Source organism: Chryseomicrobium imtechense (assembly GCF_041475995.1).
Classification (GTDB): Bacteria; Bacillota; Bacilli; order Bacillales_A; family Planococcaceae; genus Chryseomicrobium; species Chryseomicrobium aureum.
The window spans coordinates 57,672-173,014 of sequence record NZ_JBGOBM010000002.1 but is presented as its reverse complement, the minus strand read 5'-3'; the positions used below and the strand labels follow the sequence as shown (position 1 = coordinate 173,014).

Sequence of the window (115,343 nt, the reverse complement as noted above, 5' to 3'; positions counted from 1 at the left end):
ACCGACAAATAAGCTTTCACACGAACTCCAGAAGCAGGGAAATCTTGTGGATTTAATTCGTAGAGCTCCCCAAATTGATCTTCTCGCTCTTTCCCTAGTTCAAGAGAATCTTCAATGACGACTCCACTTGCACCTGCTTCATGCAAAATATTACTGATAGGTTCGACTGCTTCATTCGTCGTGAGTACCGACAATTCCATCCATTTCACTTGCGATTCACTCCTTATTCACCTTTGATTTTCGTACGGATTTTATCAAATAACGAGCTTCCCTGTTCTTCCGGAATGTCGCCACTTATTTCTGCAAATTCACGCAGTAACTGCTTTTGTTTTTCAGTCAATTTCTTTGGTGTAATAACTTTTACGATGACGTGTTGATCGCCGACTCCGTAACCGTGTACATTCTTTACGCCTTTTCCTTTTAAACGGAACTTCGTAGAAGATTGCGTACCAGCAGGAATTTTAAGCTTCACTTTCCCTTGAACAGTTGGAATTTCCACTTCGTCTCCAAGTGCTGCTTGCGCAAATGTTAAGGGTAGTGAGTAATAGATGTCATCTCCGTCACGTTCAAAACGAGCATCTGGTTTTACACGGAATACGACATACAAGTCGCCCGCTGGTCCGCCATTGACTCCTGGCTCACCCTGACCGGAAACGCGTAATTGTTGACCATCATCGACGCCTGCAGGAATCGTGATTTTGATTTTCTTACGCTTCGTAACGCGTCCACGTCCAGAACATGTCGTACATTTGTCTTTGATTTCTTTTCCAGTTCCTTCACACACAGGGCAAGTACGTTTCGTCTGCACACGGCCAAACGGTGTATCTTGTGTGATATTGACTTGTCCGTGTCCTTGACACTGCGTACATTTTGTAGGAGAAGTCCCTGGTTTTGCACCACTACCGTCACACGTGTCACAAATTTCGTCTTTTGACACTTCAATTTCTTTTTCTTTTCCGAAAACAGCCTCTTCAAACTCAATTGTCATCGAGTATTGTAAGTCATTCCCTTTACGCGGGGCATTCGGATCACGTCTGCGACCACCGCCACCTCCGCCAAAAAACGAACTAAAGATATCTTCAAATCCGAAACCGTCTCCACCAGAGAATCCGCCATTAAATCCACCGAATCCTTGGGGACCAGCGTGACCAAACTGATCGTATTGTGCGCGTTTTTCCTGATCACTCAATACTTCATAAGCCTCAGAAATTTCTTTAAACTTTGCATCTGCACCATCTTCTTTATTGATATCTGGATGGTATTGTTTTGATAATTTTCGGTATGCTTTTTTTATTTCGTCTTGAGAGGCAGTCTTTGAAACGCCGAGCACCTCATAATAATCTCGTTTATCCATGTTTCACTCTCCTAACAGCTACCCTATTGTATCATGTTTTTACTGACATGGAAAAAGCCAAAGACAATGGTGCCTTTGACTTTTCCTGACAACTCTTACTTGTCTTTTTTATCGTCTACTTCTTCGAAATCTGCATCAACAACACCATCATCTGTTGGGTTGCCTTCTGCTGCTTGTTGCTCTGCAGCTGCTTGCTCATATAGCTTCATAGTAAGCTTTTGAACGATTTCTTGCAACGCGTCACGTTTTGCTTTGATGTCTTCTGAATCATTTGCTTCAAGAGCTGCTTTTAAAGCATCTTTTGCTGTTTCAGCTTCTTGCTTCTCTTCTTCTGACACTTTATCTTCAAGATCTTTCAATGTCTTTTCAGTCATGAACACTAACTGATCGGCTTCATTTTTAAGATCTGCTTCTTCTTTACGCTTCGCATCTGCTTCTGCATTTGCTTCAGCTTCTTTTACCATACGCTCGATTTCTTCGTCAGATAGTGAAGTGTTTGATTGAATCGTAATCGTTTGTTCTTTTTGTGTGCCAAGGTCTTTTGCTTTTACGCTTACGATACCGTTTTTATCGATATCGAATGTTACTTCGATTTGTGGCACACCACGTGGAGCTGGTGGAATGTCCGCAAGTTGGAAACGACCCAGTGTCTTGTTATCCGCAGCCATTGGACGCTCACCTTGAAGTACGTGAATATCTACTGCTGGTTGGTTGTCAGCTGCTGTAGAGAATGTTTGAGATTTCGACGTTGGAATTGTTGTGTTGCGCTCAATCAACTTCGTGAACACGCCACCCATAGTTTCAATACCAAGTGACAATGGCGTTACGTCAAGAAGAACGACATCTTTAACATCACCAGTCAGTACTCCACCTTGAACTGCAGCACCCATTGCTACAACTTCATCTGGGTTAACGCCACGGTGTGGATCTTGGCCTGTCTCTTTTTTGATTGCTTCTTGTACAGCAGGGATACGTGTAGAACCACCCACTAAGATGACTTTGTCGATTTCGCTTGCAGAAAGACCTGCATCACGCATTGCTTGACGAGTAGGCTCCATTGTACGTTCTACAAGTGACGCGCTCATATCTTCAAATTTCGCACGAGAAAGAGTGACTTCAAGGTGAAGTGGTCCAGCTTCGCCTGCTGTAATGAATGGTAATGAGATTTGTGTAGACGTCACACCTGAAAGATCTTTTTTCGCTTTTTCAGCTGCGTCTTTTAGGCGTTGCATTGCCATTTTGTCTTTTGATAAGTCGATGCCGTTTTCTTTTTTGAATTCAGCAACTAAGAAGTCGATGATGATTTGGTCGAAATCATCTCCACCTAGACGGTTGTCACCTGCAGTTGCAAGTACTTCAAATACGCCGTCTCCAAGCTCAAGGATCGATACGTCAAATGTACCGCCACCTAAATCGTATACTAAGATTTTTTCATCTTTGTCCATTTTATCTAAACCGTATGCAAGTGCTGCCGCAGTTGGTTCGTTGATGATACGCTCTACTTCTAAGCCAGCAATTTTACCAGCGTCTTTTGTTGCTTGACGCTCTGCGTCGTTGAAGTATGCAGGTACTGTGATAACCGCTTTTTCTACTTTTTCACCAAGATACTCTTCAGCATACGATTTTAAGTACTGAAGAATCATTGCAGAAACTTCTTGTGGTGTATAGTTTTTGTCTTCAACTGAAACTGTTTCAGATGTTCCCATTAAACGTTTTACAGAAGCAATTGTGTTCGGGTTTGTGATAGCTTGGCGTTTTGCCACTTCTCCGACTTGACGCTCACCGTTTTTGAACGCTACAACAGATGGTGTTGTGCGGTTTCCTTCTGGATTTGGAATTACTTTTGGTTCGCCGCCTTCTAATACAGCGACACATGAGTTTGTTGTTCCTAAGTCAATACCGATAATTTTAGACATAGTTCAAGTTCCTCCTAGACTACTTTTCAATTTTTATTCGCTTACTTTTACCATTGCAGGTCGAATGACACGGTCTTTCAATTGATACCCTTTTTGAAGTGTTTGAATCACAATACCGGATTCATGTTCTTCAGATGGCTCTTGCATAACAGCTTGGTGGAAGTTTGGATCAAACGCTTGTCCATCCGGTGCGATTTCTTGAACACCTTCTGCTTCAAGAGCAGTTTTTAAACTTCTATAAACCATTTCTACACCTTTAACGAACGACTGGGCTTCTTCTGTCTGTGGAGCCGTATCAATCGCACGTTCAAAGTTGTCAAGCACAGGTAAGATGTCCGTGACAAGAGACTGGGCACGGAATTTTGCAGCCGCTTCTGTGTCTTTTTGAACTCTGCGGCGATAATTATCAAAATCAGCGCGCAATCGAAGATAACTATTCTCTTGCTCATCAAGTTTTGCTTGTAAAAGCTCAAGTTCAGTTGGCTCTTCTAGTTGCTCTGAAACTTCTTCTTCCACTACATCTTGTTGCTCTGGCAATTGTTCTTCAGGTTGCTGTTTGTTTTCTTCAGTCATCATCACAAAGCCCTTCTATTTTGTATTGAAAATCTTAGCCAGTTCTTTCGCCATGTCGCCCGTTACATAGTCGAGAAGTGAAATCACTCGTCTGTAATCCATACGGGTAGGTCCAATAATAGCGATTTGGCCTTTTTGCTGCTCACCAAACGAGTAGGTCGCCGTTACTATACTGCAAGATTCCATTGCATCCATTTCATTTTCTGAGCCTATTCGAATGGACAAGCCACTCGAATTCGGGACGATTAAGCGTGGATGGTCTTCTAGCTGCTGCATAAACTCTAATAAGTTTCGCGCTTTTTGCCAGTCACTAAATTCAGGCTGGTTAAAAAGCTGCATCTTTCCGCCATATACGACTTTCTCTTCAGCCCCTTTGCCCACTTCTGCTGTCAGTGTTTCAAACACTTCAAGGAGACGTGAGTTGGATTGATGGATCAATTGATGCATGACCCGCTGCAAAATAGCCGGTAGTTCAAAGAGATACGAACCAATAACGCGCGCATTAATCTCTTCCACGACTCGCTCCAAGTCTTCCATCTTCACATCCGAAGGAATGCTAACAAGCTTGTTTTGAACATGCCCATTATCCGTGACAATAATCGCCACTGCATTTTCAGAGGATAGTGGAACCATTGAAAACTTGCGAACGCGGTGGCGTTGAATATCCTCTCCAAGGAGTATCGTCGTGTAGTTCGTCAGTTCCGCTAAAAGTTCAGCAGAACGGCGAATCACATGCTCTGTCTCTACTCTTCGTTCCGCAAAAACAGATTGCAACTTGGCGATCTCAGAAGTACTAAGTTGATTTGGGGAGAGCATGTTGTCTACATAATAGCGGTACCCTTTTTGAGAAGGAACACGACCAGAAGAGGTATGTGTTTTTTCTAAATACCCCATCTCTTCTAGATCAGCCATCTCATTGCGTATGGTTGCCGGACTATACGGCATCTCTTGTTTTTTCGAGAGTTGCCTTGACCCTACAGGTTGAGCAGTTTGGATAAAGTCATCGACAGTAACTTGCAAGATTAATAATTGTCTTTCCGTTAACATGTTGATCACTCCTGTTAGCACTCGTCTTGTGAGAGTGCTAATACTCACCTATAAAGTTATCAAACGTTGAAAATCCTGTCAATAAATTTAGTCGAGTAAAAAATCTTGAAAAATCTCATTTCCGATAAATCGACCTTTTCTTGTCAGTCGCAGTGTTTCATCTGTCAGTTCTAAAAAGCCATTAGCAGCGTGAGGACGAATCTTTTCTGCATAGACCGTGCGAAGATCTTTGCCATACTTCTCTTCAAATTTCGTGTACTGAACACCTTGATTCATACGAAGTCCTAAAAACATTTGTTCTTCCATCGATTCTTTAACGGTCACAAGATTTTGATGCAATACAGGTAATTCATTCAGCTCGAGTGGTGTCATATATTTTTTGAGGGGGCCGTGATTGGAATAACGGACTCCGTCTACATACCCGTGTGCGCCCGCGCCAAGACCTAAGTATTCTTCATTGCGCCAATAAATAGAGTTGTGTTCAGAATACAGCTTATTTTTTGCAAAATTACTGATTTCGTATTGTTCAAACCCGGCTTTCTCCGTTTGCTTCAACAATACATCGTACATGTCTGCTTCGAGCTCTTGTGTCGGAAGCTTCAGTTTTCCTTTAGCTAGTAAATTATAAAAAATTGTTTTCGGCTCAACAAGTAGAGAATAAGCAGAGATATGTGTGATGGGCATAGAAAATGCTTTCGTCAGAGCTTCTTCCCACTGTTCCATCGTTTGGTTTGGCAAACCGTACATCAAATCCATACTGATGGACGGGAAGTTTAACTGTTCGGCATGAGTGATCACTCGTTCGACGTGTTCCGTCGAATGAGTGCGCCCCAACACTTTCAGTAACTGCTGGTCAAAGGTTTGAACGCCAATACTAAAACGATTTACTCCTCGCGCGGCCATGAGTTCCATTTTGTCGTACGTCAACTCATCCGGATTCGCTTCTGATGTAAATTCCGATACTTGATCAACTGGAAAGTGCTTGGAAATGGAATCGAACAGACGACTCAACTGGCGTAAGCTCAGCGATGTTGGGGTGCCTCCACCAAGAAAAATCGTGTGTACTTCTGACAAATCTGTTTTTCGCGCCCACAGTTCCATCTCTTGATCGAGTCGTGTCAAATACTCATCTACTGGTTGATTATGAAAATAAAACTTATTGAAATCACAGTAACTACAAATCTGGTGGCAGAATGGGATATGAATATAAATGCCTTGAATCATAGTTCACCAACTTCCTTATCAATCAAAAAGGAGGACAGCTAAAGTCGCTTCCTCCTCATTTGTTATTTTTTCTGGTCTTCGTCCATCTTTAGTACAGCCATGAATGCTTCTTGTGGTACTTCAACAGAACCGACCTGTTTCATACGTTTTTTACCTTCTTTTTGTTTCTCTAGTAGTTTACGTTTACGTGAAATATCTCCACCATAACATTTTGCAAGTACGTTTTTACCCATTGATTTAATGGTAGAACGCGCTACAATCTTTTGTCCGACAGCAGCTTGTACAGGCACTTCGAATTGTTGACGAGGAATCAAGCTCTTTAATTTCTCAACAATTAATTTTCCACGCTCATAGGCAAAGTCTTTATGGACGATGAAGCTCAGTGCATCGACTTTTTCACCGTTCAATAAAATATCCATCTTCTGAAGTTTCGATTCTTTATACCCAATCAATTCATAGTCGAAAGATGCATAACCTTTTGTACTCGATTTTAACGAGTCAAAGAAATCATAGACAATCTCAGACAGTGGGATTTCATATAAAATGTTCACTCGTGCAGAAGACAAGTAATCCATCGTCAAGAAGTTCCCGCGTTTACGTTGGCACAGTTCCATTACAGCCCCGACATAATCTTCCGGAACCATAATAGATGCTTTCACGTAAGGCTCCTCCATCTTGTCGACTTTTTGCGGATCTGGCATCATAGATGGATTGTCAACGCGTAACAAGTCTCCGTTTGTCATCACGACATTGTAAATAACACTAGGAGCTGTTGTGATTAAATCAATTTTAAATTCTCGCTCGATACGTTCTTGGATGATTTCCATATGCAGAAGCCCAAGGAATCCACAACGGTAACCAAACCCTAGTGCTTGAGAGCTTTCTGGTTCAAACTCAAGCGCTGCATCGTTTAGTTGAAGTTTCTCAAGTGCTTCACGCAGATCATTGTAGCGTGAGTTATCAATCGGATACAGACCACAGAACACCATTGGATTCATTTTGCGGTAACCCGGTAAAGCCTCTGTCGCTGGGTTAGCTGCAAGCGTGATTGTATCCCCGACGCTTGAGTCTCCAACATCTTTCATCGAAGCTGTTAAGAAACCTACGTCTCCTACTGTCAGTTCATCACGTTGCATAGCTTTCGGTGTGAAGACGCCTGTCTCCACTACGTCAAACTCTTTACCCGTAGACATCATGCGTATCTTGTCTCCCGGTTTTACTGTTCCTTCTACGATTCGAATGTAACAGATAACACCGCGGTACGGGTCAAATAGTGAATCAAAGATCAGCGCTTTCAGGGGCGCTTCTGGATTACCTGTTGGTGCAGGAACTTTTTCGACGATCTGTTCTAAAATCTCTTCGATTCCAATCCCTGCTTTTGCCGAAGCAAGTACGGCTTCTGACGCATCCAGACCAATGACTTCTTCGACTTCACCACGTACACGCTCTGGGTCTGCTGCTGGCAGGTCAATTTTATTAATGACAGGTAAGATTTCTAAGTCGTTATCTAATGCAAGGTACACATTCGCAAGCGTCTGTGCTTCGATACCTTGTGCTGCATCGACAACTAGTATAGCGCCTTCACAAGCTGCTAGGCTGCGCGACACTTCATACGTAAAATCGACATGTCCTGGTGTATCAATCAAATGGAATGTGTAGAATTCTCCATCTTTTGCTTTATATTGCAGTTGCACGGCATTTAACTTGATAGTAATTCCGCGCTCACGTTCAAGATCCATGGAGTCAAGTAGCTGACTTTTCATCTCACGGCTACTAACTGTTTGTGTTTTTTCTAAAATTCTGTCTGCAAGTGTCGACTTTCCATGATCGATGTGCGCAATGATGGAAAAGTTTCGAATCTTGCTTTGTCTATTTAATCGTTCCTGATTATTCATATTTGTCCACTCCTAATTAAGCTACAACAAATTATAGCAGAATCAGGCGCGAAGTGATACGCAAATCTATAGCGCACCAAGTGCTTTCGCTAATTGTTCAATAGTTGCCCGCACTTCTTCCGGTGTATTTTCGATTTTAACAAGTTCAATTAGTAAAGCGTGAGGGTGCAAATCTTGAATGAAGTCTTATCATCTAGTTTTGTAACTTTACACACTGATTAAAAAACTCTAGTACTGATAAGTATTTTTAGTTTGAGCAGGTGTCAAGTAAATATTCTTTGCATTTAAATATTGCAAAATCAGTTCAGGTTTGTTAAAATAATTCTTGTTGTAATTGAACTGAAATCAATTAACAAGTATCATCTCATCCTTACTAGGAGGTGAAAGGAATGCCAAACATTAAATCAGCTATTAAACGTGTGAAGACGAATGCTACTGCAAACGCTCAAAACTCACAAACAAAATCAGCTATGCGTACTGCTGTTAAGCGTGCCGAAACTGCTGTAACTAATAATGATGAAAACAAAAACGATTCAATCAAAGCTGCTATCAAATCTGTAGAAAAAGCTGCTTCAAAAGGCTTGATCCACAAAAACGCGGCTGCGCGCAAAAAATCTCAATTGATGAAAAAAGCGTAAGTTTTTTGTGTCAATTGGTCACCTACAGAAATAGAGCTGTCCCCATATTCGGGGACAGCTCTTTCTGTTTAATTTGCTAATAAGTAGAGTTCTAAAATTCGTTCTTTTTTCATGTGTGATGATTTTAGTTGCATGTCTACTTCTGCTAACAGTTTCAATTTCTCTACAAGAAGTTCTTCTTGTTCAACTAAAGGATGTTCCATCATCAGTTTGACGCGGTAAGGGTGCGCTTTGACTTGACCGGCTATTTGCGTATTCGGATAGCCCATCTTTTTAAAGTACCCCACCTGAATCAATAATCGCAATTGTCCCGCTAAAAGTGCCACAAGCTTAAGTGGTTCTTCTTTTTGTTTTAACAACTCATTGTAAAGTGTTACCGCCTTCTCACGATTAGATTGCAAAAATGCTTCTGTTAATGCAAACACATTGTCTTCAAGGACTGGCGATGCAACTTGTTGATAATCGTCAAATGTCACTTCTTCAGAGTCTGAAACGTAGAGCGCTGCTTTTGCAATTTCATTACGTTTGAACGACAGTGATAACGGAACAGCAGCTACCCAATCGATCAATTCATCTGTCGGCGCTTTGCCATGTGCTCTAAATTGCGAGAGCACCCAACTTTTTTGGTCACTTTCCGATAACGGATTTGCTTCAATGACAACTGCTGATTTACGAAGCTCTTTGACCACCTTTTTTCGATCATCTAGTTTTTCATATGGCGCAACGAACACGACGACTGCAGTTTCTGAAGGATGATCTAACCAATTGAGAAATTGTTTTTGTGGAAATATGTCTTTCTTTTCTTTTTCTTTGTCTTTCACCGCAGCTCTCAAGAACTGAGGGTTATGCACGATAATTGCCTTTTTTTCTGCAAAAAATGGAATAGTATCGGTTTCGAGCATCACATCTTCAATCGACTGTTGCTCTAAATCTAGTACAAACCATTCTTCCGGATCGACTCGAGCCTGAATGCGTTTGACTGTTTCATCCCGTAAATAGCCTTCCTGACCGACAATCACATAAAAAGGCGCAAGTGGCTCTTTGTTTAGAGCTTGCCACTGTTTTGTAATCATGAGAGACACCTCTCCTTCTTCTTTATTATACAAAAATTGTTCACATCATTGTATGTAGATTTTTTGTACTAGATTGTTTATACTTAAAAAGACAGAGGAGGGGTTTAAATGAACGAATTTGAACACAACGTACAGTCCAAACGCAACGACGCGATTGACTCAGGAATAGGTTTTGTGGCCTCTTTTGTATTTTTCGCAACCATGTTCTTAATCGCAGTAGTCGTACAATTCGTCGCTCAATAAGACGACACAAGACGCCATTACTTGGCGTCTTTTTTGTTTGTCTTCCATTCCACACCCTTCCGAGAGATTATTACTTCTATCGTCCCGCCTTCATACGTTCCTCGTATCGGAATTTGTCGGGCTACTAATTCTTTAAGAACCTCTTCATGTGGATGTCCATATCGATTGTCTTTCCCTGCGCTTGCCACTGTATATTTCGGGTTTATAACATCTAGCCAAGCGGGCGTTGTAGAGGTTTTACTTCCATGATGTCCAAGCTTTAACAAGTCGGCATTCATGAGCAACTCTCCGTACCGACTTACCATCCACTGTTCACCATCCTTTTCCAAATCGCCAGGCAATACAATTTTTTGATGAAGCACCTCTACTACAGTGACGAGTGAACTGTCATTCCCTTTGTAAGGTCCCTCTACCGGCAACACATAAATCCTAGAATCCCCTATCTGTATACTGACAGCTTCTTCAATTTCATAAATCGGTACTTTTTTAGCTTCTGCACTTTGTCTTAGCTGCTCGAGTTCTGGTAACTCTAGTACTCCAACAGGCACTAAGATTTGTCGGACATGAAAATCTTCGACGAGTTCCTCTGCACCTTCTGTATGATCCGCATCCGCGTGTGTCAAAATAAACAAGTCAATGGTGGATACGCCAAATGACCGAATATAGGGAGAAACGATAGATCGTCCTATTTCGTAGCTATCTCGCTCTTGCCAAGGCTCCTTCTCGAAGGCTACCCTACCCCCCGCATCGATCAATAGGGTAAAGTCTCGGTTTGGTAATTGTATAAATGTACTATCCCCCTGCCCAACATAGACAAAAGATAGTTTTGCCTGGTCATTGAAATACGGGAGTACATGCCAACCAATTGATACTACAAGAATAAACGGTAGAGCTAACACACCTCGTCTCTCCCACAGTAAAAATGTCATTATGCAGACGCCTAGAGTTATAAGAAAATAACTTTCAAGTGCTGGAGGCGTCCATGTGACGAATGGGAGTTCAGAAAACCATTGAAATACAAGCTGAATAGTCGATCGGATGCGCGTATAGGAATCAACGAATGGAAGGAAGTTAATTGGAAGAATAGCACACAGTACATAAAAAAAACTGACGGGCAAAATGAGAAATGTAAAGAGTGGAATCGCTAGTATGTTAATTACGAACGAAATCAAGGAGAGTTGTTGAAAATGGTAAAGTACGATAGGAAGCACTGCTAATTGACAGATGACAGTTGTAAAGAATGTGGAAAGTAAATAAGACGAAGACGCCATAAGTTTCGTTGAATAAATCAAGCTAAATACAGCGATAAATGATAATTGGTACCCCGGCTGAAGCGCGAAAAATGGAAAATAGGCTAGTGTGATCAGCAATACCCAGGAAATAAGATCCGGACTAGTCACTTTGATTTTTTTCATCAGTAAGACTGTTCCTATAAATACCATGAAACATGCACGAATTACAGAGGGAGCCCCTCCAGCTAACACCATATAAAACGGTAGAAAACTTAAAATCAGAATATAAATCATGCGCAACCTCACTCCTGCTGCAAGCAAAACACCATAAAGGGCACCTGTCAATAACGCAATATGTAACCCAGAGATTGCAAAAAGATGAGAAAGACCTAAGCGTTGATACAGACGAATGGTATCTTGATCTCCGAGAGAGCGGTCTCCTATGGTTAAAGCTAGCACTTCGTCTTGAAGTTCTACCGGTACTTTGGTAACGACCGATTGCTGGATGAAAAGTCGTATGGAGGAAACCTTTCGCTTCATTTGCCAAGTGAGGGTGGTGGTTGGGGAATACGGTTGAAGTGTAAGTGCTTTGTAAGCACCTTGCGCTCCTTTAGAGAGTAAATAGTCATCAAATTGAAATTCGAACGGGTGACTCTGTAACCTTTCAGGTTGCCGTTCAAGTTCAAGTGCCACTACTATTCCTGTCCAGTTTGTCTCTTTGAAAACTCGTGCCGTCTCTTCATCTGGAAGAGTGTACGAAACGTAAATAAGTGGACCCTCTTGCACTTTAATAAATGCTGCGAAACGATCTCCTTGTTGTTTATATAGAGATGTGACAGTTCCAAGCTGCTGACTTTCAATCGTTTCGACTGGCAGTCTTTCTGAGACCATCCACATGAAGAGGAACAGCGTACCACTGACAACAATTGCCGCTCTCTTACTTATGCGAAAGAAGCAAAAAATAGCTAAACCTACTCCTAGTAGCACGAACCAAATGCTTGAAAAGATGGCGAAGCAGCCAATGACGGCTGCAAACGCACAATAAATCCAGTTATTTTGCAAATAAAGCATCCACTTTCTTCGTGTATGCATCAATCTTTTCTTGATCAGTATGTAGAGCTAACTCTTCGAGAAGTGAACGGGTCAAGTTCTCTTTTTCCATCGCCAAGAAATCAATCTTCCGCGCATCAAACGGCACATGTATTACTTCTACACCTGCTTGTTCAAGTAGTTCAATCGCGTAGCTGTTGTTTTTATAATCCGCCGCATAGTACAAGCGGTGAATACCGGACTGAATAATGGATTTTGTACACGGTAGACACGGAAAATGCGTCACATATAAATCAGCCCCACTGACTGAGACCCCATACTTCGCACACTGTAACAAAGCATTCATTTCCGCATGAATCGTGCGTACACAATGGTTATCAATCACATAACACCCTTGATCGATACAGTGATCGCCACCAGAAATAGACCCGTTATAGCCCCCAGCAATGATGCGACGATCTCTTACTATAACCGCACCAACAGCTAGTCTTGTACATGTACTTCTCAATGCTAACAAATGACACTGTGCTAGAAAAAATTGATCCCACGTTATTCGCTCCATTACGATTCCCCCTTTTGTTATCAGTGTACCTATAGTTTTTGAAGTGCGTCAACTCATTTTACGTAAACGAGGGGGCGAAGTCGTTCCAGCGTCTTGTCACCAATCCCGTCCACTAAACTTAACTCTTCAATTGATGTAAATGGAGTTTGCTCTCGAAAAACTAGAATCGCCTGTGCCTTAGCGGGTCCAATCCCAGGTAATGTTTGAAGTTCAGCAAGCTCAGCCGTGTTTAATTCTACCAGTTTCTCCTCTTCTTCATTCACTGCCAGCGTCTCTCCAATGACAGGTACGTAGATTGATTCAGCATCCGACAATAAGGCTGCTTGATTGATTTGCTTGTTGTCACTCTCAGCGAGTAGACCCCCCGCCTTTACTATCAAATCAACAAGTCTACTGCCATTTGGTAATTCATAGACGCCGGGTTGTTTAATAGCACCTTTGATTTCGACGATTAAATAAAGTGATTCTTGCGGTTCATCTTGTTGCTCAGGTTCTGTTGGGTGTGTTTGAAGAGGCATGAGTTGTGACTGTTGTGAGGGTTTCGTGAAGAATACAACTAGAAGAATACTTAGAAGAATGGTTATAGCGATCACTACGTAAGCAGTCGATCGATGCAGACGTTTTGTTTGAATAGAAAAAACCTCCCATACATCGGGGAATCGTAGGAGTAGTTCCATCATACTCCAAACCCCGATCGACGGAAAGTTTTATTTCGTCGCATGGAAAAAATAGCGAAGACCTTTGTGATCTCCTCCAAAAATAGAATCGTCCACTAGACAGTTTGAAAATCCTAATTCATGAATCCACTGCTTGTACATCTCTATTTCAAAGGTGCGTTGATAATGATGCTCTTCAAACCGTTCATAGCGCCCATCTTCTGCTCGCACAAAAAAAGTGATGTCATGGTATACAGAATGGTCTTCTTCACCTGGTTCCGTACTCCATAAATACGCGACATCTTCATCTTCATAAATAAATGGGCCGTCCAAGTAAGCCTCGATTTTTTTAGTCGAATGCACATCAAAAAACAAATGGCCCCCTGGTTGCAGCGCATGAAAAGCGGCTCGAAGCGTTTTGACTACTTCCTCTTCATCTACAAGATAGTTGAGTGAGTCCACAGCAATGACAACTACGTCAGCTGGACGTGCTGCTGTGAAGTCTGCCATCGAAGCTTGTAAAAAATGAACGGCTGCTTGTTCTTCTTGGGCCTTTGCTTTCGCTTGTTCAATCATCATTTGAGAAAGGTCGATTCCATGTACGTCTGCTCCCATATGAGCAAGCGGAATGGAAAGCGTTCCAGTCCCACACCCTAGGTCAACAATTGTTTTCTCCTGTAGAGGTCCTGCTTCATGCAAGATCCAAGTTAAATAGTTTTCGTATGGAATGTCTGCCATCAATTCATCGTAGACGCTCGCAAACTTTTCGTACATCACTCAGCAGCTAATTGGACGAATTCGATTGGTGCATCGCCCCATAAACGTTCTAAATTGTAATAGTCACGCTCATCACGATGGAATACGTGTGCGACAACATCGCCTAAGTCAATAAGAACCCAGCGGCCTTCATCATAGCCTTCCATGCGTTTCACGTGAATCTGTTGCTCTTCAGCTTTATCTTTGATTTCTTTTGCGATCGCCTGTACTTGACGGTCTGAGTTTGCATGGCAAATGACAAAGTAATCTGCGATTGGCGATACGCCTTGCATATTTAATACTACGATATCTTGTGCTTTTTTATCATCAGCAGCTTGTGCTGTTAATTTCATTAGATTCTCAGAATTCATTTCATCTTCCCTTTCTTATGTCCAACAAGCATTATAACAAAATAGTGAATCAGGATATACCGTTTGCTTTTGTTTTATCAAATGTTGGAGTGTGTGACGCACTCCGTAACGCATCGCGAGTTCTAGATCTTTGTGTCCGAGTTCTCGGAGTTTTTCAACTTTTGGGTAGTTCCGGTTCGGTTCAATCATATCTGCTACGTAAATAATCTTTTCAAGCTTCGACATGCCCGCACGACCTGATGTATGGTAGTGAATCGCATTTCGTATATCTTCGTCTTCTACTCCGAACTCATCTCGTGCCACTACACTCCCCACAGGTCCATGCCACAGCTCATGATGGAAGTCGAGTAAAGTCGCGTCCAAATGATGTGCTTTAATTTGATCTGCCATCCAAGCTTTATCGGCATATTTACAAATATCATGAAGAAGTCCAGCGATTTCTGCTTTTTGAACGTCCTCCGCATATATCTTGGCAAGTTCCATAGCAGTTTCTGCTACACCTAACGTATGCAAATACCGTTTTTCTGTCATGCGACTCTGGATTATTGGAAACCATTCATCTTTCGTCCACATACAAATCGTTCCTTTCACAATAACGTGCAATGTCTTCTGGTAATAGAAAGCGAGTAGTTTCACCTTGAGCGAGTCTTTTTCTTAACTCTGTTGAAGATACTTCCAATTGCGGAATCGACAATGTCGTTACTTTATACGGTGTTGACACAGTATATCCTGGTCTCGGAACAACGACAACATTTACTAAATGAACCAATTCATCAATGCAATACCAATCAGCTAACTTTTCAGCTTGATCAGCACCTATAATAAACGAATACTCGGTTGTCGGGTTCATTTCAGTCAATTGCTTTAACGTATCAAACGTGTAGGACAGTCCACCACGCTCCAGCTCTATCGTTTCCACATTGGAATCTGGGAGATAGGCAGATAGCAGACGGACCATCTCAAGACGATGATTGTCTGTCACCTGTTGATTCTTATTTTTAAAGGGCGACTGGGCGGCCGGCATAAAATGCACTTCATCAAGATGTAAGGCATGTTTTGCTTCGTTTGCAATCAATAGGTGGCCCATATGCGGCGGATTGAATGTGCCCCCAAGTATACCGATTTTTTTCATAATTAAGCGCGTGGCAAAATGAGTTTTTTATTTTTATGAGACTCTTTATAAAGTACGACAGTAAGTCCAATTAACTGAACAAGTTGCGCACCTGTTTCATTTGCTAATGTCTCCGCCACTTCATATTTGTCATCTTCACAATTTTGCAGAATAGAAATCTTCACCAATTCACGAACTTCCAGAGCTTCCTGAACGCTGTGAATCAATTGTTCATTAACGCCACCTTTTCCTACTTGGAAAATGGGTGATAAATGATGTGCTTCGCTACGTAAAAAACGTTTTTGTTTACCTGTTAACATATAAATCTCCTTTAGGACGAAAAAATCGTCTGTACTATTTCTTTTTGATCTGGCTTTATACCTGTCCATAATTCAAAAGCAAGCGCCCCTTGTCCAATGAGCATGGCTAATCCATTCATTGTAAAGGCGCCTTGACTATTCGCTTGTTTCAAAAATTCTGTTTGTGGTGGTGAGTAAATAATATCAACAGCCACCATCTCCGACGTCCAAATCGGATTCGAAAGTGGGGACTCTTCGCTGTCCATACCTACAGTAGTTGTTTGAATCACACAATCGAACTCTGGTAATTTTGCTGGAACTTCTGACATATCCAACACTTTAGCGTTGTATTTGTTAGCAAGTTGCGTTGCTTTTTCCAAAGTACGGTTGCAAATCGTCACATCACGAATGTGTAAATCGGATAGAGCTGCTGCGATTCCCTTGGCAGCTCCCCCCGCTCCAATAAGTAAGATTCGTGTTGACTGCGATAGATTAGGAATAGATGCTAAAAGGCCACGACCGTCTGTGTTGTACCCTTTCCAGCCGGTTTGTGTACGTACCACAGTATTCACAGCACCCGCTGAGCGTGCCGATTGGTCCAACTCCTCTAGAAACGGCATGATTGCTTCTTTAAACGGTACTGTGACATTGAACCCACTGCATCCGAGTAAAAAGAGGGATTCCACAGATTGTTCGAGTCTATCATGCTCAACTAAAATTGGCACATAAGATGCATCAATGTTGTGTGTACGAAACCAGATCTCATGCATCCTTGGTGAAATCGAATGATGGATAGGGTTGCCGATAACTGCGTACCACTTTTTCATAAATTAAATGAGTGATGGACGAACCATCACCGCAACTCCTTTAGGTACATGAGCAGCTACTACAACATTCCCCGTCTGACACGTGATCCAACCTAGTCCTGAGAATACAATGTCCATTTTGGGACTCTTAATAGAAAATTCATGACGCACAAGTTCTGGGTACTTCTCTGCATGGTCTTTTCCAGGAGGAGATAGTAATTCTCCTTTATGATCGGCATATAACGCATCTGCGTTCGAAAGTTTTGTTCGGTGAATCGTTAGCTGATTCGATAAATGCGCAGTGAATGCCGAACGGTCTCCTTGAATAAAATCAAAGCGAGCAAGCCCACCAATAAACAATGTCTGTTCTGCATTTAACTGGTACACCTTTGGTTTGATTTCATTTTTCGGTAAAATCAGCTTCAACTCTGATGGATCGACATAATGCGCTAGCTGATGGTGATTGATGATACCCGGTGTATCACAAATCGATTTCCCATCGTCCATTGGAATTTGAATCATGTCAAGCGTTGTACCTGGGAATTGAGAAGTCGTGATGACTTGTTCTTCTCCCGTCGCTTGTTTAATAATCCGATTAATAAACGTTGACTTACCGACATTGGTTGACCCGACTACGTAGACATTCTCACCTTTACGTAATTGCTCGATCGCATCCATTGCCTCTACCATACCTTGGCCCTTTGCAGCACTTACAAGAAGAATGTCAGCTGCTTGAAGACCGAGGGATTTAGCTTCTCGTTTTAGCCAGTTAATCACTTTGTTTTTCTTTACGGACTTTGGCAGTAAATCTGCCTTGTTCGCAATTAAGAGCACCGGGTTATTGCCAACGAAACGGTGCAAACCAGGCAACCAACTACCGTTAAAATCAAAAATATCAACGATTTTAACAATCAATCCTTTTTGATCACCTAGGCCGTTTAGGATTTTTAAAAAGTCATCGTCTGTCAATTCGACGGGTTGAATCTCGTTGTAATTTTTCAATCGAAAGCAACGCTGACAAATTACTTCTTCTTTCTCAAGACTAGATGCCGGGGCATAGCCTAGTTTGGTTGGATCTTCGGTTTGGATGAGAACGCCACACCCGATACATTGTACTGTTTCCATCAGGCTTCATCTCCCCACATAATATGACCTTTGCTTTTTAAATAACTAAAGATGCGTCGCTCGACTAGTCGGTTGAAACGAGTGACGAATCCATCAGATTTTGCTACTGGAATAACTAAAATTGTATGCAACTTCAAACGGTTTCCACCAAGTACATCCGTTAATAGTTGATCTCCGATAACTACCACGTCTTCGCGCTTCAATCCCATTAATCGTAAAGCTGTTAAAAAAGCTTTTCGGAACGGCTTACGCGCTTTATAAATGAAAGGGATTTGCATAGGATCTGCAAACGACTTCACACGCAGTTCATTGTTATTGGATACAATCGTCACTTGAATCCCCGCTTGTTGCATACTTGCAAACCACTCCACGAGTTGCGGTGTTGCATCTGGACGATCCCATTCAACAAGCGTATTATCAAGATCCGTAATGATTCCTTTAATACCTTGCTCTTTTAACTGTTCTGGTGTGATTTGAAAAACGCTCTTCACAAACTCAGAAGGAATAAAATTAGTTAACACGTACTACACTCCACTCTATTACGTACTCTTTCGCCATTATAGCATATCCGCCAAGGGCTCTCCTACCTGTACTTTTGCGCCGTTCACCACAGAATCTCGCCAGTTCACGCAATTTGGTTCTGTCAGTAATACGACCGTCGAGCCAAATGCGAAATAAGCAACTTCTTCACCTTTGTTCCACAGTGAATCAGTTTTCACTAACTCGATCGAATTTACAAACATCGCACCGACTTTAATGACTGCAAAAGCGCTTCCGGCATTCTCTAAAATGGAGATGATACGGTAGTTGTCACTCAAGGGTTTCTTACCATATTGAAGACCTAGCTTGTTCACTGGGTACGAAAATCCACCTGATATGAATTGATCCGTGATTTCCCCAGATAACGGGGCGTGTATACGGTGATAATCCGCAGGGCTTAAATACAGCACAGCATACTGCCCACCGATAAAGCGCTCTGTAAGGGATGGTTTTGCCAGCAATCTGTCAATGGAATACTCCTGTCCTTTAACTGAAAATGTGCCTGTTGGCGTAATCGTACCAAAGGATTCGATTTTAGCATCTACTGGACTCACGATTGTTTTTTTATTTGTGTCAATCGGGCGAACTTCTTCCTTTAATTGGCGTGTAAAAAAATCATGCAAAGATGAAAACTCATGCATCGGTTTCACTGCAAGATTGGCATCAATTTTGAATGTCTTTTTATATGAAGGGATCATGAATTTGCTGACACTTGACTGTGTAAATCGCTTTAGAATAAGCGACGTGCTTGGTCTGTTTGTCAGTTCAATTAGTTTTTGATAGATTATAGTTTTCACGGATTTCGAACCTTTCTCTCTATTAATTTCCAACTATTTAGCGTATACTTATAGGATAAACTATATGTGAGGGGAAACCATAGTGTTCTTATTTGAATCGACAATTGAACGTTTGTCTCGGCTGAAAAGCCAAGCTGCAAACCTTTTGACCATATTGAACATGGCATTTGGTGGAGCAGCCATTTTGGTGACGATGAATGACCATTTTGCACTTGCCGTCCTATTTATTTTTATCGCCGGACTTTTAGATCGTTTTGACGGGATGACAGCACGCAAACTTGGCATTGAATCGGAACTTGGAAAACAGCTTGACTCTATGAGTGATGTTATCTCGTTCGGTATCGCACCTGCACTACTTATTTATGCATACGCGACAAATGAGTTGGGCACTCTGGCCATGGTCGTTACTGTCATCTACATTGCTTCTGGTGCATTTCGCTTGGCGCGCTTTAACATTTCAGAATCCAACGGCTTTTTTACAGGTCTACCAATTACAGCAGCAGGGGTTGTATTAACTCTTAGTTACTTCGCTGTACCTTATGTATCACCTGTTGTCTATCTATTCTTCATGATTATCTTATCTTTCATGATGATTTCAACACTTTCACTACGAAAAATCTAACCCGCTCTTGTAGCGGGTTTTGTTATGCCCATTTCGTCTTTTGCATAGACTCTTTCAAGGAGGCAATTCTATGCACTGATTATCCATCGTCCTCAGTTCCCTCGCCCATCTCCCTCTCGCGCTTGGCTATATCCGAAGTCAAGCATTCGAACAACCACTTCCTCCAGAGAAAGAACAACAACTCTTTGACTTGATGCACAAAAGCGATGACGCAGCACGCTGTATCGAAAATGAGATTTTGATGCATCTTCGTAAAATTAAAAAGCATGAACAAGAGACTTCTCTCAATGATCAGATGGGGCAAGATGTAGAGGGAGGAACACTCACGCTTGCGGATATTTTACCTAGTAATGACCTACCAGTAGATGACCAATTAGCTTTTAAAGAGTTGACGCATCATCTCTATAAGTGGATGCATCTGCTAGATGAGCGAGAAGCTGAAATCATACAACATCGCTACGGCTTATTTCATTATTCCCCTTTGACACAAGTAGCATTAGCTGAATAGTTAGGAATATCGCGAAGTTATGTTTCTCGAATTGAAAAACGTGCATTGATTAAATTGTTTCAAGTATTGAAGTCAAAAAAATAATCAACAGGCTAAAACAAAATGAAATCAGTATCTTCTCACGAGTACGTTCGAGAGAAGATACTGATTTTTTCAACAAGTGGAGTTCCATTACGGTGTTGCTTTCCGTAGGCGCGGCGTGAGCCTCCTCGTCACAGGCTCCTGCGGGGTCTCACGTTCCGACTTTGACCCTACTGGAGTCAACACCTTCATTACACTCCACTAACAATCGATCATACAACTAAAAAAGAAATTCTATGATCATAATGTTTTCCGAAGAGCCCGGAAGCCAGGACGTCATTTCCCGTGCAATCGAAGTTTTGCCGAGACCCCGCAACTAGACGAAGTCGATGTGAGGAGGCTCGGTGAAACTTCCACAGGACAATGACGAGCTGGGTGTAGGGCTACATAAATTAAAGTGAACTCACTACCCGCAGCACAACTTCCGTAGAATTTTTTGCTGCTGTCGGTAAAAATTCGTCAAAACTCATTGGCGATTCTTTGCCTGCGATATCAGACAATGCGCGAATTACTACAAATGGAGTTCCGAATTGGTGACAAACCTGCGCAACAGCGGCTGCTTCCATCTCACAGGCTGCCATTGTCGGGAAGTGTTCGCGTGTTTCTTTGACACGTTCTGGGAGATGCATGAATGAATCTCCTGTTGCAATTAGACCTGTTGCTGAATGAATGCCCACAGCTTCAATCGCCTCTTGTGCTTTTTCGATCAAGCTTGCGTCTGCTGTAAATGCTGCTGGCATACCAGGGACTTGACCCATTTCATAACCAAAGGCACGGACGTCAACGTCGTGATGACGGACCTCTGTAGATACTACAATGTCCCCCACTTGTAAAGATGGGTCATAGCCACCTGCAGAGCCCGTGTTAATGACCACATCCGGCGAGTATTTTTCTAGTAAAATTGAAGTCGTCATCGCTGCATTCACTTTACCAATGCCACTTTTCACTAAAATCAATTCATGTGCTCCGTATGTGCCTGCAGTGAATTCACTGTTTGCAATTGTTTCCGTTGATGCATTCGAAAGCACTGCACGCAAGTGTTCAACTTCTTGCTCCATCGCACCGATAACTGCTACTTTCATTGTCATTCCTCCGTTATGGTAACTGATTCAACTTTTCGAGTTTTGTCGGTTTCCAACCTTGGCCATCGACCCACTCTAAATAAATACGATACATCTCTGATTTGTCTTTTGATGTAACTGTGCCAATTGACTTTTGCGGGGATCCCCCATTGCCTAAGAAAATCGTGTACATGTTATCAGCCGAAAGACCAGATGCATACTGAAGGGCTTTGATTTTTTCATCCCAATCGACTGTCCCTTTCGTGTAACTCGAGACATGTTCACCAGTTTGCGTTGTTCCTACCGGTTGCCAAGCTGTATTCACGATGACTTCATCCACAATAGGGTCCGTTGACGGTTCAGTCGTTACTTCCGCTTGTTCTTCAGTAGTATCTGTTTGATCTTCTTCTGTTGCTTCTGTTTCTTCAGTAGATTCTGCTTCATCTGTCGCTTCAGATTCCTCTGTCGTTTCAGCACCCGCGGTATCTTCTGACTCAACGTCTTGTTGGCCCTCATCCGTCACTTGCTGTTGCTCATCTCCAGGATCAGCTTCCACAGCGGTGTCGTCGTTTGAAGAAAGTAAATTTGCTAATGTAATAATAATCAGTAAGCCAACTACAGCTAGTAATGAATTTATAAGTAAATTCGCGCGTTTTTTCTTTTTCATTTGCGCACGTCTAGAAAATTCTTGCGTCATTTAGTTCACTCCTCATTGCTACAATCTTTTTTCATCTTACTAATAATCGGGATGAGAATCAACTGAGGCCCTGACAAAGCGAAAACTGCCTGACAGCGTCAAAGCTGCCAAGCAGTCTAGAATTACGAAATTGATACGATCTTAACGTCCATTTCTCCACCAGGAGTCATGATTTTTACATTTTCTCCGATTGTTCGGCCAAGTAAGCCTCGTGCAATTGGAGAATCATTTGAAATTAATCCTTCTAATGGATCTGCTTCAGCTGAACCAACGATTGTATACGTTTCTTCGTCTCCGTCTGGGATTTCGATAAATGTAACCGTTTTCCCAAGTGAAACTGTGTCATCGTTTGCATCTTCTTCAATAATGACTGCATTGCGAATCATAGATTCCAATTGTGAAATACGACCTTCGACAAATGCTTGATCTTCTTTCGCTGCATCATACTCTGAGTTCTCGGATAAATCTCCGAAGTCACGTGCTACTTTAATACGCTCAACAACTTCTTTACGTTTTACATTTTTTAAACTATCTAATTCTTCCTCTAACTTTTGCTTACCTGCAAGCGTCATCGGATATTGTTTGTCATTTGACATTCCTATACACTCCTTCTGTCTTATGTAACTTGTATCATCCTATTATACAATTCCATTACTTTCAAGAATAGCCTTAATTTTCGTAACCATTAAATCAATAGCTACTTCATTTTGGCCACCTTCTGGAATGATGACATCTGCATAGCGTTTTGTTGGTTCAATAAATTGGTTATGCATCGGTCGAACGACATTCAAATATTGTTCAACCACGGATTCTACTGTGCGCCCACGCTCATGAATATCACGTAATATACGACGAATGATACGTAAATCTGCATCTGTATCTACGTATAGTTTAATATTCATCAAGTCGCGAAGACGCTCATCTTCTAAAACTAGAATCCCTTCTAAAATAATGACATCTTTTGGATCGATCACGATTGTTTCATCCGAACGCGTATGACGTGCATAGTCATACACTGGTTTTTCAATCCCTTTACGTTCAAGTAAATGATTCACATGGTCAATCAATAAATCATTATCAAATGCTAATGGGTGATCATAATTAGTTTTCAAACGCTCTTCAAACTCCAGATGCGACTGGTCTTTGTAGTAAAAATCTTGTTGAATCACAACTACTGAGTGATCTTTGAACGCTTCATAAATGGCATTTGTTACACTTGTTTTTCCAGAACCGGAACCGCCAGCAATTCCGATAACTAATGGTCTTTTCACTTTACTAACCTCTTCCGCATCATATTGTTCGGGTGTACTTTGACAGGGCAATGGAACGTAACTTTTTGCAGTGGGTGACGTGCAGCATCTAGTTCATTGCCTTTCTCATCGTAGATTGGTGGTACAATCAATTTTATATTGTCGATTTGTGGCCCAAAAAACTCAATCTCATCACCAGGCTTGAAATAATTTCGCTGCTCTAAGGTAACGGTCTGAGACGTCTCGTTATAGTCTACCACAAGACCTACAAAGTCGTGTGTAACTTTGCGGCTGTGCACACCAAATAATTGTTGTTCATGTCCAGGTTCTCCTTCAAAAAACGCAGAAGCCGACTCACGATTGGCACATTTATCGAGTTCATAGACCCATTCTGGATCAAACGTAAAATTATCTGGATCTGCGCAATATGCATCAATTACTTTGCGGTAGACTTGTACGACTGTTGCTACATAATGAATCGACTTCATGCGTCCTTCTACTTTTAACGAATCGATTCCTAGCTCTATCATATGCGGAATAGATTCAATTAATTTCAAATCTTTCGGGCTCATCGCAAAAGGTGTAGTGAAGTCGTCTACTTTTTCCGCTTCCGTATTCTGTAGTACATAGTCCCAGCGACAGGACTGACAGCAACCACCCCGGTTTGAATCACGAGCAGTCATGTGATTGGACAGTGTGCAACGTCCACTATAAGCGATACACATGGCTCCGTGAATGAACGCTTCAATTTCGATATCGACTTTTTCTTTCATGAGTGCAATTTCATCTGCAGTAGTCTCACGAGCGAGAACTACTCGGTGCAATCCTTCGTCTTTCCAGTACTGCACAGCTTTCCAGTTGGATAAGGATTGTTGTGTACTTAAATGCAATTCAAGTTTCGGAGCATAGTTTCGGCACGTTTCAATAATCAATGGATCAGCGACGATAATCCCCGTTACACCCGTACTTTCAACAGCTTGCAAGTACTCTATCAATCCATCCATATTTTCATTGTGCGCAAAGATATTCGTCGTGACATAAATCTTCGCACCAAATTTCTTTGCGTACTCTACGCCTTCTTTCATCTCGGCAATCGTAAAATTTCCTGCATTCGATCGAAGTCCGTATTCTTGCCCACCTATAAACACTGCATCTGCTCCGTATTCAACCGCAATCTTCAACTTTTCAAGATTGCCAGCAGGAGCAAGTAATTCGGGCTTTTTTGTAATGACTCGTTTGCCATTTCGTAGTTCACTTTCCATGACTGCCATTTGATCTCCTCCTTAATACACTGACTCTTTGAAGAAAAATCCTGTGTCGAGTGGACGATGCGACGGCTGCATTTCTTCAAGTTGTTTAAAAAGTTCATTCTTCTGCTGTCGGTATAGTTTCGGTGATTCCTTGTAGAGATCGAGAGCCTTCCTGTACAATTTAGTCACTTTAACTGTATAGGCCTCGCTATGTAGAATTCCTTCAATGCGAATGGCATCAATTTCCGCTTCTAGAATTTCTTCTAGCTCATCAATCATGCACATGTCGTTCGGTGAAAAAATATGCGTGCCGTTCAGATCTTCATAGATTGGATAGCGATTTTCACGCTCTTTATCATAAAGCAACATCGCATCTTTTTGTTCCCGATTCTCAATAGGAAGTGCTTTTCCTTCATGCAAGTAATAGTGACCAAGAAGTGGACGCTTGGACTGGAACATACAACTCATTCCATGTACTTGAATCTCAATAGATACCTCTGCATTTTCTTTTACTTCAATCAGTTCGTCTAAACTCAGCTCACGTGCAAGATATGTGCGCGTTGCCCCTCGTTCACCCCAGTAGTTCGCTGTAAAGTAGTTCGTTGCTGTCTGCTCGGGGTTCCAAATGAGCGGTACTTCACTGTCGATTTCTCGATGTGTCATGATGATAGCCGGGTCTCCAAAATAAATGCCATCCACTTTTATGTCATTTAATTTGCGCATGTAGGGTGCAAGCGCATCCACTCGGTCGTTATGAAACAGTGCATTCATTGATACATAGACCTTTTTAGACAATGTATGCGCATAAAGTGTAATCTCTTCAATGTCCCTCAGGGAGAATTCTCCTGCAAGACGGAGGCCAAAATGCTCTTCACCTACAACAACTGCATCTGCTCCTGCATCAAGAAGTTTAAATGCATGTTGTACAGATTTTGGCGTTACAACTAGTTCAGTTAACATCGTACTCACCTCTTAATACTTACTAATAGTCCATCGCCTATCGGATAGAACTGACTGTCATAATCGGGGTTTGTTCGCAAATGTTCAGCAAATAAATGCAATTTGCGAACCATCGTGCGTTTTCGTCTCGGCACTTGCTCTATAGGCACTTGAGTCAACCCATTTAAAAAGATATTGTCGCTATAAATGACGCCTCCACTCTTGACTAACGGCGCGTACCGATCAAAGAACAATTGGTATTGTCCTTTTGCTGCATCAATAAAAAGAGCATCAAATGACTGTTCAGGGAACTCACTCAGATCCATTTCTAAAGCGTCTGCGTGAAAAAGAGAAATTTGCTGTGCATGCTCGCTTTTTGCAATGAATTGGTTCGCCGTCTCATACCGGTCTGCATCTCGTTCGATGGTTGTAATTGTCCGCTTTGGATTCGCTGCTGCCATGCGCAGTGCTGAGTAGCCAATCGCTGCCCCCACTTCAAAAACAGTTTGTGCATTTTGAAGCTGCAACAGATGAAGCAATGTGTCCATTCCTTCTGGTCGCATGATGGGTACGTGATGTAAGTCTGCGTACTGTTCCATCTCATGAAAAAACGCTGTTCGAGGTAAGCTGAACAGCTGTTGAAAGTCGTCTGTTTTCATTCATGTCTCCCTCTTTCTACTGGGAAGTCGTGCAAAAAAAATTCAATTTTTATCATACCATGACAGAGAAAAACTATCCACTAGCTAAAGTGGATAGTCTATCGTTAACGTAAATATTCTTGAATGTTTGCCAAATGTTCGTCATATGTCACTGCAAAATGATTCGTCCCGGAAGGATCTGCTAAGAAGTATAAATACTCAGAGCTTGATGGATCCATTGCTGCTTCAAGAGATGCTCGTCCAGCTCCCGCAATTGGACCAGGTGGCAATCCACGGTTGACATAGGTGTTATAAGGATCTTGAACTTCAAGATCCGCATAGAGCACGCGGTCTTTGTGTTCACCTAGTGCGTAAAGAACTGTTGGATCTGTTTGAAGAGGCATATCGATTTCTAAGCGATTATTGAATACGGAGGCAATTGTCTTACGGTCCGTTTGTGCAGTCGCTTCCTCTTCTAACAGCGAGGCAAACGTCAACAACCAATGGATGGACTGGCCACGTTCAGCCAAAATCTCACGATAGGGTTGGATATTGTCTTGTGTACCTTGTAACATGGCGAAAGCAATGGTCTCCATACTTGGGTTTTCTTCATAGAATGGATACGTAGCGGGATACAAATATCCTTCAAGTGAGTAGCGAACGTTTTCTGCAACTATTTCATCTGTCAGCAAGTCTGGGAATTGTTGACGTGCAAGCTCGACAAATTCTTCACTAGTGACGAGTGCAAAGAAATCTTCTGCTGAATGATTGGTACGTGCTTCAATAACGTCTGCAATCTGTTCAAGAGTTAATCCTTCTGGTATGTTCATCGTGAACACAGGTTCTCTATAAATACGACCAGATTTTAAACTTTCAATCAATTCATCGGGAGTCATCGATTGTGTCAATGTATAGTCACCGGCTTGAAAGTCGGATTCATTTTTAAATTTGACATAGTACTTGAAGATTCGCGCATCTCGAATGACATTATTGTCTTCAAGCGTTTGTGAAATTGTGTCAATACCAGAGCCGATTGGAATCGAGACAGCAATCGGGTCTTCATTTGTCTCGTCATACGGAGATAGACCATCTATAACGTAGTTATATGCAGAATATCCACCGATTCCACCGACAATGAGTAAAATGAGTACGACAGCAAAGACAATTCGACGTACAATCTTCACTTCTTTCTTCTTTTCTTTCATTTTTTCAAACATAATTTCTCTTTTACTTCCGTTTGGCACTTGGGCTTCCCCCTTTATCTTCAAATAGTATACTAGAAAAATCACAGAGGCGTCCACACATGAAAAAAACCGCCTCTATATATAGAGACGGCATCACTCCTATTATTGTTCTTGAATTCCGTATTCGTCGTCTTCTTGCTCGTCCATAAATGCACCAAGCGTCTCTTCGATCATATCCCATTCTTCATCCGTTTCGATTGGAAGAAGTTCGCCGTCCGTCCCGTCTTCTGAAGGAACGAATGAAGAAGCGTGGATCTCGATTTCTTCATTTTCATCTTCTGCATCTGCACCTACTGGGTAGTAAAGTACATAGGATTTTCCAAATTCATCTGATTCAAATGTTAGCAATACGTTACAAAGTTGCTCGTTGCCGTTTTCGTCAACGATTGTGATATGTTCTTGACCATGTTCCATTTTCTTCACCTCATCGATTTTTACTGTCTAAATATCCTTGAAGGATCATGACAGCCGCCATTTTGTCAATGACTTGCTTACGCTTTTTTCGGCTCACATCAGCGTCGATCAGCATGCGATCTGCAGCCATTGTCGTCAGTCGCTCATCCCATAATACTACAGGAAGATTGAATGTTTCTTTAATTAGCTCTGCAAAACGCTCACTAGCTTCAGCCCGTGGTCCGATGGTGTTATTCATATTTTTCGGATACCCAATCACGACTTCCGTCACAGTATACTCACGAATGAGTTCCGCTAATCGCTCAATACCGAACTCCTCGTTTTCTTCATGAATCTTAATCGTCTCGATTCCTTGCGCGGTCCACCCGAGGGCGTCACTGATTGCAACACCCACCGTACGTGTACCGACGTCTAAACCCATTTTACGCATCTTTGCCCTCATTTGTATGTCGGATATAGAACCGAACTAGTTCTTCTAAAATTTCGTCACGCTCTAATTTGCGGATGACATTTCGGGCGTCTTGATGACGTGGAATATAAGCAGGATCTCCAGAAAGCAAATACCCAACGATTTGATTGACCGCGTTGTACCCTTTCTCTTCAAGCGCATCATGCACATGTAGCATGACGTGTTTGACATCCTCTTCCATTGATTCGTCTTGAACATTAAATTTCATTGTTTTGTCAAAGGAATCCATAGTATTCAACACCCTTCCTGTCCAACTCATGGAACTGTACTTTTAGTATACCCCATGACCGATGAAGAAGGAACTTATTTCACTAGTTCGTCAATGGATTTGAGTGCGTCCTGGAGCTTCGAACCATCTTTCGCACCAGCCATAGCAAAGTCTGGACGTCCTCCACCTTTTCCGCCACACAGTTCCGCCACATGCTTCGCGATGTTCCCAGCGTGCGCGCGTTCACCTGCGATATCTTTTGTCACACCCGCAGCAATCATGACTTTTTCACCTGCAACAGCACCTAGTACGACGACACCTGAAGCAAGTTTTTGTTTCAAATCATCGACGAGTTGACGCAATTGATTATTGTCCTTTGCTTCCACTTTTGCAGTCAATACAGAAACACCATTGACGTCACGAACAGACGATAACAATTCTCCTGCTTGGTTGCTTGAAAGTTTAGCAGATAGTGAGCCATTTTCTTTTTGAAGGTTCTTCACTTCAGCAAGTAGTGCCTCTACTTTTGCTACAATTTCACGTGGTTGCGCTTTAATCAGAGCAGCAGCTTGTTGCAATCGTGCCTCTTCGTCTTTCATTACTTCGTAAGCAGCTTGTCCAGTGACCGCTTCAATGCGTCGTGTACCTGCTCCAATACCGCCTTCAGAGAGAATTTTGAATATACCAATTTCAGCAGTTGAGGATACGTGACATCCTCCACACAGTTCTAATGAGTAATCACCCATCTCTACAACGCGTACGATGTCTCCATATTTTTCGCCGAATAGTGCCATAGCACCGCGTTGTTTTGCCTCATCGATTGAATGGAAACCTGTTATAACAGGTGTGGATTCCCAAATCTTCTCGTTCACAATGCGCTCCACCTGCTCAAGCTCTTCTTTCGTCGCTTGACCAAAGTGTGAGAAGTCAAAACGCAAACGGTCTGGTCCAACATAGGAACCCGCTTGGTTGACGTGTGTTCCTAAAACATCTTTCAATGCTTGGTGTAACAAGTGTGTTGCCGAGTGATTTTTAATAGTTTTTTGACGAAGTTCTGGATCTACTTCAGCCGTTACGTCCATACCCACTCGAAGTTCACCTGATTCGATGATCACCGAATGCAAGTTTTGTCCGTTTGGCGCTTTTTGCACATCTTTTACGCGTCCTAAGAAGTGATCGTTTGAAATTTTCCCGATATCTGCGATTTGCCCACCACTTTCAGCGTAAAACGGAGTACGGTCTAGAACGAGCTTCACTTCATCGCCTTCAGTAGCTGATTCTACTTTATCCGCTCCTAGAACAATTGTCGTGACTTTTCCAAGTGTCTTCAGTTGATCGTAGCCAATGAATTCACTGTCGTCGTGAATTGACGCAAAGACTTCGGACTGCACTTGCATAGAATCTACATTTTGACGCGCTGCACGTGCACGACTGCGCTGGCCTTCCATTTCACTTTCAAAGCCTGGGCGATCAATTGTCATACCTGCTTCCTCAGCATACTCCTCTGTAAGTTCTACAGGGAAGCCATACGTATCATACAGTGCGAATACTGTCGCCCCTGGTACAACTGTTGAGCCTTGCGTTTGCTGTTCTGTGACAGCACGAGACAAGATGGACAAGCCGTCTGCCAATGTTTCATGGAAACGTTCTTCTTCTGTCTTGATTACGCGCATGATAAATGCCTCTTTTTGTTTCACTTCTGGGTAGAATACTACCATCAACTCGCCAACTACTGGTACAAGTTCAAACAAGAATGGCTTCTCAATGCCTAGTTGTTTTGCAAATCGAACTGCACGACGTAGTAAACGGCGAAGAACATACCCGCGTCCCTCATTTGATGGAAGCGCACCATCTCCAATGGCGAATGCTACTGTGCGAATATGGTCAGCGATGACTTTGAACGCCACGTCTTTGTCTTTCGATTCTCCGTACTTCTGACCGCTGATCTGTTCCGTTTGCTGAATGATCGGCATGAACAAGTCTGTATCAAAGTTAGTTGGTACGTCTTGCACAACCGATGCCATACGCTCAAGCCCCATACCTGTATCGATGTTTTGTTTTGGAAGTGGCGTATATGTGTGGTCAGGATTATGATTGAACTGAGAAAATACCAAGTTCCAAATTTCTAAATAACGTTCGTTCTCTCCACCCGGATACAATTCTGGATCTTCAAGATCATTTCCATACTGCTCTCCGCGGTCGTAGAAAATTTCAGAGTTTGGTCCACTCGGGCCTTCTCCAATATCCCAGAAGTTCCCTTCTAATCGAATAATGCGCGCTTCTGGAACGCCAACTTCATCTTTCCAAATCGCATACGCTTCTTCATCCTCGGGGTGAACGGTAACAGATAGCAGTTCCGGATCAAAGCCCATCCATTTTTTGTCCGTCAAAAACTCCCAAGCATAATGAATTGCTTCTTTTTTAAAGTAGTCACCAATCGAAAAGTTCCCAAGCATCTCAAAGAAAGTGTGGTGGCGCGCAGTCTTTCCGACATTCTCAATATCATTTGTACGAATTGATTTCTGTGCATTTGTGATACGTGGATTTTCCGGAACGACTCGGCCATCAAAATATTTCTTCAGTGTCGCGACACCTGAGTTAATCCATAAAAGTGACGGATCATTGATTGGAACAAGCGGTGCACTCGGCTCTACTTGGTGCCCCTTTTCAATAAAAAATTCAAGATACAGTCTGCGGATATCATTTCCTGAAAGTTGTTTCATACGTGTTCCTCCTTAAATTTTCCAGACGAAAAAAGAAAAAGCCTTCATCCCCAAAGGGACGAAAGCTTAGCATTCGCGGTACCACCCTAAGTTGCAAAGGAGTCCTTTGCATCTCAAAATGCCGTAACGTGGCGGACGGCAGGGTTTGCCTGCACTCGGAAGTAGCTTTCCTGACCCGTCGTTCGGAAGCTCTTGCAGCCGAGGAACTTCTTTCTATACCGGAAGAATCAGTACTCTTTTCGTCATCGTGTTTCGTATTCTGCCTTCATCATACAAAAGGTGTACATCAACTGTCAACGTCTTGGGTCATAAATTGATGTGGTGTAATTCCCTCCATACCAATCATCGGATTGATGGAAAGGAGTGTATCTTCCGTCAACTCATACGTTTGTCCTTCGACAGGTTCCATTGGCTCGGCTTCAGGAGACAGTCGCTCAATCAATGTTGTGAACCGTAAGTTGTCATCATTGCGTTCGATTCCGATTTGGAATGCTTGTGGATCTCCGCATAAAATCAAGTAGTTTTTCGCGCGTGTAATAGCTGTATAGAGAAGATTGCGTCGTAGCATTTTCATATATCCACGTGTAATCGGCAAGATGACCATCGAGAACTCACTGCCCTGAGATTTATGAACGGAACAACAGTACGCAAGCGTTAATTGGCCAAGATCGGATTTTTCATACGTCACTTCAATTCCATCAAAGGAAACGATCATAAGCTCTTTTTTCTCTACATTTTCGTTCGCTTTGAAAATACTGATGACTTCCCCCATATCCCCGTTAAATACATTCGATTCCGGTTGATTGACGAGTTGAAGCACTTTATCTCCGATACGGTATACAGCATCTCCAAATACCATTTCTTTTCGCGTACCATCTGGGTTGGCGTTGACCATTTCTTGAATCATTTTATTGAGCGCATCAATGCCAGCAGGTCCTCTATACATCGGCGCTAATACTTGAAGGTCCCGAATGGTGAATCCTTTCGCGAGTGCACTGGAGACGACCTGTTCGACGACTTTCGGAATTTGGTCCGCGGACGCTGGTATGAACGAACGGTCTTTCGTTTTAGAGAGCAAATCTTGCGTCGTCTTCCCAGATTTCATCGCATGGGCTAACTCAATGATCGACGACCCGTCTGCTTGGCGATAAATGTCTTGAAGTTCAACAACAGGCAGGCGTCCACTAGCAAGTAGATCTTTTAAAACTTGTCCCGGCCCTACAGGTGGAAGCTGGTCTTGGTCCCCAACTAGGACGACCTGTGAAGTTTCTGGAATAGCACGAAGGAGTTGATGCGCAAGCCAGCAATCAAGCATTGACGTCTCATCAATAATAATAAGACTTGCTTCGACCGGTCGCCCTTCTGTGTCTTCCGTGTCCTGTCCGGTAAAGCCAAGCAACCGATGAATCGTCATCGCGGGAAGTCCCGTGGATTCACTCAGCCGCTTGGCAGCCCGTCCGGTCGGCGCCGCCAATGCAATCGGGAACGGCTTGCCTTCTTTCGCCCATTCTTTAGGGTCCAGTGATAAACCGTTGAGGTCTGCATACAGTTCGACGATGGCGCGAACGACCGTCGTTTTCCCCGTTCCAGGTCCACCTGTCAGAATCGAAATTTGATTGTTAAGCGCCATTTCAATCGCTTTTCGTTGAGTAGGTGCATAGGTTACACCAAAGTCCGCTTCAATCGAAGACAACGATTCGTTAATCAACTTCTTTTTAAAGCCTTTGAATTTCGCTTGTACAAGACGTTCTGTTTTCGTTGCGATTCCAACTTCTGAAAAGTAGAGCGACGGCATATACACACGGTTCTGCTCAACGACGACTTTACTCTCTTCCCCAAGCTCTATCACAGCTTTTGCAAGTGCGTCATACTCCATCTCAACTGCTTGCGATTTTTCGAGAAGTTGTTTCACATCCTCTAGCAATTGGTCAGTTGGGACAAAAATGTGCCCTTCTGATAAAGATGCCTGATTTAAAAGATACAAAATTCCCGCCTTCATGCGGTCCATATGACTGCCTTCGATTCCGAGTTGTGACCCGAGTTCATCTGCCCGACCAAAGCCGACCCCTTCTACATCTTCAATGAGACGGTAGGGATTGTCGTTTAATTTTTCAAGCGTTTCTTCTCGGTAGTTTTGGTAAATTTTCATAGACAACTGTGGACCGAAGCCCCATTCATTGAGTTGTACCATGATGCGTTCCATCCCGTGATTCTGTTGCAAGCCGTTTATAATGGTATCCCGTTTTTCTTTTGTCAGTCGAGGAATCGTCTTTAAAACATCTGGAGAATCCAATATTTTTTGGAGCGCATTTTCGCCGAGCTTTTTGACAATTGTCTGCGCGGTTTTAGGACCAATACCCGGAAAGAGATCGGATGACAAATAATGCACGACGCCTTTTACGGAATCTGGTTTGTCCCGGACAAATGTATCCACAGCAAATTGTTGTCCGTACCTCGGATGATTTTTTAATTGCCCATAAAATGTATAACTTTCGTCTGTCGATAGTTTTGGAAAATAGCCGACTATAATTCCTTCTTTATCGGTATATGTAGTGTTTGTCGATTTGATTTTCACTTTCAAAATCGAGTACAGATTATCTTCATTATGAAAAATGGAGACAATCGGCCGACCCGAAACAAACAATTTGTCCTCATTTCGTTCCGTCATCCGATCGCCTCCAGTATTAGTTTCGTAATCGAATCATGTCCGCCATGTAGCGAGCTTGATCGTAATTTGGTTCGATTTCAAGAGCCTTATCTAAATGATGTAGTGCTGGCTCTGGGTCTTCTTGAGTAAGTGCAAAAAGAACACCCAAATTGTAATGGGCATCTGCATGCTCCGGGTTTTCTTCAAGCAACTGTTCAAGTAGAGGCTTCGCTTCAGCAAATAATTCATTGGATGCAAGTAAGATGGCGTAATGTAGCGTGATTTCCGCATCTTCTAGTGCGAGTTCATGAGCACGCTGCGCATATGGCAGTGCAAGCTTTCGCTCATCTGTCATTTGAAGAGATTTTGAAAGCATGTAATGCCCGTCAGCACCCTCTAAGTTTGCACGGATTGCCCGCTCGTATAGTTTTGCCGCTTCTTCAAATCGTTCTTGATTGTAATAGAGATTTGCTAGACCGTAATAAGCCGTTGCTGCTTGTTCATTCAAAGTCAGTGCTTTTTGAAAAAATCGCTCAGCTCGCTCTGCATCATTCATGATGGCTAAAAGATTCCCGAAATTGATATACCCTACTTCATTTTCAGGCTCTTGTTCAATCGCTTGTGTAAAAGCTTTCGCTGCTTCTTCATAATCTCCTGTATGCATCGCGTGGATGCCTGTCTCATTCCAGTTCATCGTTTCCCTACCCTACATACTCAAGTTTTTTATTGTCACGGAATACGTGATCAATCGTTCCGCCACCCAAACACTCGTCACCGTCATAAAAAACTACAGCCTGACCAGGTGTAATCGAGCGAACGGGCTCATCAAAGATGACCTCTGCACGATCGTCTCCGAGCAGACGAACAGTTACTCCTGTATCTTGTTGACGGTAACGGAATTTTGCAGTGCATTTAAATTCCGAAGGTTTTTCATCATTTGTTGTAAATGAAAGTGTATCTGCAATTAAGCTGGTTGAATACAACGCTTCGTTTTGTGCATTTTGCCCAACATACAAGACGTTACGTTTCAAGTCTTTGCCGACTACAAACCAAGGGTCTCCTGCTCCGCCGATTCCAAGACCGTGGCGTTGACCAATTGTGTAGTACATTAAACCATCATGTTTCCCGACCGCTTGCCCTTCCATCGTTTCCATGACGCCTGGTTGTGCTGGTAAATAGCCACTTAAGAACGTTTTGAAGTCGCGTTCGCCAATGAAACAGATTCCCGTTGAATCTTTTTTCGTAGCGGTTGCGAGACCTTGTTCTAAAGCGATTTCACGCACACGTTTTTTCTCCAGTTCTCCGATTGGGAACAATACATGTTTGAGCTGGTCTTGATTCAATTGATTCAAGAAATACGTTTGGTCTTTGTTGTTGTCAACACCACGAAGCATGCGGAACTGACCATCACGTTCTTCAACACGTGCATAGTGCCCAGTTGCTAAGTAGTCTGCGCCAAGCGCCAATGCGTGCTCAAGAAATGCTTTGAATTTTATTTCTTTGTTGCACATAACATCTGGATTTGGTGTACGGCCTGCTTTGTATTCATCTAAGAAATACGTGAAGACTTTCTCCCAATACTGCTTTTCAAAGTTGACAGCGTAATACGGAATACCAATCTGATTACACACTTTAATAACGTCATCATAATCTTCTGTCGCTGTGCAGACACCATTTTCGTCTGTGTCGTCCCAGTTTTTCATGAAGATACCGATGACATCGTATCCTTGCTCTTTTAATAAATAGGCCGCGACCGAGGAATCTACGCCACCGGACATTCCGATGACTACGCGTTTGCCTTTTGTTTCTGTCATAGTGTTCACTTCCAAATCGATGCCGGCTTGTTTAATACACCAGCTATTTTTTCAGCAGCTTCTGTTAGCTGCTCTTTTGTTGTTCCGAGACCCAAACTAAATCGTACAGATGATCTGAGCTGGGGTGCCTCTTCTCCAAACATCGCTACTAGTACATGCGAAGGATCTACAGCCCCTGCTGTACATGCAGAGCCGCTTGATGCATCGATGCCCGCTAGGTCTAATTGGATGAGGAATGTCTCAATGTCCGTGTCTGGGAAAAATAGATTGCAAATGTGGGGAAGCTGATCAGCATCCTTCACATTAAGGGAATAGTTTACATCAAGACGCGTCAATTCATCAAGAAAATGCTTCTTTAAAGAAAGAAGAGCCAGATGCGACTTAGAAAGCGTTGCTTCTTTTAAAAGGGCGGCTGTTGCAAAACCGACGGCTAATGGAATCGCTTCTGTCCCTGCACGACGTTTTCGTTCTTGTTGACCACCATGTGAAAGTGGACGTAATTTCGTTCCAGTTCGCTGATAAAGAAATCCTATTCCTTTAGGTCCGTTGATTTTGTGTGCACTTGTACTGAGCAAGTCTACCTGAAGGTCTGTGACATCGATTTCAACGGTTCCATATGCTTGTACAGCGTCTGTATGAAAGACCGCTTGATGGTCTTGAACGAGTTTAGTAAGTTCATCAAGAGGTTGAAGTGTTCCTACTTCATTATTCCCGTACATGATTGTGACTAAAATCGTGTCGTCACGGAGTGCTGCTTGGAGAGAGGTTGGATGCACTCGCCCCTGATTGTCGACAGGCAAATACGTCACTTCAAAACCTTCTTTTTCAAGTTGCTGACAAGCATGAAGAACAGCATGATGCTCCACAGAAGTTGTGATGATATGCTGTCCGAGATGTTTGTTGGCATACGCTGTTCCAAAAATAGCAAGATTGTCCGCTTCCGTACCACCACTTGTTAAGATGATCTCGTTCGGGTGCGCTTGAATAGTTGTAGCTAATTGGTCACGGGCCATATCGAGCTGTTTTCGCGCACGTCTTCCCGTCTCATGGATACTGGATGCATTGCCGAAACACTCTGTATAACTACTCGTCAGTGCTGCAATGACCTCTGGATGCACGGGGGATGTTGCAGCATGATCTAAATAAATACGTGTCATTATAAATCTCTCCTAAATATAAAACATATATGCGTCCGAAGTGAAAGGATCATCTGAGTGGTCAGCCAAGTCGCGAATTGTCGTGGTATCTAATACATTCTTAACTGCATCACGAATACGAATCCATAGTTCACGTTGTGCAGGTGCTTCGTCTTCAATTCCTTCAACAGGTTGAATCGGTCCTTCAAGCACGCGAATCACGTCTCCGGCTGTAATTTCTTCGGAAGGTTTTGCTAATTTATAGCCTCCGTAGGCTCCTCGCACACTCTTTACAAGTCCTGAATTGCGAAGTGGTGAAACGATTTGCTCTAAGTAGGCTTCTGATAAATCATTGTCTGCTGCAATCTGACGCAGAGAAAGTGGTTTTTCGCCTTCATTTTTGGCTAATTCAATCATGATTGTGAGACCATAGCGGCCTTTAGTCGAGATTTTCATCTCTTTACACCGTCCGTTCATAAGTTAACTTTTCCGCTACAAGTATAGCATAATCTGCAATGGTTTTTCGATGAAATGAGCTGTACGTTCTGGTACACTAAAAAGTACAGATGTTCGATAAAGGAGGGACGATTATGCCATCAGGTGAACCACTTGCCTTTCGAATGCGTCCGAAAAAAATTGAAGAGATTGTCGGACAACAAGAAATCATTGGCCCGTCTACCGGCCTCTATCAAATGATTCGCAATGGGCATGTGCCGTCCATGCTTCTTTATGGTGAACCCGGAATCGGGAAGACGTCTCTTGCCTATGCAATCGCAGGTTCGTCCGATTTACCATTCATTGCACTAAATGCTACGACTTCCGGTAAAAAAGATATTGAAGATGTCGTGAAAGAATCCCGACTTACCGGAAAAGTCTTACTATTTCTAGACGAAATCCACCGGTTCAATAAACTGCAACAAGATACCCTGCTTCCCCACGTGGAAAACGGGTCGATTGTTTTGATTGGTGCCACAACAGAAAATCCGTATCATGATGTCAATCCAGCAATCCGATCACGTTGTGGTGAAATCAAGCAATTGAAACGAATCGAAAGCAGCGATATGGAATTACTTTTAAACCGAGCGCTTGAAGATTCGGAGCGAGGGTTAGGTAAATTATCAATAACCATTACACCCGAACAAGTGACCCAAATTGCAGAAGGTTCAAACGGGGATGCTCGCAAAGCTTTGACATTACTTGAATCAATTGTTGAAGCATCGGATGAAGAAGATGGAAAAATCGTGGTGGAAGACGCCCTTGTCTCTCAACTTGTGTCGCGCATTGGCGTGTTTGGAGATAAAAAAGGCAGTCATTTTTATAATTTATTGTCCGCTCTTCAAAAATCCATTCGCGGAAGTGACACAGACGCTGCGCTCTATTACACGGCCCACTTACTTGAAAGCGGTGACCTGGTGGCGTTCTCTCGACGACTACTCGTCATTGCTTATGAAGATATCGGCCTTGCCAATCCTGCTGTGGGTCCACAAGTTTTAGCAGCGATTCAGTCAGCTGAGCGATTGGGATTACCAGAAGCGCGTATACCACTCGCGAACGCGGTTGTTTTATTATGTTTATCGGAGAAGTCAAATTCCGCTTACAAGGCGCTTGATGCCGCGATAGCTGCTATTCACGCAGGAAAAACCGGCGACATTCCGATGCATTTGCGAGATGCGCATTACGGGGGTGCTGCGACTCTTGGCCATGTCGGGTATCAGTATCCACACGATACGAAAGTCGGCTCGTTTGGTGGTTGGGTAGATCAAACGTATTTGCCAGAGAAATTGGTCGGCACACAGTATTACGAGCCAATCGATGCCGGCGAAGAGAAACGTCTGGCATCGATTTACCGGAAGTTGGAGAGTTTTAAGAAGAAATAGATTAGAAATTAGCAGCATACACGATTTAGTGTGTGCTGTTTTTTTGATTTTCTTGGGTCGAGCGACTGTTCATCGCCTGAAAGTGGAATTTGTTCTACCGAAACCGGAATTTGTTCTACCGGATTTAAATTTGTTCTACCGAAGTCGTATTATGGAAACTAAATCACTGGAATCTTAAAAGGTGACAGGCACCAAATGGAAGTAGCTCCCAAATAGTGACAGGTACCAAATGGTAAATGAATCAAAAAAGCCTGTCCACAAATTTGCGGACAGACTCTATGCGTTAGTTTTTCTTCGACTTAACATCCATCACTGTATTGATTTCCACAGGCTCTAATATATCTCGAATGACCCAGCTCGCTGCAATCAGACCTGCTGCAGACGGAACAAAGGCATTCGAACTTGGTGGCATCTTCGCCTTGCGGATTTCTGCTTCCGGCTTCCCAACGGTCTTTACAACATCTTCCCGAACTACAATCGGACTTTCATCTGAGAAGATTACCGGAATTCCTTTGCGAATTCCTTCTTTTCGAAGTTTCAAACGAATCACTTTCGCAATCGGATCTGTGTGTGTCTTCGAGATATCTGCAATACGGAATCGCGTTGGGTCCATTTTGTTCGCAGCACCCATACTTGAAATAATTTTAATGTCTCGCTTCAAACACTCTTTCATTAGATGCACTTTGTAGATAATCGTATCTGACGCATCTATAACATAGTCGATACCTAAGTCGAAAAATTGCTCATACGTCTCTTCTGTATAGAACATATGCATATCAATCACTTCACAATCCGGATTGATATCCGCAATACGGTCTTTCATAATTGCTGACTTGCTCTTTCCGACTGTCGATAAATAAGCGACTAGTTGGCGATTGATATTTGTAATATCGACGTTGTCTTTGTCGACAAGAACGATTCGGCCAACTCCACTTCGTGCGCAGGCTTCTGCTGCAAATGAGCCAACTCCACCGATCCCTAAAATGGCAACGGTTGTATTTTTTAAGAGGTCTAATCCTTCTGTGCCGATCGCTAATTCATTTCTAGAAAATTGATGTAACATTATGATTTCACTCCAAAGTTTAGTTGTTTAGTCGGAATTAATCCGATAAAAAACCCCTCAGTCGAAACTGAAGGGAGAATAGACATAGTAAGACGAATCCCAAGCGTGCCGTCTCTGTAAAGCTATCGTTTTGAACCCGCACTCAGCAGGTGGGTGTCCTCTTCAATACGCCGAGGCGTCCACCGGAATGGCATGCTCTTAATACTGAAAGTCGGACTCCCGACGATAAAATGTTCGGTCAAAATCGATTAACAAGTCACGTACACATCAGGATTCGTATTACAGTTATAGTAGCACATGTTTTTTTGATGTGCAACTATCAGAAAGTCCTATTTACTGATTATTCTGTGAAAGGACCGAGATATGCAGATCATTTAATTGCGCCGTATCTACCGGGCTCGGTGCATCTGTAAGTACACAGCTCGCACTCGCTGTTTTCGGGAAAGCAATTGTATCACGAAGATTCGTACGTCCTGCAAGTAACATGACAAGGCGATCTAGTCCAAAAGCAACTCCTCCATGAGGTGGTGTTCCATATTCGAACGCCTCTAACAAGAAACCAAATTGTTCTTTCGCTTCCTCATCACTGAATCCTAGTGTACGGAACATCTTCTCTTGCATTTCACGCTCATAGATTCGTAATGAACCTCCACCAAGCTCAAATCCATTCAAAACAAGATCATACGCCTGTGCACGAACCGAAGCTGGGTCAGTTTCTAATTTGTCAGCATCCTCATCAAAAGGACGCGTGAATGGATGGTGGGCTGCAAAATAACGACCAAGCTCTGCATCGTATTCAAATAGCGGCCAGTTCACGACCCATAAGAATGCAAATTGGGATTCATCAATCAACTTACGCTCTTTTCCAAATTTCATTCGAAGTGCTCCAAGTGCGTCCGCTACAACTGACTTTTGGTCTGCAACAAACAGTAGTAAGTCCCCTGCTTCTGCTTCCATTGCAGCAATCAACTCTTCCCCTTTTTGTTCTGGGAAGAACTTAGCAATTGGACCTTTCACGCCGTCTGCTTCTACTTTTAACCATGCAAGACCTTTTGCCCCGTAACGACCCGCAAATTCTCCAAGTGCATCGATGTCTTTACGAGAATAATCAGCTGCCGCACCTTTGACCGCGAGTCCACGAACTTGACCTCCATTTGCAATGGCATTTTTGAATACACCAAAGTCAGAGTCTTTTGCAAGTGCTTCAAGATCTTTAATTTCAAGAGCAAAACGAACGTCCGGTTTATCTGAACCAAAACGGTCCATCGCCTCTTGATAATCCATACGTGGAAATGGCGTTTGCACGTCAATTCCCTTCACATCTTTCATCACTCGTTTCATTAAGCGCTCATTCAACTCGATAATTTCGTCCATTGACATAAAGCTCATTTCCATATCAATCTGTGTAAATTCCGGCTGACGATCCGCACGTAAGTCTTCATCGCGGAAGCAATGCGCAATTTGGAAGTACCGCTCAAAACCAGACACCATCAACATTTGTTTGAATAGTTGTGGAGATTGTGGAAGAGCATAAAACTCCCCATCGTGTACGCGACTAGGTACTAAGTAGTCACGTGCTCCTTCAGGTGTTGATTTTGTCAGAATTGGTGTTTCCACTTCTAAGAAATCCTCGTCTGCCAAAAAGTTACGCACTGTTTTTGTGATGTCTGAACGCATTTTGAATGTGTCATACATGACAGGGCGGCGAAGATCTAAGTAGCGGTGTTTCAAGCGCAAGTCTTCGTTTACGTCTGTTTGGTTTTCGATTGCAAAAGGAGGTGTCTTCGCTTCGTTAATCACTTCAAGCTCTGATACTTGAACTTCGATTTCTCCCGTTTTCATTGCTTTGTTGATTTGTTTTTCATCACGAGCGACAACTGTCCCTTTCACAGAGATTAGAAATTCACTGCGTAGTTTTTCAGCTTTTGTGATCGCTTCTTGTGAGAAGTCTGGGTTAAATACCACTTGTACGATTCCTGTACGGTCACGAAGGTCTACGAAAATGAGTCCACCTAAATCACGACGTTTTTGTACCCATCCAATCAATTCCACCTGTTGACCGATGGCTTGTTTTTCTACTTTTCCACATTCATGTGTGCGTTTCATCGTGATTCCTCCTTGTGTTTCTGTAAGTACGTAACGGCTTCAGTTAGAGCGACGAGTTGTTGTTCCCCTGTTGCCATGTGTTTGATTTGAACAGTTTGAGATGCGAGCTCATCTTCACCTAAAATGAAGACATACGCTGCTTTTTTACGATCTGCTGATTTCATCTGAGCTTTTAGTTTGCGATCCGCGTAATCCATTTCTGCGCTTACGCCTGCATCTCGCAGTTGTTTAACTAATCGCATCGCTTCCATTTTCGGAGCATCGCCAAGCGCAATAATGTACGCATCACTTGCTGACGTGTCTTCAAGCTCTACTTTTTCGGCTTCTAGTGCCAGTAACAAGCGTTCGATACTCATCGCAAACCCGATTCCTGGAGAGGAAGGCCCGCCTAACTCTTCAACTAGTCCGTTGTAGCGGCCACCACCAGCTAGAGTTGTGATTGCGCCAAACCCACTTGCTGTCGACATGATTTCGAATGCTGTGTGGTTGTAGTAATCTAAGCCACGAACAAGATTTGGATCGAGTTCATACGGAATTTCCAGTGCGTCTAAGTAGGCTTTTACACGGTCGAAATATGCTGCAGATTCCTCGTTCAAGTAATCGGTCAGCTTTGGAGCTGTCGCCATCAACTCGTGATCCCGGTCCCTTTTACAATCTAAAATGCGAAGTGGATTTTTTTCTAGACGTTGTTGACAGTCTCCGCAGAATTCATCGATGCGAGGGGCAAAGTGCGCAACAAGCGCCTGTTTATGTGCATTGCGACTTGCCGTATCACCAAGTGAATTCAATACTAGTTTCAAGTCTTTAAGTCCCGCTTTTTTATAGACATCCATCGCAAGTGCAATGACTTCTGCATCGACAGCTGGGTCTGCACTGCCGATTGCTTCGATGCCAAACTGGACGAATTGACGATAGCGCCCTGCTTGTTGACGTTCGTATCGGAACATCGGTCCCATGTAGTAAAGCTTGACCGGTTGATCAGGCTGCCCGAACAATTTGTGTTCGACATACGCACGTACTGTTGACGCTGTTCCTTCAGGACGAAGTGTCAGAGACCGATTCCCACGGTCTTCAAACGTGTACATTTCTTTTTGCACGATATCTGTAGTATCACCTACACCTCGTGTGAATAATTCCGTGTGTTCAAAAATGGGTGTACGAATTTCTTTGTATTGGTAGACGTTGCATGTGTCGCGAATGATGGTCTCAACAGTTTGCCATTTGTAGGACTGCTCCGGCAAAATATCTTGTGTGCCTCTAGGTACTTTGATCATATTCAAATCCTCCTTAGTAGTTGATATGCAGAACGCTATTATAGAAAAATTCCTCAGTTATAAATTCTTACCTAGGAAGTTTTTTGAAGTTGGACTAGTTTACGCCCTCGAGTTGCTGATTTGTGCCCTCAACTTGCTGGTTTGTGCCCTGAAAATCTCATTTTGTGCCCTGAGTCCTATTATGGAAACTATTTCAGGCAAAATCGACTGCAAACAAAACAGAAAGTGGTACGAAAAACAAAAAAGCCCCCGCCCCCCACGCATCATGCGCAAGGGACGAGAGCTATAAGCTTCCGCGGTTCCACCCTGATTGATCTACGAATAGATCCTCTTCATCACCTGGGTAACGGCCAGTTCCGTCTTCACCTACACCTTTTCAGGTTCGACAAAGCGCCTCACGAGTGTTGTTCACATGCACCGTCTGTAGAAAAGATTTCAGCCATGTCTTTTCCTCTCTTGTCAGCTCGTTGTACCTGCTACTTTCTCGATCATAAGCAATGTGTTCTTAATACTATACTTTATCTTAATGACGTATTTCCAGAAAGTCAATCTTTAATTTGAAATTGAACTAGATATTTGTTCTAGAACTAGGTACTATATAGAGAAGGAGGTCGATTTATGCAGAATTTTCGTACATATAGCATATATGCACTACTTTTTATCTTACTTATTGCTCCTCTTTCTGCTGCAGCACAAACAGTTGTCGTCAATACCGACTCACTAAAAGTCCGCTCAGGTCCTGGACTCACGTATGATGTGATAGGCGCTGTAAAATCAGCTGATGAGTTGCAAGTTATCGCTACTGAAAATGATTGGTATCAAATTGATTACAATGGGCAACAAGGATGGGTGGCTAGCTGGTTGACAACTGGTTCAACCGAAGCCGCAGTGAATCAATCAGCTGTCGTTCAAGTGAAAACATTAAACGTGCGAGCAGACGCTTCGACAAGCTCCGTGAAACTTGGACAGCTTGCTGAAGGGACGTCCATTGCGATTAACTCTGTGAAAGGCGACTGGCTTGAAATTACATACAATGGTTCTGCCGGCTGGATTCACAAAGACTATGTGCAACTAGTCGAATCTAAAACAACTGCTGCAGCTCCTCAGAACAATGGATTTGTTGTGCAAGTTGACGCGCTGAATGTGCGTACGAAACCTTCACTTGATTCAAAGAAAAAAGCAACCGTGTATCGCAATGAATCTTTCTCTGTTCTTTCTGTTGAAGGAACGTGGGTCGAAATCGAACTCGCAAATGGGGAAAGCGGATTTGTTTATAGTTTTTACGGAAGTTTTCAACAACAAGCACCACAACGATCAAATGTAACGGAAGAACCATCCGCTTCAACTGTAACTATTTTATACAATGGAACGAATCTTCGTTCAGGGCCTTCCACTGCGAATGATGTAACAGCTCGACTCGATGCAGGACAAAAACTTCAAGTGGTCAAATCTGTCAACGACTGGTATGAGGTACAAGTTGAAGGTCAGACCATGTTTGTTGCGAACTGGGTTGTCACAACCGGCGAAGTCGAAGCTGTTGAAGAAATAGAAGAAAAAGAAGTGGTTGACCGTAAACCTGGTACATTGAATGGATTGACGATTGTTTTGGATCCCGGCCATGGTGGAAATGATCGTGGGACAACAGGTTATTATGGAACGGACGAAAAAGGATTGACGTTGCCGACTGCTGAACTGTTAGCAGCAAAACTTGAAGCCGCGGGTGCGGAAGTCGTGTTCACTCGAGAGTCAGATGTATATGTCGGGTTACGCAAACGAGTTTCGGTTAGTCATCAACACGGCGCAGACGCCTTTGTCAGTATTCATTACGATTCAGTGACAGATTCATCTGTTCATGGCTTCACGACCTATTATCAACATGGCTTCCAAAAACCGCTTGCGGATCACATTCACGGTGCTTTGCAAAAGCGCTTGTCGTTGCGTGATCGTGGTGTACGAGAAGGCAATTATTTGGTGCTTCGTGAAAACCAGCAGCATGCAGTTTTACTTGAACTTGGCTATTTGAGCAATGCGACGGAAGAACGTCAAATTACAACGGCCCAGTTCAGAGAAACGGCAGCGCACGCTATTTATGAGGGGCTCATCTCGTTTTTTGATAGTGAGTTATAAAATTTAAAAAACGTCAAGCTCCACTCAACTTCAGTATTTCATAAAGAACGCCACTCGTAATCTTGCGAGAGGCGTTTTCATATGGAGATTCGGCAATTGTGTCGGGAGATTCGAGGTCTATTTTCGGTTGTTCGGCAATTGTGTCGGGAGATTCGAGGTCTATTTTCACTGCTTCACCACTTCCTGTTATTATGGAAACTATTTCGCTTGCGGAATGCCTCCCCTATACACTTTAAAACACACAAAAGGGAGTTTCTCCATTACGAGAGAACTCCCTTTTCATAATTATTTCTCTAGAATCAAGGTAACTGGCCCATCATTGATGAGCGACACATCCATCATCGCGCCAAAGATCCCAGTCTGAACTTCAAATCCATGTGAACGCAATTGATCATTGAAATAGAGCCATAGTGGTTCAGCGACTTCTGGTCGTGCTGCTTCAATAAATGACGGACGTCTACCCTTTCGAGAATCACCGTACAATGTGAATTGAGACACGGATAAAATTTGACCTGCCACTTCATCAAGCGATCGGTTCATCTTCCCCTCTTCATCTTCGAAAAGACGCAAGCCCGCAATTTTCGCTGCGAGCCAGTCTGCTTGTTGTTTTGTATCTTCGTGCGTGATGCCCACTAAAAGAGTATAGCCGTGCGTGATTTCCCCTACGACTTCTCCATCAACGGTCACCGACGCAGCTTTAGAGCGTTGCAATACAATGCGCATAAGACACCTCTTAGTTGATAATTCGTTGCACCGAGTAGACGTTCGCCAATTGCTTAATACGGTCTACAACACGGTGAAGATGTGTGATATTTGTTATTTTGATGGTTAAGTTAATTGTTGCAATGTCTTTTTCAGACTTGCCCGTAACCGCAGCGATCGTCGTTTTCGAATCCGTAACCGCCATTAACACTTCGTTCAAGAGGCCTGTCCGGTCGAATGCAGCGACTTCAATATCAACCGCATATTCTTTCTTGATATGTGTGTCTTGCTCCCATTCCACATCAATTAAGCGCTGTGAGCTATCGGAACCTTGTACGTTCGGACAGTCGGCACGGTGAACAGAGACTCCACGACCTTTTGTGATAAAGCCAACAATATCGTCTCCTGGGACAGGACTACAGCAACGCGACAAACGAATCAATAAGTTGTCGATGCCTTTGACAACGACACCCGATTCTGTCGATTTTTTGACAGGAGGTGACGCCATCGTTTTGTTAATCTTTTCAAGCGTCTCTTCGTTTTCGCGCTCTTTCCGCATTTTTTCTGCTAAGCGGTTGACGACTTGTTGTGCCGTGATTCCGCCAAAACCTACAGCTGAATAAAGGTCTTCTTCGTTTGAGAATGCATATTTTTCACAGACACGTTTTAAATTTTCAGCAGTGAGCACATCTTTTTGTTCAAAGTCTTGCGCGCGAATCTCTTTTTCAATCGCTTCTCGGCCTTTTTCGATGTTTTCATCACGTTGTTGTTTTTTGAAGAATTGCTTGATTTTATTTTTCGCCTGCGAAGACTGTGCAATTTTTAACCAGTCACGGCTCGGTCCAAAGGATTGTTTGGAGGTCAACACTTCGATAATGTCACCCGTTTTTAATTTCGTATCGAGTGGTACCATCTTTCCGTTCAGCTTCGCACCAATGGTCTTGTTTCCGACCTCGGAGTGTACGCGATAGGCAAAGTCGATTGGTACTGAGCCTGCAGGGAGTTCGATCACGTCCCCTTTTGGCGTAAATACGTAGACCATATCCGAGAACAAGTCGAATTTAAGGGACTCCATGAATTCCTCGGCATTCGACGATTCATTCTGGAATTCTAAAATTTCGCGGAACCATGACAATTTTTGATCGACAGATTCACGAGATGTTTCGACTTTTCGGCCCTCTTTGTACGCCCAGTGTGCCGCTACCCCGTATTCCGCAATATTGTGCATGTCTTTTGTGCGTATTTGCACTTCAAGTGGGTCTCCATTTGGACCGATAACTGTTGTATGGATCGATTGATACAAATTTTGCTTTGGCATAGCGATATAATCTTTGAAACGGCCTGGCATCGGCTTCCACAGCGTATGAATGATTCCGAGTACTGCATAACAATCTTTAATACTGTCGACTATGATGCGCATAGCAAGCAAATCATAAATCTCGTTGAATTGCTTCTGCTGAATGACCATCTTGCGGTAGATACTGTATATATGTTTTGGACGACCTGAAATATCCGCGTGGATGCCGACTTCGTCAAGTTGATCATTAATGTCATTCATCACATTGTTTAAATACGCTTCTCGCTCCGTACGCTTCTTCTTCATGAAGTTCACGATTCGATAGTATTGTTGCGGGTTTAAATAGCGAAGAGACGTATCTTCTAGTTCCCATTTCACAGTCGAGATCCCGAGACGGTGTGCAAGTGGTGCGAAGATTTCAAGTGTCTCATTTGCAATGCGGCGTTGTTTTTCTTCCGGCAAATGCTTGAGCGTGCGCATATTGTGCAGACGGTCTGCTAGTTTGATCAAGATAATACGGATATCCTGGGCCATGGCAATGAACATTTTGCGGTGATTCTCTGCTTGTTGTTCTTCTTTCGACATGTACTTAATTTTACCGAGCTTTGTTACACCTTCAACCAGCATCGCCACTTCTTCACTGAATTCCTTGACGATATCTTCGCGCGTGTATTCTGTATCTTCGATGACATCGTGAAGAAACCCAGCAGCTACAGTCTCTGGATCCATTTGCAAATCGGCTAATATGCCGGCCACTTGTATGGGATGAATGATGTATGGTTCACCGGAGTTTCGGAATTGGTTTCGGTGGGCATGTTCCGCCAGTTTGTAGGCTCTTTTGACGAATTCTACATTGTTGTCATTCATATAGTTTGCTGTGATGTTAAAGACTTCTTCGGCTGTTCGTATTTGTTCTTTTGCCATACCCACTCACCTGTTTCTTTAGTTTTCGACCTGAAGTTATAATCTCTATTGTAGTAAACTAATAGGGTTTATGTAAAGACGAAAAAAGCGCGTAATCTAAAACAAGATTACGCGCTATTGAAATCGAGTTGCAAACGCCAGAAACACGCTGCGGAATCAACCGCACCCGCAAAGGCTGAAGAACGCCTTCATGGGCACGTCTGATTTCCTCGGAATTTCTAGAGTGGTGTTTTCCACATCTAAAATTAATAGCTAATAAGGGTACGAATGTCGATACCTTTTAACTTGTCGCGACCGTCAAGATATGTCAATTCGATCATGAATGCAGCACCGACTACTTCTCCACCTAGTTGTTGGATTAAGTTTACAGTTGCTTCAACTGTACCACCTGTTGCCAATAAATCATCAACGATTAATACTTTTTGGCCTTTTTTAATAGCATCTTTATGCATCGTCAATGTATCTTTGCCGTATTCTAAACCGTAATCTGCAGAGATGACTTCGCGTGGAAGTTTTCCTGGTTTACGAACTGGAGCAAAACCGACTTCTAGTGCATACGCCACTGGGCAACCGATGATGAACCCACGAGCTTCTGGTCCAACAATAACTTCTGCGCCAACTTCTCTTGCGTATTTCACGATTTCATCTACTGCATATTTATAAGCAGGACCATTATCCATGATTGTTGTAATATCTTTAAAGCGAATGCCTTCTTTTGGCCAATTTTCTACGATTGTTACATATTGTTTCAAATCCACTGATTGTTCCTCCTCAGGACCGGTGTTGGCGCTTTGCGTCAAACCATTGTTTCAATTCGCGGTACGGTGCATAAAGCAAGACTTGTTCAAGCTCGATTCGCTGCTGTTGTTGCTGATAGCTCGGAGCTTCAGTCAACGCACGACGCTCACTTTCTTTATTCACCACCAAATGTCCATTGTCTATTCTAACAAAATCTAATTCAAAAAACACCTTTGACATAAAATTAATTGTTTGTTCGCTCCACCCTTTATGTCGGGCGAGTTGCGCACCTTGTTCTTTTAATGCGAACTTTTCTTTCGACATCAAGAATCCGTAATACCATTTGAACTGATCTCTACTAGGTAAGCCATCAAAAAATGCTTCTGATGGTGTGAAGAAATGCGCGAATATACGACTCCACTCTGATTTCGTCACGATTTCGTCCAGCTGCTGTTCATGAGCTGGCATGTCGAGTAACACAACGGAACTGTGTTTCGGTTCTAGCTCTGAAGATTTGACAATTCGCTCAGGTAATTGATCTTGATAGGCAGCGATTGTCTCTTCATGGAACGCCACATAATGGGCATCTCCTTGTGGTACTTGATTTAACCATCGATATAATTGGCGAATACCGCGCACATCGAACAGTTGCCAGTCAGACGACATCGCATCTTCCAACATCAATTGCGGCTTTTTGCGACCATTCCATTCATTGATCTGAAGGTCTCCGGCAATTGTCAAGCTTGTCATCGGTGCCAGTTGATCAACGAGTTCTCCTTGATAAAATCCGATGACATCAAGTGTGTGACCGTCTTTTGTTACTTCCAGTTTAGCATGATTGCTCGATGCGCCGATTTTTCGGAAGCTCTTCACTTCTACTCCCTTTACCGCATAGACCGGTTTGGCAAAGCCCATACCATAAGGCCCTAGTTTTGCTGCACTTTCAATAGATTGCACATTAATTTCTGACAGTTCTACAGGAATGTCGACCGTCAGACGTGGAATGAAATGGTCTTGTGTTAACACTTCATCCCCCTGGGCTTGCATACGTGCGACAAATTCATCCAGGTCATCAAGCGACATCGTCATCCCTGCTGCCATTGGGTGTCCCCCAAAATGCGGCACGATATCACGATTTTTGGCAATCTCTTGATAGAGATGGAATCCTTCGATACTGCGTGCAGAACCTTTTGCAATCCCTTTTTCTAAATCGATGCCAAGAACAATGGCCGGACGTGTGTATTTTTCAACAAGACGAGAAGCCACAATTCCTAAAATTCCTGGATTCCAATCTTCCTGAGCAACGACCAGCACACTTGGAAGAGGGCCTGTTTCGACTTGAGCAACGGCTTCATCCGTGATTGACTTGACGATGGATTGACGCTCTTTATTTTTGTCTTGTAAGAATTTCGCATAAAGAGCTGCTTCTTCTTTACTATCAGAGCGGAAAAGATGAACCCCAGGGTCTGCACTTCCTAAGCGGCCTACCGCATTAATTCGAGGGCCGAATGCAAAACCGACAGTCTCTTCGTTGATGTCTGAAAGCTCTACTCCAGAAACAGAGGCAAGCGCTCGAATCGCTTCTGTAGGCTTTGTACGCATCAGCTCGAGCCCGCGTTTTACAAAGTACCGATTCTCTCCCTGCAAGGGCACCAAATCAGCAATCGTACCAATGGCGACAAGATACAAATACTCTTCTGGAATACGACCTAGAAGTGCTTGCGCCAGTTTAAACGAAACACCAACACCTGCTAAATCAGAGAACGGATAGTTTTCTTCGAGATGCGGGTGAATAATGAAATCTGCATTTGGAATGACTTCTCCTGCTTCGTGGTGATCAGTCAAAATCACGTCCATACCTAACTCTTTGGCGATTGCGATTTGGGACACACCAGAAATACCATTATCTACAGTGATGAGTAACGAAACGCCTTCTTCATGTGCGAGTCGAAACAGCCGCTCACTTGGGCCATACCCGTCTTCAAAACGATTTGGAATTTTAAACGAGACAGTGGCACCGAGGGAAGTTAAGGTTTCCATCAAAACGGTGACACTCGTAATTCCGTCTGCATCGTAATCGCCGTACACCAAGATTTTTTCATTGCGTTCGAGTGCCGTGTGAATTCGCTCTACTGCACCTTGCATATCTGAAAATAAGAATGGGTCATGAACAGAAGACGCATCCATTTCTAAAAATTCTTTTGCAGCCAGTTCTGTATCGATCCCTCTGGCTAGTAATAGCTTTGCTACAAGAACATCTACTTGCAGTGTTTTTGCAAATTCCTCTGCTTGTTCTTGAGATATTGTTTGTACGGACCATTTTTTCTTAGATTGAATCATTTTCTCACTTCCTCACAGACTTCCATTATACAAAAAAACCTGCCCTCTTGGACAGGTTCCTGAATTAAAGTGTTGGTTTATTCATGGATTCTTCATGATTTTGTTCTGCCGAGCGTGTTGATGTCTCACGTTCCCGATAAACTGACAATTCATTTTGCGTTGCGTGCAGTTCAGCATCTCGTTTTGATTTTTCAGCTTCGAGTGCCTTCACTTTGCGACTTAACGTAAACGTTCGAACAATCGCGAACATACCGCTAACAAGAGCTCCTAGTAATGCTGAACCTAAGATGACTAAGATTAATGGCCAGTCTGCTTCTCCGAATAAATAATTGACAGGTACTGCATCCACATTGACAACGGCAAAGATTGCGATGACGATCGCTAAAATGAGTCCAAGTAAAATTGCCCATTGTGCTTTCATACTATCATCTCCCTATGTAGGTCTCCCCCATAAAAAAATCGAGGTATAGATTCACTATACCCCGATTGTTTAAAACTTGAAACTATTAGACAACTGGCTCGTCTGAACCCCATTGTTTCTTTTCTGCCGCTACATCAATCGTTCCTTTTTTGAACAATTGTTTGCGCTTTAGTTCAAACCAAAGCTGTGCTGCGATGAAGATGGATGAATACGTTCCTGCAATCAATCCGATCAACAATGCGATTGAGAAGTTTTGAATGGATGGTGCACCGAAGATGATAAGTGATACGACAACAAATACGACTGTCAAAACGGTAATCACTGAACGGACAAGCGTTTGACGAAGTGACTTATTGACGATGTCAGCTAGTTCTTGTTCGGTTTGAATCACACCTGCACGATGCAGATTTTCTCGAATCCGGTCAAAGGTCACGATTGTATCATTGATGGAATATCCGACAATGGTCAGGACAGCCGCAATGAATGTAATATCGACTTCGAGTCGTAATATGCTAAAGATGGCAATCATGAAGAATGCATCATGGAGTAAAGCGACAATTGCCGAGACCCCAAATCGCCATTCAAAGCGGAATGCCACATAGATGATGATTCCGATAGCAGCAATCGCAAGGGCGTACACTGCGTTACGCGCAAGCTCTTGGCCGACAGTTGGAGAAACGGTGCTGACCGATGGCTCCACTCCGAATTCATCGATAAAGCTAGATTTTAATTCTGCAATCTCTTGCTGCGTGAAATCTTCCACATAACGAAGAACCGCTATATTGCTAGTATCTCCTGAAATTACGATATCATCTGTTTCATAGCCTGCTGCTTCAATTGTCGCGCGGACTTCATCCGAAGTAAGAGGTCCATCTGTCATCACCTCCACACGTGTACCCGAAGAGAAATCAATCCCTAGATTCAATTGGAAAATCGATAACATCGCAATACCAGCTGCGAGTAAGAATACAGACAAAATGTAGAATGGTTTACGTTTACCAACGAAATCAATTTTATCAAATGGAGTGGATAAATCTAATGTCTCCATATTCTCTTCCGGAGTATGCACTCGTTTTGTGCTAACACCGAATAAGAATGGTTTGTTGTCAAACATCCCACTGTTCACTAATAGGCCTAGTAATAGGCGAGATCCCCATACAGCGGTGATAAAGCTCGCTAAGATCGAGATGATAAGCGTCGTGGCAAATCCTTTAACAGAGCTTGTTCCAAAGTAGAACAATACTGCCGCTGCAAGTAAAGAAGTTACGTTTGCATCCAAGATAGCACTAAACGATTGTTTTGCACCTAGTTTGAATGCTTCTTTAATGCTGCGACCGACACGCAATTCTTCTTTGATACGCTCATATGTAATGATATTCGCATCGACGGCCATACCTACCCCTAAAACGATTGCGGCAATACCAGGAAGCGTCAGTACGCCATTGATCAGTTCGAATACGAGCAAGATCAAATAGATAAAGACAGATAGCGTGATGACTGCCACAAGGCCTGGCAAACGATAATACACTAACATGAACAACAGCACGACTGAAATCCCGATGATTCCAGCTAAAATTGTCATCTCTAGCGCTTGTTCACCGAACTGAGCGCCTACTGAAGTTGAGAAGATTTCCGTTAATTTTACAGGTAATGCCCCAGCATTCAAAACTCCTGCTAGATTGCGTGTCTCATCTGTAGTGAAAACACCTGTGATTTCAACATTGGTAGAACTGATGCGTTGAGAGACTTGAGGTGCAGAAACAAATTTAGGATCTGCTTTCATCCTCTCAGCTTCGTAGCTGTCCACACCTTCTTCAAAATCTAACCAGATGACCAAAAGGTTTTGTCCAAATGGACGTGCTGCTAACTCTTCTGTCACTTGTGCAAATTTGTTTGGGTCTTTTAATTGTAACGTGACGATGGGTTGTCCATTTTGGCCAAATGCCGCTTGTGCCCCACCTTCTACTAGATCAGTTCCATCTAACATCAATTCATCATTGACGTCACGGAATGTCAGATTGGCTTCTGTTGCGAGCAACTCACGAGCGGCCGCTTGGTCTTCGACTCCTGGGAGCTGAACGCGGATTCGATTTTGTTGTTCGACTTGGATGACGGGTTCACTAACACCAAGTACGTTGATACGGTTATTGAGTGCTTCTGCAGTATCTGCAACCGTCTCTTCACTTAATGTCGTCGATTCTCCATCTAGCGGCTCAAGTTCGTAGAGAACTTCGAAACCACCTTGTAGATCTAGGCCAAGATTAATATCTTTCAGGATGCCACTTGCAGTACTGCTGATGGTTCCTGCAAAGATGACGAGGAGTAGCAAAAACGCTACTATTCTTCCTCTGGATTTCATTTTCATTCTCCCTTCTTTTCCCCTAAGCGAGGGGAATCACAGACGCCGGTCTGAAACCGAAAAAACACAACATGATTATTATGAATCACGTTGTGTAGTGTGTCAAATGCCCTTGGTCCTTGATTAGCGCGGATTGAGCAATTTTTCTAAATCTTCTTTTTTTAATTCAGAGAACCAGTTTTCACTTTTAAATTGTTGAATCTGTGAGACTGACATATAGGTAGAAGGTGAAATCGCATAAATATCCGAAATGATTTGATGCAATGGCAGTTCGTCGAGCCGTTTTTTCTTCCAAAATTTTAATTTCGCAAAGTCCCAAAGGTCTTCTTTGGTGATTGTCGTAAAGTGATACAGTTCAAATTCACTCACTTTACTGTCGAGCACCATCTCTACTTTCTTGAACAATGCTTGCTCCCCTTTGTCCATATGGTTTCCTCCTGTGCATAATTTGTCTGTCCGCTCATAGTTTGTGGTAGTAGGTAAAATCGTATCTATTTATGAAGGATGTGTCAAATGTCTTTTCGAAAAGGGTGATCTTGTCGTAGGGGGTTTACCCAACAAAAAAACCTTACGAACAAAATTGTCGTAAGGTCTGCTTGTTATTCAACTACGCGGCCGATTGCCACTTTCTCGAACTGAAGACGTGTACCGTCTGCCACTGTAACAAATACAGTTGTATCGTCAAGCGCATCGATCGTACCATGTAAACCACCAACCGTGATTACTTGGTCACCACGCTTTAAGTTGTTTTGCATCGTCGCTGTTGCTTTTTGACGTTTCTGTGCTGGTCGGATGATGAAGAACCACATCACAGCAAACATCGCGATAATAGGTAATAAGCCTATCAATGTTTCCATCTCTAAAATTCCCCCTTTCACTCAATCTATCTAATTATACTCGAATTAGAAGTTTTTTGCATTCGGTTTGTTATAGCCGTATTCTTCAAAGAACTCTTCCTTGAAGTCGAGCAATCGGTCTTCACGAATCGCTTGACGCACGTCTTTCATGAGGTTCATCAAGAAATGTAGATTGTGTGTCGATGCCAAACGCAGACCAAATGTTTCATCCGCTTTGAACAAATGACGTAAATACGCGCGTGAATAGTTTTTGCACGTATAACAATCGCACGTCTCATCAACCGGTCCAAAGTCACGTGCAAATTTTGCACCTTTAATTACTAGACGGCCTTTTTTCGTAAACATCGTGCCGTTACGGGCAATACGCGTCGGAAGAACACAATCAAACATATCGACACCACGAATCGCTCCGTCAATCAATGAGTCTGGTGATCCAACACCCATTAAATAACGCGGCTTGTTGTCTGGCATTAAAGGCGTTGTGAACTCAAGAACGCGGTTCATGACGTCTTTTGGTTCTCCAACAGACAAACCACCGATTGCATACCCTGGGAAATCGAGTGAAATAATATCTTGCGCTGATTGACGACGAAGATCTTCATACTCGCCACCTTGAATGATGCCGAACAATCCTTGGTTGTCTGTATTTGTGTGGGCGGTCATACAACGTTCTGCCCAACGAGACGTGCGCTCAGCTGACGCTTTCATGTACTCGTGAGAAGCTGGGTACGGCGGGCACTCATCAAACGCCATCATGATGTCAGAACCAAGTGCATTTTGTACTTCCATTGACTTTTCAGGGCTCAAGAATAACTTGTCACCGTTTAAATGATTGCGGAAGTGAACACCTTCCTCTTCAATCTTTCGCATGTCACTCAGACTGAATACTTGGAAGCCACCCGAGTCTGTTAAAATCGCACGGTCCCAGTTCATGAACTTGTGCAAGCCGCCCGCTTCACGAATGATATCGTGTCCAGGACGTAACCATAAGTGGTACGTGTTGCTCAGAATGATTCCTGCATCCATTCCTTTGATTTCTTCTGGAGACATCGTCTTGACCGTCGCTTGCGTTCCAACCGGCATAAATGTCGGTGTTTCAAACGACCCATGTGGCGTGTGGACGATACCTAGTCGTGCACCTGTCTGTTTATCTTTTTTTAGTAGTTCGTAGCGTATCGCTGTCATCTAAAATCCTTTCCTTTGATCAGCATCGCATCTCCAAAACTGAAGAAACGGTAGCGCTGGTCAATCGCTTCTTGATAAGCGTTTAATATAAATTCACGGCTCGTCAGTGCACTGACAAGCATCACGAGTGTCGATTTCGGCAAGTGGAAGTTTGTGATCATCGCATCTATCACTTGAAACTTGAACCCTGGGAAAATAAAGATAGACGTCCAATCACTGTCTTCTTTTAACTCCCCATCAAACTTCTTCGCAACAGATTCGAGTGTACGCGTCGATGTCGTTCCGACGGCTACAATGCGTCCGCCTACTGCTTTTGTTTCATTGATCAAGTCTGCGGTTTGCTTTGGAAGACGGTAAAATTCCGCATGCATCTCATGGTTTTCAATCGAGTCCACACTGACCGGTCGGAAAGTTCCCAGACCTACGTGCAATGTTACGTAGCCAATTTTTACACCTTTGTCTGCCGCAGCTTGTAGTAGCTCTGTCGTAAAATGAAGACCAGCAGTCGGTGCTGCAGCTGACCCTTGCTCTTTCGCGTACACCGTCTGATACCGGTCACGGTCTTCTAATTTCTCATGGATATACGGAGGTAATGGCATTTCCCCAAGCTGATCGAGCACCTCAAAAAAGACCCCCTCATACGCCATCTTAAACAGGCGTCCGCCGTGGTCTTTAATTCCTGTACACGTGGCGGTTAGTAAGCCATCTCCAAAAGAAATCACCGTACCAATCTTCACGCGTTTTGCAGGCTTCACAAGAGTTTCCCACTCATCGTCTTCGAGTTGTGTTAAGAGGAGGACTTCAACAGAAGCACCCGTCTCTTCTTTTACGCCCATCAAACGAGCAGGCATTACCTTCGTATCGTTTAAAATCAAGCAATCTCCTTGACGTAGTTCATCAAGTACCGATGCAAATGTAGTGTGCTGCACGGCATTGTTCGGATAGTCAGCAATCAGTAACTTGCTACTTGTCCGGTCTGCTAGAGGGGTCTGTGCGATGAGTTCCTCTGGCAGATGGAAATCAAAATCTTCAACTCTCATAATCAACGTCCTCTTCTATCATTCTGGTAACGGCAACCCAAGGTGCTCGTAGGCAAGATGTGTTAAAACTCGACCTCGAGGCGTTCGTTGGATAAAACCGATTTGTAGTAAGTATGGTTCGTACACTTCTTCTATAGTAGCAGATTCTTCGCCAGCACTCGCGGCTAACGTATCAAGCCCAACTGGACCTCCTCGGAAGCGCTCTGCCATAGCACGTACAAGCTTATGATCGATGTGGTCAAGACCACGTCGGTCGACTTGCAACAATTCTAAGGCTTCATTCGCGAGACTCTCCGTAATTCTTCCGTCCCCGCGCACTTGTGCATAATCACGTACACGTTTAAGTAAACGGTTTGCGATACGTGGTGTCCCGCGAGAACGTCGGGCAATTTCACTCGCTGCACGTGGGTCGATCTCTGCTTGGAATAAACGACTGCTCCTCAGAACGATTTCAGTGAGTGCTGCTTCATCGTAATACTCAAGACGAGACAACACACCAAAACGATCGCGGAGTGGCGCGGACAAGGACCCTGCACGTGTTGTAGCTCCAACTAATGTAAAGGGAGGCAGATCCAGACGAATCGATTTTGCAGTTGGTCCTTTTCCTACGACAATATCTAAACAGAAGTCTTCCATCGCAGGATATAAGACTTCTTCGATTGCTCGGTTCAAACGGTGAATCTCATCGATAAACAAAACATCACCGGGTTCTAAAGCACTCACGATGGCCGCTAAGTCACCAGGACGCTCAATAGCAGGTCCACTGGTCATTCTTATTTGCACGCCCATCTCATTCGCAATAACAGCTGCGAGCGTTGTTTTCCCAAGGCCTGGAGGTCCATAAAGCAATACGTGATCTAGACTCTCTTCTCGAAGTTTTGCTGCTTGGATGAAGATGCTCAAGTTTTCTTTGATTTGATTTTGGCCAATATACGAGCTTAATGTATCCGGGCGCAAAGTCTCTTCAAACGGTTCATCAAATTGTGTCGCATCACTTGTAATCACTCGATCTGTCACAGCTCATCCCTCCTAACTGCCAAACAGTAACTGCAGTGCTTTTTTCATAATCGTATCGGTTGTTTCGCCTTCAAGCTCTTCAAGAAGTGGTGTAATTTTCTTCAACTCTCGCTCAGAATAGCCAAGAGCAGTGAGGGCTTGCAAAGCCTCATCAAGTGACTGATTGCCAGTCCCTTCCTCTTCTTCAACTTCAAATAAGCCGCCAACAATCTCTTCATCGGCAAGATCATGAAGTTTCCCTTTCAGGTCCAAGATAATTTGGCGTGCCGTCTTTTTGCCGACTCCCGGAAACTTGACTAAAAACGCATCGTCTTCTCGTTCGATCGCACCGATGACTTGGTCTGGCTGCCCACTTGCTAAAATGGCAAGCGCCCCTTTAGGTCCGATCCCTGTTACTTGGATCAACTTTCGAAACAATTCCCGCTCGGAAAGTGTTTTGAAGCCAATCAATTGCTGGATATCTTCGCGCACTTGCAAATAGGTATAAACAAGTTCTGCTGATCCCACTTGAAAACGGAACGGATTCGGTGTGAGAATCTGAAACCCAAGACCGTCACGATCAACGACGATGTATTCTGGTGTAATCCGTGCAACTTCGCCTTTTATGTAGTCGTACATGGCGCATCCTCTTTTCTTACTCAACAAAGAAGGCCGCTAAAGAGTAGCGGCCATCACGAGCATTTTCATGTTACTTATCATACCATAGTTTCCGGTGATTTTCTATCGCTTTCCCCGTAAATGCCAACAAACGTTCTTGTTTTTTCACATGGGGTTTAGTTAAGTAGGCAAGCCATTCGCGGAACAATTCGTTCGGATACCGCAAGATCGAAGGTTGCTCTTCAATAATACGCAAAAAATCCGGATTTTCAGCGACCAGTAGTTGCAGGTCGTAATCGGCAAACGGAAGAAAACGCTGCATCAATAAAATCCATTCATCATCGGGGTCTGTATAACTTGCAAGATCGAAGTCGATCAACTTTATACCTTTCTCCAGCTTTTACCGTGTGTATTGTAAAGAGAGATGTGGGAAGATAGACTTTCATGCCAACCGTGATTCGATTCGGATCCGGAATCTGAGGATTTTCAGCAATCAACTGATCTAGTGTGATGCCATACATACGCGCGATTTTCCACATCGTGTCCCCTTTTTGTACGGTATGTGTTTGCACAAATTGCCTCCTTTTTTCATTTCTTTACATCGTATGCAACGAAATTGAAATTGTGACATGAAAAAAAAGGATGGCCGTGGTAAACTATGAGCAAATAGCTGGATGCGGGGGATTTTACATGCGGAAAAAGGGAGAACAAAGAAGAGAATGGATTTTACAAAAGCTTGAGGAGCATGGAATCGCAGTTAAAGGTGCTGCACTCGCGGAAGAAGCAAACGTCAGTCGGCAAGTCATTGTAAATGACATCAATCTTCTAAAAGTAGCAGGCCACCCAATTTTAGCGACCAGTCAAGGGTACATCCTCTTTAGTGAATCACCTGGTGAGGGAAAGGTACGCGAACGCGTCGTGTGTTTCCACTTACCCGAAAATACAATGGATGAGTTACAAACCATTGTTGATTGTGGGGTAACAGTGGATGATGTGACCATCGAGCACCCGGTTTATGGGGAAATCTCTGCACAGGTTCAGGTATCGAACCGGAACGAGATTACGACCTTTATGACGCAGATCAAAGAAAACAATGCCACTCTGCTGTTAGAGATGACGGACGGGACGCACTTGCACTGGTTGTCTGCAGACAGCCAGGAGAAAATCGATGCAGCTAAGGATGCCTTACGAATAAAAGGATACCTGATCGAGAATTAAAGTGTTGCAGACCAGCTTTCGGGCTGGTTTTTGTTTTGAGGTGAAATTAGTTTCCATAATATTATTATTGATTTAAGATGTGGAGCCGACCAATCCGGTGCCTGTCACCATATGGAAGCTCCTCCCAAATAGTGACAGGCACCAATTGAAAAACCCAGCACTCGGCTGGGTTGAGAAAAGCTTATTCACTTTCTGTCTCGTACGTATAATAGGATCCGAGTGTTTTGACCGTGCAGCCAAGGAACGTCAATTCTTCCGCTGCCCCCTTCATCATGATATGGTCCTCTTCTTCAAGAATATCGACAATGAAAAAGTAATGGCCGAGACCTGTCTTCAGCGGACGCGATTCGATTTTACTCAAGTTCAATCGGCGCCATGCAAAGACGGACAACACTTGATGCAAAATTCCAGGACGGTCGTCTTGCGGGAGCTTTAGCATCCATGTTGTTTTGATCTGCTCTTTTTTTGTTGGTCGTTCCAACCGATCGTTCTTAGAGCCAAGCACCAAAAAGCGCGTGTGATTGAAATGAAAATCGTGGATGTCACGTTCGACGATTACGAGCCCGTATTCATGCGCAGCTGTCTCATTGGCAATCGCAGCAATTGCGAGTTCAGGATGTTCTGCGCAAAGCTTCGCTGCTGCTGCTGTGGACGAGTACTGTTCAGTTGGCACATTCGATAACCGATACGACAAATACTTGTGGCACTGTGCTAGCGCATGAGGATGCGAATAAATCGTCTCAACGCGGTCCCAGTGCTTCACGTGATCCGGGTGCACCATCAGATGCTGGGCAATAGGCGCTAAAATTTCTGCTTGTATGTAGACGTCCGCTTCATGGAACAAATAATCAATCGTAAGCGGCACTGTTCCCTCTAGTGCATTTTCAACAGGAACGACAGCAAGACTAGCTTTTTGCTGAGACACTGCCTCAATGCATTCAGGAATCGTGCGCATCGGAACGAGGGAATCTGCTGGATAAATGGATTTCGCTGCAAGATGCGTAAACGATGCTTCCGGTCCAAGATAAGCAATTTCTGTCATTAGAACGCCCCCGAACTGATGACGTCCGCTGCTTCCACGAAATCAAGTCGCTTCATTTCAGCGAGAAACTCATTGATATCTTTGCTCATGGCTGTCACGTCGAGGGATAGTGTTACACTCGCGCGACCCTGGATCGGAATCGTTTGGTGAATCGTCAATACGTTACACTGGCTATCTGCGACTAGTTGCAAAAGACGTGCCAGCGTTCCTTCACGGTCTTCTAATTGTAAGAATACCGTAAGGATGCGTTCTTGGACGATCGAATGGAATGGAAAGACGGCATCTCGGTATTTGTAGAATGCACTTCTCGACAAATCCACTTCTTTCACCGCGTCCCAGATTGAATTCACTTTTCCTGTTTGCAGAAGGGCCTTCGCTTCTAACGTTTTCTGCATCGCTTCTGTCAATACATCTTCGCGCACTAAATAAAAATGCTGATTGGTTACATCCTTCACATTGACTCCGCCTTTCTTTTCACTCTATATGTAGGGAAAGCACCCGAATTGGGTGCTTTCAGTTGTGCTATTCAATAAATTCGAATTCAAATTCAAGTAGACGGACAGTATCGCCATCTTTTGCACCGCGCTCACGAAGAGCATCATCAATTCCCATACCGCGCAATTGACGTGCAAAACGACGGATTGACTCTTCACGAGAGAAGTCAGTCATCTTGAAGACGCGCTCTACAGTGCCACCAGATAAGACGAATGCACCGTCATCATCGCGTGTGATCACGAATGCATCACGAGACGCTTCGTGCTTGTAAAGAACAGACTTGTCAGATGCTTCTTCCACCACTTCATGTAATGGGTACTCAGGCGCTGTTTCTAGCGTTTCTGAGATGGCATACAATAGTGGTTGCAATCCTTGACGAGATACTGCAGAGATTGGGAAGATTTTCACGTCTTCGCCAATTTTTTGTTTGAACTCTTGCAGATTTTCTTCTGCGTCTGGCATATCCATCTTGTTTGCTACAATAATTTGTTGGCGTTCTGTCAAACGAAGATTGTAGTTTTTCAATTCTTCATTGATTGTTAAATAGTCTTCGTATGGATCGCGTCCTTCCATTCCGGACATATCGATGACGTGCACGATAACACGTGTACGTTCAATGTGCTTAAGGAACTGGTGACCAAGACCGACACCTTCAGATGCCCCTTCGATCAGACCAGGAAGATCGGCCATGACGAAGCTCTTGTTGTTTTCCATATCGACCATACCAAGATTCGGTACAATCGTTGTGAAGTGGTAAGCACCGATTTTTGGTTTCGCTGCAGACACTACAGACAATAGTGTTGATTTCCCAACGCTTGGGAAGCCGACGAGTCCTACGTCTGCTAATACTTTTAATTCTAAGATAACGTTCAACTCTTGCCCTGGTTCCCCTTTTTCAGAAAGCTCAGGAGCTGGATTTTGTGGTGTCGCAAAACGAATGTTTCCACGACCACCGCGTCCGCCTTTGGCAATTGTTTTTTGCTGGCCATGCTCGACTAAGTCAGCAAGGATATCGCCAGTTTCTTCATTGATGATGACTGTACCCGGTGGAACTTTGACGATCATATCGTCTGCTCCGCGCCCGTGCATACCTTTTGTTGCTCCGTGCTCCCCTCGGTCTGCTTTAAAGTGACGTTTGAAACGGAAATCCATTAATGTACGTAAGCCTTCTTCGACTTCAAAAATTACATTTCCTCCGCGTCCACCGTCTCCACCAGCAGGTCCCCCGTTTGGTACATACTTTTCACGACGAAAGGCAACCATACCGTCTCCGCCGTCTCCACCTTTAATATAAATCTTTACGTGATCGACAAACATGTTCTCACTCCTGTCCTCATCTAGCCACTAGCTTTAGTTTCAGAGAGGTTTTTGTATATTCCAGTACTTCTGTTGTAAATTCTGCATCTCGTTCACACGAGATTCCTTGAAGGTCCGTCCAGCTCCCCACAAATTGAATATGAATTTCAAGTGGTGCATCCATGCAAAATAGCACATGCATGAGCTGATCGTGATACCCGGTAAACCGCTGTTTCATTTGTAGGACGAATACTTGGAACATCTCTACTAATTCCATATCCTGCGCTGGTGTCGCTTTCTCGGTCCCTGCGACTTCATAGGTCGCTTTCAGCTCCGGATGATACATATGAATCGTCTCTAACCAATTGTTCGTTTGCATAAAACCCGCATTGTTTAGTCGAAAGAAATATTGGCAACGGAGCGAATACTCTTCAATCAGCCGACGGACCTCTTCCGTACGGCCAAGGTCAAGATTCATCTGAATCACCTGGAGCCGATTTAATGTATCGTGATTGACTGCGCGCAATACTTCATTCAATTCCAATTGTTCTTTCACATTCATCCACTCCACAGCTAAGGTGTCTTTATTATACCCTTCATTCGCACATAAATTCCACTCCATGTGCACAGTCAGCAAAATAAAAAGGACTGCAAGTGCAGTCCTTTAAACAGATAAGCTTATGCTTCTTGAGCTGTTGGGTATACGCTCACTTTTTTCTTGTCGCGTCCGAAGCGCTCGAAACGAACTACTCCATCAACTTTAGCGAAAAGTGTATCGTCACCACCACGGCCTACGTTTTCACCTGGGTGAATCTTTGTACCGCGTTGACGGTAAAGGATTGAACCACCAGATACGAATTGACCATCAGCGCGTTTTGCGCCAAGGCGTTTAGATTGAGAGTCACGACCGTTTTTAGTCGAACCTACTCCCTTTTTCGATGCGAAAAACTGAAGATCTAATCTTAACATGTGTCTCACCACCTGTTTAGTTATAGGATATTTTTATATACTGACCATAATCTTTTTCTATCGTTTCGAGTGATGTACGAAGTGTTTCGAGTATGATTTCAACTTTCAACATCGTCATCTCATCCTCTAGTAGAGGAAGCTCGACGGCTAAATAGCCTCCGTCCTGTCCTAGGTCAATGATCGGTTCGATCTGAGCGTTCTCAAATAGAGAATTCACAGCGCCAAATGCAACAGCCGAAGCTCCTGCACAGACAAGATCTTTACCTGAGTCATCGAATTCAGCGTGGCCGGACATCGAAAATGACTGAATCTTCCCTGCATCCGTTCGGTTGAACTCAACACGAATCATGATTATAGGTTGATTGCGTCAACTACTAATTTCGTGTACGGTTGACGGTGACCTTGCTTTTTACGGTAGTTTTTCTTCGCTTTGTATTTGAAGACAGTAATTTTCTTAGCTTTACCATTCTTCACGATTTTCGCTGTTACAGTTGCGCCTTCCACGAATGGAGCTCCAACTTTCACATCGTTCCCACCAACGAATAAAACTTTATCAAATGTTACAGTCTCATCAGCGTCTACATTCAATTTCTCGATGTAGATCTCTTGACCAGCCTCAACTTTGATTTGTTTACCACCAGTTTCAATAATTGCGTACATATTCCTGCACCTCCTCATATACTTAGACTCGCCTGCCATCAGGTGATTCCCGAGGGAATTCTTGTACCTTCTCAGAGCGGTTGCAGCCACAGGTGCTACAAAGACTAACATCAAATAGAATAGCATAATTACAGGGTGAGAGTCAAGACTTGTTCGCCTTATAATTTTCAATTCCAAGCACACTCCAAATGATGAGCGGAAAGAAGATCAATTCCATCAATTTTGTGTATACATATATACCAAAAAGACAGTACGTAGCAAAATAAATTGGCTTCACATAATCTTACTTATTAAATGAAATAACCCCTGGGGTTGTCCCTCACTAAGTCAACTAGTGATTTGAGACAACCCCAGGGGTTTTATTATTTACCGAAAATCGATTTGAGTTTTGAGAAGACGCCGCCTTTAGAGTCATTCATCGACATCAATGGCACTGACTCACCTAAAATGCGGCGGGCAATGTTACGGTACCCTTGTGATGCCTTTTGAGTCGGGTCCATCACAATCGGTTCACCTTTATTCGATGAACTGATTACGCGCTCGTCGTCTGCCACGATTCCGAGTAAATCGATAGACAGATGTGTAGTGATTTCATTGACATCCAGCGCTTCACCTTTATCCATCAGATGTTGGCGAATGCGGTTGATGATCAGTTTGGGTGGCTCTAAGTTTGGTTCTTGCTCAAGTAGACCGATAATACGGTCCGCGTCGCGCACAGCTGAGATTTCAGGAGTGGTAACAACGATTGCTTGATCAGCACCTGCGACTGCATTTTTGTAGCCTTGCTCGATTCCAGCTGGGCAGTCAATCAAAATGTAGTCATAGTCTTGCTTTAATTCAGCAATTAATTCTTTCATTTGCTCCGGAGACACCGCATGCTTGTCCGCTGTTTGAGCAGCCGGTAGCAAAAATAGCTTGTCGTCGAAGCGTTTATCTTTGACGAGTGCTTGGTGCACCTTACAGCGCCCTTCGACTACGTCCACTAAATCATAGATGATGCGGTTTTCAAGTCCGAGGACTACATCTAAATTGCGAAGACCGATATCTGTATCTACAAGACACACTTTCTTGCCTTGTAAAGCCAATGCAGTTCCCAGGTTGGCCGTCGATGTTGTTTTACCAACGCCCCCTTTACCTGAAGTAATTACGATCGCTTGTCCCACATTAGCTTCCTCCTTTAAACGTCGAGATGTCCGGACGAATCCGTCTTAATTCTTGGAGTCGGTCGATAACCAACTTCCCTGTTGTATGTAAATACGCACATTCCATTTCCGGATGCTGAGACAATACTGTAAGCTCGTCTGTCATCGTTTCAAGTACATCGTCAATCTGCAAATGCGTCGCCTCTAGCCAGCTTGCTGCGATAACTGCTGCTCGGTTTCCATTTGCGCCTGCATGAGCAATGCCCTTGAGTCTTCCGAGAACATAGATGTTTCCTCCAGCAATGACACGTCCGTTCGGGTTGATGTCCCCAATTACGACGAGGTCTCCCTCCGCGCGAACGATTTGGCCGGAACGCACAATGCCGACATAGGTCTCCGATTGCTTTTCAACTAGACGTTGATTGCATTCTTCAACCGTCATGACTTCACTTTGTACTTTGGTGATACGTATTTTTTTGCTTTTTTCGATCAACTGAATGACGTCTTTCTTTTGCTCATCGGTTAAAAAACGATGTCCGAGTTGAATCGTCATCTCCGCCTGACCATCAAACGCCTCTTCAGCTAGTTTTACTGTGAGTTCGTCAAGAAGCTCTTGGTACCCCATCTGGTCATCGAGCCGCATGACAAGACCATCTTTTGTTCCTCGGATGGTGATTCCTTGTTGTTTGGACAAACACTTCACCCCATCTATCATGTGTTTACGTGATATTTTTGTTCATAACGCTGGACGAGTAGCCATTTGAAAAACCAGCCAGTGGCGGCAACAAATACTAAGTTTGCGAGCATCGTCGGAACGAGGCGCAATCTTAAAAACTCATCAAATACTAAACCACTCGAACCGATAATCGTGTTGAACACGAAAAGCAGAGACTCTAGTCCGGCAAGCAACAACAGCAACAGGAACGATAGCGTGAAAATATTCAGATGCACATATCGCATGACCCATACGCTGATGAAAATTAAAATCGGATAAATAAAGCTATACAGTCCAATAATATCAATGAAAAACACATCATACAAGAGACCAAAAATCACACCGAGCAACATGGCACGCTTGCGATTGTAATAAATCGCTACGAACACTAGGTAAATAATCAGAAAGCGCGGAACTAAAATATAAAACTCAGGCCCTATGCTAACAGGAGACAATAGCCCGAAAATCGGTTCCATGTAAAAAAGAAAAATGGCGACGAAGATGACAAGAGCACGAATCATTCGCTGTCCTCTCCTTCGACCACTTCTTCTTCCTGTACTTGCCCGTCTACACCTGACACCATAGGCATTGCGCGGGAAGCAATAATCACTTGATTAAGCGTCAAGAGATCGTCTGCAGGCTTCACATACGCTAGTTTCGTCAGTCCGTGATCGTCCGACGTGACTTCAGTCACCTCTCCGATATAAATACCTTTCGGGAAAATGCCTCCTAGTCCGGATGTCGTGATTTTCTGACCCTCCACAACATTTGCGTTCGTGTCTAAGCGGCGCAGAATCAATTCTCTGCGTTCTTCATCATAACCTTCAATCAAACCAAAAATTGTTTCGTCTTCTGCTACAAAAGCAGAAATACGATTGTTAGGATTTTGTGTAGTGACGAGTTCAACTGTCGCGGTGCGATTGGTAACAAGTGTGACCTTTCCAATCAGACCTTGTGCTGTCATGACCGCCATGTTGGTTTCGACACCATGGACAGCTCCGCGATCTAAGATGATTTTCTCATCCCATTGATCGGGATTTCGTGCGATGACCGTTGCGCGAATCGGTTCATAATCGCTCAAGTCCTCTTCCACACCGACTAGCTCTTTTAACTCCGCGTTTTCTTGCTGGAGTTGCTGGACTTCGGCTTGAACAGAGGCATAATCTTGGATGCGTGCCTTCAAACGCTCATTTTCTTCATATGTATGGAGAAAATCTTCAATGTTTTTATAACGTTCAACGACAAAATGCGTTGGTTTGGCAACGAGTGATTGACCAAAACCAACGACATCCTTTATCAATGACTCCGCGATATTTGCGTTGCCGCGATCACGAAGTGAAAAACTGATTAACACCACAAGAACGATCATGCCCACCAATAATGCAATCAGCCGTTTAGCGGAAAATAGTGATGGCATGGTAACGTCTCCTTATCTACGTGGTTGTTGTTTACGAATATCATTTAAATGATCGAGTGCCATGCCAGTTCCGACAGCTACACAATCAAGTGGTTCTTCAGCAATGAATACAGGCATGTTTGTTTCGTCGCTGATCACTTTATCTAAGTTCTTCAAAAGTGCTCCGCCACCTGTTAACATGATGCCGCGTTCCATAATATCCGCAGACAGTTCAGGAGGAGTTTTTTCAAGTGTACGTTTCACACCGTCAATGATTGTTGTAATTGACTCACGAAGTGCATCGGCAATTTCTTTTGACGTGATTTCGATTGTTTTTGGAAGACCTGTGACTAAATCACGACCACGGATTTCCATTTTCTCTTCGTCACCGATTACTAAAGCCGATCCAATTTCCATTTTGATGGCTTCTGAAGTACGTTCACCGATTGTTAAGTTGTACATTTTACGAATATAACTTGTGATTGCTTGGTCCATAGCGTCACCCGCTACGCGAACCGATTCACTTGTTACAATTCCTCCTAAAGAGATAACAGCCACTTCTGTCGTCCCTCCACCAATATCGACGACCATTGATCCAGTTGGTTCCCAAACCGGTAGATTTGCACCAATTGCTGCTGCAAAAGGTTCTTCAATCGTCACAGCGTCACGTGCACCTGCTTGTTTTGCTGCGTCGATGACTGCGCGTTGCTCTACAGAAGTAATTCCGTAAGGCACACAAATCATTACATTTGGCTTGCTCCATGAAGAGCCTGCTGCTTTTAAGCCTTTTTTCATAAAGTCTTCAATCATACGTGAAGTTGTTTCAAAGTCAGCAATAACACCGTCTTTCATTGGACGAATTGCGACGATTGACCCTGGTGTACGGCCGATCATATTACGCGCGTTAACTCCAACTGCTACGATGTCATTTGTTTGTGTGTTCTTAGCTACTACAGAAGGCTCACGAAGGACGATACCCTTCCCCTTCATAAATACAAGTGTATTTGCTGTTCCTAAATCAATTCCAATATCTTTTGCTCCAAATCCAAACACGGTCCAACTTCCTTTCTATCGCTGTCACATACGTGACGTCATAAAGTTCATTATAGACGATAGATGGAAAATAATACAGCCTCACATGTACCCCTTTTCTTTGAGACTTATGAACTGATGGTCCCCAATGATCAAATGGTCGAGCAACTCGATACCCATGATCTGCCCAGCATCCCGTAGGCGTTTTGTCACGGCTATGTCTTCTGGAGAAGGTGTTGGATTGCCACTTGGATGATTGTGAACCGCAATAATGGACGCGCAGGATTTCTTTATAGCTTCACGGAACACTTCCCTTGGGTGGACAATGGATGCACTCAGTCCGCCGATAAAGATTGTTTGTTTATGGATGATTTGGTTTTTAACGTTGAGAAATAAAATGATGAAATGTTCCTGCATCAAGTGATGGAGGTCATGTTTGATGTAATCAGCAGCATCTTTTGGAGAGCGCACTGTCACGCGGTCTTGCACGTCTTGTACTGACAAGCGTCTACCAAATTCTACAGCTGCTAATAATTGCACGGCTTTCACGGGGCCAACTCCTTTGATCTGTGTCAATTCTTCAATTGTTGCGTTTTTCAGGTAATGTATTCGTTCAAAGTATTTTAAGATTTCGTTTGAGAGTGACAGCACCGATTGTTCTTTTGTTCCCGTTCGCAATAGGATAGCAAGCAGTTCTTGATTTGAAAGGCTTTGCGCCCCTTGCTGCATCAGTCGCTCACGCGGTCTGTCATCTTGGTTCACATCGCGGATTAATTCGAAAGTTTCTGCCAGTACTTTAGTCATCGTATTCCCCCTTTCGAGCTAGTGTACCGGCTAAATGAATTGGTGAAAAACGATATACAATTTTAAAAATAGAGTTGTGTGAAATGGATCAATCGAGCTCAATCGCAACACAGGCTTCTTTCGTGAGGACCGAATCCAAGGTGAACAGAGGACTTACCGATTTGTCTTTAAATGTGGCGAGCACATTTTGCAACTTTTGCATTTCGTCACTTTGAAGTTTTGCGGCCTCTGCATGCGTCAAAATAAAATTTTGATCGGTGCTATTCTCAAGGTTATCCACAAGAAGCTCGATGTGCGCAGGACAGCCAGTTGTTTTGATTATGATTTTTTTTAGGTACCTGTCCCGCAAACTATTCTGACATTCATGACAATTCATTATTTATGCATTTTAAACCCGCATTCTTGCGTTCATTTACTAATAAATATAAATTGTGTTGGAATTGTGTCGGTGACAGGTACTTTATGGGAACTGATTCCATTAAGATGTGGAGAATGCGAAGTAAAACGTTGAGTTCCGCTGCGGGGCTGCTTTCCGTGGGCGCGGCGTGAGCCTCCTCGTCGCAGGCTCCTGCGGGGTCTCACGTTCCGACTTGAATCCCGCTGGAGTCAGCCCCTCCACTCCACTCAACTTCGTATTTCCCCTCGTATTTATTACTGTGCTTATTTATAGGAATAAAAAAAGAGTGCCAAAATTATTCCTGGCAACTCTCTTTTCTGTGATAAATGATTTATTAAACTTGTTGCAGTTCAAAGCCCGGAAGCCAGGATGTCATTTCCCGGGCCATCAGAGTTTTACTGAGACCCCGCAACGAGACGAAGTCGACGTGAGGAGGCTCAGTGACACTCTCCCAGGAAATGATATTCTGGATGTAGGGATTTGAACTTCAAACTATTAAAACAGATTCACATACCAGTCGATTAGTTGTTGTCCGTAGAGATGGACGATGACTGCAGCAATGGCGATGGATGGGCCGAATGGAATTGGCGTTTTGCGGCCTTTTTTGGCAAGGCGTAAAGAGATGATGCCAAAAATTAAGCCGATGACTGACGCGAGTCCGAGAACGACGAGCGACTGGATAGTCCCAAGCACGATTCCGATGACTAAGAACAGCTTAATGTCGCCACCACCCATTCCACCACGAGATACGATTGCAATTAATAGCAGTAACGTAAAACCGACGGCAGCACCGAGATAACTATCCCACCACGGGTCAAGCGGCTCGAAAATGCGCAAGATGACAAGTGGGATTCCGAAGAACAATAAAAACTTATCTGGAATCAACATATATGCTAGATCCGAAACTGTTAATACGACAAGAAGTGAATAAAACACAAGTGCTACAGCAAGCTCCAGTGACCAGCCGAAATGCCAAAAGGCTAACGCAAATAAAACTCCTGTAATCAACTCCATAAAGGGATAGACGAAACTAATCTTCGAACCGCATCCTCGACATTTCCCGCGGAGGAAAATATACGAAAACACGGGAACTAGGTCTAACACCGTCAACCTGCGTGAACATTTCGGACAATGCGACGGCGGATGGACAATGGATTCCCCGTTCGGTACACGAAGTCCAACCACATTATAAAAACTTCCAAACACTAAACCATAAATAAAAAATAAACCTGTGACAACTGCAGTCAATTGAATGAATTCCTTTCGTGGGGACGATCTTTGTATTTTTCTTTGTACATCTGTTCATCAGCACGCATCAACAACTCGTCTATCGAGTCGCCATTTTCGCGGTAAGCTCCTCCTACACTCAATTCGACAGGGACAAATTGTTCTCCTAGCTGAACAGTAAAGTTTTTGCACTGCGACTTAATAAATCCAATGAACCTATCATGGTCCCATAATATTTAGCATTATACTCTGGCACAATCCAAAGCCCTTGACGCATAAACTCTTCACTATTTGTTAATGTATTACCCCCTAGATGGGTTCGAAAGCAGTGCAATGACGGACAACATAAAAAGAGTGGCTGCAGGCAGAAGATAGACAATAATGTAAACAGTTATTTGTCCGGCTTCCATCGCAACCACCCCTGGCAGGTTATTGAATATAATAGAATGTAGTAATTGTTAATGAGGCACTGATTTGTTCCTCAGCTTCCGTTGCAATCTGCTCTTCTCCAGGAAGACCTGTGTCGAGAGCATCAATACGATACACACGTTCTAAGTTTTCGATTTCTTTCATTATAGCAACGAGTTGCTCTTCTGTCTCGGCAGTGACATCAATCGTCATCGTGATCATGCGCAGTTCTAGAGGTAGATCTGCAACTGAGATTGTCGATACTGGTGTTTCCCCTTCAGCGGCTTCTTCACGTGCTTCTGTTGAAGAATCTCCAGGCTCTGGCGTCTCATCATCCGTTTCCGGAGTCTCTGCTTGCTCTTCCGGTTCTTCGTTCACGACTTCTTCCTCTTCTTCTTCAACGAATCCAGTCACACCCTCTGAATCATAGCCATTGAAACTGACACTCCCGACATTTGTGGCCGTGATCAATTCGATTTCTTCGATTGTTCGAATAATCTTGTCGATTTCCAGTTGGTTTGGTACTTTTTTCATCAGTTCGTACGGGTCATCTTGAAGCGGAAGTGCGCCTTCCCCTTCATCCGTGACCTGCTGTTGCAAGACTGCAATCTCTGCTTGAATCAGTGCGTTGGCACTTCGCTTGGCGTCATTTTCGCCTTGTAGCGGTAAGATATACAGATAATACACACCCGCTAAAATAAGTGCGATGAGCGCCCCTCCAAGTAGGAACGCTGCTCGTTTGTTTTCACGAATTGAATCCATCATGGTTGTGTCACCCCCTGCGCGACATATTCAGGAAGCGGTGTGAGACGAATCGAAGCCGTGTAGCGAGGTGCGACTTCGTTCTCTTCCACGATGCCTTCTTGTTCATTTGTTGTGCTGAGTGGTTCAAATTCTAAAATGCTGTCCACTTGAACATTTGTGAAATAGTTGCTCTTCATTAGGTCCTCAACGAAAAAGGCCACTTCTGATTTTGTCTCGAAATCAACGGCTAATGTAATTGTTTCCGGGCTAAAGCTATAGTTGCGAACGTATGTATTCTCGTCAGCAAGGTTTTGAATTTCTTCGTATAAAGGAGATACCGGGTATGAATTCAGCTCTACAAAAAGTACCGCATCTGCATAGCTGATTTCAGGCACTTCTTCTCCAGTCGATACTTGTTCTTGCAATGCAGTCCGTTCTGCGACAAGAATTTGTTCTTGCGCTTGCAGGTCTGCCGCTTCTTGTTTGATTCCCATTAAATAGACGGCTAGAAATACGATTAGCGCACCGAGGACAACGATAAATAAAATAAGGCCTAAATAACTCTCCGGTTTACGCTTTTCAAAGACGGGAAGTAAATTAATTTCCGGATTCATGGACATCCCCCTTTAACGCGAGACCGATGAGTGACACGTCACTCGATCCGAATCCATTGTAAAACTTGCGCACATCTTCATCTCGTACAGTCGTCACTTGCGGGAACGATAAGTTTTCCCGAAGTAAGCCGTCGATGTAATCAAGTTCTGGTGACTCGCCGAACGAAATGATTTCTTCGACTGCAATGTCCCCTTTATGAATCGAGAAACGGTAGAAGGTCATCATTCGCTCAAGTTCAGTCACTTGTTCTGCGAGTTGATAGCGATACGCTTCAACATCGCCATCTAGACGGAATTTGATGTCGTCCCCTTCAGCATAGGAACGATACACGCCGTTTTCTTTCTCAAAAGGCTGGTAACGTAAAAATTCGACTTCCCCGTCGCGGTAGATTGTGACGACAACGCCTGTCATCAACCATTCCACAAGTAGATACGATTTTTCTGTTTTAAAATAATCGCGCTTTGTAAAATAACGAATAGCAGACAATGCACGAAGATCTGCAATGACAGGATCAAGTCCCGCGTCATCCAAAATATTCGCAAAGCGCATGACTTCTTCAGCGGGAGCAGCAAATAAAGTAGCTTTTTGGTCACCTGGGGTCGGGTCATACACATCCAGTAACGGGTTCTCGAACGGTAGTTGAATCGAACGCCCAAGTTCCATCTGTACATACCCTTTTAAGCCTTCAGTCTGCACGTCTTCTGGATGCTCGATTGCTTTCATCATGACTGCACTGTCCGGAACGAAATAACGCACTTGATCGCGCTTAATTCCCCAAGAAGCGACTTGTTCTTTCATCCAATTAAAATAGCCAATTTCATCTTTTATATGATCATCTTCTACATACCCAGGAGGCACAGCCGCTTCGTACAGCAACCAGTCGTCCCCATCCTCACGTGGCCGAACAAGTGCACGTAACACTGTCTCTTGAAGATCCATCGACACGATTTGTCGACTTCCGCGTTTTCGAAACATCCCATGACCCCTCTCGTCCATCTCTTTCTACTTGTCTTAATGCCAAGCTTATGTCAAGCCGGATTGCTCCGGCTTCAAATAAGGTTGGTATTATCTAGCAATTGTGATATTTTGCGCAGTACCATTTGCTGTATTATTCGGGAAATTAGTGATATTAGTTCCTGTTGCCTGATTAAAGGTCAATGTCACACCACCTGCTGCACCAACTCCAGAAATGAAATTCCCATTAGCATTTTTTGTAATACTTACTGCTCCCGCATCGGTACCAGGTGTACCTGGAGTTAAAGAAGCTGGCCCATCAAGTAAGTCGGCTGCTAATAATTGATCAAGACTAACTACACTTCCATTTGCGGAGCCATTATCTGTAAAATAAATATTTGCTGCTGACAAAGCTGTTTGAGCATCGCCTTTAATTGCTCCTACGCGTGAATTGCTAATTACATTCCCAATAGCTGGGATTGCTATAGCAGCAACAATTGCCAAGATAACAATTACAGCTAATAGCTCAATTAGTGTTAAACCTTTTTGATTTAAGCGTTTCTTCAATAATTTCTTCATGAATGAGTTCTCTCCCATCATTTCGTTTTTTTGGTCTAAGTAAGTCTTTTCGTTCATTTCGTTTTCTCACCTCCTTAAATGGATTGAAGTTTTTACATTTGTTCATAAAGACTAAACATCGGAATCATAATAGCCATAACTATTCCGCCAACTATAAAAGCTAAAAACAAAATCATCAAAGGTTCAATCAATGATTTTAAAGTATCAACAGTCCGGTCCACTTCTTCTTCATAAAACGTTGCAACTTTCTCTAACATATAATCGAGTGATCCAGTTTGCTCTCCAATTAAGGTCATTTGTGTAACGAGTGGCGGGAAAATCCAACTTTCTTGTAGAGGCGCTGTTAGCGTACTTCCTTTTTCAAGACTTCTTTTTGCTTCATTTAACACTTTTCCGATGACTGGATTTCCAGAAACCTTCTCTACAATTGTTAAAGCTTGTAGAATTGGGACCGAGGAGCTGAATAAAGATGATAAAGTTCTTGTCACACGTGCAATCGAAGACTTTTGTACAAGTTGACCGAATACCGGCATGCGCATAATGGCGTAATACACACCAAAATTGAATTTAGTGTTGTTTTTAAATAAATACATGAAAATTGTTACTACCAAAACAATTGCGATAATGATGATATACCAACTCGTTTGCAAAAACTCACTCATTGCCATGACGATTTTCGTAATGGTTGGCAACTCTGCCCCCATATCATCAAACATATCAACGAATTGAGGTACTACTGTTAACATTAAAAAACCAGCAACACCAAAAGTTAGGATAAGTAAAATTACCGGATACGTCATCGTTGACTGCACTTTTTTCTTAATTGCAAACTGCTTCTCGAGAGACATCGCCAAGCGATCAAGTGAATTATCAAGGTTCCCTGTTGCTTCCCCAGCACGGATCATGTTCACAAATACCCCTGGGAACACATTCGGGTATTTGGCTGCTGCGTCCGAGAAAGTAAGTCCTGTACGGACGTCTTCTTCCACACTATTTAGTGCTTTTTTCAGAGGCTTTGATTTTGTTTGATCAGCTAAGATTCGAGTTGATTCAACTATTGAAACACCTGCGCGGATGAGTGTCGCGAACTGGCGTACATAGATTACGAAGTCTTGATTTTTAACCCTTGCACCAAATGATAATTCTTTATGCAAAATCGATTTTGATTCTTCCACTTCACGCGGGTTAATTTTCATCTCGCGCAGTTTTTGAATCGCTTGAGCCTTGGAGACTGCATCAATTGTGCCTTTTTTAATTGCTCCTTCTATGGAGCGGCCGTTATAACGAAATACAACCATTAATAATCACCTGCCGGTAGGTATGGCTTTGCGTCTTCGTACTTGATTGAGCCTTTTGTAATCAGTTCTTGGATATTGGCTTCAAGTGTATGCATGCCTAGTGCGCGACTCGTTTGCATAACGTTTTGAATCTGGTGCACTTTTTCGTTTCGAATCAAGTTCGAGACAGCGGGTGTGGAAATCAATATTTCTGTTGCCGCTACCCGCCCATTTCCGGTTGCGTTCACGAATAATCGTTGGGAGACAATTCCTTGCAATACGTTCCCAAGTTGGATACGAATTTGCCCTTGCTGGAACGGTGGAAACACGTCAATGATTCGGTCTATAGTTGTTGGGGCAGAACTTGTGTGTAATGTTCCCATTACTAAGTGGCCGGTTTCAGCTGCTGTGATGGCAGTTGAAATGGTTTCCAAGTCTCGCATCTCACCAACTAGGATGACGTCTGGATCTTGACGAAGTGCTGCCCGCAATGCGTTGGCGAATGTCATGGAGTCTGCACCGATTTCACGCTGGTTGACAATCGACTGATTGTGCGGATGCACGTACTCAATCGGATCTTCCAAAGTCAAAATGTGTCGCGACATCGTCCTGTTGATATGATCAATCATCGCTGCAAGTGTCGTCGATTTTCCAGAACCCGTTGGACCCGTAACTAAAATCAACCCTTGCGGACGTTCTGCTAAGTCATATAATACCCTTGGCATGTTGAGCTGTTGTAAAGTTGGAATAGAGTTTGAGATTTGACGGGCAGCTAGTGCCATTCGCTTTTGCTGGTGATAGGCATTGATCCGGAAACGACATTTTTCGCCGAGTGCAAACCCGAAATCCGTTTCGCCTTTTTCTGCAAACTCTTCTTGCTTATCGGCTGGCAACAATTCATTGACCATCTGCTTCGTCATTTCTTCTGTAAGAATTACGTCTCCACCAGGAATCAACTTCCCGTTCTTCCGGAACATTGGGGGAACACCCACTGTGATATGCAAATCCGAAATCTTTTCTTCATAGCTGCGATCGAGTAAATCGAGTATTGAGTAACTCAGTGGGGTCACCTCCTTTAATCGAGTGTGGCAACGCGGAATACTTCTTCTGTCGTTGTTACGCCTTGGGCTACTTTTTCCATCCCGTCTTGCAGTAGGGATTTCATTTTCGCTTGTTTCATATAGCGCATAATGTCTCGTTGGCTTCTGCCATCAATAATCATTGTGCGCACTTCATCATCGACTTCTAATACTTCATGAACTGCGAGTCGTCCACGGTAACCCGTGTTGTTACAAGCTGGACATCCAACACCACGTGAAATTTCGTGAATTTCAACCCCATTTTCTTGGAACAATTCTTTTTCACGACTCGTCGCAGGCTCTTTCACTGCGCAATCTCGGCATACACGACGTACAAGACGCTGCGAGATGACTCCAACTAGGGAAGAGGCGATCAAGAATTGCTCAATTCCCATATCGCGAAGACGCGAGACCGATTCAACTGCTGAGTTCGTGTGTAGTGTACTTAAAACTAAGTGACCCGTAAGTGATGCTCGAACCGCGATTTGTGCGGTCTCTAAATCACGAATCTCCCCAATCATGACGATGTCTGGATCTTGACGAAGTATCGAGCGAAGACCCGCTGCGAACGTCAAGCCTACTTCTTCTTTTACTTGAATCTGGTTGATTCCTTCTAATTGATACTCGACTGGATCTTCAACTGTGATAATGTTTACTTCATCTTCATTTAAGCGGTTCAAACCCGCATACAGAGTAGAAGATTTACCAGAACCTGTAGGACCAGTGATTAGCACAATTCCATTTGGACGTTTCAACATTTTTTTGAACGACGTTAAGTTCGTGTCGCTGAAGCCAAGTTTGGAAATATCGTTGATAGCATTCGTTAAATCGAGTACCCGCATTACGACTTTTTCGCCATAAATCGTTGGAAGTGTTGATACACGAATATCGACTGGCTTCATATTAATGTTTTGTTTGATACGACCATCTTGCGGGATCCGGTGCTCGGTAATGTTTAAGTTCGCTAAGATTTTGATACGCGCCAAGATGACGTTTTGAATGTATTTTGGTAACGCTCGCTCTAGGTGTAGTACACCGTCAATCCGGTACCGGACGCGAAAGTCTGTTTCTTGTGGATCAAAGTGAATATCCGATGCACGTTGCGTGACGGCGTTACTGATAAGCTGATTCACTAAGTTGACGATTGGCGAGTCGAGATCCGTGATCTGGTTCTCGTCTTCTAAGCTCGTTGGAATGATGTCTTGAAGCGACATATCCATCGTTTCTTTCAAGTCATAGAACTTTGTCAGCATGCGCAGTAAATCGTACTTCGCTGCAATAGCTGGTTCGACTTGAAGACCCGTCGCCATACGCACTTCTTCTACTGCGAAATAATCCATTGGATCGGCCATCGCAAGTAAGAGTTTATTACGTTCTCGTTTAATTGGCAGAACTAGCAGTCGCTTTGCAATATCTTTTGGAACAAGTGACGTTAATTCCGGGTCGATCGGGTATTGTGTCAAGTTAATATTCGGAATGCCAAGTTGACGCTCGAGCATCTCATTTAATTGCTGTTCGGTGATGAGGTTTTCACGAATGAAATAGTCCCCAAGTTTTTCAGAAGGTGCTTTGTTTTCAAGTCCATATTCGAGTTGTTGCTGGGTAATCATGCCCGCATCTACCAGCATATCCCCAATCCGTTTTTTCGTCCCAGGTTTCATCGTGAATCCCTCCCTCCGTTAATCAACTTTATTTCCGCCTTTGTCATAATCCGGTGTGCCATCATTATCAGAATCTGCAGGGTCATTGGTTGAACCATTGCCAGAGCCTGTTCCATTTCCTGATCCTGTACCTGATCCTGATCCTGATCCTGATCCGGAACCACTGCCGGTGCCGGTGCCTGAACCAGTTCCTGTACCGCTTCCTGTTCCAGTACCCGAGCCAGTTCCAGTTCCACCAGTCGTTCCTGTTCCAGTACCTGAGCCATCAGCAGGATCCCCCGTTGTTGGGACAGCTGGTTCTGGAGCTGGTGGTGCTTCTTTCGCACTAACTTCAACAACTGTATGTACAGGTGGATAGTAGTCACGAGCGATAATTTCTTGTGTTTCAAATGATCCTGTTTTTGATGAAACGGTGCGGTATGTTACGACTCTCCAACCGCTTCTTCCCGCTTCGATTTGACGAGACTGTCCGTAATTTAAATCTGCAACCAGACGTTCTACACGTTTAGGTTCTATTTCTTCACGAGATCCTACTTCAAAACTAGCAGTAGAATCTGGATTTAGAGTTAGGAATTCCAGTAAGTATGTACCACCCGAGTTTGTTGCTTGGATAGTTACTGGTGTATCAAACGTATTTTTGAATTTAAAATCACGGTTCAACTTCGCGTTGATCATCGCTTCTAATCCTAAAGTCGAATAGTCTGGTACGACCCCTTGTGAGTGACGCTCAACTAAATCAAATTCCGTTTGAAGGACAGTTATATAAAACATCGACGCCACAAAGTTCGCCGTTGCTTCTGAAATCGGTGCAGCACCTTGCACTAAAGTTTCATTTAATGAAACGACTTCTTGAGGTTGAATCACTTTATTATGTATCAATTCATTTACTGCATTTAGTTCTGCAGCTGGCAGTCCCGTTTGAACTGTTACAAAGCCAACGCGTTCCAAATCCGCTATAGAAATGTCACTCGCAATTAGTTGAATCGATTCATCGCTCAATACACTTGCTTTTATGCGAAGGTCTTCTGTTGTTTTGATTCTGTCAAACGCTGGATCTGCATCGATTGCAGAAGTAAGTCGCTCGCTGATTGTCACCACAAGTGGTTGATGGACTTCTTGATCGCTTTTCCAAAATGCATACCATGGTACATTTGCTTTACTAACAAATTGGTCAACCGAATGCGCGATATCAAAAACAAAATCATCTGCTGTCACTTCTAATGAAGGATTCGTTGCATTCAACTGCTCGACCGCTGATGCTTTCCATACATCAATCTCTGTTGCAATCCAAGCCGTCACTTCTTCCTCATCTGTTGAAGGAGCTACTTTCCCACCTAATGTATGTGCATGTTCATTCGCTAATACAAAAGGAGAAAAAAGTAAAGCGAGTAGGCCAATACTAATTAAACCTGCAATTACTTTCCTCAAATTGATTCACTCCCCCGCTAGATTTACCTACTACTCTCTATAGGCCTTACATCACAGAATTATCTCATTAATCTCATTGTAACGTAATAGTTGTAACTTTGAATACAACTTTTTACCTTATTTATGAAATCTTTACGACAGATATTTCCTTTGTTTCATTCTTTTGAATCCTCTGTTATGATGAAAGTATAAAGGGTACCATAGGGGGGTGCAAGAGGTGTTTAGAAATTTTCTGAATTCTAAAGGATTTACATTAGTGGAGGTTTTAGCATCTGTTGTACTTTTAGCTGTTGTGTTATCCATCGCGTTAAGTGTTTTTCCGAATATGTTTAGGACGAATGAAGTGAATGAGGAGAGTCTCGACTCGGTAGCAGTTGCGAAAGATGCGCTTGTTCGTGCTAAAGGAGGCGCATTGATAGCTGCTGATTTCAAGGAAATATCTGTTCGTCCAACAGTGAAGACTTTCTTTTCAGCTGCTGACGCCCCTTCAGATAATTTCTATACATTTTCAGAAACAGATCCATTAGGTGGAACATTGACCATTCACTATGTTATCGACCCAATGAACGTTGATGGACTTGGTCTTTTTGAAATTACTATTTATATAGTTGAAGGAAATGCAATTCGAGCTACTAATTATGGTTACTTAGATGCAGCTGCAAAACCTACTGCTGTAATTGAGGTGCCTGCGCCATGAAAAATCAAAAGGGTATTACTTTAGTGGAGTTACTTGCGGTTATTGTAATTATAGGATTTCTTACAATTCTGATTTGGAGAATTTTTTTCCAGACGATTGATTCCAATAGTTATGCCGTTACTACACAGTCCTTACAACAGGAAGCGAATGTGATTTTGTCGACATTACAATCTACTCATACAAGAAGCACAATTATAGATCTAAAAATTGAGGCTGGCCAATTAGTGATTAACTCTAAAGATGATGGTGAAATTAGAATTCCAAAACGCCCTGGAGTCACTTATCAACTTTATAATGTCTCGCCCACTATTGAAAATAATATAATCAATCAAGAAGAAGCTACTTTGAGTATTGCAAGTTATTCAAATGGGGGAAGAATTCTTTTGCCTGTGCATTTGAGCTTAACTGCTGAATTCAAGGATGGAAAATCAACTTATTATGTATTAAATACAACATTATCAAAATTAACTACTGACTAGCTAAGCGACTTCGCTTAGCTTTTTTAGGTCTTTGGACTAAATTTCTCATTATGTAAAATCGTTATTTTTACATTCCAGAATATCATACCTATAGACCTATCTCTTTTGATATACTAATAGTAATTATATTCCATGAGTGGAGTGAGAAATCATGAATTTCTTAACAAATCAAAAGGGCTACACATTATTACTAACATTAGTTTTAGTAGTGTTGTTGTTTCTTGTAACTGCTTCGTTTGCTGTTGCATCTATAAATCAATCTAAGCAAATTAAAAATACTAGTACAACTAGCATCTCCTACTCTGTAGCCGAGATGGGTGCAGAGTATATCGAGGCAAAAACCTCAGAAATTATTATTCGTCACCAACAAACACTTAAGCGTGATGTGGAAAGCATAGACAAGAATTTAACCAGAATTCAATTCGATAACAAAGTGGAAGAATCGATTGCTAAACATGAGCTTGCAACAGCAATAGAGATTATAGAATTGTTAAGAACTTTAGATAAGGATGTAGATAGTAACTCTTACCACACATCCACTTCAGTTGACTCGACTTATTCATTACAAAATGAGGTTGCAAATTTCATCTCATCGAATAAAAAAGTCGTAACTGTATATGGAACCTCTTTAATTGGAGATTCAAGTAAAGAAAACTCAATTGATCTGACAATTAACTTACCCGATAATCTAGGAATTAGCTTTTCAATTACCACTACTACAGCAGGAACTCCTGTGGTCAGTATTACATTTAATGAATTCATGTGTGGCACAAATTTTGCTTGTTCAAATAGTGAATTAAAATTTGCAAATAATACAGCTCCTCATACTAGAGATATTTTAAGTACAAAAGCTATTAGTTTTGAAAAACTTGATGAAAGAAACAACAAAAAAAAGGGGGATCTTGATGGTACTAATTTAGCCAAAAACACTATTACTGTTCTATCTGAAAAATCCATTACTTTTAATCACAATCAAAGTTATGTTTATAATGCCAATGTAGTAACAAATATATTAAATTTCACTTCAAACTCTAGCGCAGTTAAAACATCTTTTACTAACTCGAAGATTTTAGTTAAAGATATTTTTATTCAAAAACCTAAAAACAAAGTTATAGCATTAAATAACTCTACGATGTGTGTATTTAATTCATTTTGGGATCCAACTGATAATTATATATTAGAAAATAATAGTAAACTATTAATATTTAATCCGGCAAAGTATAAATCAAATCAATCATACTCAGGTCCTGTTTACTTAGATGAAGCTCGTTTTGAGACAGCCTGCTCTGTAAGTATAACTTCTGAATATGCAAGTTCTTCTCAATCCATCACAATTACTCCCTTAGAATGGGCATCACTAACAAAAATCAAATACAACTAAAAAAACAGCCGAGAGGCTGTTTTTTTTAGTTACTATATTCCGCTACACGATTCCGCCCCGCCTGCTTAGCTCCAATGTAGAGCGCGCGATCGGCGTTTCGTAGCATTGTGATTGTTTCATCGGTATCTTCTGGTGCATTTGAAACACCAATCGAGACCGTCAAATAAATGATTTCATCTTGTCGATTTTTGGAGAGGTCCGAATCTATTAAAAAAGAATTGGTTTGAACTTCTTTTCGAATCTTCTCGCCTAGTTCAGCGGCATCTTGTTTCGTCATGTGCGGTAATAGAATGACAAACTCTTCTCCACCATAGCGTGCAATCGTTCCATCCTCTGGAACATGATTTTTTAATAAACGCGCAAAATCTTTTAATACACTATTTCCGGCATGATGGCCATATTGATCGTTAATTTGTTTAAAGTGGTCAATATCTAACATAAGTGCAGATAAATAAAGATGTGGATTCGTATCTAAGCGGTTTTGCTCAATTTCTAGCTTTTTATCTAAATAGCGATAATTATAAAGTCCGGTCAAAGCGCATGTCTCACTTTTCTCAACAGCTGCATGGACGTATTTTGCTTTTTCTAAAGAAACTGCAAAGTACGTCGATAATAAGTGAACAATGTCCATCTGGTATTTTTCAAACGCATATTTCTTTCGCGCAGATAAAATGACCATTCCTTCTGTCTTTTTGTTGCGATGGATAGGAACAATTAACAAGCTGTTCATATCTTTCTCAAGAAAATCAGGCGCATCTTCTCTCCATTCAGAAGCTTTCCCAAAGCAATGTTTTTCTGAACGACTAAAATAAGAATGAATGAATGAGTTCTGTATCGATTCTGACTCTACTTCAATTGTAACTTCTTCTTTGTCCACAACAGCTCGGAGTACAACATAGCGGCCTTTTAAATTATCAACAATGTAGATGGCATCGAGCGGGAACAGTTCTGCCACTCGCTTCATAAACATATCGACAATTTGATTGGCACTTAAGCGATCTGCCATTTCATGACCAAATGCGCTGGCTTTCGAAAGAGCAAGGTTAGCACGCTCTACGGTGTTGTACATTCGCACGACATAGGTAACAAGTAAAAATGGAATACCTAGTAATAGAAAGGCAATCCAGCCGATCTCATTTTGTAGCACGTATAGTGATATCGCAAAAGGCAATGTAACCAAGCTTCCCGTGTAGTCCCAAAGAGCATCGCGAGAGAAGAATTTATCTTTACTTCCTAAAATCCTGTCTCTTGTATATAAAATGATATGATTGCTAGTTAAACTTACGAACATAAACACACTAGCTCCGATTATAATCATTCCAATGTCTGTTGTACCGAGCTGGTAGCCAACTGCATGAGCGGCCAAAGCCGATACTAAAGAGACCAGAACAAACATCCAAGAACTAAATAAAATCCGATACGGCAAATCTGTTAAAAAACGAACGCGGAATAACATCGGTAAGATTGAAAATTGTACGAGAATCATTTCAACACCTGCCCCGTACTGCAGAAAAGCTGCAACTGTCACCCATTGGGATAGGAATATTGTTGTTGCCCCGATATGGAATGGAATAGCAGTTGTTGCAAGTGCCAATATGAACATAAACGAAAAAATCAGCCAGTCGATTGGTTGACTAGGAAATGCGAGAAAAAGGAGTGCCATGAGTGGAAGTGCGGTAAAACAATAAAGTAAAACGATGGTACGTTTCGTACGCTTGCTGAATTCCATTGTCTACCGCCCTCCATTTTTAGAGTTGTCTGACAAATAAAATTATAGCACTCCATAAGAAAAATCCATCGGGCATTATTGGCTGTTTTTGAAGCGCCATTCAGTTAAAAAGTACAGTGAACCTGTGAGAAAAGTACTTGTTTTTCCATCGTTTGTTAAATTTATTACTATATCTTCGACTTTCTTCAAATCACAACTTTCTATCCGACATAATTCGACTAGTCTATTTGCATCAAGTGCACGTTCATGTGAAAATTCGACAAATGTGATTTTATCCGCAACTTCTTCCAGTGCCTTTAAAACTTCCTTATACTCTTTATCGGTTAATATTCCCATTATTAAATGGATAGATTGACCTTTGAATGATTTTTTTATTGTCTCAGCGAGTTTGACTGCACTTTCTAAGTTATGAGCTCCATCCAAGTACACATTTTCTGCAATCTTCTCCATTCGAAATGGTATATAGGCGGTTTTCAAAGCTTGCTCGATCGCATCGTAATTAGAGTCAACTAGTGATTGGAAAGCTGCAACTGCCAGTGAAGCATTCATTCGCTGGTGTTCGCCGAGCAATGCAATTTCGATTTCTTCGCTAAGGGGTGCAATCATGTTCAGTAATGCATTCTTCGCTTCCACTTCCTTTTCGATTGGCGCGAGATAAATCGACTCTGGCACAAAGACATTCGCCTTCTGTTTGATAATGCCCGCTTTGTGCGAGCCAATATCATCAAGTGTTGTACCTAAGAAATTGGTGTGGTCAATCGAGAGACTTGTAATAACTGCTGTACTGTTTGGCACGACATTTGTACTATCATAGCGCCCGCCCATTCCGGTTTCAACTAGCCACATCTCCACTTCTTTTTGTTGGAAGAACAAAAATGCGCAGACCGTGAGAAGTTCAAAGTCCGTTAGTGTCTTTGCTTCTTCTACCTTTGATACTTTCTCGACAATCGAATTCATTTCTTGCTCGCTAATTGGAGTACCATTTACTACAATTTGGTCATGTACATCAACTATCGCAGGTGACTGAAAAGCTCCATATGTAAGATTATGTGTTTCACAAAGTGCTTTTAAAAATGCAATTGTGGAGCCCTTCCCATTTGTACCTGCAAGGTGAATGATTTTGTCATGACGTTCAGGGTGACCGAGTGCAGCCAAAACTCGCTCAATTCGCTCGAGGCCAGGTTCGATCACAGAACGGCTCTCAATACCGAATCGATTTTTGTATGTATCGAATCCAGTGATTTTCATCGTCTCATCTCCTTTTTCGAATTGAAAAAGCTCGCATTCCTAAGAATCCGAGCCTTTCATTTTTGTTACAGATTAAGAGTTACTAAGTATTCCCGAACTTCGCTCATAAAGTAAAGAGACCCTGTGATGACAAGAACATCTGTCTCTCCATGAGACGATTGGAAGTCTGTGATAACCTTTTTCCAGTCATCAACAGCTGACTTTTCTGTGTGGGACGAATAGTCCATCAATTTTTCTTTTGGAGTTGCGCCAGCGTGGTGGAACGATGTGAACGTAATGTCTGTTGCGACTTGATCGACCATCGCGACACTTGATGCATTGTCTTTCTCTTCAAGAGCTGCATAAAGGAAGTGATACTTGTATTCCGGGTATACGGCCGTTAATGTTTGCAGAAGCATTGTCATGCCTTCTGGATTGTGGGCTCCATCGATCACGATATGGTCGCCGAATTTCTCAAAGCGCCCTGCCCACTTCGCTTTTTTCAGCCCTGCATAAATGGCTTCATCTGACACATTGAACGTATCTGCGATCGTTTTCACAGCTGTTACTGCTAATCCTGCGTTCTCTGCTTGGTGAATGCCGAACATGGAAAGTGCGATATTATCTAAACGGGCTTCCCCAATTTCTAAGTCGAACACTTGGTACCCGTCTTCTAATCGAACGTTCGATACTTTCATGTGCTCTTCTAATTGTTGAAGTGGTGCATTTTTTTCTGCCGCCGTTTCACGAATGACAACTTGCGCTTCAGGATTTTTCACACTTGAAACGACTGGAACGCCTGGCTTGATGATTCCCGCTTTTTCAGAAGCGATTTCTTGAATCGTTTCGCCAAGGACATCCGTGTGGTCATATGAAACTGTTGTGATAACGGAGATGAGCGGTGTGATAACGTTTGTTGAGTCACGTAAACCACCAATTCCTGTCTCAATCAGCGCAACGTCTACTTCCTGTTCAGCAAAGTGCATATACGCAACGATTGTGATAATACCGAAGAATGTCGGATATTTGCCATCGTATTTTGTTTCGACAATTGATAGTACTTGGTTCAAATAGTCGAGTAATTTGTCGTCTGGAATCTGCACTTCGTTAATACGAATACGCTCATTGACGCGGTGAATGTGTGGTGACGTGAACACACCCACTTGTAGGTCAGCTTCTTTTAAAATTGAGTCAACTGCATTTAATGTGGAACCTTTTCCGTTCGAGCCGGCAAAGTGAATGGTTTTAAATGTAAGGTGTGGATTTCCGAGGTCGTTTAAGATATCCTCGATCATCTCTAGGGGTGTGCGTTTGTAAGTGCTCGTACGAATGGAGAATACGAAATCTAGGCATTCTTGTAAGTTAGTGTACATGCATTTGGTCTCCTCTTGGTGGGTGATTTCTTATCAGATTTAGTATAACAATTTGAGACACGAAATGTCACTTCTAGATGTGGAGCCGACTGGTTTTAAATGTTGAGCTCCTTTGCGGGGCTGCTTTCCGTGGGCGCTGCGTGAGCTTCCTCGTCGCAGGCTCCTGCGGGATCTCACGGCAGACTGGAATCCCACTGGAGTCAACCCCTCCATTCCACTCAACTTCATTTGAAAGGTTCCCTTCACTATTCATTCAACGATTACCAACAGTTCCCAAAAGGTACCTGGTACCCGCACAATTCCAACACAATTTATAAATAGTCAGTAATTAACATAAGAATGCGACCTCAGAATGTATATTCAGTGAATAGTCATGAATGTCAGAATTGTTTTTGGGACAGGTACCTAGAAAAAAATAAAAAACACCCCTGAAGATGTCTCTCGGACCAAGTAAACTTGGCGTAAGACAACCCCAGGGGTTCAATTTCAAATTATAGATTCTTCAATTCTTCTAAACGCTTGATGACTGTGTCGCGTTTTTCCAGGTAGTCCGCTTCTTTAGCACGTTCTTCTGCTACAACAGCTTCTGGTGCTTTTGAAACAAAGAGTTCGTTTGAAAGTTTGCCTTGAACGAGTTTCACTTCTTTTTCCCACTTCGCAAGTTCTTTTTCAAGTCGCGCAAGTTCAGCGTCGATATCGATTAACCCTTGTAGTGGTAAGAACAGTTCAGCTCCTGTAACAACAGCAGACATTGCTTTTTCTGGTGCATCTAGACGTAAGCCGATTTCAAGTGTTTCAGGGTTACAGAATTTTTCGATGTAGGCAGCGTTGTTCTCTAGAGTCGCCAGTGCTTTGTCGTCTTTCGCAGATAGGATCAGCGGTACTTTTTTGCTCATTGGTGTCTGCACCTCAGCACGGATTGTACGAACCGAGCGAATGATTTCCGAAAGAAGTTTCATTTCTTCTGCTTGCTCTGGGAAGTTCAAGTCTTCACGTACTGTTGGCCAGCTTGCTGTAACGATTGACTCGCCTTTGTGCGGCAAGTTCTGCCAGATTTCTTCCGTGATGAAAGGCATGAATGGGTGCAACAAGCGCATTGTTTGGTCGAGTACGTACGCAAGGACTGAACGCGTCATCTTCTTCGCTGCTTCGTCTTCACCGTACAGTGGCAGTTTCGCCATCTCAATGTACCAATCACAGAAGTCATCCCAGATGAAGTTGTAGAGGGCACGGCCCACTTCCCCGAACTCATAGCGATCAGACAAGCGTGTTACGGTTTCGATTGTCTCGTTCAAACGCGTCAAAATCCATGCATCTGCAACTGATTTTTCACCCGTTAAATCGATTTCTTCATATTTCATGCCATCCATGTTCATGAGGGCGAAACGAGAAGCATTCCAAATCTTGTTCGCAAAGTTCCATACGGCTTCTACTTTCTCCGTTGAGTAGCGAAGGTCTTGTCCTGGTGATGAACCTGTTGATAAGAAGTAGCGAAGTGCATCCGCACCGTACTGTTCGATGACATCCATCGGGTCAACGCCGTTACCAAGAGACTTCGACATCTTGCGGCCTTCCGCGTCACGCACAAGACCGTGGATCAATACGTCTTGGAATGGGCGTGTGCCTGTAAATTCCACACCTTGGAAAATCATACGCGATACCCAGAAGGCGATGATGTCATAGCCTGTAACTAGTGTGTTTGTCGGGTAATACTTCTTGAACTCTTCGTTGTCGGCATCCGGCCAGCCCATCGTTGAAAACGGCCATAGTGCAGATGAGAACCACGTGTCGAGTACATCGTCTTCTTGGCGCCAGTTTTCAAGGTCTGCAGGCGCTTCGTGTCCTACGAAAACTTCACCTGTCTCCTTATGGTACCAAGCTGGAATGCGATGGCCCCACCAGAGTTGACGAGAAATACACCAGTCGTGGAGGTTTTCCATCCAGCGCATGTACGTGTTTTCGAAACGGTCCGGAACAAAGTTCACTTTGCCGTCTGTATCTTGAATGTCCATGGCTTGCTGCGCTAGTGGTTTCATGCGAACGAACCATTGTGTAGATAGGTAAGGCTCAACAACTGCCCCACTTCGCTCCGAATGACCAACCGAGTGAACGTGCGTTTCGATGTTGAAAAGAACATCCATCTCTTGTAGGTCTTTTACGATTTGCTTACGGCATTCGAAACGGTCCAAGCCTTCGTATTTACCAGCATTGCCGTTCATAGATCCATCTTCGTTCATGACAAGAACGCGCTCCAAGTTGTGGCGGTTACCGATTTCAAAGTCATTTGGGTCGTGTGCAGGTGTAATTTTTACAGCACCGCTTCCGAATTCCATGTCTACGTAGTCATCTGCCACAATCGGGATTTCACGTCCAACGATTGGCAGTGTTACAGTTTTGCCAATCAAATGCTTATAGCGCTCATCTTCTGGGTGAACCGCGACCGCAGTATCCCCAAGCATCGTCTCAGGACGCGTCGTTGCAACATCGATCGAACCTGTTCCATCTGTTAGCGGGTAATGCATATGATAGAAGGCACCCTCTATTTCTTTATGAATAACTTCGATATCCGATAATGCCGTTTTCGTCGCTGGGTCCCAGTTGATGATGTACTCACCGCGGTAGATCAAGTCTTTTTCGTATAGCTTTACGAATACTTCGCGTACTGCGTGAGATAGGCCTTCATCAAGTGTGAAACGTTCACGTGAGTAATCGAGACCGAGACCAAGCTTCGACCATTGTGAGCGGATGTGACCTGCGTATTCTTCTTTCCACTTCCAAGTTTCTTCGACAAATGCCTCGCGACCAAGGTCATAACGTGTTTTTCCTTCCGCGCGTAGTTTTTCTTCAACTTTAGCTTGTGTTGCGATACCCGCATGGTCCATTCCAGGAAGCCATAATGCATCATAGCCTTGCATACGTTTCATACGAATAATGATATCTTGTAGCGTCGTATCCCATGCGTGTCCAAGGTGTAGCTTCCCAGTTACGTTTGGTGGCGGGATCACGATTGTGTAGGGCTCTTTATCGCTCTCTGGATGTGCTTCGAAGTATTTTCCTTTCAACCACCAGTCATAGCGGCCTTGTTCGATCGATTGCGGATCGTACTTTGTCGGCATTTCGATTTCGTTTGTCATGTACGTCACTCCTTTTGATTTGTGTGAATGAAGCGGTCGGAGAATACAAAAAACCCCCGTCCTTAGGAAAAAGGACGAGGGTATAGTCGCGGTACCACCTTTACTTCATGCCGAAGCATGCACTTCATTCACTAACGGCTCTTCACCGGCTGTCACTACTGTAAGTTCACGACAGCTGCTCCTGGGCTACCTTCATGACGCTTGACCGAAGACCTTTCACCAAATGGCCTTCTCTCTACAGATCAAGGAAATCATTACTCTTCCCGTTCGATGCATTTATTGTATATGTCCTTATTGTAAGGAATCGCACGGGTGCCGTCAAGTCAGCATGAAAGGAGGTGTTCAATTAGATTTAGTTTTTCAATTGTTTGAATGCTTCGCGGAATGCGGCAATCGTTTTATCGATATGCTCTTCCGTGTGCGCAGTTGAGAGGAACAATCCTTCGAACTGAGAGGGTGGCAAGTAGACACCTTGCTCTGCCATCAGACGGTACACATCTGCAAACAAGCCTAAGTCTGACGTTTTTGCTTGGTCGTAGTTCGTCACGTCTTCGTTTGTGAAGAAGAATCCGATCATCGAGCCTGCACGGTTCACCGTGTGCGGAATATCAAATTCCGTTGCTACTGCGCGGAATCCTTGTTCTAAACGGTCTCCAAGCTTTTGGAAATACGTATAGCTGTCTGGAGTCAGTTGAGACAATGTCGCATAACCAGCTGCCATCGCAAGTGGATTTCCTGAAAGAGTACCTGCTTGGTAGACAGAACCTGCTGGAGCGATTTGTTCCATAATGTCACGACGTCCACCGAATGCGCCTACTGGAAGGCCGCCTCCGATTACTTTTCCTAGACACGTGATATCAGGTTTTACCCCGTAGTAGCCTTGTGCACAACCGTAATCTACACGGAAGCCAGTCATGACTTCATCAAAAATCAACAATGCTCCATTTTCTTCTGTGATGGCACGCAAGCCTTCTAAAAATCCAGGTTGTGGTGGAACGACACCCATATTCCCTGCAACCGGTTCTGTGATAACGGCAGCGATATCGTCACCAAAGTGTTTAAACGCTTCTTTTACAGCCTCTAAATCGTTGAATGGCACTGTTAACGTGTTTTTTGCAACAGATTCTGGCACTCCCGGTGAATCGGGAAGTCCAAGAGTCGCAACACCGGAACCAGCCTTGATCAATAAGCTATCGCCATGTCCGTGGTAGCTACCTTCGAATTTTAAAATCTTGTTGCGGCCAGTGAACCCTCGAGCTAAACGAAGAGCTGACATTGTTGCTTCTGTTCCAGACGACACCATACGAATCATTTCGATTGACGGTACACGATCCATCACAAGTTTCGCCATCTCGTTTTCAATCAGCGTCGATGCACCAAAGCTTGAACCAAGTTCAGCAACACGTTGAATTTCAGCCACAACTTTTTCATTTGTATGTCCTAGAATCAGTGGCCCCCATGATAATACATAATCAATGTAGTCATTGCCATCGATATCCGTCACGATCGCGCCTTTTCCTTTTTCCATAAAGATCGGGTCCATATTGACCGATTTAAACGCACGAACAGGGCTGTTTACGCCCCCTGGCATCAAATCTTTTGCTTCTTCAAATGCGTGCTGAGATTTTGTATAGGTTTTTGCCATTTACTTCTCCTCCAGCCATTTTGCTACGTCTTTCGCGTGGTACGTCAGAATAAGATCTGCACCTGCGCGTTTCATTCCTGTCATCGTTTCAAGCACGACAGACTTTTCATCGATCCATCCTTTGATTGCTGCTGCTTTGACCATCGCATACTCGCCACTTACGTTGTACGCAACAATTGGCAGGTCATGTGCATTGCGGACATCACGAATAATATCTAAATAGCTCAGTGCAGGCTTCACAATCAGGAAGTCTGCGCCTTCTTCCACATCGGACTGTGCTTCACGAAGCGCTTCTAAACGATTCGCATAATCCATTTGATACGTTTTACGGTCACCAAACTTTGGTGCACCATCTGCTGCTTCGCGGAACGGTCCATAGTATCCTGATGCATATTTTACAGCATACGACATGATGGGAATGTCTTCGAATCCTGCATCGTCAAGTGCTTTACGAATCACAGCGACAAACCCGTCCATCATGTTCGAAGGTGCAATAATGTCAGCTCCGGCTTCCGCTTGGCTGACAGCCGTCTTCGCGAGTAGATTTAACGACGCATCATTGACGATACGTTCCGATTCATCGACGACTCCACAATGACCATGGCTCGTATACTCACATAAACACGTATCCGCGATGACAAGTAATTGTGGGTGGCGTTCTTTTACAAAGCGAGTCGCTTCTTGGATGATTCCGTGATTGTGATAGGCACCCGTTCCCATCTCATCCTTCTCAGCAGGAAGGCCGAATAAGATGATGGACTGAATACCAAGATCTACGATTTCATCGAGTTCTTCGCCTAGACGGTCTAAAGAAAACTGGAAAACACCTGGCATCGATGACACTTCGGTTTTGCGATTTTCGCCCTCAGCGACGAATAAAGGATAAATTAAGTCTTCTTTATGAAGATACGTTTCTTTTACTAATGCACGCATGGCTGCAGATGTACGCAGTTTGCGGTGACGTTTAAAAGTCGGTTGCATGGCATTCACTCCTTGTAATGAAGACGCGCGTTCACGACGTCTTCCAATGTATAGCGCTCAGGCATCACGTGGACAGTCATTCCCGCGTCTTCTAACGCTTTTTTTGTAATATGACCGATGGCACAGAAAATGACTTTGTCTGTTACGGCGCCTCCTGCTTGTGTGTATGAACGCACTGCAGAAGGACTCGCAAAGACAAGTGTCACTTGGTGATGCTGTGCGATCCAGTCATTGATTGTAAGAACATTTTGTGGAACAGAAGTCGTCTCGTATACTACGATAGAATCAACACTAGAATGAAGACCATGTTCGATTGTCGGCTTTGCAAGATTGCCTTTTATAAATCCCACACGACAATCATTGGGTTGACTTACATTCCATTCTTCGACAAATACATCTGCACTGTAAACTGATGGTTTAAAGCTTGCTTCGTAGCCATAGGATTGCAGTGCTTTTTCTGTCTTTGATCCGACGACGGCAAACTTACCGGTGAAAGGCGTTTCTAATTGGTCAAAAAACGCATGAACAGCCGTCTGACTTGTAAAGAGGATCCAGTCGCACGCTGTAATGCGCGCGATTTCAACCTCGGAAAGAGTCAGCGGTCGCGTCTCAATCAACGGGAGATGCACAGATTGAAACCCTGCTTGTTCAATTGTCTTCAGCAAAGTCTCATCATGCAGCTGCCCGGTTACAATAAACGGTTCAGACATCGGCCTGTTCTTTAACACGTTGAATCAAATCATAGGCCCCTTCTTTTGTCAGGGTCTCTGCAATTTCTTTTCCAAGTGCTACTGCATCTGTACCTGTCTTTGTTTCTTTATATACAATCGAAGCATCTGGTGCGGCTACTAAACCTGTCAATGTAATGGTGTCACCATCGATCGTCGCGTGTCCTGCGATTGGCACTTGGCATCCACCATCCATTGCGTGTAAGAATGCACGCTCCGCTTCAACTGTCTTCCACGTGTTTGCATCTGTCAGTTTGCCAAGCGCTTCGAGTAATTCCGCATCGTCTTCGCGACACTCGATTGCTAGTGCGCCTTGTCCAACTGCCGGAATACATGTCTCGACATCCAAATATTCCGTTACTGTATTTTCGCTCCAGCCTAAACGCTTCAAGCCAGCTGCTGCTAGTATAATCGCATCATATTCACCTGCTGCAAGTTTCGCTAAGCGCGTATCTACATTTCCACGAATCCACTTGATTTCAACGTCTGGGCGTTGCAACAAGATCTGTGCACTACGGCGTAGACTACTCGTTCCGACAACTGCACCTTTTGGCAGGTCTGCAAGCTTCACATGATTGTTCGAGATAAATGCATCCCGCTCATCCACGCGGTCCGGCACACAACCGATGACAAGTCCTTCTGGCATGGCTGACGGCATATCTTTCATGCTGTGTACAGCGAAGTCGATTTCTTTGTCGTATAAAGCTTGCTCAATTTCTTTCACAAACAATCCTTTACCACCGACTTTTGAAAGGGTGACGTCTAAAATTCGGTCTCCTTTTGTTACGATTTCTTTGATTTCAAACTCAAACGGAGCTCCTGAATTTTTCATCTGCTCGATGAACCAATTTGTTTGCCAAAGAGCGAGTTTACTGCGGCGTGAACCGACGATAATTTTACGCATATCTCTCAACCTTTCTAGTTACCATAAGTGAAATTCGGAAAACGAGCTTCCGAGGAAAAAATTAATGAGTACAAATAAGAACGCATAGATATGGATCCATGCATAGGTCGTTCCAATCACACGTGGTCGTTCTCGTACAATAAAGACGATCAGATACACGATGAGAAGGACGAACGAGGTCACGATTTTAGAATCGAACCAGTTGAATCCGACTATAGCAATATAGCCCCATTCTAAGCCTAACAATAAGCTGACAAATAATAAAGGAATACCGGCTAAAATCGAATAGGTCATCATCGATTCAGCTTGTGACAAAGATGGAAGGCGCGTAAACTGTGCATTCCATTTTTTCTGTTTCAACATCCGGTGCAAAACCAAATACAAAATCGAGAATACAAAGGACACGGAAAATGCCACATAGGCAAGAATTGCAAACGTGATATGAATAATCAATAGTTCATTGATTAAGTACGCAGACACTTCCCCGCCGGAAATTCGCCCTGCGCCAAATGTATGAATGACGAGAAAGATAAAGCCGAGACAACTGAACAATAAGGCAGGGATGTCGAGTTTCCAAAACACTTTTAGCGCTATCGTCAGTCCTAAGAGTAACCATGCATAAAAATAGAAGCCTTCCTCAAGTGATAAAATCGGAAAGCGGTTGTCACCAATCAATAAATACAGCAAGAGCAACGTCTGGACCGCCCAACCGGTGATGAGTAGAGACGTCCCGATGCGGTTCATGCGTGTATTCTTTTTCAAGAAATCAATCACATAAAACACGAGACTGACAGCAATCATGATTACGATGATTTCTTGCAGCCGTAGCATCCATAACTCATTCATTGAAATCATCCTCTGCTGAAATTGAAACTGAAAAAAGGCATTTCTCTATCATCTATTATGCCACAAATAGATTGGAGAAACGCCTTTTCAGTCTTTAAAACGAGTATTCACCGCGCAGTGCTTGCGCTTCTTTTGTAGTCGGCGCTTTCACTGTTTTCGCTTTTTGTTGCGCGAGTTGCACTTCGTCTTTGACCTCTTCTTCAATGCCAAAGATTTGCTGGAACATCGCAAGTTGTTTCGCGGCATCCGGACTCGTCGAGAGCTCTTTTGCTTGAAGGATCGGTTCCTTCAATAGCTGATTGATAATGGATTTTGTATGTTTGTTTAAAATTTTACGCTCACGTTCTGTTAGTTCTGGCATTTTGTTTTCAATCGATGCCATTGTCTCTTGTTGAATCGTGCTTGCTTTTTTACGTAGTGCAGAAATTACAGGAACAACACCAAGCGTCGCAATCCAGTCATTGAATGTCGTCACTTCAGTTTCAATCATATCTTCAATGCGCGCTGCTGCACGTTTTCGTTCTGCAAGGTTTGCTTCTACGATGCCTTGTAAATCATCGATGTCATACAAGAATACGTTCGGAAGATCCCCGATTTTCGGATCTAAATCGCGTGGTACCGCGATATCGACCATGAATAAAGGCTTCCCTTTACGAAGTTTATCTACAAATTGCATCAGTTCGAAGTCAATGACGTATGTCGAAGATCCTGTCGAACTGATCAAGATATCTGCTTCAAGTAACGTACATTGCAGTTCATCCAGTGGCTTTGCTTTTCCATCAAATTTCGCTGCAAGCAGTTCCGCTTTTTCAAATGTACGGTTGATGACCGTGACTTTTCCAGCACCAGAACCGTGGAGATTCTGAATAGCTAGTTCGCCCATCTTCCCTGCACCTAAAATGACAATGTGCTTGTTTCTTAACGAACCGAAGATTTTTTTGCCAAGCTCAACAGCCGCGTACGAAACAGACACTGCATTTTCGCCAATCGCGGTTTCAGCATGCGCACGTTTTGCAAACGTCACAGCTTGTTTGAACAGCTGATTGAACACTGTACCTGTTGTGCCGTGTTGTTGTCCAGATAAGAAACTCTTTTTGACTTGGCCGAGAATTTGCGTTTCGCCAAGAACCATCGAGTCAATACCAGCAGACACTTTAAATAGGTGTTTTTTTGCGTCGTCTTCTTCTTTGACAAACACATAGCGTGAGATCTCATCAATACTAAGATCAAACCACGCTGCTAGGAATTGCTTTATATAGTATTTGCCTGTGTGTAGCTGATCGACAGTTGCATAGACTTCTGTACGGTTACACGTTGAGACAATTACATTTTCGAGTATGCTTTTTTGCTCTTGCAACGCTTCCATGGCATTCGGAAGTTCCGCTTCAATAAATGAAAGCTTTTCACGAATCTCCACTGGCGCTGTTCGGTAATTGACACCGACCACGAGAGTGTTCATTGCGTCATATCTCCTTTATACGTCCATTTCACTAGTCCTAGTATAGCACAGGTGTAGGACAGCGTACTTCGACATTTGTGAACAGTGTATGAAAGTCCTACACTGGATTACGTTCTACATTAGAATGATTCTAAATATAGTCTACCAAATTGTGTCGAGCCTTACAATGATGCTACCTTATTCAGATTATTCCTTCTTTTAGATGTGGAGCCGACTGAAAAGAAAGCCTTGAGTTCCATTACGGGGCTGCTTTCCGTGGGCGCTGCGTGAGCTTCCTCGTCGCAAGCTCCTGCGGGATCTCACGACAGACTTTGATCCCACTGGAGTCAACCCCTTCTTTCCACTCAACTTATATAGTAGTCAACTGTTAATTACCAGCTGTTCCCAAAAGGTACCTGGACCCCAAACAATTCCAACACAATTTATAAATATTTACCATCGAATGTAGCAATGCGGGTTCAGGATGCATATCTATTGAATAGTCGTGAATGTCAGAATAGTGTTTGGGACAGGTACCTAAAAAAAGTACCTAAAAAAACCCGCCAACATAATGTCAGCGGGTTTGAACTATTAGTTTTCTTCACCGATTGCTTTACGGATTTCAGTCCAAGCTTCGTCGTGGCCTTTTCCTGTCTCAGATGAAAACAACACGAGTGGGTCAGAAGGATCCATGTCGAGTGTTTCTTTGACGATTTTTTTATGCTTCTCCCATTTGCCTTTTGGAATCTTGTCGGACTTTGTTGCGACAATGATACATGGGATAGCGTAATGCTTTAAAAAGTCATACATCATAGTATCATCGTTTGTTGGCGGATGACGTAAATCCACGATTAAGACAACCGATTTTAAAGATTCACGTGACGTGAAGTACGTCTCGATCATTTTTCCCCAAGCAGCACGCTCAGTTTTTGAAACTTTTGCGTACCCGTAGCCCGGGACGTCGACAAACACTAATTGTTCTTCGATTTTGTAGAAGTTCAAAGTTTGTGTCTTTCCTGGCTTAGATGAAATACGGGCCATACTTTTACGCCCAATCATACGATTGATAAACGATGATTTTCCTACATTTGATCGACCTGCAAGTGCGATTTCCGGTAATCCCGTTTCAGGGTACTGTTCCGGGCGCACTGCGCTGATCAATAACTCAATATTATTAATTTGCATAATTACTCTCCTCTAGTGCGATGGCCAATACTTCCTCCACCTGTGAAACTGGATGGAAAGTCAACTCTTCGCGAATGCTTTCCGGAATGTCGTCCATATCCGGTACATTGTCTTTCGGTATGATAATTGTATCAATACCGGCACGATGCGCACTCAATGTTTTTTCTTTTAGTCCACCAATTGGTAAGACTCGACCACGTAATGTTACTTCACCTGTCATCCCGACTTCGCGCTTCACAGGACGGCCTGTTAGTGCGGATACAAGTGCAGTGGTGATCGTAATACCAGCCGATGGGCCATCTTTTGGAACAGCGCCTTCCGGTACGTGGATATGGATATCATATTTCTCATGGAAATCGGTAGCAATCCCTAACGATTCAGCATTTGAGCGTACATAGGAAAGAGCAGTTTGCGCAGACTCTTTCATGACGTCGCCAAGTTTTCCTGTTAGTTGCAGTTTGCCTTTTCCGGCTGATAATGACACTTCAATTTGAAGCGTGTCTCCACCAACAGACGTGTAAGCAAGGCCTGTCGCTGCACCGACCTGATTCGACAATTCAGCCTGGCCATGTCGGAACTTGCGCTTGCCCAGGAAATAATCCAAGTTCTTCGGAGTCACGGTAACTTTTTTCTTTTCACCTTTAACGATTTGGAGAGCCGCTTTTCGGCAGATCCCTGCGATTGTACGCTCAAGTGAACGAACGCCTGCTTCTCGCGTATAATAACGCACGACATCAAGCAGTACATCGCGCTTGATCGAGATCTTCGATTTTGTCAGACCGTGCTCTTTCATTTGCTTCGGAAGCAAGTGATGCTCTGCAATATCGACTTTTTCCATTTCTGTGTAACCGGCTAACGAAATCACTTCCATACGGTCACGTAGAGGACCTGGAATGGAAGATAAATCGTTCGCTGTAGCGATGAATAATACATTTGATAAGTTGTAAGACTCTTCGATATAGTGATCGCTGAACGAGTTGTTTTGCTCCGGGTCCAGTACTTCAAGCATCGCAGACGACGGGTCGCCTCGGAAATCATTGCTCATCTTGTCAATTTCATCGAGTAAGAACACCGGGTTGATTGTGCCTGCTTTTTTCATTCCTTGAATAATTCGTCCTGGCATGGCCCCAATATACGTGCGGCGGTGTCCACGAATTTCTGATTCATCGCGCACGCCACCTAGTGCGACACGGACAAATTTCCGGTCAAGCGACTCTGCAATCGATTTAGCTAGTGACGTCTTCCCGACTCCAGGCGGCCCCACTAAACAAAGGATAGGTCCACGGAGTGATTTTGTAAGTTGACGAACAGCCAGATACTCTAAAATCCGTTCTTTTACTTTCTCAAGGCCATCGTGGTCACGATCTAAAATTTCTTGAGAACGGTGAATATCGAGTTGATCTTCGGTCTTCGTCGTCCATGGAAGTGAAGTCATCCAGTCCAAATAGTTGCGAATGACTCCGCTCTCTGGTGACTGAGCCGGGATACGTTCAAAACGATCCAGTTCTTTTAACACGTTTTTCATCGTCGCTTCAGGGAAGCCAGTGGATTCAATCTTCTTGCGTAAGTCAGACACTTCACCTGTCTTGCCGTCTTTATCACCAAGCTCTGATTGAATGGCTTTCATCTGCTCGCGAAGATAAAACTCTTTTTGCGTTTGCTCCATCGCTTTTTTTACTCGAATTTGAATTTTCTTTTCTAAATCCAGAATTTCTTTTTCATTTTCGAGCTTTTCAATCAAATACATCAATCGCTCTGTCACATCAAGCGTTTCGAGGACCTCTTGTTTGGCTGTGATTCGAAGTGGAAGATGTGTCGCCACAGTATCCGCCAAACGACCTGGTTCGTTGATTTCTGTTGCAGCACGAGCTGAGTCCTCGGATACTTGTTTGGATAGCTTACTGAACTTCGTGAAGCCTGCGTGCAATGTTCGCATCAATGCTTCCTGTTCTGGAGATGGCTGCTTCGATTCAGTGATTGTTGAAACGACTACATGATCGAACTCTTTTGCATCTTCATAAGATTCCACCACAGCTCGCTCAAGACCTTCGACTTGGACGCGCATCGTTCCGTTCGGAAGTTTCATCAGTTGACGAATATGCACAAGAACGCCGACGTCGTATAGATCGTCTTGTCCCGGATTGTCTAGTTCCATATCCTTTTGTGCAATGAGGACGATTTTCTCGTCTTGTTTCATCGCAGCTTGGAGTGCTGCCATTGATTTTTTACGACCCACATCGATATGTAGGGTTAATGTTGGGAATACGAGAAGTCCTCGTAAAGGAAGTATTGGGTAGCGTGTTGTTTCTTGAGAGGTCATCTTTCGTCCACCTTTCATGGTCTAATGACCAGCTTGTTCATTTAGTATACTCGATAGTGGGGAAATATCCCTAAAGACATGCTTTTTGTTTGCATAAACCGCGTTCTATACATTTTGAGTAATCGAGTTCCGAACGCCAGAAACACACTCCGGAATCCGTCGCACCCGCAAAGTCTGAAAAGCGCCTTCACGGGCACGCCGGATTTCCTCGGAATTTCTAGAGCGGCGTTCTACACATCTAGAACAAAAAAAGCCGACCTTCTATTAGCTCAAAGTTGAGCTAACGGAAAGCCAGCTGGATGTTCGCTGTTAAGCAGACGTCTTCGTATCATTTTGGAACTCAGTACCGTCTTCTTTTAATAACTTTGGCGGAGTGCCTTCCGTTATTGTCTCTTTTGTGATGACACATTCTACGATGTCTTCACGAGAAGGAAGATCGAACATGACGTCCAACATGATATTTTCGATAATTGAACGAAGTCCACGTGCTCCTGTTTTACGTTCGATCGCAAGTTTTGAGATCTCCGAAAGAGCGTCCGTTTCAAACGTCAATTTGACGCCATCAAGCTCCATCATTTTTTCGTATTGTTTGACGAGCGCATTCTTAGGTTCCGTTAAGATTTGAACGAGTGCGTCCACATTTAACGTCTCTAAGCTTGCTAACACCGGCAAACGACCGATGAATTCTGGAATCAGACCAAACTTTAATAAGTCCTCCGGAATCAGATTTGCCATTAAGCTATCTGCTTCTGGGTCTTTTTTATTTGGATCCGAACCAAATCCGATGACTTTTTCGCCCATGCGGCGTTTGATAATGGATTCGATTCCATCAAATGCACCACCGACGATGAACAAGATGTTCGTAGTATCGATTTGTAAAAATTCTTGATGAGGATGCTTACGACCGCCTTGTGGTGGCACGCTCGCAGTTGTTCCTTCTAGAATTTTAAGAAGCGCTTGTTGCACTCCCTCACCGGAAACATCCCGTGTAATCGATGGGTTTTCAGATTTACGCGCTACTTTATCGATTTCATCAATATAAATGATTCCTTTTTCAGCACGTTCAATATCGTAATCCGCTGATTGAATCAATTTTAGAAGGATATTTTCTACGTCTTCCCCAACATAACCCGCTTCAGTAAGTGACGTCGCATCTGCAATAGCAAATGGTACGTTTAGGATACGTGCCAATGTTTGAGCAAGAAGAGTTTTCCCGCTTCCTGTAGGTCCAATCAAAACGATATTCGATTTTGACAATTCCACTTCGTCAATGACGCTGTTTGAATTGATACGTTTGTAATGGTTATAAACGGCAACAGCTAGCGCTTTTTTCGCACGCTCTTGTCCAATAACATATTCATCGAGAATTCCTTGAATCTCGCGTGGTTTTGGAACTTCACGGTATTCTACTTCTTCTTCTGTTCCTAGTTCTTCCTCTACAATCTCAGAGCAAAGATCGATACATTCGTCACAAATATATACTCCAGGGCCAGCTACAAGTTTGCGTACCTGCTCTTGAGGTTTGCCGCAGAATGAACACTTTAGGTTCCCTTTTTCATCATTAAATTTGAACACTGTACTCACCCCTATTCAGAGATTTAGTTTACAAGATTATGGTATGTATAGCAAATGAAATGATTATGTAAAGAACAAGGTACAGAATCATCTGCACCTTGTTCCGTAAATGGTATCTTATTCAGTTACTTTCGCGTTGTCTACTAAGAACTCAACTGTTTTTTGGAAACGGATATCGTTTTCTAAGATAGCAGTTCCGCCAAGAGCAGTTTTGATTTGGTCAACTGACATACCAAATTGAGCTGTCATTTTTTCAAGCTCTGCAGTGATGTCTTCTTCTGTAACTTCAATGCCTTCAGCAGCAGCGATTGCTTCTAATGTAAGAGATACACGCACGCGGCTTTCAGCATCTTCTTTCATTTGTGCACGTAGTGCGTCTTCGTCTTGACCAGAGAACTGGTAGTAAAGATCCAAGTTCATACCTTGTTGAGATAGGCGTTGGCCAAACTCTTGAAGCATGCGGTCAACTTCTGAAGTTACCATTGCTTCTGGGATGTCCACTTCTGCATTTGCAGCCGCTTTTTCCACTAGGTCGTCACGAAGTGCTTGTGCAGCCGTTTGTTTTTTCTCTTCTGTTGTTTGTTCTGTTAACTTTGTGCGAAGTGCATCAAGACCTTCTACATTTTCATCAACTTCTTTTGCGAAGTCATCGTTTAATTCAGGAAGTACTTTTCCTTTAACTTCTTTTACTGTTACTTTGAAAGTCGCTTCTTTACCAGCTAGTTCAGCAGCGTGGTACTCTTCTGGGAATGTTACAACAACATCCTTAGAGTCGCCAGTTTTAGAACCAATTAATTGCTCTTCAAAGCCAGGGATGAATGTGTTTGATCCGATTTCTAGATCGTAGTCTTCACCTTTACCGCCTTCGAATGCTTCTTCGCCAACAAATCCTTCGAAATCGATTGTCGCTGTATCGCCTTCAACGATTTCGTCTTCTTTTACTGACATTTCAGCAAGACGCGCTTGGTGGTTAGACAGTTGCTCGTTGATTTCTTCTTCTGTAACTGTCTCGTCTAGTTTAGACACTTCAAGACCTTTGTATTCACCTAATTTAACTTCAGGCTTTACTGTTACTTTAGCTGTGAAAACAACTGGCTCGCCTTTTTCGATTGACTCGATGTCGATTTCTGGACGATCAACTGGATCGATTCCTGACTCATCAAGTGCTTTCGTGTAAGCTTCTGGAAGCACGATGTCGATAGCATCTTGGTAAAGTGCTTCTTCACCATATTTTTTATTGAACATTTGACGTGGCATTTTTCCTTTGCGGAATCCTGGCTCGTTGATGTTTTTTACGACTTTTTTGAACGCTTCGTCGATAGCTTTCTTGAATTCTTCTGCAGAAACTTCAAACGTTAATACGCCTTCGTTTCCTTCTTGTTTTTCCCATTTCGTAGACATGTATTCGACCTCCAACAATTGGTTTCATTTTTGACTAATCCATTAATAAATGTATTGACAACTTGTACATTATACCATAGTTCACGGCACTTTCAACCTATTGTATTTCTAGTAGAGCATAGAGCTGGTCAATCTTATGAATCATGCGCAGTACGCGATGATCCGCTTTATTCGTTTCACCTTGGAGGAGTTCTTCAAAATACAGCGTATACCCGTCGACCACTTCTTCATCCGAAAAACCGTTCCACACATACGGGTATTGTAAGTAACAATGATGTTGAAATGTGTCACGAATCAGCAAGTAAGCTGTTGGCTCATTTTCAAGACGTTCTTCAATTTTCGACACGAGTTGCGTGAATCGACTGTTTTCAAACGGTTCATCCAGAGCTGCAGGAATCCAAGGCTGATCCCAGTTGAATTTTTTCACTCGAATCGTTTTTTGACTATCTGAAGAGATGAGCAGCAGAAGTGCAAGTGTCTGGATGACTGGATGAACAGATTCGTGTTCCACAATTTGTTTCCATTCAAGCTCAAGTTTTTGACAATCCCCTTCAAATGCTGCAAGGAGACGCTGGTATTGAACAGCGAGCGGCTGCATAAAAAATGTCTCAGGGTCGTATTCGTGTTGTTTGAGCTCTGCAAGTGGCTCCGGCACTTCTTTAGTTTCTGCATTCGCGGCTAGTCGTCCGCTCAGATCACGAAGATGGAGCCACTTTTCTTTTCGCTCCGGTGACAATACGCGTTCTTCAATGAGTGTAGCGATCAGTGCATCGGCCTCTTCAAAGCGGCGCAGTTCCACGAGCAATGTCACGTAAAGGTCCATAAGTTCTTCGTATTGATCGAATCCTTCATGGAGCAATGTGTCACATAGTACAAGTGACTTTTCGAATTCTCGAATTTCGTAAAGGGAGTATGCATAGATGAGTTGTGCTTCCGGCTCAAGTGTCCCGAGTTCTGCGGCCGTCTCGAATTGACGAACAGCTTCCATGAAATCGTGCCGGTCCGCTGCGCGAAGTGCTTTGTCGATTTGGGTGGTGAGGGCGCCTGGGAAGATGATCATGTTGCCACGGCGTTCTGGTTTTTGTTTTTTCATGAGCTCACCTGCTTCCTGCAGTTTACGTTCTGTAAATAAAAAGCCTTCTTCTTTCTATTGTAATGTAGAAAGAAGAAGGCTTACAAGTAAATTACGACCCTGGAGGGATTCGAACCCCCGACCGACGGCTTAGAAGGCCGTTGCTCTATCCTGCTGAGCTACAGGGTCAAAGTACTTTCCTATCCACAGACAGGAAAGACATTTCTCATTATAGATATCCCTAGAATCAAAGTCAATGGTATTTCAGGAAAATTAATTTAGGCCATCCCAGTCCGCGCGTAACTTCTCAATCGCTGCACCGCGATGAGAAATTGCCGCCTTTTCTTCCGGACGCAATTCCGCCATCATCTTTTGCTGATTCGGCACCCAGAAAATTGGGTCATATCCGAACCCAAATTCTCCTTTGCGTTCTGTCGCAATTTCGCCTTCACATGTCCCGCGATACGTCTTCGTCGCTTCGCCAGGAGTCGCTAACGCAATAGCACAGACGAATCGTGCGGAACGTGCTGCACCTTCCACCCCTTGCAAATTCTCAAGGAGTTTATCCATGTTGGCCTCATCACTTTTGGCAACACCCGCATAGCGAGCCGAATAGATGCCAGGTTCCCCATTTAATGCATCGACCTCTAACCCACTATCATCTGCAATCACAATTGTGTTTAGTTCATTTGCAAGTGCCTCTGCTTTTAAAATCGCGTTTTCTTCAAACGTCGAACCTGTCTCTTCCACATCTAGATGTGACGCGACATCGTCCAGTGTTTTGACAGTATAGCCAAGAGGACCAAAAATCGATTCGAAATCTTTGGCTTTTCCCTTATTTTTTGTAGCAATTAAAATCTCTTTCATTACATAAGACCTCCTGCTTCGTTCCCCACTTCATCCGCAAGTGCGCCAAGTGTTTCTTTTTGAATTTGAATCAATTCACGAATCGCACCTTCTCCAAGTTCTAGAAGCTCGTTCAATTGCTGACGAGTGAACGTTGCTTCCTCGCCCGTTCCTTGAATCTCGACGAACTCACCTTTTCCAGTCATCACTAGATTCATATCGACGTGCGCTGCATAATCTTCTACATAATCTAGATCCGCAACTGCTCCGTCTTCTAAGACTCCGACGCTAACAGCAGCTAAGAAGTCTTTAATTGGAAATACAGGAAGTTGTTTTTCTTCAACCAGTCGACCAATAGCAAGTGTTATCGCAACAAAAGCACCTGTGATGGAAGCTGTTCGTGTTCCGCCATCCGCTTGAATGACGTCACAATCCACCCAAATCGTGCGTTCCCCTAATGCTTCAAGATCGACTACTGAGCGCAGCGCTCGACCAATTAGACGTTGAATTTCCATCGTACGACCACCGATTTTCCCTTTGGCCGCTTCACGAGGAGACCTGCTGTGCGTCGCGCGTGGAAGCATCGAGTATTCAGCAGTGACCCACCCCTTTCCTTGCCCGCGTAAAAATGGAGGAACTTTCTCTTCAATCGTTGCGTTACAAATGACACGCGTTCCTCCAACTGTTATAAGAACCGAACCTTCTGGGTGTGTAATAAAATCTTTTTCAATCGTTACAGGGCGAATTGCCTGTGGTGTACGTTCATCATGTCGCATTCTATCATCCTTTCTGTCGTAGAAAGACCCTCTGCAGGAAATCCTGTCGAGGGTCAAAATTGAATTCGTCGAACATCCGCAGCGTCGAGTTCGAGCCAACGCTCCGCAATATCCTTGAACATCGGGATTGAGCCAGTCGCATAAAAAATTGGCGGCTTTTTCCCGGGTTTAGTATTGTGTTGGTTATGAAAATCTAAGTAATCGCGTACATCGCTCGCTGTCTCTTGGGCAGAAGAGACGACATGCACATGATCTCCCACTACATTCTCAATGTGAGATTGTAGCAACGGGTAGTGCGTGCAGCCTAAAATGATTGTATCGAAGTCTTTCCCTTTTAAAGGGGTGAGCGCTTCTTCTACCATCTTGTGCGCAAATTCCCCGTCATATTCATTACTTTCTACAAGGGGAACGAACGTTGGACAAGCCAGCGCTTCCACTTGACTCGAAGAACTCAGAGCAGCGACTGCATACTCATACGCTCCACTTTTCACTGTGCCTACTGTCCCCAGTACGACAACTTTATGATTGCGCGTCGCTTTAGAGGCAGCGCGTGCACCAGGGAAAATAACGCCAAGCACAGGAAATGGCATCTGGCGGCTCAGAGAGTTTAATGCCACAGCTGTTGCTGTATTGCAAGCAATGATCAGCATTTTGACATCCATCTTCTGCAGAGCCAGTGAAATCTGCCAGGTGAATTTCCGGACTTCTTGCGGGCTACGCGGACCATACGGACATCGCGCCGTATCTCCTACATATATAATTTGTTCGTTCGGTAACAGGCGCATAATTTCTTTTGCAACAGTTAAGCCGCCGACACCTGAATCGAGAATACCAATCGGACGATCCACACGAATTCCTCAGTTCTTTACTTTTTCATTTCTTTGTGTAATTTGTGAAGCAGTTCTGTCAATTGCTCGACTTCTTGCTTTGTGAACGTTTCAAGTTCAGCTGTTAAATACGCACGGCGCTTGTTGATGACTTCTTCAATGATGCGCTCTCCTTCTGATAGAAGGTGTATACGGACAACGCGACGATCGGATTCGTCACGTACACGCTGAACAAGATGATTCGCTTCCATGCGGTCGACTAGATCCGTCGTCGTACTGAAAGCTAAATACATTTTAGTCGATAAATCACCAATCGTCATGTCTCCTGATTCGTGCAACCATTGTAGGGCAATAAATTGGGGCGGTGTAATTGTGTACGAATTTAATATTTGTCTACCTTTTTGTTTAATTACACCCGAAATATAGCGTAATTCTTTTTCGAGCACGGCCACGCGATCTGCATCGTGTTGTACCGGACTATTCTGTTCGTTCGTCATCAAATCCCTCGCTTTTGCATATCCTTGTAGTACTTATTGTGACGTCTTCTGCGTGAAATTACAAGAGTCTGTCGTGCTTTACTGAATTTCCCCTAATCGTACTAGTTCTTCAAGTGCTGCTTTTCGCCCGGAAACACCTAATTTTTGTATCGCATTTGAGATCTGATTCCGCACCGTCTTCTGTCGAATGTCCAGTGTCGCAGCCACTTCTTTTGTAGAAAGCCCCGCAAGCAAAAGCTGGAATACGTCCTGCTCACGTTTCGTCAAAATGAAATAATTGGATTGAAACAAAAAATCCCTCCCCGTGTCTATCCATACGATATGAATAAGTACGAAGAGGCGTGCCATTTACGCATGTTGCAATTGTTTTTTTGTATCTTCTGACCAAGCAACTGGTTTTCCAGTAAGGCGATGAATTTGTACGATTGTCCCTCGCCCTGTTGCTGTTATTTCATTTTTTTCGTTGACCATCATGTAATGCACGTCCATAGAAGATGTACCCACTGAATTTGCTTTTACATAAATGCGGAGTTTTTCATCAAAGTAGACTTGTTTCACGAAGTCACATTGGAGATCCGCCACAACTGGTATTGTTTCCCCTTTTGGATCTAACCAGTCGTTCATTAATTGAATGTGTTTAAAAAATTCAATTCGCGCATATTCAACATACGCAAAGTTCACAGTGTTGTTCAAGTGTCCATACATATCGGTCTCACTAAACCGAACACTTACTTCAGAATAAAATTGAAATTCGTCGCGCCATGCCTCGACATCTTGGATGTAGCTAGCTCTCATTCGTTCTCCCCCTTAAAATGAATGACTATTCAGTCAATAGTATAGCATAGTTCGGGTTGCGAAGGAAGATACTTTATAGGGTGACAGGCACCAAATGGGAACTGATGGTAAATGGTGACAGGCACCGCGTTGGCAGACAGAAAAAACCCCTGTTACTTTTTCAAGTAACAGGGGCGTCCTTCACATCTAAATCTTAGTTATCCACCATGTGATCCGAACCGAAGAAGTTACGGAACATTTGAACCGTTGTGTCACGGTTAAGAGCAGCGATAGATGTTGTTAATGGAATACCTTTTGGACACGCCACTACACAGTTTTGTGAGTTACCGCAGTTTGCGATACCCCCTTCGCCCATGATTGCATTCAAACGCTCATCTTTGTTCATAGAACCTGTTGGATGCGCATTGAATAGACGAACTTGTGAAAGTGGTGCTGGACCCATGAAGTTTGATTTGTCGTTCACGTTTGGACACGCTTCTAGACAAACTCCACATGTCATACATTTTGAAAGCTCATATGCCCATTGACGCTTACGCTCAGGCATACGTGGACCTTCACCAAGATCGTATGAACCATCAATTGGAACCCATGCTTTCACACGTTTTAATGAATCAAACATGCGCGTGCGGTCAACTTGAAGGTCACGAACGACTGGGAATGTACGCATTGGCTCAAGTCTAATTGGATGCTCTAATTTATCAACTAGTGCCGAACATGACTGCATCGGACGACCGTTGATCACCATTGAACACGCTCCACAAACTTCCTCTAGACAGTTCATATCCCATGTTACAGGCTTCGTTGCTTTTCCGTCTTTATTGACTGGGTTTTGACGAATTTCCATAAGTGCAGAAATCACGTTCATATTTGGACGGTAATTGACTTCAAAGGCTTCGAAATAAGGTTTCGAGTCAGGTGTATCTTGACGCTGAATTTCAATAGTAATTTTCTTTGCTTCAGTTGCTGTCACCATTGATTATTTCCCTCCTTTAGAAGAATAATCACGTTTACGAGGTGGAATCAACGATACGTCGATTGCTTCGTAAGTGATGATTGGTGCACCTGTTGCTGGATCGAAGTCCGCAACTGTTGTTTTCATGAATTCCTCGTCATTACGCTCTGGGAATTCTGGTTTGTAGTGCGCCCCGCGGCTTTCGTTACGCATTAGCGCTCCGATTGTAATAACACGTGCAAGGTATAACATGTTCTTCAACTGACGTGTGAATGAAGCACCTTGGTTCGACCACTGTTGTGTATCGTCCATGTTGATGTGCTCCCAGCGGTCCATCAATTCAAGAATCTTTTTATCTGTTTGTTCTAGCTTGTCGTTGTAACGTACAACTGTTACGTTGTCTGTCATCCACTCGCCAAGCTCTTTATGGATGAGGTACGCGTTTTCTGTACCCTTCATATTCAACACTTTGTTCCACTCTTCTTCTTCCTTCTTCACTTCACGAGTAAAGATTTCGTCCGGAAGATCAGCAGCAGACTTTTCAAGACCTTTCATGTACTTCACAGCGTTTGGTCCAGCAACGCTACCACCAAATACAGCTGAAAGTAATGAGTTAGCACCTAGACGGTTTGCACCGTGTTGTGAGTAATCACACTCACCAGCAGCAAATAATCCAGGAATGTTCGTCATTTGATCGTCATCGACCCATAGACCACCCATTGAGTAGTGAACAGCTGGGAAGATTTTCATTGGAACTTTACGTGGGTCATCACCAGTGAACTTTTCATAAATCTCGATGATTCCACCAAGTTTTACATCAAGCTCGTGTGGATCTTTGTGAGAAAGGTCAAGGTATACCATGTTTTCTCCGTTGATTCCAAGCTTCTGGTTGACACACACGTCAAAGATTTCACGTGTTGCGATATCACGTGGTACTAAGTTACCGTAGTCTGGATATTTCTCTTCTAGGAAGTACCAAGGCTTCCCGTCTTTGTATGTCCAAACACGTCCACCCTCACCACGCGCTGATTCTGACATCAGACGAAGTTTGTCATCACCAGGGATTGCAGTTGGGTGAATCTGAATGAATTCACCATTTGCGTATTTTGCACCTTGTTGGTACACGATAGACGCTGCAGAACCTGTGTTGATGATAGAGTTCGTTGTTTTACCGAAGATGATACCAGGTCCACCCGTTGCCATAATTACAGCATCTGAACGGAACGCTTGGATTTCTCCAGTGTTTAAGTTTTGTGCTTTAATACCACGGCAAACGCCTTCGTCATCTTTAATAATACCGAGGAATTCCCATCCTTCGTATTTCGTGACTAAACCGTCTACTTCGTAGCGACGTACTTGCTCGTCAAGTGCGTATAGTAACTGTTGACCAGTTGTCGCACCAGCGAATGCTGTACGGTGATAAAGTGTTCCACCAAAGCGGCGGAAATCTAAAAGACCTTCTGGAGTACGGTTGAACATAACACCCATACGGTCAAATAAGTGAATAATTCCAGGTGCTGCATCAGCCATTGCCTTTACAGGGCCTTGGTTCGCTAAGAAGTCACCGCCATACACTGTATCGTCAAAGTGTTTGTACGTTGAATCTCCTTCACCTTTTGTGTTAACTGCACCATTAATTCCACCTTGCGCACACACTGAATGAGAGCGCTTTACTGGAACTAATGAGAATAAATCAACAGGCGTGCCATTTTCGGCAGCTTTCATAGTTGCCATAAGACCTGCAAGGCCTCCACCGACAACGATCAATTTACTTTTTGCCATGCTTTTCTCACTCCTCGAATTTTTAGTAGTGGTTTAGACGAATGCAAGCAATGCGCGGATACCCACTACTGTCAATGCTACGAAAATACCTAGAGTTGCGTATGTAGCCAAACGTTGTGAAGCAGCGGATTGTGTAATCCCCCAACTTACTAGGAATGACCAAATACCATTCGCAAAGTGGAAAGTTGCTGCTACAACACCAGCAACGTAGAAACCAAACATCCAAGGATTCGCTAGAATATCAGCCATCATATTAAAGTCAGCTGTATCTGCTCCGATTGCAACCTGCCAGCGTGTTTCGTATACGTGCCATGCAATGAATACTACTAAGAAAATCCCTGTGATACGTTGTGCCACGAACAGCCAGTTACGGAATGTGCTAAAGCGGTTCGTGTTATTTTTTGCAGTGAAAGCAATGTAGATTCCGTAAAATGCGTGGAACATTAAAGGTAAGAAAATCACAAAGATTTCAAGTGCATAACGGAATGGTAAGCTTTCCATAAAGTGTGCTGCATCGTTAAATGCTTGTTCTCCGCGTGTTGCAAAGTGGTTGACAATTAAATGCTGTGTTAAGAACAGCCCAACCGGAATAATTCCTAATAAGGAATGCAGACGACGCCAAAGAAATTCGTTGTTTTTCGCCAAGATGGTTACCCCCCTCAAATTTTGCGATTGAGTTGCCACGGCGATGTGACAATTCAATGAATGTTACGACAAGCGAAATATCGTTATTCGTAACGGCCTTGTAGTTTAACATAACTATTGTACTCCCCTAGTATAGGCAGGTCAAGGCACTTTGGGATTGAGAATCCTTCTCAAAGTCTAGATGTCTCTAAGGGTTGCAATGCATTGTGTCTTTTTTCACATACGCAAATTTTAGTACTACATGCTATACTGATATCGTTGATTTTGGAAAGTGAGTGGACTGTATGGAAAAGACACAAGAAAAAATGATTCCTCAGTTTGGGTACGAATTGATTCGTGACCACCTGATTGCCAACCTATTAGGAAAACATGAACAGGAAGTTTTATATTGGGCCGGTAAAGATTTGGCTCGAAAATTCCCATGTCAGTCGGTTGATGAGATTTGTGCGTTCTTTCAACAAGCCGGCTGGGGCGAGTTGCAATTACATACACAAGCAAAGCGTGAAAGCATCTTCCACCTACAGGACACGATTCGTTCATCGTCGCGGTCCGATCGCTGCTTCAAGCTTGAGGCAGGATTTTTAGCAGAGCAACTTGAACAGTTAGAGAGTCGGATGACGGAGTGTCTGGAAGATGTCTCATCTACACTTGTTGTTTTTACAACAAAATCAGAATAGCAGTTGTCTTTAGTTTACATTTGGTGTGAGAGCGCTCCCATTTATCTGCTCACATTTGTGAACAAATTGCGTGTTTTGTTCACACTATTGTAACTATTTTGTAGAATGCTGATGTCGAAATCAGCATTCTTTTTTATGGTCATTTTTTTCACAGGGTAGATTTCTCTCAGAATTGTTTATGCCCTCAATTTCGTTGTTTGTGCCCTGGAATAGGCTTTTTATGCCCTGATCGAGCGGTTCTGTGCCCTCAAATGGCTGGTTTGTGCCCTCAGTCATATTATGGAAACTAATTCACAGTCTTCTAGTACAAAAAACAACCCCTTCCCCGCAACGAGAGTGCGAGAAGGAGCTGTTCTTTATCTACTCAAACGAAAGTTTACACTTGTACCTCAAGCTCCGACAAGCGGAACTCGTCGTGAAGCGCATTCGCCGACTGAATCATTTGTTGTTGCGGAACGACTACAGATACTTTGATTTCTGATGTACTGACCATTTTAACTGGAACCGATTCTTGGCGTAAGCGATCAAACATTTGTGCTGCTACTCCTGGATTGGAAACCATTCCTGATCCTACAATCGATACTTTTGCAAGGCCGACTTCGAAATCTGCCACTTGGAACCCTAGCTCTTGTTTTTTCTCTTCTAATACTTGAATCGCTTCGGACAATGCTTCTTTTTTAATAGTGAACGAAACCGTTGGCGTTGTGCCATCGACTATAGATTGCACAATGATATCGACATCGATATTGTGTTTTGCTAGTGTCGTAAAGATCATAGCGAGTGACCCATTAAATGCTTTTTCATATCCTATTGTTAACCGAACGACATCGGATTCAAATGCCACACCTCGTACAATCAGATTCGACTCCATCGATGTAACCTCCTCAATAACTGTCCCCTCTTGATCTGTCAAACTCGAGCGGACAGTCAGTGGAATTTTGTAGTTTTTTGCATACTCAACAGCGCGTGGATGCAAGACGCCTGCGCCTAAGTTGGCAAGCTCTAACATCTCATCGTACTCAATTGATTGTAATTTACGTGCACCTTCGACAAAGCGTGGGTCGGACGTGTAGACTCCATCCACGTCTGTATAAATATCGCAGCGGATGGCTCCAACAGCTGCAGCAATTGCGACGGCCGTTGTATCTGAACCTCCGCGGCCAAGTGTAGTAATCTCCCCGTCTTCTGTAATACCTTGGAAACCAGCAGCGACGACTATATTTCCAGCATCTAGCTTCTCACGAATTTTGTCACCTTTCAGTGAAACGATTCGTGCATTGCGATGCACTTTTTCAGTTTGTAATTCTGCCTGCCATCCTGTCATAGAAACGGCTGGGTAGCCTTGTGTCTCAAGAGCCATTGCAAGTAATGACATCGAGACCTGTTCGCCAGTTGATAAGAGCATATCCATCTCTCGTTTTGATGGCGACGATGTGATTTCTTCTGCAAGAGTAACCAAGTGATCGGTTGTTTTGCCCATTGCGGATACAACGACTACGACTTGATTCCCTTGTTCTGATTCCATGATGACGCGACGTGCTGCATTTCGGATACGCTCCACTGAGCCAACCGATGTTCCTCCAAATTTCATGACGACAATTGCCATTTTCCTAATCTCCTCCGGTAGCGGATGGGACAAAAAAATGCTTTCCACGAATGGAAAGCATTTTGTCTAACACGGTCAAAGTATATGTCCATGCAAGATAGCCCTCCAGAATGTTTATTCTGACAATCTTGGGTTTGTTCAACACAAGACCAACGAAGCGCTGGATCAGCAGCTCTTCATTTCGGCGATTGCCCCTTTCCCATTTCGTCGTCGGATCTGTCATCCTCAAAAATGGTACTGTTGACGCTCGCACCTCTATCTTCACGTAAAGTGAATATGAAATTAGGAATACTTTAGCACACTATTCCGGCGAAGGCAATGTTTCTTCTGTTAATTTTTTTTGAACCGCAACAGCAAGCGCCTCCGGAAGACCTGCTTGTATAAACTCTTCAACAGTACCTGCTTTCATGTTTTTCACCGAACCAAAGTGCTTCATAAGTTGTTGACGGCGCTTTGGTCCCACGCCAGGAATCGTATCCAAAATCGATTGGATACTATTTTTTTGACGTTGTTGGCGATGGAATGTAATCGCAAACCGGTGCACTTCGTCTTGAATACGTTGCAGCAAATAAAACTCTTGCGACGTCCGCTTCATGGCAACAGGAAGCGGAGGCTCTCCGTAAAGAAGTTCTGCCGTTTGGTGTTTTAAATCTTTCGCAAGCCCTGCAATCGGAATATCTAGTCCGAGTTCATCTTCTAATACTTCACGCGCAGACGACATCTGCCCTTTTCCCCCATCAATCAAAATTAAATCCGGAAGAGGCAAACGTTCCCGAAGCACACGTGTATAGCGGCGACGAATGACTTCACGCATCGCTCCGTAGTCATCATGTTTTTCAGCCGTCTTTGTTTTGTACTTTCGGTATTCTTTTCTTAAAGGTTTTCCGTCCTCAAAGACGACCATCGCAGAAACTGGATCTGTCCCGTAAATATGGGAGTTATCAAATGCTTCAATGCGACGCGGAGCAGGAATGCCCATATGAAGCCCAAGTTGCTCTATTGCCCCAATAGTTCGCTCTTCTTGACGCTCGACTAGATGGAACTTTTCGTTCAAGGCCACTTCTGCATTATTGATGGCCAAATTCACAAGTTCTAGTTTTTTCCCTCGTTGCGGTACGGCTACTTTTACATCTAATAACTGGTGAATGATTTCCGCATCGACAGTTCCAGGGACAAGAAGTTCTTTCGGTTTGATGTGGGACGGCTGCTCATAAAAACGACCGATAAATGTTAAAAACTCTTCTTCCGGCTCTCCGTATATCGGAAACATGGACGCATCCCGCTCAATCAACTTCCCTTGACGAATGAAGAAGACTTGTACACACATCCACCCTTTGTCGACAGCGTAACCAAAGACGTCCCGATTGGTGAAATCATTCATCTGCATCTTTTGTTTTTCCATAACGGTATCGATGTGCGCGATTTGATCTCGGTATTCTTTTGCACGCTCGTATTCCATAGATTCTGCGGCTGCCATCATCTTCTGTTCAAGCTCTGTACGCACTTTAATATGGCCCCCATTTAAGAACTTGGAAACTTCATCAATCATGTACTGGAATTCCGATCGTGGGATTTCTTTCACACACGGCCCTAAGCATTGACCAATATGATAATAGAGGCATAAGCGGTCGGGCATCTTCACACATTTTCGGAATGGATAAATACGGTCCAAGAGCTTCCGCGTCTCATTCGCTGCATAGACGTTCGGATACGGCCCAAAATATTTCCCGTTATCTTTTCGTACTGTGCGCGTTGTAATAATGCGTGGGTAGGCGTCCCCTGTAATTTTTATAT

Annotated in this window: 113 protein-coding genes, 1 tRNA gene, 1 other RNA gene, 1 riboswitch and 3 other annotated features (2 of these 119 cut by a window edge); of the genes, 11 read left to right on the top strand and 104 right to left on the bottom strand. The window is 43.4% G+C overall.

What is annotated here, in order from left to right; all coding sequences use genetic code 11:
- The 7 genes from prmA to lepA form a co-directional block, all read right to left on the bottom strand.
- On the bottom strand, positions 1-209 hold the 5' end (the start) of the coding sequence (prmA, locus tag AB5N96_RS02510) for a 50S ribosomal protein L11 methyltransferase (protein ID WP_204590207.1). It extends 730 nt beyond the left edge of the window; only the first 209 of its 939 coding nucleotides appear in the window; its start codon is at positions 207-209; its stop codon lies off the left edge, out of view.
- A 14-nt stretch (positions 210-223) separates the two neighbouring features.
- Positions 224-1,354, bottom strand: a complete 1,131-nt coding sequence (gene dnaJ, locus AB5N96_RS02505; protein WP_204590208.1) for a molecular chaperone DnaJ — start codon at positions 1,352-1,354, stop codon at positions 224-226.
- 95 nt (positions 1,355-1,449) lie between these two features.
- A complete protein-coding gene (gene dnaK / locus AB5N96_RS02500) occupies positions 1,450-3,270 on the bottom strand; it encodes a molecular chaperone DnaK (protein ID WP_499704569.1) in 1,821 nt (606 codons plus the stop codon).
- A gap of 33 nt (positions 3,271-3,303) precedes the next feature.
- A complete protein-coding gene (gene grpE, locus AB5N96_RS02495) occupies positions 3,304-3,843 on the bottom strand; it encodes a nucleotide exchange factor GrpE (RefSeq protein WP_204590292.1) in 540 nt (179 codons plus the stop codon).
- A gap of 15 nt (positions 3,844-3,858) precedes the next feature.
- Positions 3,859-4,890, bottom strand: coding sequence for a heat-inducible transcriptional repressor HrcA (hrcA, locus tag AB5N96_RS02490; protein ID WP_204590210.1), 1,032 nt, complete (start codon positions 4,888-4,890; stop codon positions 3,859-3,861).
- Between the two features lie 87 nt (positions 4,891-4,977).
- Complete coding sequence (hemW, locus tag AB5N96_RS02485) at positions 4,978-6,114, bottom strand: radical SAM family heme chaperone HemW (RefSeq protein WP_499704568.1); 1,137 nt, start codon at positions 6,112-6,114, stop codon at positions 4,978-4,980.
- Positions 6,115-6,176: 62 nt separating this feature from the next.
- Positions 6,177-8,009, bottom strand: a complete 1,833-nt coding sequence (gene lepA / locus AB5N96_RS02480; protein WP_204590212.1) for a translation elongation factor 4 — start codon at positions 8,007-8,009, stop codon at positions 6,177-6,179.
- 389 nt (positions 8,010-8,398) lie between these two features.
- Between lepA and rpsT the strand changes: the two genes are divergently transcribed.
- Positions 8,399-8,647, top strand: coding sequence for a 30S ribosomal protein S20 (rpsT, locus tag AB5N96_RS02475; RefSeq protein WP_204590214.1), 249 nt, complete (start codon positions 8,399-8,401; stop codon positions 8,645-8,647).
- A 68-nt stretch (positions 8,648-8,715) separates the two neighbouring features.
- Here rpsT and holA read toward each other — a convergent pair whose 3' ends face one another.
- Positions 8,716-9,720, bottom strand: coding sequence for a DNA polymerase III subunit delta (gene holA, locus AB5N96_RS02470; protein ID WP_204590215.1), 1,005 nt, complete (start codon positions 9,718-9,720; stop codon positions 8,716-8,718).
- Between the two features lie 108 nt (positions 9,721-9,828).
- On the opposite strand from holA, the gene AB5N96_RS02465 reads away from it, so the two are divergent.
- Positions 9,829-9,963 carry a YqzM family protein gene (locus tag AB5N96_RS02465; RefSeq protein WP_204590216.1) on the top strand — a complete coding sequence of 45 codons (135 nt, stop codon included), beginning with the start codon at positions 9,829-9,831 and terminating at the stop codon, positions 9,961-9,963.
- Positions 9,964-9,980: 17 nt separating this feature from the next.
- Here the strand turns inward: AB5N96_RS02465 and AB5N96_RS02460 are convergent, their stop codons facing one another.
- From AB5N96_RS02460 to AB5N96_RS02405, 12 genes are read right to left on the bottom strand one after another with little or no spacing between them, the layout of a single operon-like run.
- Positions 9,981-12,287: a DNA internalization-related competence protein ComEC/Rec2 gene (locus AB5N96_RS02460; protein WP_499704567.1), complete on the bottom strand. Its 2,307-nt coding sequence runs from the start codon at positions 12,285-12,287 to the stop codon at positions 9,981-9,983.
- Positions 12,247-12,807: a ComE operon protein 2 gene (locus tag AB5N96_RS02455; protein ID WP_204590218.1), complete on the bottom strand. Its 561-nt coding sequence runs from the start codon at positions 12,805-12,807 to the stop codon at positions 12,247-12,249. Before AB5N96_RS02455 ends, AB5N96_RS02460 begins: the two co-directional genes overlap by 41 nt.
- Before the next feature lie 53 nt (positions 12,808-12,860).
- Positions 12,861-13,487: a helix-hairpin-helix domain-containing protein gene (locus AB5N96_RS02450; RefSeq protein ID WP_499704566.1), complete on the bottom strand. Its 627-nt coding sequence runs from the start codon at positions 13,485-13,487 to the stop codon at positions 12,861-12,863.
- 27 nt (positions 13,488-13,514) lie between these two features.
- Positions 13,515-14,237 carry a class I SAM-dependent DNA methyltransferase gene (locus AB5N96_RS02445; RefSeq protein WP_499704565.1) on the bottom strand — a complete coding sequence of 241 codons (723 nt, stop codon included), beginning with the start codon at positions 14,235-14,237 and terminating at the stop codon, positions 13,515-13,517.
- Entirely contained in the window at positions 14,237-14,590 is a 354-nt protein-coding gene (rsfS, locus tag AB5N96_RS02440) for a ribosome silencing factor (protein ID WP_204590221.1), read from the bottom strand. The genes AB5N96_RS02445 and rsfS overlap by 1 nt, the downstream gene beginning before the upstream one ends.
- A 15-nt stretch (positions 14,591-14,605) precedes the next feature.
- Complete coding sequence (gene yqeK, locus AB5N96_RS02435; protein ID WP_499704564.1) at positions 14,606-15,163, bottom strand: bis(5'-nucleosyl)-tetraphosphatase (symmetrical) YqeK; 558 nt, start codon at positions 15,161-15,163, stop codon at positions 14,606-14,608.
- The gene (locus AB5N96_RS02430) at positions 15,147-15,722 is read right to left on the bottom strand and encodes a nicotinate-nucleotide adenylyltransferase (RefSeq protein ID WP_499704563.1); all 576 of its coding nucleotides are present in this window, start codon (positions 15,720-15,722) and stop codon (positions 15,147-15,149) included. Before AB5N96_RS02430 ends, yqeK begins: the two co-directional genes overlap by 17 nt.
- 2 nt (positions 15,723-15,724) lie before the next feature.
- Positions 15,725-16,021 (bottom strand): ribosome assembly RNA-binding protein YhbY, encoded by a 297-nt coding sequence (gene yhbY / locus AB5N96_RS02425; RefSeq protein WP_499704562.1) that lies wholly within the window; start codon positions 16,019-16,021, stop codon positions 15,725-15,727.
- Between the two features lie 11 nt (positions 16,022-16,032).
- A complete protein-coding gene (aroE, locus tag AB5N96_RS02420) occupies positions 16,033-16,827 on the bottom strand; it encodes a shikimate dehydrogenase (RefSeq protein ID WP_499704561.1) in 795 nt (264 codons plus the stop codon).
- 3 nt (positions 16,828-16,830) lie between these two features.
- Positions 16,831-17,931 (bottom strand): ribosome biogenesis GTPase YqeH, encoded by a 1,101-nt coding sequence (gene yqeH / locus AB5N96_RS02415; protein WP_499704560.1) that lies wholly within the window; start codon positions 17,929-17,931, stop codon positions 16,831-16,833.
- The gene (locus AB5N96_RS02410; protein WP_499704559.1) at positions 17,931-18,452 is read right to left on the bottom strand and encodes a YqeG family HAD IIIA-type phosphatase; all 522 of its coding nucleotides are present in this window, start codon (positions 18,450-18,452) and stop codon (positions 17,931-17,933) included. Before AB5N96_RS02410 ends, yqeH begins: the two co-directional genes overlap by 1 nt.
- Before the next feature lie 36 nt (positions 18,453-18,488).
- Entirely contained in the window at positions 18,489-19,268 is a 780-nt protein-coding gene (locus tag AB5N96_RS02405) for a phosphatidylserine decarboxylase (RefSeq protein ID WP_499704558.1), read from the bottom strand.
- A gap of 82 nt (positions 19,269-19,350) precedes the next feature.
- Here AB5N96_RS02405 and pssA point away from each other — a divergent pair, with 82 nt between their 5' ends.
- Complete coding sequence (pssA, locus tag AB5N96_RS02400; protein ID WP_204590228.1) at positions 19,351-19,890, top strand: CDP-diacylglycerol--serine O-phosphatidyltransferase; 540 nt, start codon at positions 19,351-19,353, stop codon at positions 19,888-19,890.
- A gap of 241 nt (positions 19,891-20,131) precedes the next feature.
- Positions 20,132-20,398, top strand: coding sequence for a hypothetical protein (locus tag AB5N96_RS02395; RefSeq protein WP_239584886.1), 267 nt, complete (start codon positions 20,132-20,134; stop codon positions 20,396-20,398).
- 473 nt (positions 20,399-20,871) lie between these two features.
- Here the strand turns inward: AB5N96_RS02395 and mtnN are convergent, their stop codons facing one another.
- The 17 genes from mtnN to cymR form a co-directional block, all read right to left on the bottom strand.
- Positions 20,872-21,561 (bottom strand): 5'-methylthioadenosine/S-adenosylhomocysteine nucleosidase, encoded by a 690-nt coding sequence (gene mtnN, locus AB5N96_RS02390; RefSeq protein ID WP_204590229.1) that lies wholly within the window; start codon positions 21,559-21,561, stop codon positions 20,872-20,874.
- A gap of 13 nt (positions 21,562-21,574) precedes the next feature.
- Positions 21,575-22,237, bottom strand: a complete 663-nt coding sequence (locus tag AB5N96_RS02385; RefSeq protein WP_204590230.1) for a YrrS family protein — start codon at positions 22,235-22,237, stop codon at positions 21,575-21,577.
- 122 nt (positions 22,238-22,359) lie between these two features.
- Positions 22,360-22,833 carry a transcription elongation factor GreA gene (gene greA, locus AB5N96_RS02380; RefSeq protein ID WP_204590231.1) on the bottom strand — a complete coding sequence of 158 codons (474 nt, stop codon included), beginning with the start codon at positions 22,831-22,833 and terminating at the stop codon, positions 22,360-22,362.
- Positions 22,834-22,875: 42 nt separating this feature from the next.
- Positions 22,876-23,508 carry a uridine kinase gene (gene udk / locus AB5N96_RS02375; RefSeq protein WP_204590232.1) on the bottom strand — a complete coding sequence of 211 codons (633 nt, stop codon included), beginning with the start codon at positions 23,506-23,508 and terminating at the stop codon, positions 22,876-22,878.
- Positions 23,505-24,758, bottom strand: coding sequence for a peptidase U32 family protein (locus AB5N96_RS02370; RefSeq protein WP_499704557.1), 1,254 nt, complete (start codon positions 24,756-24,758; stop codon positions 23,505-23,507). Before AB5N96_RS02370 ends, udk begins: the two co-directional genes overlap by 4 nt.
- A 12-nt stretch (positions 24,759-24,770) precedes the next feature.
- Positions 24,771-25,697 carry a peptidase U32 family protein gene (locus tag AB5N96_RS02365; protein WP_204590234.1) on the bottom strand — a complete coding sequence of 309 codons (927 nt, stop codon included), beginning with the start codon at positions 25,695-25,697 and terminating at the stop codon, positions 24,771-24,773.
- 5 nt (positions 25,698-25,702) lie between these two features.
- On the bottom strand, positions 25,703-26,335 hold the full coding sequence (locus AB5N96_RS02360) for an O-methyltransferase (protein WP_499704556.1): 633 nt from the start codon (positions 26,333-26,335) through the stop codon (positions 25,703-25,705).
- 104 nt (positions 26,336-26,439) lie between these two features.
- Complete coding sequence (gene mltG, locus AB5N96_RS02355) at positions 26,440-27,558, bottom strand: endolytic transglycosylase MltG (RefSeq protein ID WP_499704555.1); 1,119 nt, start codon at positions 27,556-27,558, stop codon at positions 26,440-26,442.
- A gap of 102 nt (positions 27,559-27,660) precedes the next feature.
- Positions 27,661-27,972: a DUF1292 domain-containing protein gene (locus AB5N96_RS02350; protein WP_204590237.1), complete on the bottom strand. Its 312-nt coding sequence runs from the start codon at positions 27,970-27,972 to the stop codon at positions 27,661-27,663.
- Between the two features lie 10 nt (positions 27,973-27,982).
- The gene (gene ruvX / locus AB5N96_RS02345; RefSeq protein ID WP_204590238.1) at positions 27,983-28,402 is read right to left on the bottom strand and encodes a Holliday junction resolvase RuvX; all 420 of its coding nucleotides are present in this window, start codon (positions 28,400-28,402) and stop codon (positions 27,983-27,985) included.
- A complete protein-coding gene (locus AB5N96_RS02340; RefSeq protein ID WP_204590239.1) occupies positions 28,395-28,670 on the bottom strand; it encodes an IreB family regulatory phosphoprotein in 276 nt (91 codons plus the stop codon). Before AB5N96_RS02340 ends, ruvX begins: the two co-directional genes overlap by 8 nt.
- A gap of 74 nt (positions 28,671-28,744) precedes the next feature.
- Positions 28,745-31,372, bottom strand: coding sequence for an alanine--tRNA ligase (alaS, locus tag AB5N96_RS02335; RefSeq protein WP_499704554.1), 2,628 nt, complete (start codon positions 31,370-31,372; stop codon positions 28,745-28,747).
- A gap of 286 nt (positions 31,373-31,658) precedes the next feature.
- Positions 31,659-34,040 (bottom strand): SF1B family DNA helicase RecD2, encoded by a 2,382-nt coding sequence (gene recD2 / locus AB5N96_RS02330; RefSeq protein WP_392453952.1) that lies wholly within the window; start codon positions 34,038-34,040, stop codon positions 31,659-31,661.
- A gap of 16 nt (positions 34,041-34,056) precedes the next feature.
- Positions 34,057-34,713 carry a tetratricopeptide repeat protein gene (locus AB5N96_RS02325; RefSeq protein WP_204590242.1) on the bottom strand — a complete coding sequence of 219 codons (657 nt, stop codon included), beginning with the start codon at positions 34,711-34,713 and terminating at the stop codon, positions 34,057-34,059.
- 7 nt (positions 34,714-34,720) lie between these two features.
- Positions 34,721-35,833, bottom strand: a complete 1,113-nt coding sequence (gene mnmA, locus AB5N96_RS02320) for a tRNA 2-thiouridine(34) synthase MnmA (protein ID WP_499704553.1) — start codon at positions 35,831-35,833, stop codon at positions 34,721-34,723.
- Between the two features lie 5 nt (positions 35,834-35,838).
- Positions 35,839-36,990 carry a cysteine desulfurase family protein gene (locus AB5N96_RS02315; RefSeq protein WP_499704552.1) on the bottom strand — a complete coding sequence of 384 codons (1,152 nt, stop codon included), beginning with the start codon at positions 36,988-36,990 and terminating at the stop codon, positions 35,839-35,841.
- A 12-nt stretch (positions 36,991-37,002) separates the two neighbouring features.
- Positions 37,003-37,425, bottom strand: a complete 423-nt coding sequence (gene cymR, locus AB5N96_RS02310) for a cysteine metabolism transcriptional regulator CymR (protein WP_204590245.1) — start codon at positions 37,423-37,425, stop codon at positions 37,003-37,005.
- A gap of 134 nt (positions 37,426-37,559) precedes the next feature.
- Here cymR and AB5N96_RS02305 point away from each other — a divergent pair, with 134 nt between their 5' ends.
- On the top strand, positions 37,560-38,846 hold the full coding sequence (locus AB5N96_RS02305) for a replication-associated recombination protein A (RefSeq protein WP_499704551.1): 1,287 nt from the start codon (positions 37,560-37,562) through the stop codon (positions 38,844-38,846).
- 283 nt (positions 38,847-39,129) lie between these two features.
- Here AB5N96_RS02305 and AB5N96_RS02300 read toward each other — a convergent pair whose 3' ends face one another.
- From AB5N96_RS02300 to hisS, 4 genes are all read right to left on the bottom strand, one after another.
- Positions 39,130-39,909 carry a tRNA threonylcarbamoyladenosine dehydratase gene (locus tag AB5N96_RS02300; protein WP_499704550.1) on the bottom strand — a complete coding sequence of 260 codons (780 nt, stop codon included), beginning with the start codon at positions 39,907-39,909 and terminating at the stop codon, positions 39,130-39,132.
- 92 nt (positions 39,910-40,001) lie between these two features.
- Positions 40,002-40,186: non-coding RNA, 6S RNA (ssrS, locus tag AB5N96_RS02295), on the bottom strand.
- A gap of 56 nt (positions 40,187-40,242) precedes the next feature.
- Positions 40,243-42,015 (bottom strand): aspartate--tRNA ligase, encoded by a 1,773-nt coding sequence (gene aspS / locus AB5N96_RS02290; protein ID WP_499704549.1) that lies wholly within the window; start codon positions 42,013-42,015, stop codon positions 40,243-40,245.
- Positions 42,012-43,289: a histidine--tRNA ligase gene (gene hisS / locus AB5N96_RS02285; RefSeq protein WP_499704548.1), complete on the bottom strand. Its 1,278-nt coding sequence runs from the start codon at positions 43,287-43,289 to the stop codon at positions 42,012-42,014. The genes aspS and hisS overlap by 4 nt, the downstream gene beginning before the upstream one ends.
- 269 nt (positions 43,290-43,558) lie before the next feature.
- Positions 43,559-43,790: a binding site (T-box leader), on the bottom strand.
- 117 nt (positions 43,791-43,907) lie between these two features.
- Here hisS and AB5N96_RS02280 point away from each other — a divergent pair.
- Positions 43,908-45,416, top strand: coding sequence for an N-acetylmuramoyl-L-alanine amidase family protein (locus AB5N96_RS02280; protein ID WP_499704547.1), 1,509 nt, complete (start codon positions 43,908-43,910; stop codon positions 45,414-45,416).
- A gap of 285 nt (positions 45,417-45,701) precedes the next feature.
- Here the strand turns inward: AB5N96_RS02280 and dtd are convergent, their stop codons facing one another.
- From dtd to AB5N96_RS02210, 14 genes are all read right to left on the bottom strand, one after another.
- Positions 45,702-46,139 (bottom strand): D-aminoacyl-tRNA deacylase, encoded by a 438-nt coding sequence (dtd, locus tag AB5N96_RS02275; protein ID WP_499704546.1) that lies wholly within the window; start codon positions 46,137-46,139, stop codon positions 45,702-45,704.
- A 10-nt stretch (positions 46,140-46,149) separates the two neighbouring features.
- Positions 46,150-48,339 carry a RelA/SpoT family protein gene (locus AB5N96_RS02270; RefSeq protein ID WP_499704545.1) on the bottom strand — a complete coding sequence of 730 codons (2,190 nt, stop codon included), beginning with the start codon at positions 48,337-48,339 and terminating at the stop codon, positions 46,150-46,152.
- A 245-nt stretch (positions 48,340-48,584) separates the two neighbouring features.
- On the bottom strand, positions 48,585-49,097 hold the full coding sequence (locus AB5N96_RS02265; RefSeq protein ID WP_392453965.1) for an adenine phosphoribosyltransferase: 513 nt from the start codon (positions 49,095-49,097) through the stop codon (positions 48,585-48,587).
- Between the two features lie 13 nt (positions 49,098-49,110).
- Positions 49,111-51,417 carry a single-stranded-DNA-specific exonuclease RecJ gene (recJ, locus tag AB5N96_RS02260; protein WP_499704544.1) on the bottom strand — a complete coding sequence of 769 codons (2,307 nt, stop codon included), beginning with the start codon at positions 51,415-51,417 and terminating at the stop codon, positions 49,111-49,113.
- A gap of 64 nt (positions 51,418-51,481) precedes the next feature.
- Positions 51,482-51,838 carry a LapA family protein gene (locus AB5N96_RS02255; RefSeq protein ID WP_499704543.1) on the bottom strand — a complete coding sequence of 119 codons (357 nt, stop codon included), beginning with the start codon at positions 51,836-51,838 and terminating at the stop codon, positions 51,482-51,484.
- An 85-nt stretch (positions 51,839-51,923) separates the two neighbouring features.
- The gene (secDF, locus tag AB5N96_RS02250; protein ID WP_499704542.1) at positions 51,924-54,197 is read right to left on the bottom strand and encodes a protein translocase subunit SecDF; all 2,274 of its coding nucleotides are present in this window, start codon (positions 54,195-54,197) and stop codon (positions 51,924-51,926) included.
- Between the two features lie 123 nt (positions 54,198-54,320).
- Positions 54,321-54,623 (bottom strand): post-transcriptional regulator, encoded by a 303-nt coding sequence (locus tag AB5N96_RS02245; protein WP_499704541.1) that lies wholly within the window; start codon positions 54,621-54,623, stop codon positions 54,321-54,323.
- Positions 54,624-54,796: 173 nt separating this feature from the next.
- On the bottom strand, positions 54,797-55,054 hold the full coding sequence (gene yajC / locus AB5N96_RS02240) for a preprotein translocase subunit YajC (protein ID WP_204590258.1): 258 nt from the start codon (positions 55,052-55,054) through the stop codon (positions 54,797-54,799).
- Between the two features lie 45 nt (positions 55,055-55,099).
- Positions 55,100-56,239: a tRNA guanosine(34) transglycosylase Tgt gene (gene tgt, locus AB5N96_RS02235; protein ID WP_499704540.1), complete on the bottom strand. Its 1,140-nt coding sequence runs from the start codon at positions 56,237-56,239 to the stop codon at positions 55,100-55,102.
- Positions 56,236-57,279, bottom strand: coding sequence for a tRNA preQ1(34) S-adenosylmethionine ribosyltransferase-isomerase QueA (queA, locus tag AB5N96_RS02230; protein ID WP_499704539.1), 1,044 nt, complete (start codon positions 57,277-57,279; stop codon positions 56,236-56,238). Before queA ends, tgt begins: the two co-directional genes overlap by 4 nt.
- 18 nt (positions 57,280-57,297) lie before the next feature.
- Positions 57,298-58,296 (bottom strand): Holliday junction branch migration DNA helicase RuvB, encoded by a 999-nt coding sequence (gene ruvB / locus AB5N96_RS02225; protein ID WP_204590261.1) that lies wholly within the window; start codon positions 58,294-58,296, stop codon positions 57,298-57,300.
- A gap of 12 nt (positions 58,297-58,308) precedes the next feature.
- Positions 58,309-58,914, bottom strand: coding sequence for a Holliday junction branch migration protein RuvA (gene ruvA / locus AB5N96_RS02220; RefSeq protein ID WP_204590262.1), 606 nt, complete (start codon positions 58,912-58,914; stop codon positions 58,309-58,311).
- A 70-nt stretch (positions 58,915-58,984) separates the two neighbouring features.
- Complete coding sequence (locus AB5N96_RS02215; protein ID WP_204590263.1) at positions 58,985-59,272, bottom strand: hypothetical protein; 288 nt, start codon at positions 59,270-59,272, stop codon at positions 58,985-58,987.
- The gene (locus tag AB5N96_RS02210) at positions 59,232-59,465 is read right to left on the bottom strand and encodes a LysM peptidoglycan-binding domain-containing protein (protein ID WP_499704538.1); all 234 of its coding nucleotides are present in this window, start codon (positions 59,463-59,465) and stop codon (positions 59,232-59,234) included. The genes AB5N96_RS02215 and AB5N96_RS02210 overlap by 41 nt, the downstream gene beginning before the upstream one ends.
- 118 nt (positions 59,466-59,583) lie before the next feature.
- Between AB5N96_RS02210 and AB5N96_RS02205 the strand changes: the two genes are divergently transcribed.
- The gene (locus tag AB5N96_RS02205) at positions 59,584-60,111 is read left to right on the top strand and encodes a transcription repressor NadR (RefSeq protein ID WP_204590265.1); all 528 of its coding nucleotides are present in this window, start codon (positions 59,584-59,586) and stop codon (positions 60,109-60,111) included.
- Between the two features lie 181 nt (positions 60,112-60,292).
- Here the strand turns inward: AB5N96_RS02205 and pheA are convergent, their stop codons facing one another.
- From pheA to AB5N96_RS02095, 22 genes are all read right to left on the bottom strand, one after another.
- On the bottom strand, positions 60,293-61,153 hold the full coding sequence (pheA, locus tag AB5N96_RS02200) for a prephenate dehydratase (RefSeq protein WP_499704537.1): 861 nt from the start codon (positions 61,151-61,153) through the stop codon (positions 60,293-60,295).
- Entirely contained in the window at positions 61,153-61,608 is a 456-nt protein-coding gene (thrR, locus tag AB5N96_RS02195; protein ID WP_204590267.1) for a transcriptional regulator ThrR, read from the bottom strand. Before thrR ends, pheA begins: the two co-directional genes overlap by 1 nt.
- A gap of 67 nt (positions 61,609-61,675) precedes the next feature.
- A complete protein-coding gene (obgE, locus tag AB5N96_RS02190) occupies positions 61,676-62,965 on the bottom strand; it encodes a GTPase ObgE (protein ID WP_204590268.1) in 1,290 nt (429 codons plus the stop codon).
- Positions 62,966-62,981: 16 nt separating this feature from the next.
- Positions 62,982-63,500 carry a Spo0B domain-containing protein gene (locus tag AB5N96_RS02185; RefSeq protein WP_499704536.1) on the bottom strand — a complete coding sequence of 173 codons (519 nt, stop codon included), beginning with the start codon at positions 63,498-63,500 and terminating at the stop codon, positions 62,982-62,984.
- Between the two features lie 122 nt (positions 63,501-63,622).
- The gene (gene rpmA / locus AB5N96_RS02180; RefSeq protein WP_094944214.1) at positions 63,623-63,913 is read right to left on the bottom strand and encodes a 50S ribosomal protein L27; all 291 of its coding nucleotides are present in this window, start codon (positions 63,911-63,913) and stop codon (positions 63,623-63,625) included.
- A gap of 16 nt (positions 63,914-63,929) precedes the next feature.
- A complete protein-coding gene (locus tag AB5N96_RS02175; protein ID WP_204590270.1) occupies positions 63,930-64,262 on the bottom strand; it encodes a ribosomal-processing cysteine protease Prp in 333 nt (110 codons plus the stop codon).
- A gap of 2 nt (positions 64,263-64,264) precedes the next feature.
- Positions 64,265-64,573: a 50S ribosomal protein L21 gene (rplU, locus tag AB5N96_RS02170; RefSeq protein WP_499704535.1), complete on the bottom strand. Its 309-nt coding sequence runs from the start codon at positions 64,571-64,573 to the stop codon at positions 64,265-64,267.
- Positions 64,574-64,587: 14 nt separating this feature from the next.
- Positions 64,588-64,665 (bottom strand) — a sequence feature (ribosomal protein L21 leader region).
- Positions 64,666-64,935: 270 nt separating this feature from the next.
- Positions 64,936-65,736, bottom strand: a complete 801-nt coding sequence (minD, locus tag AB5N96_RS02165; RefSeq protein WP_204590272.1) for a septum site-determining protein MinD — start codon at positions 65,734-65,736, stop codon at positions 64,936-64,938.
- Position 65,737: 1 nt separating this feature from the next.
- Positions 65,738-66,409 (bottom strand): septum site-determining protein MinC, encoded by a 672-nt coding sequence (minC, locus tag AB5N96_RS02160; RefSeq protein WP_499704534.1) that lies wholly within the window; start codon positions 66,407-66,409, stop codon positions 65,738-65,740.
- A 17-nt stretch (positions 66,410-66,426) separates the two neighbouring features.
- Entirely contained in the window at positions 66,427-66,951 is a 525-nt protein-coding gene (gene mreD, locus AB5N96_RS02155) for a rod shape-determining protein MreD (protein WP_204590274.1), read from the bottom strand.
- A complete protein-coding gene (gene mreC, locus AB5N96_RS02150) occupies positions 66,948-67,847 on the bottom strand; it encodes a rod shape-determining protein MreC (RefSeq protein WP_499704533.1) in 900 nt (299 codons plus the stop codon). Before mreC ends, mreD begins: the two co-directional genes overlap by 4 nt.
- A 12-nt stretch (positions 67,848-67,859) precedes the next feature.
- Positions 67,860-68,879 (bottom strand): rod shape-determining protein, encoded by a 1,020-nt coding sequence (locus AB5N96_RS02145; protein ID WP_499704532.1) that lies wholly within the window; start codon positions 68,877-68,879, stop codon positions 67,860-67,862.
- Positions 68,880-68,960: 81 nt separating this feature from the next.
- Positions 68,961-69,662: a RadC family protein gene (radC, locus tag AB5N96_RS02140; RefSeq protein ID WP_204590277.1), complete on the bottom strand. Its 702-nt coding sequence runs from the start codon at positions 69,660-69,662 to the stop codon at positions 68,961-68,963.
- Positions 69,663-70,554: 892 nt separating this feature from the next.
- Positions 70,555-71,307: a prepilin peptidase gene (locus tag AB5N96_RS02135; RefSeq protein WP_499704531.1), complete on the bottom strand. Its 753-nt coding sequence runs from the start codon at positions 71,305-71,307 to the stop codon at positions 70,555-70,557.
- 408 nt (positions 71,308-71,715) lie between these two features.
- Positions 71,716-72,459 (bottom strand): hypothetical protein, encoded by a 744-nt coding sequence (locus AB5N96_RS02130; RefSeq protein WP_499704530.1) that lies wholly within the window; start codon positions 72,457-72,459, stop codon positions 71,716-71,718.
- Positions 72,456-73,052 carry a PilN domain-containing protein gene (locus AB5N96_RS02125; RefSeq protein WP_499704529.1) on the bottom strand — a complete coding sequence of 199 codons (597 nt, stop codon included), beginning with the start codon at positions 73,050-73,052 and terminating at the stop codon, positions 72,456-72,458. Before AB5N96_RS02125 ends, AB5N96_RS02130 begins: the two co-directional genes overlap by 4 nt.
- Complete coding sequence (gene pilM / locus AB5N96_RS02120) at positions 73,036-74,028, bottom strand: type IV pilus biogenesis protein PilM (protein WP_499704528.1); 993 nt, start codon at positions 74,026-74,028, stop codon at positions 73,036-73,038. The genes AB5N96_RS02125 and pilM overlap by 17 nt, the downstream gene beginning before the upstream one ends.
- Before the next feature lie 90 nt (positions 74,029-74,118).
- The gene (locus tag AB5N96_RS02115) at positions 74,119-74,643 is read right to left on the bottom strand and encodes a prepilin-type N-terminal cleavage/methylation domain-containing protein (RefSeq protein ID WP_499704527.1); all 525 of its coding nucleotides are present in this window, start codon (positions 74,641-74,643) and stop codon (positions 74,119-74,121) included.
- A gap of 35 nt (positions 74,644-74,678) precedes the next feature.
- Positions 74,679-75,884 carry a type II secretion system F family protein gene (locus AB5N96_RS02110; protein ID WP_499704526.1) on the bottom strand — a complete coding sequence of 402 codons (1,206 nt, stop codon included), beginning with the start codon at positions 75,882-75,884 and terminating at the stop codon, positions 74,679-74,681.
- The gene (locus tag AB5N96_RS02105) at positions 75,884-76,924 is read right to left on the bottom strand and encodes a type IV pilus twitching motility protein PilT (RefSeq protein ID WP_499704616.1); all 1,041 of its coding nucleotides are present in this window, start codon (positions 76,922-76,924) and stop codon (positions 75,884-75,886) included. Before AB5N96_RS02105 ends, AB5N96_RS02110 begins: the two co-directional genes overlap by 1 nt.
- A gap of 14 nt (positions 76,925-76,938) precedes the next feature.
- Positions 76,939-78,603, bottom strand: a complete 1,665-nt coding sequence (locus tag AB5N96_RS02100) for a GspE/PulE family protein (RefSeq protein WP_499704525.1) — start codon at positions 78,601-78,603, stop codon at positions 76,939-76,941.
- Positions 78,604-78,621: 18 nt separating this feature from the next.
- Positions 78,622-80,031 carry a VanW family protein gene (locus AB5N96_RS02095; RefSeq protein WP_499704524.1) on the bottom strand — a complete coding sequence of 470 codons (1,410 nt, stop codon included), beginning with the start codon at positions 80,029-80,031 and terminating at the stop codon, positions 78,622-78,624.
- Between the two features lie 217 nt (positions 80,032-80,248).
- Here AB5N96_RS02095 and AB5N96_RS02090 point away from each other — a divergent pair, with 217 nt between their 5' ends.
- The 3 genes from AB5N96_RS02090 (at position 80,249) to AB5N96_RS02080 (ending at position 82,588) form a co-directional block, all read left to right on the top strand.
- Positions 80,249-80,728, top strand: coding sequence for a PulJ/GspJ family protein (locus AB5N96_RS02090; protein WP_499704523.1), 480 nt, complete (start codon positions 80,249-80,251; stop codon positions 80,726-80,728).
- The gene (locus AB5N96_RS02085; RefSeq protein ID WP_204590287.1) at positions 80,725-81,207 is read left to right on the top strand and encodes a type II secretion system protein; all 483 of its coding nucleotides are present in this window, start codon (positions 80,725-80,727) and stop codon (positions 81,205-81,207) included. The genes AB5N96_RS02090 and AB5N96_RS02085 overlap by 4 nt, the downstream gene beginning before the upstream one ends.
- Before the next feature lie 151 nt (positions 81,208-81,358).
- Positions 81,359-82,588: a hypothetical protein gene (locus AB5N96_RS02080; protein WP_499704522.1), complete on the top strand. Its 1,230-nt coding sequence runs from the start codon at positions 81,359-81,361 to the stop codon at positions 82,586-82,588.
- A gap of 25 nt (positions 82,589-82,613) precedes the next feature.
- On the opposite strand, the gene AB5N96_RS02075 is transcribed toward AB5N96_RS02080, so the two are convergent.
- From AB5N96_RS02075 to AB5N96_RS01955, 25 genes are all read right to left on the bottom strand, one after another.
- A complete protein-coding gene (locus AB5N96_RS02075) occupies positions 82,614-84,317 on the bottom strand; it encodes a sensor domain-containing diguanylate cyclase (RefSeq protein ID WP_499704521.1) in 1,704 nt (567 codons plus the stop codon).
- Between the two features lie 75 nt (positions 84,318-84,392).
- Entirely contained in the window at positions 84,393-85,565 is a 1,173-nt protein-coding gene (locus tag AB5N96_RS02070) for a bifunctional folylpolyglutamate synthase/dihydrofolate synthase (protein WP_499704520.1), read from the bottom strand.
- 65 nt (positions 85,566-85,630) lie between these two features.
- Positions 85,631-86,917 (bottom strand): bifunctional folylpolyglutamate synthase/dihydrofolate synthase, encoded by a 1,287-nt coding sequence (locus AB5N96_RS02065; RefSeq protein WP_499704519.1) that lies wholly within the window; start codon positions 86,915-86,917, stop codon positions 85,631-85,633.
- Positions 86,918-87,408: 491 nt separating this feature from the next.
- Positions 87,409-90,051: a valine--tRNA ligase gene (locus AB5N96_RS02060; RefSeq protein WP_499704518.1), complete on the bottom strand. Its 2,643-nt coding sequence runs from the start codon at positions 90,049-90,051 to the stop codon at positions 87,409-87,411.
- Between the two features lie 67 nt (positions 90,052-90,118).
- Positions 90,119-90,331 (bottom strand) — a binding site (T-box leader).
- 72 nt (positions 90,332-90,403) lie between these two features.
- On the bottom strand, positions 90,404-91,696 hold the full coding sequence (gene hemL, locus AB5N96_RS02055; protein WP_499704517.1) for a glutamate-1-semialdehyde 2,1-aminomutase: 1,293 nt from the start codon (positions 91,694-91,696) through the stop codon (positions 90,404-90,406).
- The gene (gene hemB, locus AB5N96_RS02050) at positions 91,697-92,677 is read right to left on the bottom strand and encodes a porphobilinogen synthase (protein WP_499704516.1); all 981 of its coding nucleotides are present in this window, start codon (positions 92,675-92,677) and stop codon (positions 91,697-91,699) included. It abuts the gene before it with no gap.
- 5 nt (positions 92,678-92,682) lie between these two features.
- Complete coding sequence (locus AB5N96_RS02045; RefSeq protein ID WP_499704515.1) at positions 92,683-93,387, bottom strand: uroporphyrinogen-III synthase; 705 nt, start codon at positions 93,385-93,387, stop codon at positions 92,683-92,685.
- Positions 93,380-94,309 (bottom strand): hydroxymethylbilane synthase, encoded by a 930-nt coding sequence (hemC, locus tag AB5N96_RS02040; protein WP_499704514.1) that lies wholly within the window; start codon positions 94,307-94,309, stop codon positions 93,380-93,382. Before hemC ends, AB5N96_RS02045 begins: the two co-directional genes overlap by 8 nt.
- Before the next feature lie 18 nt (positions 94,310-94,327).
- Entirely contained in the window at positions 94,328-95,155 is an 828-nt protein-coding gene (gene ccsA, locus AB5N96_RS02035; RefSeq protein WP_499704513.1) for a cytochrome c biogenesis protein CcsA, read from the bottom strand.
- A gap of 94 nt (positions 95,156-95,249) precedes the next feature.
- On the bottom strand, positions 95,250-96,614 hold the full coding sequence (gene hemA, locus AB5N96_RS02030) for a glutamyl-tRNA reductase (protein ID WP_499704512.1): 1,365 nt from the start codon (positions 96,612-96,614) through the stop codon (positions 95,250-95,252).
- A 570-nt stretch (positions 96,615-97,184) separates the two neighbouring features.
- Positions 97,185-97,778 carry a ribosome biogenesis GTP-binding protein YihA/YsxC gene (gene yihA, locus AB5N96_RS02025; protein ID WP_204590361.1) on the bottom strand — a complete coding sequence of 198 codons (594 nt, stop codon included), beginning with the start codon at positions 97,776-97,778 and terminating at the stop codon, positions 97,185-97,187.
- On the bottom strand, positions 97,768-100,098 hold the full coding sequence (lon, locus tag AB5N96_RS02020) for an endopeptidase La (protein ID WP_499704511.1): 2,331 nt from the start codon (positions 100,096-100,098) through the stop codon (positions 97,768-97,770). The genes yihA and lon overlap by 11 nt, the downstream gene beginning before the upstream one ends.
- 309 nt (positions 100,099-100,407) lie before the next feature.
- Positions 100,408-101,673: an ATP-dependent protease ATP-binding subunit ClpX gene (clpX, locus tag AB5N96_RS02015; RefSeq protein ID WP_204590359.1), complete on the bottom strand. Its 1,266-nt coding sequence runs from the start codon at positions 101,671-101,673 to the stop codon at positions 100,408-100,410.
- A 117-nt stretch (positions 101,674-101,790) separates the two neighbouring features.
- Entirely contained in the window at positions 101,791-103,074 is a 1,284-nt protein-coding gene (tig, locus tag AB5N96_RS02010) for a trigger factor (protein ID WP_499704510.1), read from the bottom strand.
- A 97-nt stretch (positions 103,075-103,171) separates the two neighbouring features.
- Positions 103,172-104,167, bottom strand: a complete 996-nt coding sequence (locus AB5N96_RS02005) for a hypothetical protein (protein ID WP_499704509.1) — start codon at positions 104,165-104,167, stop codon at positions 103,172-103,174.
- Positions 104,168-104,261: 94 nt separating this feature from the next.
- A tRNA-Arg gene (locus tag AB5N96_RS02000) sits at positions 104,262-104,335 on the bottom strand.
- Positions 104,336-104,419: 84 nt separating this feature from the next.
- Positions 104,420-105,013, bottom strand: coding sequence for an XTP/dITP diphosphatase (locus AB5N96_RS01995; protein ID WP_499704508.1), 594 nt, complete (start codon positions 105,011-105,013; stop codon positions 104,420-104,422).
- The gene (gene rph / locus AB5N96_RS01990) at positions 105,013-105,768 is read right to left on the bottom strand and encodes a ribonuclease PH (RefSeq protein ID WP_499704507.1); all 756 of its coding nucleotides are present in this window, start codon (positions 105,766-105,768) and stop codon (positions 105,013-105,015) included. The genes AB5N96_RS01995 and rph overlap by 1 nt, the downstream gene beginning before the upstream one ends.
- A 53-nt stretch (positions 105,769-105,821) precedes the next feature.
- Positions 105,822-106,616: a glutamate racemase gene (racE, locus tag AB5N96_RS01985; RefSeq protein ID WP_338032454.1), complete on the bottom strand. Its 795-nt coding sequence runs from the start codon at positions 106,614-106,616 to the stop codon at positions 105,822-105,824.
- Between the two features lie 17 nt (positions 106,617-106,633).
- Positions 106,634-107,092, bottom strand: a complete 459-nt coding sequence (locus AB5N96_RS01980; RefSeq protein ID WP_204590354.1) for a MarR family winged helix-turn-helix transcriptional regulator — start codon at positions 107,090-107,092, stop codon at positions 106,634-106,636.
- A 78-nt stretch (positions 107,093-107,170) separates the two neighbouring features.
- Positions 107,171-107,383 carry a helix-turn-helix domain-containing protein gene (locus AB5N96_RS01975; protein WP_499704505.1) on the bottom strand — a complete coding sequence of 71 codons (213 nt, stop codon included), beginning with the start codon at positions 107,381-107,383 and terminating at the stop codon, positions 107,171-107,173.
- 57 nt (positions 107,384-107,440) lie between these two features.
- Entirely contained in the window at positions 107,441-107,887 is a 447-nt protein-coding gene (locus tag AB5N96_RS01970) for an acyl-CoA thioesterase (RefSeq protein WP_499704504.1), read from the bottom strand.
- A gap of 193 nt (positions 107,888-108,080) precedes the next feature.
- A complete protein-coding gene (gene sdhB, locus AB5N96_RS01965) occupies positions 108,081-108,860 on the bottom strand; it encodes a succinate dehydrogenase iron-sulfur subunit (RefSeq protein WP_499704503.1) in 780 nt (259 codons plus the stop codon).
- A gap of 3 nt (positions 108,861-108,863) precedes the next feature.
- Positions 108,864-110,621 (bottom strand): succinate dehydrogenase flavoprotein subunit, encoded by a 1,758-nt coding sequence (gene sdhA / locus AB5N96_RS01960; protein WP_204590350.1) that lies wholly within the window; start codon positions 110,619-110,621, stop codon positions 108,864-108,866.
- A 33-nt stretch (positions 110,622-110,654) separates the two neighbouring features.
- Positions 110,655-111,266, bottom strand: a complete 612-nt coding sequence (locus AB5N96_RS01955; RefSeq protein ID WP_204590349.1) for a succinate dehydrogenase cytochrome b558 subunit — start codon at positions 111,264-111,266, stop codon at positions 110,655-110,657.
- A gap of 284 nt (positions 111,267-111,550) precedes the next feature.
- Here AB5N96_RS01955 and AB5N96_RS01950 point away from each other — a divergent pair, with 284 nt between their 5' ends.
- Positions 111,551-111,943 (top strand): DUF2507 domain-containing protein, encoded by a 393-nt coding sequence (locus AB5N96_RS01950; RefSeq protein WP_204590348.1) that lies wholly within the window; start codon positions 111,551-111,553, stop codon positions 111,941-111,943.
- Between the two features lie 376 nt (positions 111,944-112,319).
- Here the strand turns inward: AB5N96_RS01950 and AB5N96_RS01945 are convergent, their stop codons facing one another.
- Both AB5N96_RS01945 and uvrC read right to left on the bottom strand, forming a co-directional pair.
- Positions 112,320-113,549, bottom strand: coding sequence for an aspartate kinase (locus AB5N96_RS01945; protein ID WP_204590347.1), 1,230 nt, complete (start codon positions 113,547-113,549; stop codon positions 112,320-112,322).
- 90 nt (positions 113,550-113,639) lie between these two features.
- Positions 113,640-113,815: riboswitch (Lysine riboswitch) on the bottom strand.
- 35 nt (positions 113,816-113,850) lie between these two features.
- A protein-coding gene (uvrC, locus tag AB5N96_RS01940; RefSeq protein ID WP_499704502.1) for an excinuclease ABC subunit UvrC crosses the window boundary here: on the bottom strand, positions 113,851-115,343 show its 3' portion. The gene runs 301 nt beyond the window's last position; the window shows 1,493 of its 1,794 coding nt (coding positions 302-1,794); its start codon lies beyond the right edge, outside the window — the gene reads right to left on this strand; the stop codon is at positions 113,851-113,853.

Bases quoted from the DNA above. Each gene is read 5' to 3' on its own strand.
- rpmA (WP_094944214.1), bottom strand. From the start codon at position 63,913: ATGTTAAGATTAGATCTTCAGTTTTTCGCATCGAAAAAGGGAGTAGGT.
- recJ (WP_499704544.1), bottom strand. From the start codon at position 51,417: ATGATTCAATCTAAGAAAAAATGGTCCGTACAAACAATATCTCAAGAA.
- hemL (WP_499704517.1), bottom strand. From the start codon at position 91,696: ATGGCAAAAACCTATACAAAATCTCAGCACGCATTTGAAGAAGCAAAA.
- ruvA (WP_204590262.1), bottom strand. From the start codon at position 58,914: ATGTACGACTACATAAAAGGCGAAGTTGCACGGATTACACCAGAATAC.
- rpsT (WP_204590214.1), top strand. From the start codon at position 8,399: ATGCCAAACATTAAATCAGCTATTAAACGTGTGAAGACGAATGCTACT.
- rplU (WP_499704535.1), bottom strand. From the start codon at position 64,573: ATGTACGCAATTATTGAAACTGGTGGTAAACAAATCAAAGTTGAGGCT.
- alaS (WP_499704554.1), bottom strand. From the start codon at position 31,372: ATGAAACAACTTTCAGGAAATGATATCCGCAGACTGTATCTTGAATTT.
- AB5N96_RS02445 (WP_499704565.1), bottom strand. From the start codon at position 14,237: ATGTACGAAAAGTTTGCGAGCGTCTACGATGAATTGATGGCAGACATT.
- dtd (WP_499704546.1), bottom strand. From the start codon at position 46,139: ATGCGCATTGTATTGCAACGCTCTAAAGCTGCGTCGGTGACCGTTGAT.
- tgt (WP_499704540.1), bottom strand. From the start codon at position 56,239: ATGACAGCGATACGCTACGAACTACTAAAAAAAGATAAACAGACAGGT.
- mreC (WP_499704533.1), bottom strand. From the start codon at position 67,847: ATGCCATCACTATTTTCCGCTAAACGGCTGATTGCATTATTGGTGGGC.
- AB5N96_RS02130 (WP_499704530.1), bottom strand. From the start codon at position 72,459: ATGATGGATTCAATTCGTGAAAACAAACGAGCAGCGTTCCTACTTGGA.
- AB5N96_RS02075 (WP_499704521.1), bottom strand. From the start codon at position 84,317: ATGGAATTCAGCAAGCGTACGAAACGTACCATCGTTTTACTTTATTGT.
- radC (WP_204590277.1), bottom strand. From the start codon at position 69,662: ATGACTAAAGTACTGGCAGAAACTTTCGAATTAATCCGCGATGTGAAC.
- AB5N96_RS02280 (WP_499704547.1), top strand. From the start codon at position 43,908: ATGCAGAATTTTCGTACATATAGCATATATGCACTACTTTTTATCTTA.
- aspS (WP_499704549.1), bottom strand. From the start codon at position 42,015: ATGAAACGCACACATGAATGTGGAAAAGTAGAAAAACAAGCCATCGGT.
- AB5N96_RS02065 (WP_499704519.1), bottom strand. From the start codon at position 86,917: ATGTACACTAACTTACAAGAATGCCTAGATTTCGTATTCTCCATTCGT.
- dnaJ (WP_204590208.1), bottom strand. From the start codon at position 1,354: ATGGATAAACGAGATTATTATGAGGTGCTCGGCGTTTCAAAGACTGCC.
- AB5N96_RS02175 (WP_204590270.1), bottom strand. From the start codon at position 64,262: ATGATTCGTGTTGAGTTCAACCGAACGGATGCAGGGAAGATTCAGTCA.
- lon (WP_499704511.1), bottom strand. From the start codon at position 100,098: ATGACCTCTCAAGAAACAACACGCTACCCAATACTTCCTTTACGAGGA.
- grpE (WP_204590292.1), bottom strand. From the start codon at position 3,843: ATGACTGAAGAAAACAAACAGCAACCTGAAGAACAATTGCCAGAGCAA.
- mnmA (WP_499704553.1), bottom strand. From the start codon at position 35,833: ATGACAGAAACAAAAGGCAAACGCGTAGTCATCGGAATGTCCGGTGGC.
- AB5N96_RS02430 (WP_499704563.1), bottom strand. From the start codon at position 15,722: ATGAAAAAAATCGGTATACTTGGGGGCACATTCAATCCGCCGCATATG.
- obgE (WP_204590268.1), bottom strand. From the start codon at position 62,965: ATGTTTGTCGATCACGTAAAGATTTATATTAAAGGTGGAGACGGCGGA.
- AB5N96_RS02045 (WP_499704515.1), bottom strand. From the start codon at position 93,387: ATGTCTGAACCGTTTATTGTAACCGGGCAGCTGCATGATGAGACTTTG.
- AB5N96_RS02360 (WP_499704556.1), bottom strand. From the start codon at position 26,335: ATGAAAACAGACGACTTTCAACAGCTGTTCAGCTTACCTCGAACAGCG.
- hemA (WP_499704512.1), bottom strand. From the start codon at position 96,614: ATGAACACTCTCGTGGTCGGTGTCAATTACCGAACAGCGCCAGTGGAG.
- AB5N96_RS02365 (WP_204590234.1), bottom strand. From the start codon at position 25,697: ATGTTAACTGAACTAGTTGTAACGCCAAAATCTGTACAACATGCATTT.
- greA (WP_204590231.1), bottom strand. From the start codon at position 22,833: ATGTCAAATGACAAACAATATCCGATGACGCTTGCAGGTAAGCAAAAG.
- hemB (WP_499704516.1), bottom strand. From the start codon at position 92,677: ATGCAACCGACTTTTAAACGTCACCGCAAACTGCGTACATCTGCAGCC.
- rsfS (WP_204590221.1), bottom strand. From the start codon at position 14,590: ATGAATTCTGAGAATCTAATGAAATTAACAGCACAAGCTGCTGATGAT.
- AB5N96_RS02465 (WP_204590216.1), top strand. From the start codon at position 9,829: ATGAACGAATTTGAACACAACGTACAGTCCAAACGCAACGACGCGATT.
- lepA (WP_204590212.1), bottom strand. From the start codon at position 8,009: ATGAATAATCAGGAACGATTAAATAGACAAAGCAAGATTCGAAACTTT.
- pheA (WP_499704537.1), bottom strand. From the start codon at position 61,153: ATGACAGAAATTGCTTATCTTGGACCGGAAGCATCGTTTACGCATCTT.
- AB5N96_RS02370 (WP_499704557.1), bottom strand. From the start codon at position 24,758: ATGGCAGTCATGGAAAGTGAACTACGAAATGGCAAACGAGTCATTACA.
- AB5N96_RS02060 (WP_499704518.1), bottom strand. From the start codon at position 90,051: ATGACAAACGAAATCGAAATGCCGACAAAGTACGATCCGCAATCGATC.
- AB5N96_RS02450 (WP_499704566.1), bottom strand. From the start codon at position 13,487: ATGATGGAACTACTCCTACGATTCCCCGATGTATGGGAGGTTTTTTCT.
- AB5N96_RS02300 (WP_499704550.1), bottom strand. From the start codon at position 39,909: ATGTTACATCAATTTTCTAGAAATGAATTAGCGATCGGCACAGAAGGA.
- AB5N96_RS02315 (WP_499704552.1), bottom strand. From the start codon at position 36,990: ATGACACGTATTTATTTAGATCATGCTGCAACATCCCCCGTGCATCCA.
- ccsA (WP_499704513.1), bottom strand. From the start codon at position 95,155: ATGAATGAGTTATGGATGCTACGGCTGCAAGAAATCATCGTAATCATG.
- AB5N96_RS02085 (WP_204590287.1), top strand. From the start codon at position 80,725: ATGAAAAATCAAAAGGGTATTACTTTAGTGGAGTTACTTGCGGTTATT.
- pilM (WP_499704528.1), bottom strand. From the start codon at position 74,028: ATGTTTCGAAAACGCGGAAGTCGACAAATCGTGTCGATGGATCTTCAA.
- mtnN (WP_204590229.1), bottom strand. From the start codon at position 21,561: ATGAAAGTAGCAGTTATCGGTGCGATGGAGCAAGAAGTTGAACACTTG.
- AB5N96_RS01980 (WP_204590354.1), bottom strand. From the start codon at position 107,092: ATGACGAACGAACAGAATAGTCCGGTACAACACGATGCAGATCGCGTG.
- rph (WP_499704507.1), bottom strand. From the start codon at position 105,768: ATGCGACATGATGAACGTACACCACAGGCAATTCGCCCTGTAACGATT.
- sdhB (WP_499704503.1), bottom strand. From the start codon at position 108,860: ATGGTGACAGCAACTGAAGCAAAGAAAATTACTATTGAAATTCAGCGT.
- AB5N96_RS01995 (WP_499704508.1), bottom strand. From the start codon at position 105,013: ATGAAAGAGATTTTAATTGCTACAAAAAATAAGGGAAAAGCCAAAGAT.
- AB5N96_RS02385 (WP_204590230.1), bottom strand. From the start codon at position 22,237: ATGACGCAAGAATTTTCTAGACGTGCGCAAATGAAAAAGAAAAAACGC.
- AB5N96_RS02115 (WP_499704527.1), bottom strand. From the start codon at position 74,643: ATGAACGAAAAGACTTACTTAGACCAAAAAAACGAAATGATGGGAGAG.
- yqeH (WP_499704560.1), bottom strand. From the start codon at position 17,931: ATGGAAACAGTACAATGTATCGGGTGTGGCGTTCTCATCCAAACCGAA.
- hrcA (WP_204590210.1), bottom strand. From the start codon at position 4,890: ATGTTAACGGAAAGACAATTATTAATCTTGCAAGTTACTGTCGATGAC.
- AB5N96_RS02080 (WP_499704522.1), top strand. From the start codon at position 81,359: ATGAATTTCTTAACAAATCAAAAGGGCTACACATTATTACTAACATTA.
- queA (WP_499704539.1), bottom strand. From the start codon at position 57,279: ATGAGAGTTGAAGATTTTGATTTCCATCTGCCAGAGGAACTCATCGCA.
- AB5N96_RS01945 (WP_204590347.1), bottom strand. From the start codon at position 113,549: ATGGCAATTGTCGTCATGAAATTTGGAGGAACATCGGTTGGCTCAGTG.
- AB5N96_RS02395 (WP_239584886.1), top strand. From the start codon at position 20,132: ATGCATCTTCGTAAAATTAAAAAGCATGAACAAGAGACTTCTCTCAAT.
- dnaK (WP_499704569.1), bottom strand. From the start codon at position 3,270: ATGTCTAAAATTATCGGTATTGACTTAGGAACAACAAACTCATGTGTC.
- AB5N96_RS02070 (WP_499704520.1), bottom strand. From the start codon at position 85,565: ATGAAAATCACTGGATTCGATACATACAAAAATCGATTCGGTATTGAG.
- secDF (WP_499704542.1), bottom strand. From the start codon at position 54,197: ATGAAATCCAGAGGAAGAATAGTAGCGTTTTTGCTACTCCTCGTCATC.
- AB5N96_RS01970 (WP_499704504.1), bottom strand. From the start codon at position 107,887: ATGAGAGCTAGCTACATCCAAGATGTCGAGGCATGGCGCGACGAATTT.
- AB5N96_RS02245 (WP_499704541.1), bottom strand. From the start codon at position 54,623: ATGGACAAAGGGGAGCAAGCATTGTTCAAGAAAGTAGAGATGGTGCTC.
- AB5N96_RS02325 (WP_204590242.1), bottom strand. From the start codon at position 34,713: ATGAACTGGAATGAGACAGGCATCCACGCGATGCATACAGGAGATTAT.
- recD2 (WP_392453952.1), bottom strand. From the start codon at position 34,040: ATGACGGAACGAAATGAGGACAAATTGTTTGTTTCGGGTCGGCCGATT.
- hemC (WP_499704514.1), bottom strand. From the start codon at position 94,309: ATGCGTAAAATTATCGTCGGTTCACGCCGCAGTAAACTCGCTCTTTGG.
- AB5N96_RS02100 (WP_499704525.1), bottom strand. From the start codon at position 78,603: ATGAAACCTGGGACGAAAAAACGGATTGGGGATATGCTGGTAGATGCG.
- AB5N96_RS02305 (WP_499704551.1), top strand. From the start codon at position 37,560: ATGCCATCAGGTGAACCACTTGCCTTTCGAATGCGTCCGAAAAAAATT.
- aroE (WP_499704561.1), bottom strand. From the start codon at position 16,827: ATGAAAAAGTGGTACGCAGTTATCGGCAACCCTATCCATCATTCGATT.
- tig (WP_499704510.1), bottom strand. From the start codon at position 103,074: ATGTCTACGAAATGGGAAAAACAAGAAGGAAACGAAGGCGTATTAACG.
- yqeK (WP_499704564.1), bottom strand. From the start codon at position 15,163: ATGTGGACGAAAGATGAATGGTTTCCAATAATCCAGAGTCGCATGACA.
- yihA (WP_204590361.1), bottom strand. From the start codon at position 97,778: ATGCAAATTAATAATATTGAGTTATTGATCAGCGCAGTGCGCCCGGAA.
- sdhA (WP_204590350.1), bottom strand. From the start codon at position 110,621: ATGGCAAAAAGTAAATTGATCGTTGTCGGTGGAGGCCTTGCAGGTCTT.
- ruvX (WP_204590238.1), bottom strand. From the start codon at position 28,402: ATGCGTAAAATGGGTTTAGACGTCGGTACACGTACGGTGGGTGTTGCA.
- AB5N96_RS02205 (WP_204590265.1), top strand. From the start codon at position 59,584: ATGCGGAAAAAGGGAGAACAAAGAAGAGAATGGATTTTACAAAAGCTT.
- hisS (WP_499704548.1), bottom strand. From the start codon at position 43,289: ATGATCAAAGTACCTAGAGGCACACAAGATATTTTGCCGGAGCAGTCC.
- yhbY (WP_499704562.1), bottom strand. From the start codon at position 16,021: ATGTTAACAGGTAAACAAAAACGTTTTTTACGTAGCGAAGCACATCAT.
- AB5N96_RS02460 (WP_499704567.1), bottom strand. From the start codon at position 12,287: ATGCATACACGAAGAAAGTGGATGCTTTATTTGCAAAATAACTGGATT.
- AB5N96_RS02350 (WP_204590237.1), bottom strand. From the start codon at position 27,972: ATGGAACATGGTCAAGAACATATCACAATCGTTGACGAAAACGGCAAC.
- hemW (WP_499704568.1), bottom strand. From the start codon at position 6,114: ATGATTCAAGGCATTTATATTCATATCCCATTCTGCCACCAGATTTGT.
- AB5N96_RS01950 (WP_204590348.1), top strand. From the start codon at position 111,551: ATGGAAAAGACACAAGAAAAAATGATTCCTCAGTTTGGGTACGAATTG.
- holA (WP_204590215.1), bottom strand. From the start codon at position 9,720: ATGATTACAAAACAGTGGCAAGCTCTAAACAAAGAGCCACTTGCGCCT.
- AB5N96_RS02005 (WP_499704509.1), bottom strand. From the start codon at position 104,167: ATGAAAAAACAAAAACCAGAACGCCGTGGCAACATGATCATCTTCCCA.
- cymR (WP_204590245.1), bottom strand. From the start codon at position 37,425: ATGAAAATCTCGACTAAAGGCCGCTATGGTCTCACAATCATGATTGAA.
- AB5N96_RS02110 (WP_499704526.1), bottom strand. From the start codon at position 75,884: ATGGTTGTATTTCGTTATAACGGCCGCTCCATAGAAGGAGCAATTAAA.
- yajC (WP_204590258.1), bottom strand. From the start codon at position 55,054: ATGGAAACATTGATAGGCTTATTACCTATTATCGCGATGTTTGCTGTG.
- AB5N96_RS02125 (WP_499704529.1), bottom strand. From the start codon at position 73,052: ATGAATCCGGAAATTAATTTACTTCCCGTCTTTGAAAAGCGTAAACCG.
- AB5N96_RS02455 (WP_204590218.1), bottom strand. From the start codon at position 12,807: ATGGAGCGAATAACGTGGGATCAATTTTTTCTAGCACAGTGTCATTTG.
- mreD (WP_204590274.1), bottom strand. From the start codon at position 66,951: ATGATTCGTGCTCTTGTCATCTTCGTCGCCATTTTTCTTTTTTACATG.
- AB5N96_RS02255 (WP_499704543.1), bottom strand. From the start codon at position 51,838: ATGAAAGCACAATGGGCAATTTTACTTGGACTCATTTTAGCGATCGTC.
- AB5N96_RS02270 (WP_499704545.1), bottom strand. From the start codon at position 48,339: ATGGCAAAAGAACAAATACGAACAGCCGAAGAAGTCTTTAACATCACA.
- AB5N96_RS02340 (WP_204590239.1), bottom strand. From the start codon at position 28,670: ATGGATTCCTTTGACAAAACAATGAAATTTAATGTTCAAGACGAATCA.